At 64.3% G+C, this 109,476-nt stretch carries 114 protein-coding genes, 1 tRNA gene and 1 pseudogene (1 of these 116 only partly in view); 58 read left to right on the plus strand and 58 right to left on the minus strand.

The window, feature by feature from the left end:
* Positions 1-119: 119 nt before the first annotated feature.
* The 5 genes from ABIB99_RS22295 to ABIB99_RS22315 form a co-directional block, all read right to left on the minus strand.
* Complete coding sequence (locus tag ABIB99_RS22295; RefSeq protein ID WP_354177566.1) at positions 120-293, minus strand: hypothetical protein; 174 nt, start codon at positions 291-293, stop codon at positions 120-122.
* An 83-nt stretch (positions 294-376) separates the two neighbouring features.
* The gene (locus ABIB99_RS22300) at positions 377-529 is read right to left on the minus strand and encodes a hypothetical protein (RefSeq protein ID WP_156527619.1); all 153 of its coding nucleotides are present in this window, start codon (positions 527-529) and stop codon (positions 377-379) included.
* 378 nt (positions 530-907) lie between these two features.
* On the minus strand, positions 908-1,714 hold the full coding sequence (locus ABIB99_RS22305) for a DUF2182 domain-containing protein (protein ID WP_354177675.1): 807 nt from the start codon (positions 1,712-1,714) through the stop codon (positions 908-910).
* Positions 1,715-1,777: 63 nt separating this feature from the next.
* Positions 1,778-2,407: a DUF1326 domain-containing protein gene (locus ABIB99_RS22310; protein ID WP_063982744.1), complete on the minus strand. Its 630-nt coding sequence runs from the start codon at positions 2,405-2,407 to the stop codon at positions 1,778-1,780.
* Positions 2,408-2,552: 145 nt separating this feature from the next.
* A complete protein-coding gene (locus ABIB99_RS22315; RefSeq protein ID WP_354177567.1) occupies positions 2,553-2,990 on the minus strand; it encodes a hypothetical protein in 438 nt (145 codons plus the stop codon).
* A 200-nt stretch (positions 2,991-3,190) separates the two neighbouring features.
* On the opposite strand from ABIB99_RS22315, the gene ABIB99_RS22320 reads away from it, so the two are divergent.
* Positions 3,191-4,366: a lipase family protein gene (locus ABIB99_RS22320; protein WP_354177568.1), complete on the plus strand. Its 1,176-nt coding sequence runs from the start codon at positions 3,191-3,193 to the stop codon at positions 4,364-4,366.
* Between the two features lie 45 nt (positions 4,367-4,411).
* Here ABIB99_RS22320 and ABIB99_RS22325 read toward each other — a convergent pair whose 3' ends face one another.
* The 3 genes from ABIB99_RS22325 to ABIB99_RS22335 form a co-directional block, all read right to left on the minus strand.
* Positions 4,412-4,597, minus strand: a complete 186-nt coding sequence (locus ABIB99_RS22325; RefSeq protein WP_071913000.1) for a hypothetical protein — start codon at positions 4,595-4,597, stop codon at positions 4,412-4,414.
* Positions 4,594-5,808: a zinc metallochaperone GTPase ZigA gene (gene zigA / locus ABIB99_RS22330; RefSeq protein ID WP_354177569.1), complete on the minus strand. Its 1,215-nt coding sequence runs from the start codon at positions 5,806-5,808 to the stop codon at positions 4,594-4,596. Before zigA ends, ABIB99_RS22325 begins: the two co-directional genes overlap by 4 nt.
* Before the next feature lie 225 nt (positions 5,809-6,033).
* Complete coding sequence (locus tag ABIB99_RS22335) at positions 6,034-6,291, minus strand: hypothetical protein (RefSeq protein WP_174770120.1); 258 nt, start codon at positions 6,289-6,291, stop codon at positions 6,034-6,036.
* Positions 6,292-6,506: 215 nt separating this feature from the next.
* Here ABIB99_RS22335 and ABIB99_RS22340 point away from each other — a divergent pair, with 215 nt between their 5' ends.
* Complete coding sequence (locus ABIB99_RS22340) at positions 6,507-6,881, plus strand: hypothetical protein (RefSeq protein ID WP_014494631.1); 375 nt, start codon at positions 6,507-6,509, stop codon at positions 6,879-6,881.
* Positions 6,882-6,884: 3 nt separating this feature from the next.
* On the opposite strand, the gene ABIB99_RS22345 is transcribed toward ABIB99_RS22340, so the two are convergent.
* Complete coding sequence (locus ABIB99_RS22345) at positions 6,885-8,198, minus strand: polysaccharide deacetylase family protein (protein ID WP_354177570.1); 1,314 nt, start codon at positions 8,196-8,198, stop codon at positions 6,885-6,887.
* A gap of 161 nt (positions 8,199-8,359) precedes the next feature.
* On the minus strand, positions 8,360-9,166 hold the full coding sequence (locus ABIB99_RS22350; protein ID WP_354177571.1) for a polysaccharide deacetylase family protein: 807 nt from the start codon (positions 9,164-9,166) through the stop codon (positions 8,360-8,362).
* 82 nt (positions 9,167-9,248) lie between these two features.
* Here ABIB99_RS22350 and mgtE point away from each other — a divergent pair, with 82 nt between their 5' ends.
* The 4 genes from mgtE to tolA all read left to right on the plus strand — a co-directional run bounded on the left by mgtE (position 9,249) and on the right by tolA (position 13,239).
* Complete coding sequence (gene mgtE, locus ABIB99_RS22355) at positions 9,249-10,670, plus strand: magnesium transporter (RefSeq protein ID WP_028150524.1); 1,422 nt, start codon at positions 9,249-9,251, stop codon at positions 10,668-10,670.
* Between the two features lie 227 nt (positions 10,671-10,897).
* Entirely contained in the window at positions 10,898-11,233 is a 336-nt protein-coding gene (locus ABIB99_RS22360; protein WP_135214884.1) for a helix-turn-helix domain-containing protein, read from the plus strand.
* A gap of 145 nt (positions 11,234-11,378) precedes the next feature.
* Complete coding sequence (locus ABIB99_RS22365) at positions 11,379-12,197, plus strand: aldo/keto reductase (RefSeq protein WP_231142135.1); 819 nt, start codon at positions 11,379-11,381, stop codon at positions 12,195-12,197.
* A 49-nt stretch (positions 12,198-12,246) separates the two neighbouring features.
* Positions 12,247-13,239, plus strand: a complete 993-nt coding sequence (gene tolA / locus ABIB99_RS22370; RefSeq protein ID WP_354177572.1) for a cell envelope integrity protein TolA — start codon at positions 12,247-12,249, stop codon at positions 13,237-13,239.
* Positions 13,240-13,492: 253 nt separating this feature from the next.
* On the opposite strand, the gene ABIB99_RS22375 is transcribed toward tolA, so the two are convergent.
* Positions 13,493-13,891 carry a hypothetical protein gene (locus ABIB99_RS22375; protein WP_135214881.1) on the minus strand — a complete coding sequence of 133 codons (399 nt, stop codon included), beginning with the start codon at positions 13,889-13,891 and terminating at the stop codon, positions 13,493-13,495.
* Between ABIB99_RS22375 and ABIB99_RS22380 the strand changes: the two genes are divergently transcribed.
* Positions 13,881-14,030, plus strand: a complete 150-nt coding sequence (locus tag ABIB99_RS22380; protein ID WP_155257864.1) for a hypothetical protein — start codon at positions 13,881-13,883, stop codon at positions 14,028-14,030. The two genes, ABIB99_RS22375 and ABIB99_RS22380, sit on opposite strands and share 11 nt — an antisense overlap.
* Before the next feature lie 527 nt (positions 14,031-14,557).
* On the opposite strand, the gene ABIB99_RS22385 is transcribed toward ABIB99_RS22380, so the two are convergent.
* Positions 14,558-15,274: a DUF599 domain-containing protein gene (locus ABIB99_RS22385; protein ID WP_354177573.1), complete on the minus strand. Its 717-nt coding sequence runs from the start codon at positions 15,272-15,274 to the stop codon at positions 14,558-14,560.
* Between the two features lie 124 nt (positions 15,275-15,398).
* Here ABIB99_RS22385 and ABIB99_RS22390 point away from each other — a divergent pair, with 124 nt between their 5' ends.
* The 5 genes from ABIB99_RS22390 to ABIB99_RS22410 all read left to right on the plus strand — a co-directional run bounded on the left by ABIB99_RS22390 (position 15,399) and on the right by ABIB99_RS22410 (position 18,550).
* Positions 15,399-16,061: a glutathione S-transferase family protein gene (locus ABIB99_RS22390; RefSeq protein WP_354177574.1), complete on the plus strand. Its 663-nt coding sequence runs from the start codon at positions 15,399-15,401 to the stop codon at positions 16,059-16,061.
* A 90-nt stretch (positions 16,062-16,151) separates the two neighbouring features.
* Positions 16,152-16,520 carry a YidB family protein gene (locus tag ABIB99_RS22395; protein WP_354177676.1) on the plus strand — a complete coding sequence of 123 codons (369 nt, stop codon included), beginning with the start codon at positions 16,152-16,154 and terminating at the stop codon, positions 16,518-16,520.
* Between the two features lie 205 nt (positions 16,521-16,725).
* Positions 16,726-16,917 carry a hypothetical protein gene (locus tag ABIB99_RS22400; protein WP_014494643.1) on the plus strand — a complete coding sequence of 64 codons (192 nt, stop codon included), beginning with the start codon at positions 16,726-16,728 and terminating at the stop codon, positions 16,915-16,917.
* A gap of 156 nt (positions 16,918-17,073) precedes the next feature.
* Positions 17,074-18,066: a hypothetical protein gene (locus ABIB99_RS22405; RefSeq protein WP_166097131.1), complete on the plus strand. Its 993-nt coding sequence runs from the start codon at positions 17,074-17,076 to the stop codon at positions 18,064-18,066.
* Positions 18,067-18,109: 43 nt separating this feature from the next.
* Complete coding sequence (locus ABIB99_RS22410; RefSeq protein WP_028150535.1) at positions 18,110-18,550, plus strand: DUF1489 family protein; 441 nt, start codon at positions 18,110-18,112, stop codon at positions 18,548-18,550.
* 9 nt (positions 18,551-18,559) lie between these two features.
* On the opposite strand, the gene ABIB99_RS22415 is transcribed toward ABIB99_RS22410, so the two are convergent.
* Positions 18,560-19,309, minus strand: a complete 750-nt coding sequence (locus ABIB99_RS22415; RefSeq protein ID WP_354177575.1) for a COG3904 family protein — start codon at positions 19,307-19,309, stop codon at positions 18,560-18,562.
* Positions 19,310-19,386: 77 nt separating this feature from the next.
* Positions 19,387-20,238: a pantoate--beta-alanine ligase gene (gene panC, locus ABIB99_RS22420; protein ID WP_354177576.1), complete on the minus strand. Its 852-nt coding sequence runs from the start codon at positions 20,236-20,238 to the stop codon at positions 19,387-19,389.
* A gap of 280 nt (positions 20,239-20,518) precedes the next feature.
* Here panC and ABIB99_RS22425 point away from each other — a divergent pair, with 280 nt between their 5' ends.
* The 4 genes from ABIB99_RS22425 (at position 20,519) to ABIB99_RS22440 (ending at position 24,319) form a co-directional block, all read left to right on the plus strand.
* On the plus strand, positions 20,519-21,442 hold the full coding sequence (locus ABIB99_RS22425) for a division plane positioning ATPase MipZ (protein WP_063982760.1): 924 nt from the start codon (positions 20,519-20,521) through the stop codon (positions 21,440-21,442).
* Between the two features lie 342 nt (positions 21,443-21,784).
* Positions 21,785-22,645, plus strand: coding sequence for an alpha/beta fold hydrolase (locus tag ABIB99_RS22430; RefSeq protein ID WP_063982761.1), 861 nt, complete (start codon positions 21,785-21,787; stop codon positions 22,643-22,645).
* A 145-nt stretch (positions 22,646-22,790) separates the two neighbouring features.
* Complete coding sequence (locus tag ABIB99_RS22435) at positions 22,791-23,534, plus strand: vWA domain-containing protein (protein ID WP_063982762.1); 744 nt, start codon at positions 22,791-22,793, stop codon at positions 23,532-23,534.
* A gap of 59 nt (positions 23,535-23,593) precedes the next feature.
* Positions 23,594-24,319 carry a DnaJ domain-containing protein gene (locus ABIB99_RS22440; RefSeq protein ID WP_354177577.1) on the plus strand — a complete coding sequence of 242 codons (726 nt, stop codon included), beginning with the start codon at positions 23,594-23,596 and terminating at the stop codon, positions 24,317-24,319.
* A 218-nt stretch (positions 24,320-24,537) separates the two neighbouring features.
* Here ABIB99_RS22440 and ABIB99_RS22445 read toward each other — a convergent pair whose 3' ends face one another.
* Entirely contained in the window at positions 24,538-26,388 is a 1,851-nt protein-coding gene (locus ABIB99_RS22445) for a serine hydrolase (protein WP_354177578.1), read from the minus strand.
* A gap of 389 nt (positions 26,389-26,777) precedes the next feature.
* On the opposite strand from ABIB99_RS22445, the gene ABIB99_RS22450 reads away from it, so the two are divergent.
* A complete protein-coding gene (locus ABIB99_RS22450) occupies positions 26,778-27,116 on the plus strand; it encodes a phasin family protein (protein ID WP_014494653.1) in 339 nt (112 codons plus the stop codon).
* A 114-nt stretch (positions 27,117-27,230) separates the two neighbouring features.
* Here the strand turns inward: ABIB99_RS22450 and ABIB99_RS22455 are convergent, their stop codons facing one another.
* A complete protein-coding gene (locus tag ABIB99_RS22455) occupies positions 27,231-27,503 on the minus strand; it encodes a hypothetical protein (RefSeq protein ID WP_354177579.1) in 273 nt (90 codons plus the stop codon).
* 450 nt (positions 27,504-27,953) lie between these two features.
* Here ABIB99_RS22455 and clpS point away from each other — a divergent pair, with 450 nt between their 5' ends.
* Both clpS and clpA read left to right on the plus strand, forming a co-directional pair.
* Complete coding sequence (clpS, locus tag ABIB99_RS22460; RefSeq protein WP_014494655.1) at positions 27,954-28,286, plus strand: ATP-dependent Clp protease adapter ClpS; 333 nt, start codon at positions 27,954-27,956, stop codon at positions 28,284-28,286.
* A gap of 291 nt (positions 28,287-28,577) precedes the next feature.
* A complete protein-coding gene (gene clpA / locus ABIB99_RS22465) occupies positions 28,578-30,992 on the plus strand; it encodes an ATP-dependent Clp protease ATP-binding subunit ClpA (protein ID WP_014494656.1) in 2,415 nt (804 codons plus the stop codon).
* A gap of 71 nt (positions 30,993-31,063) precedes the next feature.
* On the opposite strand, the gene ABIB99_RS22470 is transcribed toward clpA, so the two are convergent.
* From ABIB99_RS22470 to ABIB99_RS22490, 5 genes are all read right to left on the minus strand, one after another.
* Complete coding sequence (locus ABIB99_RS22470; protein WP_354177580.1) at positions 31,064-31,522, minus strand: PEGA domain-containing protein; 459 nt, start codon at positions 31,520-31,522, stop codon at positions 31,064-31,066.
* A 122-nt stretch (positions 31,523-31,644) separates the two neighbouring features.
* Positions 31,645-33,066, minus strand: a complete 1,422-nt coding sequence (locus ABIB99_RS22475) for an MFS transporter (RefSeq protein ID WP_166097124.1) — start codon at positions 33,064-33,066, stop codon at positions 31,645-31,647.
* A 182-nt stretch (positions 33,067-33,248) separates the two neighbouring features.
* The gene (locus tag ABIB99_RS22480) at positions 33,249-34,274 is read right to left on the minus strand and encodes an aldo/keto reductase (protein WP_085405546.1); all 1,026 of its coding nucleotides are present in this window, start codon (positions 34,272-34,274) and stop codon (positions 33,249-33,251) included.
* Positions 34,275-34,390: 116 nt separating this feature from the next.
* Positions 34,391-34,627, minus strand: a complete 237-nt coding sequence (locus tag ABIB99_RS22485) for a hypothetical protein (protein WP_259257235.1) — start codon at positions 34,625-34,627, stop codon at positions 34,391-34,393.
* A 99-nt stretch (positions 34,628-34,726) separates the two neighbouring features.
* The gene (locus tag ABIB99_RS22490; protein WP_135216955.1) at positions 34,727-35,683 is read right to left on the minus strand and encodes an AraC-like ligand-binding domain-containing protein; all 957 of its coding nucleotides are present in this window, start codon (positions 35,681-35,683) and stop codon (positions 34,727-34,729) included.
* 196 nt (positions 35,684-35,879) lie between these two features.
* Here ABIB99_RS22490 and ABIB99_RS22495 point away from each other — a divergent pair, with 196 nt between their 5' ends.
* Together ABIB99_RS22495 and ABIB99_RS22500 are read left to right on the plus strand one after the other, a co-directional pair.
* A complete protein-coding gene (locus ABIB99_RS22495; RefSeq protein ID WP_354177581.1) occupies positions 35,880-36,896 on the plus strand; it encodes a carbon-nitrogen hydrolase family protein in 1,017 nt (338 codons plus the stop codon).
* A gap of 28 nt (positions 36,897-36,924) precedes the next feature.
* On the plus strand, positions 36,925-37,965 hold the full coding sequence (locus tag ABIB99_RS22500) for a phenylacetaldoxime dehydratase family protein (RefSeq protein ID WP_354177582.1): 1,041 nt from the start codon (positions 36,925-36,927) through the stop codon (positions 37,963-37,965).
* On the opposite strand, the gene ABIB99_RS22505 is transcribed toward ABIB99_RS22500, so the two are convergent.
* Positions 37,962-38,600, minus strand: a complete 639-nt coding sequence (locus tag ABIB99_RS22505; protein WP_354177583.1) for an HAD family hydrolase — start codon at positions 38,598-38,600, stop codon at positions 37,962-37,964. The two genes, ABIB99_RS22500 and ABIB99_RS22505, sit on opposite strands and share 4 nt — an antisense overlap.
* Positions 38,601-38,892: 292 nt before the next feature.
* On the opposite strand from ABIB99_RS22505, the gene ABIB99_RS22510 reads away from it, so the two are divergent.
* The 6 genes from ABIB99_RS22510 (at position 38,893) to ABIB99_RS22535 (ending at position 43,652) form a co-directional block, all read left to right on the plus strand.
* The gene (locus ABIB99_RS22510) at positions 38,893-39,087 is read left to right on the plus strand and encodes a hypothetical protein (protein ID WP_354177584.1); all 195 of its coding nucleotides are present in this window, start codon (positions 38,893-38,895) and stop codon (positions 39,085-39,087) included.
* A gap of 56 nt (positions 39,088-39,143) precedes the next feature.
* Positions 39,144-39,392 carry a type VI secretion system-associated protein TagO gene (locus ABIB99_RS22515; RefSeq protein WP_135216951.1) on the plus strand — a complete coding sequence of 83 codons (249 nt, stop codon included), beginning with the start codon at positions 39,144-39,146 and terminating at the stop codon, positions 39,390-39,392.
* Positions 39,393-39,500: 108 nt separating this feature from the next.
* Entirely contained in the window at positions 39,501-41,786 is a 2,286-nt protein-coding gene (locus ABIB99_RS22520; protein WP_354177585.1) for a glycosyltransferase family 4 protein, read from the plus strand.
* Between the two features lie 34 nt (positions 41,787-41,820).
* Entirely contained in the window at positions 41,821-43,119 is a 1,299-nt protein-coding gene (locus ABIB99_RS22525; protein ID WP_354177587.1) for a glycoside hydrolase family 130 protein, read from the plus strand.
* Between the two features lie 59 nt (positions 43,120-43,178).
* Positions 43,179-43,421 (plus strand): hypothetical protein, encoded by a 243-nt coding sequence (locus tag ABIB99_RS22530; protein WP_063982778.1) that lies wholly within the window; start codon positions 43,179-43,181, stop codon positions 43,419-43,421.
* A 42-nt stretch (positions 43,422-43,463) separates the two neighbouring features.
* Positions 43,464-43,652, plus strand: coding sequence for a hypothetical protein (locus ABIB99_RS22535; protein ID WP_247315970.1), 189 nt, complete (start codon positions 43,464-43,466; stop codon positions 43,650-43,652).
* Positions 43,653-43,734: 82 nt separating this feature from the next.
* On the opposite strand, the gene ABIB99_RS22540 is transcribed toward ABIB99_RS22535, so the two are convergent.
* A complete protein-coding gene (locus ABIB99_RS22540; RefSeq protein WP_354177588.1) occupies positions 43,735-44,751 on the minus strand; it encodes a TRAP transporter substrate-binding protein in 1,017 nt (338 codons plus the stop codon).
* Between the two features lie 39 nt (positions 44,752-44,790).
* Between ABIB99_RS22540 and ABIB99_RS22545 the strand changes: the two genes are divergently transcribed.
* The 4 genes from ABIB99_RS22545 to tsaA all read left to right on the plus strand — a co-directional run bounded on the left by ABIB99_RS22545 (position 44,791) and on the right by tsaA (position 47,532).
* Entirely contained in the window at positions 44,791-45,813 is a 1,023-nt protein-coding gene (locus ABIB99_RS22545; RefSeq protein WP_354177589.1) for a transglycosylase SLT domain-containing protein, read from the plus strand.
* Between the two features lie 108 nt (positions 45,814-45,921).
* Positions 45,922-46,662: an AzlC family ABC transporter permease gene (locus ABIB99_RS22550; protein WP_063982781.1), complete on the plus strand. Its 741-nt coding sequence runs from the start codon at positions 45,922-45,924 to the stop codon at positions 46,660-46,662.
* The gene (locus ABIB99_RS22555) at positions 46,659-47,009 is read left to right on the plus strand and encodes an AzlD domain-containing protein (protein ID WP_063982782.1); all 351 of its coding nucleotides are present in this window, start codon (positions 46,659-46,661) and stop codon (positions 47,007-47,009) included. The genes ABIB99_RS22550 and ABIB99_RS22555 overlap by 4 nt, the downstream gene beginning before the upstream one ends.
* 31 nt (positions 47,010-47,040) lie before the next feature.
* Positions 47,041-47,532 (plus strand): tRNA (N6-threonylcarbamoyladenosine(37)-N6)-methyltransferase TrmO, encoded by a 492-nt coding sequence (gene tsaA, locus ABIB99_RS22560; RefSeq protein WP_014494668.1) that lies wholly within the window; start codon positions 47,041-47,043, stop codon positions 47,530-47,532.
* 90 nt (positions 47,533-47,622) lie between these two features.
* Here tsaA and ABIB99_RS22565 read toward each other — a convergent pair whose 3' ends face one another.
* From ABIB99_RS22565 to ABIB99_RS22580, 4 genes are all read right to left on the minus strand, one after another.
* Positions 47,623-48,051, minus strand: a complete 429-nt coding sequence (locus ABIB99_RS22565) for an HIT domain-containing protein (protein ID WP_354177590.1) — start codon at positions 48,049-48,051, stop codon at positions 47,623-47,625.
* Positions 48,052-48,102: 51 nt separating this feature from the next.
* Positions 48,103-49,344 (minus strand): GNAT family N-acetyltransferase, encoded by a 1,242-nt coding sequence (locus tag ABIB99_RS22570; RefSeq protein WP_354177591.1) that lies wholly within the window; start codon positions 49,342-49,344, stop codon positions 48,103-48,105.
* Between the two features lie 208 nt (positions 49,345-49,552).
* On the minus strand, positions 49,553-50,299 hold the full coding sequence (locus ABIB99_RS22575) for a glycerophosphodiester phosphodiesterase (protein ID WP_354177592.1): 747 nt from the start codon (positions 50,297-50,299) through the stop codon (positions 49,553-49,555).
* A gap of 16 nt (positions 50,300-50,315) precedes the next feature.
* The gene (locus tag ABIB99_RS22580; RefSeq protein WP_008130072.1) at positions 50,316-50,783 is read right to left on the minus strand and encodes a RidA family protein; all 468 of its coding nucleotides are present in this window, start codon (positions 50,781-50,783) and stop codon (positions 50,316-50,318) included.
* A gap of 233 nt (positions 50,784-51,016) precedes the next feature.
* Here ABIB99_RS22580 and ABIB99_RS22585 point away from each other — a divergent pair, with 233 nt between their 5' ends.
* Both ABIB99_RS22585 and ABIB99_RS22590 read left to right on the plus strand, forming a co-directional pair.
* The gene (locus ABIB99_RS22585; RefSeq protein WP_247341615.1) at positions 51,017-51,862 is read left to right on the plus strand and encodes a cell envelope integrity EipB family protein; all 846 of its coding nucleotides are present in this window, start codon (positions 51,017-51,019) and stop codon (positions 51,860-51,862) included.
* 72 nt (positions 51,863-51,934) lie between these two features.
* Positions 51,935-52,336: a RidA family protein gene (locus tag ABIB99_RS22590; protein ID WP_354177593.1), complete on the plus strand. Its 402-nt coding sequence runs from the start codon at positions 51,935-51,937 to the stop codon at positions 52,334-52,336.
* A 90-nt stretch (positions 52,337-52,426) separates the two neighbouring features.
* On the opposite strand, the gene ABIB99_RS22595 is transcribed toward ABIB99_RS22590, so the two are convergent.
* From ABIB99_RS22595 to ABIB99_RS22605, 3 genes are all read right to left on the minus strand, one after another.
* A complete protein-coding gene (locus ABIB99_RS22595; protein ID WP_063982788.1) occupies positions 52,427-52,828 on the minus strand; it encodes an ACT domain-containing protein in 402 nt (133 codons plus the stop codon).
* Between the two features lie 374 nt (positions 52,829-53,202).
* Complete coding sequence (locus tag ABIB99_RS22600; RefSeq protein WP_354177594.1) at positions 53,203-54,495, minus strand: DNA polymerase IV; 1,293 nt, start codon at positions 54,493-54,495, stop codon at positions 53,203-53,205.
* On the minus strand, positions 54,492-54,803 hold the full coding sequence (locus ABIB99_RS22605) for a DUF3572 domain-containing protein (protein WP_208087289.1): 312 nt from the start codon (positions 54,801-54,803) through the stop codon (positions 54,492-54,494). The genes ABIB99_RS22600 and ABIB99_RS22605 overlap by 4 nt, the downstream gene beginning before the upstream one ends.
* 228 nt (positions 54,804-55,031) lie before the next feature.
* Between ABIB99_RS22605 and ABIB99_RS22610 the strand changes: the two genes are divergently transcribed.
* Both ABIB99_RS22610 and ABIB99_RS22615 read left to right on the plus strand, forming a co-directional pair.
* The gene (locus ABIB99_RS22610) at positions 55,032-55,397 is read left to right on the plus strand and encodes a response regulator (protein WP_008566616.1); all 366 of its coding nucleotides are present in this window, start codon (positions 55,032-55,034) and stop codon (positions 55,395-55,397) included.
* A 14-nt stretch (positions 55,398-55,411) separates the two neighbouring features.
* Entirely contained in the window at positions 55,412-56,785 is a 1,374-nt protein-coding gene (locus tag ABIB99_RS22615) for a PleD family two-component system response regulator (protein ID WP_028150565.1), read from the plus strand.
* A 338-nt stretch (positions 56,786-57,123) separates the two neighbouring features.
* Here ABIB99_RS22615 and ABIB99_RS22620 read toward each other — a convergent pair whose 3' ends face one another.
* Positions 57,124-57,732 carry a TetR/AcrR family transcriptional regulator gene (locus ABIB99_RS22620; protein ID WP_354177595.1) on the minus strand — a complete coding sequence of 203 codons (609 nt, stop codon included), beginning with the start codon at positions 57,730-57,732 and terminating at the stop codon, positions 57,124-57,126.
* 129 nt (positions 57,733-57,861) lie between these two features.
* On the opposite strand from ABIB99_RS22620, the gene ABIB99_RS22625 reads away from it, so the two are divergent.
* Entirely contained in the window at positions 57,862-59,100 is a 1,239-nt protein-coding gene (locus tag ABIB99_RS22625; protein ID WP_354177596.1) for an MFS transporter, read from the plus strand.
* Between the two features lie 190 nt (positions 59,101-59,290).
* Here the strand turns inward: ABIB99_RS22625 and ABIB99_RS22630 are convergent, their stop codons facing one another.
* Positions 59,291-59,698 (minus strand): hypothetical protein, encoded by a 408-nt coding sequence (locus ABIB99_RS22630; protein ID WP_014494682.1) that lies wholly within the window; start codon positions 59,696-59,698, stop codon positions 59,291-59,293.
* An 816-nt stretch (positions 59,699-60,514) separates the two neighbouring features.
* On the opposite strand from ABIB99_RS22630, the gene ABIB99_RS22635 reads away from it, so the two are divergent.
* Complete coding sequence (locus ABIB99_RS22635; protein WP_223154002.1) at positions 60,515-60,871, plus strand: hypothetical protein; 357 nt, start codon at positions 60,515-60,517, stop codon at positions 60,869-60,871.
* 41 nt (positions 60,872-60,912) lie between these two features.
* On the opposite strand, the gene ABIB99_RS22640 is transcribed toward ABIB99_RS22635, so the two are convergent.
* From ABIB99_RS22640 to ABIB99_RS22660, 5 genes are all read right to left on the minus strand, one after another.
* A complete protein-coding gene (locus tag ABIB99_RS22640) occupies positions 60,913-62,043 on the minus strand; it encodes a L,D-transpeptidase family protein (protein ID WP_354177597.1) in 1,131 nt (376 codons plus the stop codon).
* A gap of 350 nt (positions 62,044-62,393) precedes the next feature.
* Positions 62,394-63,242 carry an SDR family NAD(P)-dependent oxidoreductase gene (locus ABIB99_RS22645; protein WP_354177598.1) on the minus strand — a complete coding sequence of 283 codons (849 nt, stop codon included), beginning with the start codon at positions 63,240-63,242 and terminating at the stop codon, positions 62,394-62,396.
* 430 nt (positions 63,243-63,672) lie between these two features.
* Positions 63,673-63,999 carry a BA14K family protein gene (locus ABIB99_RS22650; protein ID WP_071913076.1) on the minus strand — a complete coding sequence of 109 codons (327 nt, stop codon included), beginning with the start codon at positions 63,997-63,999 and terminating at the stop codon, positions 63,673-63,675.
* A gap of 1,184 nt (positions 64,000-65,183) precedes the next feature.
* Positions 65,184-65,351, minus strand: coding sequence for a 50S ribosomal protein L33 (rpmG, locus tag ABIB99_RS22655; RefSeq protein WP_007603295.1), 168 nt, complete (start codon positions 65,349-65,351; stop codon positions 65,184-65,186).
* A gap of 207 nt (positions 65,352-65,558) precedes the next feature.
* A complete protein-coding gene (locus ABIB99_RS22660) occupies positions 65,559-66,884 on the minus strand; it encodes an LLM class flavin-dependent oxidoreductase (protein ID WP_354177599.1) in 1,326 nt (441 codons plus the stop codon).
* A 230-nt stretch (positions 66,885-67,114) separates the two neighbouring features.
* Here ABIB99_RS22660 and ABIB99_RS22665 point away from each other — a divergent pair, with 230 nt between their 5' ends.
* Positions 67,115-67,657 carry a hypothetical protein gene (locus ABIB99_RS22665; RefSeq protein ID WP_354177600.1) on the plus strand — a complete coding sequence of 181 codons (543 nt, stop codon included), beginning with the start codon at positions 67,115-67,117 and terminating at the stop codon, positions 67,655-67,657.
* Between the two features lie 77 nt (positions 67,658-67,734).
* Entirely contained in the window at positions 67,735-69,093 is a 1,359-nt protein-coding gene (locus tag ABIB99_RS22670) for a metallophosphoesterase family protein (protein ID WP_354177601.1), read from the plus strand.
* Positions 69,094-69,120: 27 nt separating this feature from the next.
* Here the strand turns inward: ABIB99_RS22670 and ABIB99_RS22675 are convergent, their stop codons facing one another.
* Genes ABIB99_RS22675 through topA form a run of 4 tightly spaced genes read right to left on the minus strand, consistent with a single transcriptional unit; the run spans position 69,121 to position 75,464 of the window.
* Complete coding sequence (locus tag ABIB99_RS22675; RefSeq protein ID WP_354124241.1) at positions 69,121-69,870, minus strand: NUDIX hydrolase; 750 nt, start codon at positions 69,868-69,870, stop codon at positions 69,121-69,123.
* 32 nt (positions 69,871-69,902) lie between these two features.
* The gene (locus ABIB99_RS22680) at positions 69,903-70,343 is read right to left on the minus strand and encodes a DUF983 domain-containing protein (RefSeq protein ID WP_354177602.1); all 441 of its coding nucleotides are present in this window, start codon (positions 70,341-70,343) and stop codon (positions 69,903-69,905) included.
* Positions 70,337-72,697 (minus strand): ribonuclease R, encoded by a 2,361-nt coding sequence (gene rnr / locus ABIB99_RS22685; RefSeq protein WP_354177603.1) that lies wholly within the window; start codon positions 72,695-72,697, stop codon positions 70,337-70,339. The genes ABIB99_RS22680 and rnr overlap by 7 nt, the downstream gene beginning before the upstream one ends.
* Positions 72,698-72,716: 19 nt before the next feature.
* Positions 72,717-75,464, minus strand: a complete 2,748-nt coding sequence (topA, locus tag ABIB99_RS22690) for a type I DNA topoisomerase (RefSeq protein ID WP_354177604.1) — start codon at positions 75,462-75,464, stop codon at positions 72,717-72,719.
* A 227-nt stretch (positions 75,465-75,691) separates the two neighbouring features.
* On the opposite strand from topA, the gene ABIB99_RS22695 reads away from it, so the two are divergent.
* On the plus strand, positions 75,692-75,931 hold the full coding sequence (locus tag ABIB99_RS22695; RefSeq protein WP_247310066.1) for a hypothetical protein: 240 nt from the start codon (positions 75,692-75,694) through the stop codon (positions 75,929-75,931).
* Between the two features lie 247 nt (positions 75,932-76,178).
* Here ABIB99_RS22695 and ABIB99_RS22700 read toward each other — a convergent pair whose 3' ends face one another.
* Positions 76,179-76,733 carry a flavodoxin family protein gene (locus ABIB99_RS22700; RefSeq protein ID WP_247310064.1) on the minus strand — a complete coding sequence of 185 codons (555 nt, stop codon included), beginning with the start codon at positions 76,731-76,733 and terminating at the stop codon, positions 76,179-76,181.
* Positions 76,734-76,904: 171 nt separating this feature from the next.
* Positions 76,905-77,372, minus strand: coding sequence for a winged helix-turn-helix transcriptional regulator (locus ABIB99_RS22705; RefSeq protein ID WP_063982808.1), 468 nt, complete (start codon positions 77,370-77,372; stop codon positions 76,905-76,907).
* A gap of 123 nt (positions 77,373-77,495) precedes the next feature.
* Here ABIB99_RS22705 and ABIB99_RS22710 point away from each other — a divergent pair, with 123 nt between their 5' ends.
* Complete coding sequence (locus ABIB99_RS22710) at positions 77,496-78,269, plus strand: SDR family NAD(P)-dependent oxidoreductase (protein WP_354177605.1); 774 nt, start codon at positions 77,496-77,498, stop codon at positions 78,267-78,269.
* A gap of 174 nt (positions 78,270-78,443) precedes the next feature.
* Entirely contained in the window at positions 78,444-78,626 is a 183-nt protein-coding gene (locus tag ABIB99_RS22715; RefSeq protein ID WP_071917406.1) for a hypothetical protein, read from the plus strand.
* Positions 78,627-78,684: 58 nt separating this feature from the next.
* On the opposite strand, the gene ABIB99_RS22720 is transcribed toward ABIB99_RS22715, so the two are convergent.
* Entirely contained in the window at positions 78,685-79,293 is a 609-nt protein-coding gene (locus ABIB99_RS22720) for an FMN-dependent NADH-azoreductase (RefSeq protein WP_014494708.1), read from the minus strand.
* Between the two features lie 84 nt (positions 79,294-79,377).
* Here ABIB99_RS22720 and ABIB99_RS22725 point away from each other — a divergent pair, with 84 nt between their 5' ends.
* Positions 79,378-79,788: a winged helix-turn-helix transcriptional regulator gene (locus tag ABIB99_RS22725; protein ID WP_028152772.1), complete on the plus strand. Its 411-nt coding sequence runs from the start codon at positions 79,378-79,380 to the stop codon at positions 79,786-79,788.
* Here ABIB99_RS22725 and dprA read toward each other — a convergent pair.
* From dprA to ABIB99_RS22745, 4 genes and pseudogenes are all read right to left on the minus strand, one after another.
* Positions 79,785-80,927 (minus strand): DNA-processing protein DprA, encoded by a 1,143-nt coding sequence (dprA, locus tag ABIB99_RS22730; RefSeq protein ID WP_354177606.1) that lies wholly within the window; start codon positions 80,925-80,927, stop codon positions 79,785-79,787. The genes ABIB99_RS22725 and dprA overlap by 4 nt on opposite strands.
* A gap of 109 nt (positions 80,928-81,036) precedes the next feature.
* Positions 81,037-82,059 carry an ABC transporter substrate-binding protein gene (locus tag ABIB99_RS22735; protein ID WP_354177607.1) on the minus strand — a complete coding sequence of 341 codons (1,023 nt, stop codon included), beginning with the start codon at positions 82,057-82,059 and terminating at the stop codon, positions 81,037-81,039.
* Positions 82,060-82,217: 158 nt separating this feature from the next.
* Positions 82,218-82,331, minus strand: a pseudogene (locus ABIB99_RS22740) (DNA-processing protein DprA); the annotation flags it as partial.
* Between the two features lie 106 nt (positions 82,332-82,437).
* On the minus strand, positions 82,438-82,863 hold the full coding sequence (locus ABIB99_RS22745; protein WP_502917508.1) for a DoxX family protein: 426 nt from the start codon (positions 82,861-82,863) through the stop codon (positions 82,438-82,440).
* Between the two features lie 312 nt (positions 82,864-83,175).
* Between ABIB99_RS22745 and ABIB99_RS22750 the strand changes: the two genes are divergently transcribed.
* Complete coding sequence (locus ABIB99_RS22750; protein ID WP_354177609.1) at positions 83,176-84,420, plus strand: amidase; 1,245 nt, start codon at positions 83,176-83,178, stop codon at positions 84,418-84,420.
* Here ABIB99_RS22750 and ABIB99_RS22755 read toward each other — a convergent pair.
* From ABIB99_RS22755 to ABIB99_RS22770, 4 genes are all read right to left on the minus strand, one after another.
* On the minus strand, positions 84,412-85,614 hold the full coding sequence (locus ABIB99_RS22755) for a patatin-like phospholipase family protein (RefSeq protein WP_354177610.1): 1,203 nt from the start codon (positions 85,612-85,614) through the stop codon (positions 84,412-84,414). The genes ABIB99_RS22750 and ABIB99_RS22755 overlap by 9 nt on opposite strands.
* Before the next feature lie 211 nt (positions 85,615-85,825).
* Complete coding sequence (gene plsY / locus ABIB99_RS22760; RefSeq protein WP_063986317.1) at positions 85,826-86,422, minus strand: glycerol-3-phosphate 1-O-acyltransferase PlsY; 597 nt, start codon at positions 86,420-86,422, stop codon at positions 85,826-85,828.
* Positions 86,423-86,469: 47 nt separating this feature from the next.
* Positions 86,470-87,771 (minus strand): dihydroorotase, encoded by a 1,302-nt coding sequence (locus ABIB99_RS22765; RefSeq protein WP_354177677.1) that lies wholly within the window; start codon positions 87,769-87,771, stop codon positions 86,470-86,472.
* Between the two features lie 5 nt (positions 87,772-87,776).
* Positions 87,777-88,724: an aspartate carbamoyltransferase catalytic subunit gene (locus ABIB99_RS22770; protein WP_014494716.1), complete on the minus strand. Its 948-nt coding sequence runs from the start codon at positions 88,722-88,724 to the stop codon at positions 87,777-87,779.
* A 205-nt stretch (positions 88,725-88,929) separates the two neighbouring features.
* Here ABIB99_RS22770 and ABIB99_RS22775 point away from each other — a divergent pair, with 205 nt between their 5' ends.
* Complete coding sequence (locus ABIB99_RS22775; protein ID WP_354177611.1) at positions 88,930-89,679, plus strand: M15 family metallopeptidase; 750 nt, start codon at positions 88,930-88,932, stop codon at positions 89,677-89,679.
* A 54-nt stretch (positions 89,680-89,733) separates the two neighbouring features.
* The gene (locus tag ABIB99_RS22780) at positions 89,734-90,498 is read left to right on the plus strand and encodes a CPBP family intramembrane glutamic endopeptidase (protein ID WP_085398484.1); all 765 of its coding nucleotides are present in this window, start codon (positions 89,734-89,736) and stop codon (positions 90,496-90,498) included.
* 139 nt (positions 90,499-90,637) lie between these two features.
* Here the strand turns inward: ABIB99_RS22780 and ABIB99_RS22785 are convergent, their stop codons facing one another.
* From ABIB99_RS22785 to ruvX, 3 genes are all read right to left on the minus strand, one after another.
* Entirely contained in the window at positions 90,638-91,561 is a 924-nt protein-coding gene (locus ABIB99_RS22785) for an AEC family transporter (RefSeq protein ID WP_354177612.1), read from the minus strand.
* A 9-nt stretch (positions 91,562-91,570) separates the two neighbouring features.
* Positions 91,571-91,936 carry a hypothetical protein gene (locus ABIB99_RS22790; protein ID WP_354177613.1) on the minus strand — a complete coding sequence of 122 codons (366 nt, stop codon included), beginning with the start codon at positions 91,934-91,936 and terminating at the stop codon, positions 91,571-91,573.
* A gap of 110 nt (positions 91,937-92,046) precedes the next feature.
* Positions 92,047-92,526, minus strand: a complete 480-nt coding sequence (gene ruvX / locus ABIB99_RS22795) for a Holliday junction resolvase RuvX (protein ID WP_247310042.1) — start codon at positions 92,524-92,526, stop codon at positions 92,047-92,049.
* 46 nt (positions 92,527-92,572) lie between these two features.
* Here ruvX and ABIB99_RS22800 point away from each other — a divergent pair, with 46 nt between their 5' ends.
* Positions 92,573-92,788 carry a hypothetical protein gene (locus tag ABIB99_RS22800; RefSeq protein WP_208087263.1) on the plus strand — a complete coding sequence of 72 codons (216 nt, stop codon included), beginning with the start codon at positions 92,573-92,575 and terminating at the stop codon, positions 92,786-92,788.
* Between the two features lie 67 nt (positions 92,789-92,855).
* On the opposite strand, the gene ABIB99_RS22805 is transcribed toward ABIB99_RS22800, so the two are convergent.
* Both ABIB99_RS22805 and ABIB99_RS22810 read right to left on the minus strand, forming a co-directional pair.
* Positions 92,856-93,791, minus strand: coding sequence for a cyclase family protein (locus tag ABIB99_RS22805; RefSeq protein WP_354177614.1), 936 nt, complete (start codon positions 93,789-93,791; stop codon positions 92,856-92,858).
* Positions 93,792-93,978: 187 nt separating this feature from the next.
* Positions 93,979-94,869, minus strand: a complete 891-nt coding sequence (locus tag ABIB99_RS22810) for a LysR family transcriptional regulator (protein ID WP_354177615.1) — start codon at positions 94,867-94,869, stop codon at positions 93,979-93,981.
* A gap of 97 nt (positions 94,870-94,966) precedes the next feature.
* Here ABIB99_RS22810 and ABIB99_RS22815 point away from each other — a divergent pair, with 97 nt between their 5' ends.
* The 10 genes from ABIB99_RS22815 (at position 94,967) to ABIB99_RS22860 (ending at position 105,521) form a co-directional block, all read left to right on the plus strand.
* Positions 94,967-95,992: an NAD(P)H-dependent flavin oxidoreductase gene (locus ABIB99_RS22815; protein ID WP_354177616.1), complete on the plus strand. Its 1,026-nt coding sequence runs from the start codon at positions 94,967-94,969 to the stop codon at positions 95,990-95,992.
* Between the two features lie 105 nt (positions 95,993-96,097).
* A complete protein-coding gene (locus ABIB99_RS22820) occupies positions 96,098-97,174 on the plus strand; it encodes an NAD(P)H-dependent flavin oxidoreductase (protein ID WP_354177617.1) in 1,077 nt (358 codons plus the stop codon).
* A 77-nt stretch (positions 97,175-97,251) separates the two neighbouring features.
* On the plus strand, positions 97,252-97,539 hold the full coding sequence (gatC, locus tag ABIB99_RS22825) for an Asp-tRNA(Asn)/Glu-tRNA(Gln) amidotransferase subunit GatC (protein ID WP_028150645.1): 288 nt from the start codon (positions 97,252-97,254) through the stop codon (positions 97,537-97,539).
* Positions 97,540-97,618: 79 nt separating this feature from the next.
* Positions 97,619-97,834, plus strand: a complete 216-nt coding sequence (locus tag ABIB99_RS22830; protein WP_014494728.1) for a hypothetical protein — start codon at positions 97,619-97,621, stop codon at positions 97,832-97,834.
* Positions 97,831-99,306 (plus strand): Asp-tRNA(Asn)/Glu-tRNA(Gln) amidotransferase subunit GatA, encoded by a 1,476-nt coding sequence (gene gatA, locus ABIB99_RS22835; protein WP_354177618.1) that lies wholly within the window; start codon positions 97,831-97,833, stop codon positions 99,304-99,306. The genes ABIB99_RS22830 and gatA overlap by 4 nt, the downstream gene beginning before the upstream one ends.
* Positions 99,297-99,599 (plus strand): hypothetical protein, encoded by a 303-nt coding sequence (locus tag ABIB99_RS22840; RefSeq protein WP_094183808.1) that lies wholly within the window; start codon positions 99,297-99,299, stop codon positions 99,597-99,599. The genes gatA and ABIB99_RS22840 overlap by 10 nt, the downstream gene beginning before the upstream one ends.
* Complete coding sequence (gene gatB / locus ABIB99_RS22845; protein WP_354177619.1) at positions 99,596-101,074, plus strand: Asp-tRNA(Asn)/Glu-tRNA(Gln) amidotransferase subunit GatB; 1,479 nt, start codon at positions 99,596-99,598, stop codon at positions 101,072-101,074. The genes ABIB99_RS22840 and gatB overlap by 4 nt, the downstream gene beginning before the upstream one ends.
* A gap of 1,501 nt (positions 101,075-102,575) precedes the next feature.
* Positions 102,576-102,842, plus strand: coding sequence for a hypothetical protein (locus tag ABIB99_RS22850; protein ID WP_014494734.1), 267 nt, complete (start codon positions 102,576-102,578; stop codon positions 102,840-102,842).
* A gap of 437 nt (positions 102,843-103,279) precedes the next feature.
* Positions 103,280-103,373, plus strand: a tRNA-Ser gene (locus tag ABIB99_RS22855).
* A 576-nt stretch (positions 103,374-103,949) separates the two neighbouring features.
* Positions 103,950-105,521 (plus strand): porin, encoded by a 1,572-nt coding sequence (locus ABIB99_RS22860; protein ID WP_354098455.1) that lies wholly within the window; start codon positions 103,950-103,952, stop codon positions 105,519-105,521.
* Positions 105,522-105,998: 477 nt separating this feature from the next.
* Here the strand turns inward: ABIB99_RS22860 and ABIB99_RS22865 are convergent, their stop codons facing one another.
* Entirely contained in the window at positions 105,999-108,407 is a 2,409-nt protein-coding gene (locus tag ABIB99_RS22865; protein ID WP_354177620.1) for a lytic transglycosylase domain-containing protein, read from the minus strand.
* Between the two features lie 280 nt (positions 108,408-108,687).
* Here ABIB99_RS22865 and dapA point away from each other — a divergent pair, with 280 nt between their 5' ends.
* A protein-coding gene (dapA, locus tag ABIB99_RS22870) for a 4-hydroxy-tetrahydrodipicolinate synthase (protein WP_354177621.1) crosses the window boundary here: on the plus strand, positions 108,688-109,476 show its 5' portion. Its footprint extends 102 nt past the window's final position; only the first 789 of its 891 coding nucleotides appear in the window; it begins with the start codon at positions 108,688-108,690; its stop codon lies beyond the right edge, outside the window.

The following is a 109,476-nucleotide window of genomic DNA, read 5'->3' on the forward strand; positions in this document are numbered from 1 at the left end:
ACTGCTGCCATGGAATTGGCGCTCTGCCATCCGGAACGTTGATCAAGCCGCCTGAGCCGAAAATGACCCGCGCGCGGTCTTCGCCGGATGCTTACTTATCGGCGTATGATCAGGCAAATTCAGCCCGCACTTGCCGCAGCGTCGTAGACCTCGATTTGAATGGCCGGAAACCGGTCCTTCAGCTCGATGGCCGCTTTCTGCGCGCCTTCTCTGGTGGAAAAGGTTGTTTTGGCGTGACCATCTACAATGATCGCGAACCCTTCGAGCGGAAGGTCGTGCAGGCGCTGGTGCATGATCGTGAATATCCCCCGTGCGGCGGATTTGGCGTGAGTCGTGTGGAGTGTTCAAGCCATGGCTAGTGCCGACCGTGATGAGGTCAGTCGGACAAGCGTCGGATCGCGACGATGCGCCAACGAGCGCCGTCGAACCATTTCTCCGCGGCGCTGCGAGCTGAGTCTTCGTTCAGAGCTTTGAGGTCGGTCTTTAGGTTCCGCTCGCCATCGGCGAGCTGAATTCGAAACATTGCCATTTGCGACTCCCTTTATTTGGAGGGGGAGGTTGGCGCTGCATGGTTAATGAAAGGTTAACGACTTCCGCCTCGGGTTCCCCAAGGCCGAACGTGACATTCGATTGCATGGCTGCGCACCGAGAGCTGAAAGGGCCGTTTGGGGGTTGAAACGAACCTTTCGATCCAAGTTACTCAAATAAGCCTTTGAAATCGCAGGAAATGCGAGCGCCCTCCGAGCGCACCAACCTCGAAAGCCGATCGATGGAGAGACCGGCTCTGGCTGCCCAGGCCTTCGCCGTTCGGCCGTCCCCGCCTGACGGTTCGAGTGTAAGGCTGGCGGCTCGGCGTGATCGCCGTTTGCAACAGGGCACGCGTACTGAACATCACGCAGGTTGCTCATCACCGTGGCAACGTCACCAGTAGCCAGACGCCGGCGGCCGCACACGCAATGCCGGCGGCGCGCGCGATCCATCGTCCGATCGGCGTAAGTTTCTCCAACAGGACGAGCAGGGCCAAAAGCGCAATCCAAAGCACGTTCATCACCCCGCCTACGAACAAAAGCGCCATCAAGACCCAGCAGCAGCCGACACAATAGCCTCCGTGCCGCAGCCCCAGCAGCAGGCAGCCTCGCAGGTTGTCGCGAAAGCCGCCGTGGCGCATCAGGAACAGAAATGGCGACTGGCATTGGGCGAGACAGACGTCCTTGAGCGGTGTCCATTGATAGACTCCCGCCGCGATCAGCACGATTGCACTGAGCAGATTGCTGGCGATCGTCATCCGGGAATCCAGCAGGACTGCCCGCTCGATCGCCCATTGGAGTAGGGTTGCTGCCAGCGAAAAGCCGCCCCAGGCGAGGAGATAACCGGCCGCAAACCAGCCGGTCGCAGCGAACGGCTTGCCCTGCGCTTTCCCCTGTCGACCCACGCGGGCGTACATGAGGATCATGGGCGCTGCCGAGGGTGCCATCATTCCGACCATCATCACCACCCACATCAGCAATACATACGCGAACTCGATCGCTCGCCATGGCTCGCTCGCCGGCAACATGATTCCGATCCCGGCCGGGATCATGCGGAACCCGGTCATGTCCATGCCGCCCATGTCCATGTCCTTGGCGAGCCAGAGCACATAGCCCCATGCCAGCGCGACAATGATCCCGATCGCGCCGCCGACGATCCAGCGATCGCGCCGCAGCACGGTTTCCAGGGGCCGTCGGTCATTTGCGAAAAGTGTTGCCGGCCTTCTCGCAAGGCCGGATCAGGAGTTGCATCACGCCTGGTTCGACCAGCGGATCGGCGCATAGAGGCCGTTCTTGCCGGAATTGTCCCAGCGCATGCCATGATCGCTGAACGTATTACCGGCGGCGCCGACTGCCATCACCATCCTGTCGGGGCTGACTGGATGGCCGATGTTGGCCCACATTTCCCCGCTCGGATGCATGGTCGGCAACGGGTCGACGGACATGTGCAGAATATCAGGGATTTCCGCGGACCGCGTCTTGCCCTCGATTCGGAATGTGATCGGGACCTTGCGAACTCCCAGGTTCTTGCTGATCAGCGGTGTGAACGCAGCCATCGGACCACCGGCGGCGCCGGTGAAGATCGCAGCTAGAGCCTCGGTCTGCTCATCGTTGGCGCGCTGGTCGATATAGGCGGCCACCGACCAATCTCCGTCTGCCATGATCCCCGGCGCGTGGAGGATAACCAGGACATTGAGTCCATCGAGCTCGATGTTGCCATAGCGGCCGCTCTCGACGTGGAAGATCAGCGGTACGTTACAGAAGCCCTCGGTCGGTCGCGCGGTCAGCGGGGGAGCCGCCGACACGAGGCAGGGACACACGATGCTGCAACTGCAATTCTCGAAGTAGTCGCCGGAAAGGTGCCATGGGACATCTGCCATCGCCATCTCCCGCTAGGCCGAACCCGTCAGATTACTTTCGAATGAGCTACGTGGAGTTGAAAGTTACGCTGCGTGGCGAAGTCCCGCAAGCTGAAGTCCCGCAAGCTATTGTGAGGCTCGGCCAATCTACTGGAAAAAGCACCTATCAGCTGGAGATCCACCTAAACTCTTTGCCCATTTCCGCAAGCCATTGAAACTTCAATAAATGCGACCACCCTCCGAACGCGCCAAAACGGCGGATCGCGCCGCTTTGGCCGGGGTAGGGGCCTGTTTCTGCCGAAATGCCCTCGCAGATCAAGTCGATGATCTGATCATAGAACATCAGACGAAAGTGGCTGCATCGGACGAGATGCGTCTGAGCGAATCTATTCAGCCAATCCGATTTGCCGAGATTGATCACGGCAGCCTGACGCGGCGGCGGTCCCCAATCGATTGTGTCGAAACTGAAATTATAGACTTCCTCCGGCGTGATTATCGAAACCTGTGGCCGATGAATCCGCAGATGCCTCATGTCGCCTTCGATAGAACAGTGCGCGTCCGGTTGGAATGAGTTGGAGCGGGCAAAGCCTGGAATACCGGCCACTCCGCGGGATCCTCCCTGCTCACGCAATTGTTCCTGGACGTAGTCTGCCAGGGGCGCTGGTCGATCGACACCTTCTTATTGCGTTTCTATGCCAATACATCTTATAATTGATAAACTCCGAGAGACACGAAATATCGGTCGCTGGCTTCCGGGTCCGAACACGGGCGGCTGGAGTCGAGCACCTTTGCAAGGAGGGCAGCATGACGCTCAAGTCGGGATTCCAATTCGCGGAGGCGCAACTTCTGCTTGAGATGGCGCAGCATGCCTACGCCGGCACGCCAACGCTGACCGAGGCGGTGGCAACCTGCGGCGTGCCCTCCGTGCCCGATCCAAGCTCAAATTGGGCGGTCCGCGAGGACCTCACCCCGACGAGTGCCACGCTATTGGATAATTACTGGCAGGTCTGGCAGAACCAGAGTGACACCACCCAATACGCGATCGCAGTGCGCGGCACGGTCGCAAGTGCGGCCAGCGTGTTGGCCGACTTGCTGTTCCCCCTGATCAACGCGCGCATTGACTTGAAGCTCGGTCCGATCTCGCTGCCGTTCTATCTTGCCCGCGATGAGGGTGACAGTGCGGTGAAAGCCGGTGTGCATTCGGGCTTCGCTCTGAGTTTGCTGCTCATGCTGTTCACCACCGATAGCCCATTGTTCGTGACCTTGGGGCTGCTCGCGGAACAGGGCAACGACGTCTACATCACCGGGCACAGCCAGGGTGCCTCGATCGCCACGCTGCTGACCTCGCTGGTCCGGCACTCGACGGATGTTTTTAAGGGGCCGGCCTACAAGACCTATACCTTCGCGCCTGCCAAGGCCGGCAACGACCATTACGCATACGATTACGCGCGGCTTGCCGCCGTCGACGGATACGGTTGGGCCGTGACGTCGACGCAGGACTGGGTGCCGCAGGCACCGTTTGCCCTGGAGTGGATATCAGACCTCAACACGCCAAATCCGCTGCGTGGGTTCGGCGGCAGTCCCAATCCTGAAGCAACGATCGCGCTCGGCAGCGTGGTCACCGACGGTGAGAACGCAGTCAATCGCGTTCGCGACGATGCGGTGAGGCGGCTCAAGCAGCGGGTCGAGAGTCTTTCTCGGAGACTGATATCCGAGACGATCCATTTGACCGCCGCCGATCTCGGCGCGGCAACCGCCGCACCGATCACGGGATCAACGATCTCGGACTTGATCCAACAGATCCTCGACCAGCTTCAGGCGTCGCTGAACTATGCTGACGTCGGCGCGCTGCTGCCGCTGTTCGCCAACCCGGGCGGCAACCCGACCGATGGGACGCCGGGATGCCAGAAGCTGGACTATTTCTGGCAGCACCACCTCGGCAACTACCTGAAATACATGAAGCAGCAATATGGCGGCTGAGCCGGGAAGGACTGCGTGCGCCCTCCGAGCGCACCACCTTCATCCTTATCGCTGTTTTGGCTGGATTTCGGCGACTGCCTCGCGCGGTGCTCGTTGGTCCAAGCGATCATCAGCTTGTCCGCCGGTCAAAGTGACCGGCGGGAATATGCTGTCGTAGATCGCACGCGCCTCACGGATGAGGCGCTGCCGCTCGAGCTCGGATTTCGGAACCAATCGAACGACGTTGGTCATTTGCGTTCCGCGGCTTCGTCCGCGCGGCGCCAGACCGGGAAGGGGTCAGCGAGCTTCGCCCATTCCGTGACGTTCATCGCCGGCTTTCCCGGGACGAGGCAGGCATCCAGACGGGCGCGGAGCGAACCTTCATCCATACTGGTGCCGATGAACACGATTTCCTGGCGGCGATCGCCGTAGATGTCGTTCCAGTTCGCGCGCAGCTGCTTCCGCCAGGACGGATCATCCGGCCATCTTTCCCTGGGTACGCTCGCCCACCAGAAGCCAAGCGCCTGCGTGCGCGTGATCGTGCCAGCCTGGCTGATCTCGCCAAGCCATTGTGGGCGCGTCGCGAGCCAAAAGTGTCCCTTGGCGCGAATGACGCCGGGCCAGGGCTCCCTGACGAACTTGTCGAACTTTTTGGGATCGAACGGCCGGCGCGCGCGATAGACGAAGTTCGTCACGCCGTATTCCTCGGTCTCCGGCACGTGATCGGCAAAGCCGTAGAGCTCTTTGAACCAGAGCGGATGCTGCTGCGCCCGCTCGAAGTCGAACCGGCCGGTGTCGAGAATGCGATCGAAGGCGACCCGGCTGTGGTTGGCTTCGATCAGATCCGCGTCCGGATTGAGTGCGCGGATGATCTTTCGTGCCGCCTCGCGCTGCTCAGGTCGGGCGTCATCGACCTTGTTGAGAACGATCACGTCGGCAAATTCGATCTGCTCGACGAGGAGATCGACCAGCGTGCGCTTGTCCTTCGCCAGCGCTTCGCCGCGCTGATCGAGAAAATCCGTCGACGAATAGTCTTGGAGCAGGTTCACGGCGTCGACCACGGTGACCATGGTGTCGAGGCGCGCCACATCGGAGAGGCTTTCGCCGTCCTCGGAACGGAAATCGAAGGTCGCCGCAACCGGCAGCGGTTCGGAGATGCCGGTGGATTCGATCAAGAGATAATCGAAGCGGCCATTGTCTGCGAGGGCGCGCACCTCCTTCAGGAGGTCGTCTCGCAATGTGCAGCAGATGCAGCCATTCGTCATCTCGACGAGCTTCTCGTCAGTCCGGGACAGGTTCGCACCGCCATCGCGAACCAGATCCGCATCGATGTTCACCTCGCTCATGTCGTTGACGATCACCGCCACCTTCAGGCCGTGCCGGTTGTTCAGGACGTGGTTCAGCAAAGTGGTCTTTCCAGCCCCGAGGAAGCCGGACAAGACGGTGACGGGGAGTTTTTGCATGGAGATCGAAGAGCCTTTTCAAGGGGATAGGGCGTTGACGCGTGGGGATGGGCATTGGGACCGGATATGTAATGTTATAACATTACATTCGTTGGCGGCGCCGTCGTCAAGTCGTTTCGCGGCTCAGCTCAAATTCACGCGAACATTGAGGTGGATGATCGTTGTAGCGATTGGCTGCCGCTCAGCTCCAGACAGCAGCGCGCTCGAAGGACCGGCGCGACGGACTTAGCCGTATTCGTCGCCGATCCCGTATTCCCGGTAGATCTCGAGCGGGTCCGTGTCCGGAAACAGGCGGCATTTGGCCTGGGCGAGGTGCAGGCTCACCGCCGACGGCTCCTTGCCGTTCGCCAGCATCTTGCGGATGTCGTCCATATGCGCGCTCGGCTGGTGTTTTGGTTCGAGCTGCTCCAGCGCGACGAGCGCGGTCGCCAGGGCCTCGGTCAGCACCCAGTCGTCGTGGCCCGTGATTCCCTTCTTCGGCATCGGCAGACCCCACATGCGGTGGCTGCGCCAATGTACCGTAGCTTCCGGCGAATCTCCATCGCGCAGCTGGCAACCTCGCGTTTACGTGGAACACGCAGGCCCCGGTACTCTCGCTTGCATTATGAACGCGCGTGGCTAAAAGGCGGCCGGCGATCGTATCTTTGTCGAAATAATGATGGCGTAGACGGGTCGCACCGCTCAGGGCTGGAGCCAGCATGGTCTTTCTTAGCTTCGTCTACCGCTTCGTGACGAACTTCGCCTTCATGGCGATGGTCTATTTCAGCCTGAATTTCATGGAGAAATACCAGAACCGGGCGATCCTCGCGATCCTGGTGCTGGTCTATGCCGGCATGCGCGCGGCCTCGACGCTGCGTGCGTTCTATTTCTTCCAGAAGATCGAGAAGCTGGAGGCGGAGACCAAGCGCCTGCAGGCTCCGATCAATGACGGTTCGGGCGCAACGAACGCGCGCAAGCAGGTCGTGGCCGACGTTGCCCGGCTGCGCCGCGACGGCGAGCTCAAGTCCTATATGGACCTGTTCTTCCTGGCGCTGATCGTGCTGCTCTGCGTCGCCAACATCATGCGCCAGTAGTGCTTACTGCGCGCGCTTATTCAGGCTGGCGACGCGGGTCGGATGCGTCGCGGAACTCCGCGGTGTGGCGCCCTTGGGCGCCGTGCTCTTGGGGGCAATGCTCTTGGGGGCGGTGCCCGTAGCCTGCGCGGTGTGCTTCGCTCCGGCCGGCGCCGTATGTGCGGTCCGATGTCCGCGCGACTTGCCGGCCTTGCCCTTGGCCGCATGGGGCGTCTCGGCCGCCATTGCCAGCCGCATCGCGGCGCGCCGCGACAAGGTCGTCGACAGCAGGACCTCGACCGAGCCCTCGGGGATGGCAAAGAGATCACGGTCGGGCACGGGCAGGGTGGCCGCGACATTCGCCAGCGCCATGGTCTTGCGCGGCAGCAGCGGCTGATGCTCGGTCTGCGCGTTGAGGTCGGCAAGCGAGGGCGCCGGCAGCGTCTTGGTCTGCGCGAACACGAAGTTCGGCACGGACGGCCAGCGTGCGATCGGCACGGTCTCGGTCGGTGGATGCAGCAGCCATTCCACCGGCGTGGTCGGCGTTGCCGGCCGGTCGGCGGTCGCGGGCACCACATGCACGATGCGATAGCCGCGCGCCTTGAGGTCGCGGATGATCTTCGGCAGCGCCGCCACCGTACGGGGCTGGATGTCGTGCAGCAGCAGGATGCCCTTGCCCTTGGCTTCCAGCCGCTGGATCGCGAGCTGGTAGACGCGGTCGGACGACACATGGCGCCAGTCGTCGGCGGGGAAGTCGGCGCTCCAGACCTGGATGCCGCGCGAGATCAGCAGGTTTTCGACGCCTTCGGCGCGCATCAGGCCGGGAATGCGGAAGAACGGCGCGAGCTTGGACGAATCGGTCATCGCGGCCGAGGTCCACTCGATGCCGCCGTTGATCTGCGCCTCGGCCTTGTCGAGCGGCATCCGGTCGAACGTCAGCGGATGGTTCATGCTGTGCGTGCCGACAGTGTGGCCCGCGGCAATCAGCTTGCGCACGCCTTCCGGGTTCGCCTTGGCCTGCTCGCCGATGATGAAGAAGGTCGCCTTGATGCACTCGTCGTCGAGCATCTTGAGGATCTGGTTCGAATATTTCGGCAGCGGACCGTCGTCGAAGGTCAGGACGACTTCATGGTCTTTCAGCGGCAGCGTTTCGCGGTACTGCATGGTGCCGATGCGCGGATGCTCGCGCGGATCGACCACGAGGGTGCGGGAGGTCCCGAGTGCATCCGGATGGCCGGGACAGTCCGCCGCAAGGGCCGCCGGTGAACCGACGACCAACAGCCCCAGACACAGGACGATCCACGATCGCGTCCGAACAACAACGCTACTTCCGATCATGAACCTCGTCTGCCTCCTTACGCGACTGCCGCCTTAATTGGTCGGAGACGCCCAGAAACGGTTCAGGCGCAATACCCTCTACATCCTTGCATGCCGTAGCATGAACAGACTGTTAATAGGGCCCAAATCACCCCATTTTGCACCGCCGTGACATTACGGCATCAATGCGCATCGGCGCTCTTCTGTGACGTGCCCGCCGGCACGACGTGAACGACGCGATAGCCGTTGTCCCTGAGGTACCGCAGGAAGGCCGGCATGATCGCGGCCGTGCGTGCCTTGGGGTCGTGGAAGAGGATGATGCCCTTGCCGGCGGCGGCGAGGCGCTCGGTGACGAGCTTCAATTCCTGCTCCGGCGTCATCTCGTTCCAGTCGCTCGCCCAGAGGTCGGCCCCGAACACGACGATGCCGCGTGACTGGAGCAGGTCGAGCTGGGCTGGCGTCCCCTCGAAATAGGGGAAGCGGAAGAACGGCGTCGAGGGCGTCGCCGTCGATACGCCTTTGAGCGCCGTCTCGTCGGCCGCGATGCCGCGGTCGATCTCGCTCTTCGCCTTCTCGAACGGGATCCGCGCCATGAACGGGTGCGACCAGGTGTGGTGGCCGATGGTATGGCCCTCGCGGGCAATGCGCTTGACCATGTCAGGATGTTCGGAGGCGTGCAGGCCGATCAGGAAGAAGGTCGCGCGCACGCATTCCTGCGCCAGCGCCGCCAGCACCTTCGACGTCGTCGGCGGATGCGGGCCATCGTCGAAGGTCAGCACGACCTCGTGATCGGCGAGCGGCAGCGTCTGCGGAAAGCTCTTCAGGCCGACGCGCGGCGTGGTCTTGGCGTCGACGCTCAGAACGCGCGAGGTGCCGAGCGCGTCCTTGCGCGGGCAGTCCGCGGCCTCCGAAGAAGCGATGCCGGTGAGGCCCGCGAAGACCGCGCCCACCGAGATCGACATCCATTTCAGCCGAAGCATCTTTGCCATTGCGCTCGCAGTTCGCTTGTGGGTATTGCCTGACCGTCAGCTCAGACCACTCGTTCCAACCTGTCAAACGGCGAGGCGCGCCATGGATGAACATATGGACGGTGCCCCATCCGCCGAGGCCTCGGTACTCGACCACGTTCCGATGCGCAATGAAGACGGCGAAATTCGTCATGAATTCGTCGAGGAGATTGCCCATGCGATCGAGGCCGGCGACAGCGCCGCGCTACGCGCCTGCGTTGCCGAGCTGCACGAGGCCGATCTCGGCGATCTGATCGGAGCTCTCGCGCCCGACCACCGCGTTCGCCTGGTCGAGCTGACCGGGCGCGACTTCGACTTCTCGGCACTGAACGAACTCGACGAGGGCGTGCGCGAGGAGATCCTCGAGGAGCTGCCGCCGGAGACCGTCGCGGAAGGCGTCCGCGAGCTCGAATCCGACGACGCGGTCGAGCTGCTGGAAACCCTCGACGAGGCGGAGCAGGAGGAAATCCTCGAGAAGTTGCCGCTGCAGGAGCGCGTCGCGCTCGAGCGCAGCCTGCTTTATCCCGAAAATTCCGCCGGCCGCCGGATGCAGACCGAGTTCATTGCGGTGCCGCAGGATTTCACCGTCGGCCAGGCGATCGACTACATGCGCGAGACGCCGGATCTGCCCGACCGCTTCTACGAGATCTACGTCGTGGACAAGGACCAGCATTGGCAGGGCGCGGTCTCGCTCGACGTCCTGCTCCGCGCCCGCCGCCCGGTGGCGCTTGCCGAGCTGACCGACGAGGATCGTCGCCGCGTCTCCGTCCTGGAGGACCAGGAGGAGGTGGCGCGCATGTTCGGCAAGTACAATCTCGTCGCGGCACCGGTGCTCGATACCCAGGATCGCCTGGTCGGCGTCATCACCGTCGACGACGTCGTGGACGTGATAGAGGAGGAGGCGGACGAAGACCTCAAGGCGCTCGGCGGCGTCAACAGCGACGAAGAACTCTCCGACACCGTGTTCACCATTGCGCGGGCGCGGTTCAACTGGCTGCTGGTCAATCTCGCCACCGCCTTTCTTGCATCCTCGGTGCTCGGCCTGTTCGAGGGGCAGCTCGAGAAGATGGTCGCGCTCGCCGTGCTGGCGCCGATCGTCGCGAGCCAGGGCGGCAATGCCGCGACCCAGACCATGACGGTCGCGGTGCGCGCGCTTGCGACGCGCGAGCTCGGCTCCTCCAACGCCTGGCGGGTGGTGATGCGCGAAGGCCTGGTCGGGCTCGTGAACGGCCTTGCCTTCGCCTTGATCACGGGCATCGCGGCGGTGGCCTGGTTCAAGATCCCGGGCCTCGGCATCGTCATCGGGCTTGCGATCATCTGCAACCTCGTCGCGGGCGCGCTCGGCGGCATCCTGATCCCGATGGCGCTCGAACGTGTCAGGGCCGATCCGGCGGTCGCGTCAGGCACGTTCGTCACGACGGTGACCGACGTCGTCGGCTTCTTCTCCTTCCTCGGCATCGCGACGCTGTGGTTCGGGTTGAGGTAAGGCGCGCTATGCCCTCGCGTGTCCCGGGCGCGCTGCAACGCCGTTCGCGTTGCTGCGCAGAACCGGGACCCAGAAAGCAGCACGGCACGTGGTGGCGAAATGGGCCCCGGCTCAGCAGCGCACCGCTGCGCGTTGCGCTGCGTCCGGGGCACGAGACCGTCTTCGCCCACCATCATCTTTAATCCGAACTTAAGCGACCTGCCGCATCATCGCCCGTGCTTGGGGGAATGGACATGCGGTTGCGGCTGAAGGCGGACGGACGGGTCGTCGAGTTGCGGGATGGGCAGGAGCTTCCGGTCCAGCCGTTTCCAGTCCAGCCGTTGCCGGTCCAGGCGGCGGCCAATGCCGTCCCTGGCGATGACGCCAGCTCGCTTGCGGTGCGCGCTCTGCGCCGCCGCGCCTGCCTCACCCAGATGGAGTTCGCCGCCAAGCTCGGCGTTCCCGTCGAGACCATCCGCAACTGGGAGCAGGGCAAGCGCGCCCCGCGAGGACCCGCCCGCGCGCTGCTCGCCGTGATTGCGCATGCGCCGGACACCGTGTTCCAGGCGCTCGCCAAAGCCTGACGTCAGGGCCAAGCGCGAACCTCCCGTTAGCATTGCGCTGAATATCCGGCCCGGCGCCGGCGTCGTCCGTTGGCAGTGTCATGGGCCGGGTCCATAATGGCGCCCGGATAATGTTTTGAGGCGATCGCAACAGAGAGGATTCCTCATGCTGTTCGTCGAGGCCAATGGCGCAAGGATACCGGCGATCGGGCTCGGGACCTGGGAGCTGGGCGGGCGCGCTTGTGGCCGCGTGGTCGAGCAGGCGCTGCGGCTCGGCTATCGCCACATCGACACTGCGCAGGTCTACGACAATGAGCGCGAAGTCGGCGACGGCCTGCGCGGCTCCGGCGTGCGCCGCGACGATATCTTCCTCACGACAAAGGTCTGGACCAACCATTTCGCGCCTCATGATCTCGAACGCTCGGTCAAGGAGAGCCTCGCCCGGATGCGGCTCTCCTCCGTCGATCTCCTGTTGCTGCACTGGCCCAATTCGCACGTGCCGCTGGAGGAGACGCTGGGTGCGCTGTCGCATGCCAAGCGCATGGGCCTGACCCGCCACATCGGCGTTTCCAATTTCACCGTGGCGCTGACCGAGCAGGCGGTGGCGCTGTCGCCGGAGCCACTCGTCTGCAACCAGGTCGAATATCATCCTTATCTCGACCAGACGAAGGTGAGGGCAACCTGCGACCAGCATGGCCTCGCACTGGTCGCCTACAGCCCGATCGCCAGGGGGCGCGTCAAGGCCGACCAGACGCTCGCCGGGCTCGGGCGCGCGCATCGCAAGACGCCGGCACAAATCTGCCTGCGCTGGCTGGTGCAACAGAATGTCGCTGCGATCCCGCGCACCTCGCGCGTCGAACGTCTGTCGGAAAACATCGATATTTTCGATTTCGAGCTCTCGGACGACGAGATGGCCCAGATCGCCGCGCTGGCAAATCCCAAGGGCCGCCTGACCGATTTCGGCTTCGCGCCAAAATGGGATTGAGAGGGGGCCGCTGTATGCTAGGACCGGCGTGGCAACCCAAGATCGATCGATGGAACTGCGGAAGATCATACGGACGGACATTGCAGCGTCGGCGGTCGCGCATCTGACGCTGGTGGCGCTGATTATCCTGATCAGCGAAGTCCATCCGTTTCACGCCGCGGTGCCCGAGACTGTTTCGGTGGACATCGTCACGCCGGAGCAGGTGAAGGAGGAGGAGGCCAAGGCCGAGGAGAAGGCTCAGGAGCAGGCGAAGGAGAAGCCGCCGGAGCCGCTGCCGGACCTGAAACTGCCGAAGCTGGATTTCACCGACAAGGACAAGGCGGAGGCCGCGCCGAAGCCTGCGACCAAGCAGCAGGCCGCGGCGCCATCGCCGTCACCGCAGGCCTCGCCTGAACCGCAGCAGAAACAGCCGCAGCCGCAACCCTCACAGGCACCGAAGCAGCGGGAGGCCAATGTGCAGCCGCAGCCTCAACAGCCGCAGCCGTCGCAACAGCCGCCTCCGCAACCCCAGCAGCAACCGCCGCCCCAGGCGATGCCGCAGCCGCCGTCGCAACAGCCGCCGCCGCAAGCGATGCAGCAGCCACAGGCCGCGCCGCCGGCCTATCAGGCGCCGGAGCCTGACGTGACGGTCAAGTACGGCGTCATGCTGGGCCTGCCGCCGGAATTGCCGCCGGAACTGCCGAAAGACGCCCCCAAGGACGATGGCGGCGATGCCAAGGATTCAATCGCAGCCAAGCTGCCATCCGAGGTCATCGCCGCGCTGCGTCGCCACCTGAAGAGCTGCGCCAAACTGCCGGCCGGGGTCGACCCGACCGACAACGTCAACATCAAGCTGCGCACGGTGTTCGCCACCGACGGCACGCTGGCGCGCCCGCCGATCCTGATCGAAGCTCCGCCATCCGCGAAGGGCGTGGCCATCGTGAAATCCGCGACCGCAGCGCTCCAGGCCTGCCAGCCCTACAAGATGCTGCCGGCCGACAAGTACGGCGAATGGAAGATCTTGGACCTGCCGTTCTCGCCGCGGGATTTTGGCGGAGGGTAGGCGGCTCGCCCCACTCTATCCATCCTGCGAGCTAAGGCCTCCCGGTTCGCGGCTTCAGCCATGCCATGATCACGGCCTGCGGCGTTCTCCGGCTGCGTGGCAAGCTATGTCTTTCGATGGTGCGCCGTGCAAACGCGCCGGCCTGCTCGGCGGAGCCTCGCTGCGCCGGTGCGAGAGCCATCCACTCACGAATGACGGTGCGTCGAATTTTCGATTTTGGCATCGGATCAAATCCATGAGTTGCGGCGGATGTTCACGCGGCCTGCCGAAGGGGGATGGCCTCCGAGCGCCGCGCCAGAAGCACGCTGCCGCAAGGATGCTCGGCGCCCTGCAGGACGACGAAGCCGCGCTTCGTTACTGCGGCACGAAGAGTGTCCTTCGCAGCTGCCTTCTGCGCATCGAGCCAGATCACCAGCACGGCGCGGGGGCTCAGGAAATCGTCGAGCCAATCCACTGTCGCATCGAGTGCGTGAAGCGTGCGTCGCCGCCAATCCACGAGCGCGACTTCATATTGACCTGCCGGCCGGCCGCAATTACCTGCAGCAGCCGCCAGCAGATATCCGCGACGATGCAGCTCAATCACCAATTCCATGCTCTTCGCGCCGACCACGACGATGCGTTGCCGCGTCGAGCAGTTCGCGATGGCCATCATCGGATCGATGATCCTGTCGCTGACCCCTGAATTCGACATCATTTCACCAGTTCGCTACGCCGCGCGAGCTTGCGCGACGGAGCGGATATGGTGCTGGATGCTGTATGATTTCGAGATTGGCGCGATCGCGGTTGCATAGGATCGGCATAGGACCGGCCTCGGCGGCGCGCTGCCGGCAACTTATGTCGCGCTTATAAACAGACGATGCACTCCCCATCGCATTCAAATGCCGTCAGCGCCATTCTTCCGGCCCGCGCGTGTTATCGCGCCTTGCCTGGAGACAAAAATGTCGGCTTACCGTGCATTGATCGTGGGGCTACACGATCGTCCCATCAGAATGATCCACATGGATTGCATCGACGACGAAGCTGCGATCAGCTCCGCGGAGCGGCTCGTCGACGGTCGCGACGTTGAGCTCTGGCAGATGGATCGGCCTGTGGCCAGATTCGATTGCCGGTCCGGGACGATGCGCAGGAAGTAGGCCGGGATATCGCGGTGTGGGCAGGCCTCGCGTCTTGGGATGACGGAGCCAGTCGTGTCGTCATTGCGAACGTAGCGAAGCAATCCAGACTGTCACCGTGAAAAGATTCGGGAGTGCTTCGCTGCGCTCGCAGTGACGGTGTGGAGAAAGCGCGTGCCGCCCTTCGCTCGCGCGCAGCAGATGCCTCAAGAGCCGCGCTTCCGCGTCTCCGTACCATCCATCTCCTCCGGCGCCATCGCCGCCCATGCGCTGGACGCGAACTGCCTTCGCCAGGTCACGATCACCACCGCCGCCGTGGTCACGAACAGCACCCAGGGGCTGACGAACCAGCCGAGATAGCCGAGTGCGAAGAAGAAGGCGCGCTGGCCGCGGTTGAAGTGGCGGCCGGCGGATTCGAACAGGCGCGAGGTGCGGATGACGTGGGCCTCGGCCTCAGGCGTGTCGCGCCGGTCAGCCGGCGGCATGCCGCCGAACAGGATCGCGACATAGTTGAACAGGCGATAGGCCCAGGCGAATTTAAAGAAGGCGTAGACGCAGATCAGCACGAGGCCGACGCATTTCAGCTCCCACATTGCGGGCGAGGTGCTGAGGTCGATCGGCAGCTTGCTCAGGATCGTGATGGCGTCGTTGGTGGCATGCAGCAATGCCAGCGCGCCGCCGAGTGCGAACAGGCTGGTGGAAGCGAAGAAGGCGGTGCCGTTCTGGAGCGAGGCCATGATCTGCATGTCGACCATGCGGGTGTCGCGGTCGAGCAGGCGGCGGACCCAGACCTCGCGATAGCGGTTCATGCGCGCCGACAGGCTGTCGCGGCCATAGGCCGAGTGCTCCAGCGTCAGGGCATAGACCAGCCATTCGATGATGAAGAAGCCGACCGCGGTGATGTCGACCCAATGCCTGCCCATGTCTCACTCCTCGCGAAGATCGCAACGATTGCCACGCGCGGCCGGGTGCGGCAACGATTGATTGGCGGCAGGCGATGGCGCTAAAAGCAGCCGCATCTAGGGGACTCAGGGAAGGACCAGCGACATGGCAGCGCTCAAGCTCGCGATCGGAAACAAGAACTACTCGTCATGGTCGATGCGGCCGTGGCTCGCACTGCGCGCCAATGACATCCCGTTCGTCGAGACCGTCATTCCGCTCTACACGGATAATCCCGCCGACAAGGATCAGATCCTGTCATTCAGCCGCGCCGGCAAGGTGCCGGTGCTGGTCGACGGCGACATCACGGTGTGGGATTCGCTCAGCATCATCGAGTACCTCGCCGAGCGCTATCCGGAAGCGAAGCTATGGCCCGACGATGTCGCCGCCCGCGCGCACGCCCGTTCGGTGTGCGCCGAGATGCATTCCGGCTTCATGGCCTTGCGCAACGAATGCGGCATGAACCTGCACCGCCCCGTGGGCGCCGTGACGCTGTCGGCGGACGCCAGGGCCAACATCGCGCGCGTGCAGGAGATCTGGCGGGAGTGCCGGGCGCGCTACGGTGCCAAGGGACCGTTCCTGTTCGGCCGCTTCGGTGCGGCGGATGCGATGTACGCCCCGGTCGTGCACCGTTTCCGCACCTACGCGATCGAGGTCACGCCGGAGACAAGGGCGTACATGGAGACGATGATGGCGTTGCCGGCGTTCCAGGAATGGACCCGCGACGGGATCGCCGAAACGCTCGTCATCGAGAAGTTCGAGAACGTCTAACCCGCGAATGTGATCGGGCGCCGCTTGACGATGTGCAGGCTGGCGGCGCTCAATCCGCGGTAGAAGGACCGCATGGGAGAGGGCACGGTCATGGGAATCCTGGACTCGCTGGAAAACAACCCTGCGCTTCGCAGCGCGCTCGGCCAGCTCGGCGCCGCGGTCCTGCCGGCGGTGTTGAACGGGGTGCTCGGCAGCAACAACCAAGGCGGCCTCAGCGCAATCGTCGCGAAGCTTCAGCAGTCCGGCTTCGGTGACCAGGTCAAATCCTGGCTCGGCAACGGCCAGAACCTGCCGATCTCGGCCGACCAGCTCCGCGCGGTGCTCGGCAGCGACACGGTTCGGCAGCTCGCGGCGCGCTACAACATTCCGGTCGACCAGCTCAGCCAGATTCTGGCCCAGGAACTGCCCAAGGCCGTGGACCAGGCAAGCCCGGAGGGGCATCTGCCCCACACCGCCTGAGGGAGCCGGTTCCAGCGGTATCCTCCACCCACGAGTTCCCGCACTATCGTCCTGAAAATACTGCCGGATCGGCCTATTTGACATGCCTGTATACCGCTGGCCAAAACGCCGCATTGCGTGCTATATGTCACGCCGGGTTTTCAGCCGGTCCGACGCAGTGGGACCCTGGGCACGGCCGGCGCTGTTTGAGTCATGGAGATGGGCGTTGAAGCATAAATTCCCCGTGGGAACGCGCGTACTGTTCACTGCCAGCAACGTCGCGCGCCCGGCTGCGAGTGGCTCATACGAGATCATCCGCCTGCTGCCGACGGATGGCGACGACTGCCAGTACCGCATCAAGAGTTCGACTGAAGCCTTCGAGCGCGTCGCCAAGGAAAGCCAGCTCGCCCAATCCTGATGGATGTCGGTGCCGCGCGTTGACATCGCGAAGGAATTCGCTTCGCTCGCCGTCAAAAGGCCCCCTTCGCCTCGACATGGTGAACCGGGGCAGTTGCCGACTCGCGGGGGCTCGCTTTGACCATTCGCTCTTTGCTCGCGTGAGGGGACGTCGCGCATGAACTGGGCATGGGCCACTTCGTTCGACCAAATCTCGCGCCCGCAGGCCTTTCCGATGTGGATGATCCTGGTAGCCGCCGGCCTCCTCGGCCTGATTCTCCTGATTACGCTCGTGCGCGCCGAAAGGTCGGTTGCCAACGGCGCGCTGACCGTCATCACGCTGCTTTCCATTGCCATCGCCGTGGCGGCCACCGTGCGCGTTTATGGTCCGGCGGAGGAGGCGCCGCCGGGCGAGGCGCGCGCGCAGAGCGCGGTTGTCGCCAGCCTGCCGGCGCTGTCCTGTCTCGACGATCTCGCCGGCAATGCCGTGGCGATCGGTTGCGAGAAGGCGCTGTTCGGCTCGCCTGACGCGGCGGCTGCGGCCGTCTCCTACACCGCCGCGCGGATCGACCGGCTCACCGCGCTCGGCGATGCCGCGACCGCCGAGAAGAGCCTGACGCTGGACATGAAGGTGCTGCGCAAGGCGCTGGAGCGCGACCGCTACGGCCTCGTCGCGCAGGTGCTGGTTGCGCGCGACGGCTGCACGCAGTTCGACTGCCCCGCCTTCCGCTCGCTGACCGATCAGCAGCGGGTCGCCGCCAACATGGATTCCCATCTCTACGACACGCTGGTTGCACGCTATGCGCCGGGCTGGAACGCGCCCGCAACGGCCCCGGCGATGCCGGCCACCGCGGCGCTTGCCGGGATGCCGCCATCGATGCCGACGGGCAGGCCGACCAATGCGGAGTTCCCGAGCGCGTCATCGACGCCGCCGGTGAGCATCATGAATCCGGAGCCGCCCACGGCGGCGGTGCGACAGGCGGCGCCTGCCGGAGGCGCAGCCGCGGCGCCGCGCGTGTCCGCTCCGACCTCGGCGCAGGCCGCTGCTCCAGCGGCGCCGGCTGCGAAGAAGCCGCCGGCGCCGAAGGCCGCGCGTGCGCCGGCCGCAGCACCGGTTCCGCTCGCGCCGCCGGCCCCAGCCGCGGCTCCTGCGGCTGCGGATAACGAATAGTTCGGCATTCCAAATACGTGGCTGCCCGGCTAATGCTGGGGCCATGCCGCTACATTTGATCAAGCTCGCCGTCGGCTGCGACTCCGTCAAGGAATTGAAGGGGTGGGTCGCCGAACGGATGCAGACCGCCAAGAAGAAGGGTCTGCCGCAACATCACATCCACATCACCCGCATGGTGCCCAAGCGCGACGCCGAGATCCTGGCGGGCGGATCGCTCTACTGGGTGATCAAGGGCGAGATCGCCGCGCGTGAAAAGATCATCGGCATCGAGCCGTTCCGCGACAAGGACGGCATCGGCCGTTGCCGGATCGTGATGCAGCCGAAGGTGATCACGGTATCGCCGCGGCCGATGCGGCCGTTCCAGGGCTGGCGCTACCTCAGCGACGATTCCGTGCCGCCCGATCTCGGCAAGTCGGCCGCCGGCTCGATCGCGGCGATGCCGGAGCCGATGCGGCGCGAACTGCGCGATCTCGGACTGCTCTGACGCGGCCGCTCATGGCGACGTGACGATGTGCAGCCGCGCCCAGTCGGAGGGCGGCATCACGACCGGACGTCCGCCTTCGCCGATGGCGTCGATGATGTCGACCAGTTCGGGCTCGACGCCCATCTCGAGCAGGTACTTGCGATACTGCTCGCCAAAGATCGTCGTCAGGCTCTCGCGTTGTTCGGGCGCAACGTTGGGTGCGCGGCGATTGCGGATGGAACGGCCGGTCAGCACCACCGTCGCACCTTGCGGGAGGCTGCGATGCACCCCGCCGGCGAGCATGAGGACGCACGCGAAATCGCACGCCGGATCCGGCAGGGATACCTTGGCGTCGAGCGGTCCGCCCGGGCGCTTCAGCGCAAAACAATCCGCCTCCGGCTTGCCGGCGCAGGCCTCGACCTCGGTCGCGCTGGCGGTGGCATCCAGGCCGCGGTCGCGCAGGATGCGGCCCATGCTGACCGCAACATTGAGGTTGGAGCCGCCCCAGCTATGGATGACGAGCGGCAGCTTGTGTCCCGCCTGGCGATCGAGAATCGCGATCAGCCGCTTGTAGCTGTCCCATTGCACCGTGCCCTCGGCGGCGATCCAGTCGGAGCAGCCCGATCCGCAGGCCCCGGCGGAGCCATGGGCGACGCAGAAGATCATCGCATCCGGCGGCGACCCGTACAGGCCGATCGGCGGGCGCTGTTGTGCCTGGGCGGCAGTCGCGGCGACAAGCGCCAGCACGCCGTTCACGATCATCGTGCGGATGAATGACATGCCCCTGCCGGTCGGCTCGTTTCCTCGCCCCGATCATCCATCCGGGCGAGGCAACGCGCAAGATCGACCCTGGCGGGTTACACCGCGATATTGTCGATCAGCCGGGTCGTGCCGAGCTTGGCCGCCACCAGGATCCGCAGCGGGCCGTCCTTGCGCGAGGTGACCGGCGCGAGCGTCTCGGCGTGGCGCGCCTCGAAATAGTCGAGCGCAAAGCCGGCCGCCGTGATCATCCCGGCGCCGCGCGCCATCGCGGATGCGATCGCTTCGCCGGCACGGATGCGCCCGGCGCTGTCCTTCATGGCGCGGTAAAGCGTGGTCGCGGTCTGCCGCTCCTCCGGCGAGAGATAGACGTTGCGCGAAGACATCGCGAGCCCGTCGCGCTCGCGGACCGTGCGGGAGCCGGTCACCTTGACGCCGAGGTCGAGGTCGCGCGCCATCTGCGTCACCACCCGCAACTGCTGAAAGTCCTTCTCGCCGAAGATAGCGACGTCCGGCCGGCACTGCGTGAACAGCTTGCCGACGACGGTGGCGACGCCGCCGAAGAAGTGCGGCCTGAAGCGGTCCTCGAGGCCGGCCAGCGCCGGCCCCTCCGGCACGATGCGGGTCGCAAAGCCTTCCGGATACATCGCCTCGGCGCCGGGGTGCCAGACGACGTCGACGTCCTCGGCGGCGAGCTTGGCGAGATCGGACTTCCAGGTGCGCGGATAGGCACCAAAGTCCTCGGTCGGGGCGAACTGGGTCGGGTTGACGAAGATCGACACCACGACGCGACTCGCGCGCCGCCTGGCGAGGCGCACCAGCGACACATGTCCGTCATGGAGCGCCCCCATGGTCGGAACCAGCGCGATCGTGGCCTTTCGCTTGCGAAGATTGTCGACGGCGCGTCGCAAGGCGGGGACCGTGCGGGCGATCAAGGGGCTTCGTGACATCAGGACTCGACAGGGTTGGGAATGGGAAGCGGGCGCGTCCCGGCGCCCGGCCGGCTAACCTTAACAAGCGCCGATCGTGGACGCCATGCATTCGGATGCGGCACAGCATCCCTCGCGAGGCCGCGCACGATGTCGCGACATGGCTGAATCACAAGCGAGAGATGGTGCCGTGATTCATTTCGAACATGGCGCGCTGCGATTTGCATTTACTGTCACGCATTTCACTTGACCGCAGACGCGGCCAACTCGAAGATATTCATCAGGGGTGTTGAGGATCGCTATGCTTGTGCAGGCTAGCCAAGGCCAATCCGGCTCGGCGCATGTCGTCGTGCTCGGTAACGAAAAAGGCGGCTCCGGCAAGTCGACCACCGCCCTGCACATCGCGGTCGCGCTGCTGAAGGCCGGCCAGCGCGTCGCCACCATCGACCTCGACTGCCGTCAGCAGAGCTTTACCCGCTACATCGGCAACCGTTCCGCCTGGGCGCGCCGCACCGGCCTCGGCCTCGAGCTGCCGGTGCATCGCTGCATCAAGCTCGGCGAGACCATGCAGATCGCCGAGAACGAGAATTCCGAGTTCCAGCAGTTCATGGAGGCGGTCTCGGCGGTCGAGAGCAATTTCGACTTCATCGTCATCGATACGCCCGGCACCGACAGCTATCTGATGCGCTTGGCGCACTCGATGGCGGACACGCTGGTCACGCCGATCAACGACAGCTTCCTCGATTTCGACGTGCTCGGCACCGTCGATCCTGCCAACTACGCAGTGACTGGCGAGAGCCACTATGCCGAGATGGTGCGGGATGTCAGGCGCAAGCGGCGCCAGCTCGACGGCTCCAGCACCGATTGGATCGTCGTGCGCAACCGCCTGTCGATGCTCGGCTCCCGCAACAAGCAGCTCGTCGCCGAGGGCCTCAAGGATTTGTCGCTGCGGCTCGGCTTCCGCTACGTCGACGGCTTTGCCGAGCGCGTCGTCTATCGCGAATTTTTTCCGCGCGGCCTGACCGCGCTCGACGAGATCGACGAGGCCACGCTCGGCATGCGGCCCAACCTTGGCCATCTCACCGCGCGGGAAGAGGTGACGGGCCTGCTCCGCCAGCTCAAGCTGCCGCTCGACGAACGTGGCCGCCGCCGTGCGGCAAATCGCGCCGAGTGGTTCAGCCAGGTCGACAAGCCGCTCGAGGTCCACGACATCCTCGGCGCCTGAGGCGGCGGTATATCGCTACTTCCAGCCGATTGAAGCTGCCGGTTCCCGCCGGAACTGAGTGCGGGCTTGGCCGTTTCACCCTGTGTTTACCGTGAAATTGAAGCCAATCGAGACCGGTTGCGTCGGATGGTAGCCTGCACCTGACGTAGCCGCCTGAGAACGGGATGCCCAAGAAACGCGTGCGCCGCACAATGAAAGGGCTGAAGGTTCACAATATTTAAGCTTCCTGTCACGCGGCTGTGACATATATTAGGGAATAGGCGACCAGGGGCCGAAGAGCCCCGGAAGAACACGATTTTCAACAGGGATTCAGGCCGCAAGAGCCTGAGGCTGAGGACGAAAATGAAGCGTGGAATTGCCGTTCTGGTTTCGGTTAGTGCCCTCTTCGGCGTCGCCTATGTCACGGCGAGCAAGTGGGCGATCAGGCACGAGACCGTCACCTTCTACGACGCCTCGCGCGACAATCGTCCCGTGCCTGTCGATATCGCGGTTCGCCGCGACAAGGAAATGCAGGCCAATGCCGGCATGATCACGCTGCCGGTTGCCGTGATCAATCACGGCAACACCGTCAAGAATACCGAGTACGGCTTCCTCGCCAACATCTTCGCGGCGCGCGGCTATATGGTCGTAAGCCCGCAGCATGATTTGCCGACCGATCCTCCCATGGTGACCAAGCCCGGTGAGCTCTATGTCGGCCGGTTGCCGCAGATCCTGCGCGGCGTTGCCAACATCCATCTCGCGATGCAGGAGATGAAGAAGGTTCAGCCCAACGCCGATTACGACAGGGTGACGATGGTCGGCCACTCCATGGGCGGCGACATCACGATGTATTTCGCCAAGCAGTATCCCGATGAGGTCAAGAAGGTCGTCACGCTCGACAATCTGCGCGTGCCCTTCGTCACTGCCGGCAAGTTCAAGATCCTGTCCTTCCGTTCGCAGGATCCGCAGTTCAAGACCGACGCGGGTGTCATCCCAACCGATGAGGAATGCGAGAAGGCCGGCATCCAGGTCGTGAAGACCGAATTCCAGCACAACGACATGCGCGACACCGGTCCGGATGCGGCGAAGAACTCGATCCAGAGCATGCTCGACAAGTTCCTGAGCGACGGCGACAGCGCCGTGGCGCCGGTCGATACGCGCTCGGCCCCGCCCAATATCCTGGAGCCCGGTCCGGTCGCTCTGATGGCGCCTGCCAAGAGCTGACACCGACACAGGCTGACACCGACACCGCTCCGATCGTCTGCACGACCTGCAAAGCCTCCGCCGGCATCCGCCCGCGGAGGCTTTGCACATTGACCGGGCCGCAGGCGCTAGCCACATTAGCCGCTCACGCAAGAAGCGAGCAGGGATGTCCGGCGAACCCGTCAAACCGCGTGGCCGTGATGCCGTCTCGAGCCAAACCGGCGGCACGCTGCCTCAAGCCAGCACCGCGGAGGACATCGCCGCGTTCGTCGCCAAGGCGCGTGCGCTGTCGCCGCATGCCCCCGGCGCGAAGGGGCGGCTGATTTTCGCGCTGGATGCGACGATGAGCCGGCAGCCGACCTGGGACATGGCCTGCGCGCTCCAGGCGGACATGTTCCGCGAGGCCGCAGCGATCGGCAGCCTCGACATCCGGCTCGTCTACTATCGCGGCTTGAACGAGTGTCGCGCCACGGGCTGGATCTCCGACAGCGCGAAGCTCGCGACGCTGATGAGCAAGATCGACTGTCGCGGCGGCGACACCCAGATCGGCAAGGTGCTGAGCGACGTGCGGCGCGAGGCGGTCGCTTCGGGCGTGCGTGCGGTCGTCTTCGTCGGCGATGCCATGGAGGAGAAGGTCGACGAGCTCTGCGCCAAGGCCGGCGAGCTCGGCATGCTCAAGGTGCCCGTGTTCGTGTTTCAGGAAGGCGCCGACGCCGTGGCCGAGCAGGCCTTTCGCGAGATCGCGCGGCTGACCGGCGGGGCCTGGTGCCGGTTCGATCCCGGCGCGGCGGCGCAGCTTCGCGAGCTGCTGCGCGCGGCCGCGGCTTATGCCGCCGGCGGCCGCGAGGCGCTGTTGAAACTCGCCAAGAGTGCGAGCGGTGCGGCCAAGCTGATCGGGCAGATGAAGTAGCGGCCCGCGTCGGAGACGGACGCCATGCATTTTGCCGTGAGGGCGACTATATTCCGGCCATGACCCTGATCGCCGGCGCCATCGCCGTTATCACGCTTTATCTGCTGCTCCAGATGTTCCGCTCCGCCAATCCGGCGGTGCTGGCGCGCACCATCAAGTTCGGTGGCGGCGTGGTGGCGCTCGCGGTCGCAGCGTTCACTGGCCTGCGGGGCGAGCTGGCGGTGGCGATCCCGCTCGGGATTTTCGGCGCCGGCCTCCTGGGCTGGACGCCGCTGGCGAATGCCGGCTTCGGCAATATCGGCGGGCTGTTCGGCGGTGGCGCAACGCGCCCGGCCGGACAGGCCTCGCGCGTACGCTCGCAATTCCTGGACATGCGGCTCGACCACGATTCGGGGCAGCTCGCCGGCCAGATCGTCGCCGGTCCTCACGCTGGGCGCGATCTCGAGGAGTTCGATCTCGCTGGCCTGCTGGCGATGGCTCCGGCGTTCGACGCCGAGAGCGTGGCCCTACTTGAAAGCTATCTGGACCGCCGGTTTCCCGCCTGGCGTCAGAACGCGCAGGGCGATGCGGCAGGGCGGCAGCGCCGCACGGCGCCGAGCGGCAAAATGACGGCGGAGGAAGCCTATCAGATCCTTGGCCTGCAGCCGGGCGCGGGGCGCGACGACATCAGCCGGGCGCACAAGTCCCTGATGAAGAAACTCCATCCCGACCAGGGGGGCTCGACGTATCTCGCTGCCCGTGTGAACGAGGCCAAGGATACTCTGCTTCGCACGCATAACGGCTAACTCCGGCACTACGCTACAAACGCCCGTACCGCGTAAGCTCCGCTTGCTCTGTCTGCTGTCGCCCCGATGCCCGCCTTTGTCGGCGTGGTCGATCCCTTGAGTAAAGTTTTAACCGTAAATCCTTGACGAGAGGTTGTCGCGGAACTGGCATCGCCGCATCCCCCAAACAAAAATGCCCGCGCAAGGCGCGGGCATTTTGATTGGAGCGGTACGACAGATCAGTTGCGGACGGTGATGCAGGAGATGTCGGCGCGCTTCAGGGCGCGGCAGACGGCTTCGGCCTGGTCCCGCTCGAGCCCGGCGAAACGGGCCCGGTAAAGCTTGCGATTGTCCTTGGCGAGGACCGGCTCGGTGAACGGGTCGGCCTTGCTGAGCAGGCCGCGGGCCGAGCTGCGGGCGGCGTCGATGCGCTGCTGGGCTTCGTTCTCGCTCTCGAGTGCGCCGACCTGGACGATCCAGCCGCTATGGGTGACGACCGGCTTGGTGGTGGCGCTCATCTGGATCGGCTGCGGCACAGGATCGGCCGAAGCGAGCTTCGCAGCAGCCGGAGTGGGCGCGGCGACCGTTGCGGCCGGCAGCACGCCGAGGATGCCGTTGCCGGTGCCGAAGCCCGCCGGCTGACGGGGCATCTCGGTGCGGGCGAGCTCGGCCTTCGGCGCTTCCGGCTGGCTCGCCATCTCGGGCTTGTTGATGAGATCGGCGCGGGCGACGACGGCGCCGGAGGTCTCCGCGACGTCGGAGCGGGCCGCAATCGTGCTCGTGACCTGCGGTGCGACCTGAGCCGGGGCGGCGGAGGCAACCTTCACAGTGCCGGCCTTGACCTGAACCGTCTTCACCCGGACCGGCTTCATCGGCTCGGACGAGCCGGGGATGATGGAGAGCGGCTGGCTGGAGATCACGCCATTGGTGAGCGGCGCGGGCTCGATCCTGGATTCAGTTGGCCGAACCTCAGGCTTGCTGGTGTCAGGCCTGGCTTGAGCCGGCGGCATCGCGGCGGTCGCGGCCGCCAGCGCCGATAGGCGCGAGGCGAGGCGCTGCGGGGCCGCTTCGGGGGCAGGGGCGGCCGCAGCCTGCTGGACCTGCGGAGCGGGGCGGGCCGGGGTCTCCGATGCATCGGCGACGTCGGTATTGGCATCTGCGCCGTTGCGCTCGGTGACAGCGACGACGGTGTGGGTGGTGGCGCCCTTCTCGAGGTTCTCCGCGAGCAGGTTGCGCATGATGGCGTCGCGCGAGCCGCCGCTGCGGCCGCCGAGCACCACGCCGATCAGGTGGCGGTTGCCGCGACGCATTGAGGTCACGAGGTTGAAGCCGGAGGCGCGGGTGTAGCCGGTCTTGATGCCGTCCACGCCCTCGACGCTGCCGAGCAGGTGGTTGTGGTTGCGGATCGACTGTCCGCGCCAATTGAACGTCGAGGTCGCGAAATAGCGATAGTAGCGCGGGAAGCGCTCCTGGATGGCGCGGCCGAGCGTGGCCTGGTCGCGCGCGGTCGTGACCTGCTCGTCGTTGGGAAGGCCGTTGGCGTTGCGGTAGACCGTCTTGGACATGCCGAGCGAGCGCGCCTTGCGCGTCATCATCTGGGCGAAGTCGTCCTCGTCGCCGCCGATCGCTTCCGCGATCACGACGGCCGCATCGTTGGCGGAGCGGGTGACGAGGCCCTTGATCGCGTCCTCGACGCGGATGGTCTGGCCGGCACGGAGGTTCAGCTTGGTCGGATCCTGATCGGCGGCGTGCTGCGAGACCGGCATCTCAGTGTCGAGCTTCATCCTGCCGGACTCCAGACGCTCGAACAGCAGATAGAGCGTCATGATCTTGGTGAGCGAGGCGGGGTGGCGGATTCCGTCTGGGCTCGTTGCCTGGAGCACGGAGCCGGAATTGCCGTCGACGATGATCGATGCGAATTTCGGGCTGGAGCTGTCGGACACATCGCGCTGCACCCGGTGGTGCGCGTAATTGCGCCGGTGACGCCGTGCCTCGGCAGCATCGGTGAAGATGACTACGGCGGTGACCGTAAGAAGCCCGAAAACGCCAACCCGCGCCAAGCGCGAGGAAGACAAGTTTTTACGAAGCATGAAACCCCGTCCCCGTTTCTGACTTGATCACCGGCCCGTGAGGCGAAATTGTGCCCACTCGACCCGGGATCATTACCTGCTCAGGCTGTCTCTCCGCTGGTGTTCGCTGCGGGAAACGTTGGGCCTGAGCCGCTGTTCTGGCTAAGGTGATGTTCTCGAACGGCTTTTGACCATTCGCGGAAGCTGAACACGTCCAGGGAATCAGGGTAGGGGTCCGCGGTTTCCAAAAGCTTAAGGAACCATTGCGGGAAACCCCGGGAATCTCAGCGATTTGCATCTATTTTTGTGCGCCGCACAAGATTCTTGACTTTTTTGTGCGTTGCACTATTTTTGGGCGGAGTCAGGGAGCCGGGGCTTCCGGACCAAAGCCAGGGAAAAAGGATTCCGAAATGTTCAAGGTTGAAGACTTTCAGAGCTACGGGAAAGAGCAGTTCGAGCAGTGCGTTGCTTCCGCGACCTCGATGCAGCATGGCCTCCAGGCGATCGCCAGCGCGTATGGCGACTACACCAAGAAGTCGTTTGAAGACACCAAGTCCTTCGTCGAGAAGCTTTCCGGCGTGAAGTCGCTGGACAAGGCCGTGGAAGCGCAGACCGACTTCGCCCGTTCCAGCTACGAGACCTTCGTTGCGGAATCGCAGAAGATCGCCGGCCTTTACAGCGACCTCGCCAAGCAGGCGTTCAAGCCGGTCGAGACCATCGTTTCGAAGTTCACCCCGGCTGCCAACTAACGTCCTCTGGAACTCCTGGAATCGAAAAGCCCGGCTGGTTCAGCCGGGCTTTTTTGTCGCGACAGAGATCCGGTTCAGCGCGCCACGCGCAGCTTCGACAGCGACGTACCGGCGTCAACCCCACACGGTCTGACTCGCCGACATCACCGGACAGAACGCGTCGATGCCGCTCGCCTTGGCGTCGTCGCGCAGCTTCTTCCGCCGCGTGTCGATCTGCGAGGCATTGCTGTACCACCAGCGATTCTGCGCATCGAGACCGCCGGCGAGGAGCACGAGGCCACTGAGCTGATCGACCAGGTTCTTCGCGGCCGTCTGCATCGCCGACATCTTGCCGTCCTGGGCCATCGAGCCGGCGTTGTCGAGCAGCATGGCGACGCGCATACGCACCAGGGGCCACGCGATCGAACGGCAGCTCGATTGGACCGTAGAAAACCGGAGGTTTCCCGCGAAACCGCCGCTGCCGCTTAACGGCCGGATTCCTGGTGAAGATGTTCTAAACGGTGCCGGCCGAAACTTTTGTCAAATCGGTCCGGATTGACTAACCTTGGTCAGGATCGCCGGACCGGGAATCGGGACTGCCTCGACCATTTTGGCCAGACCGTTGCACGCTTGCGGCGAGCCGGGGGCGGGCCCATATTCCCTACAATCGAGCCGGGCTTGACCGGACCGGTTGGAAGCGGTGATCCAACAAGGCGGCGCGCCCGTGCAAAGCTCCGAAGGGCGGGGCCGCGCGGCTGACCGTCACTCGCTTCCGTGGGGAATTTGAACGCCTGAGCCATGCCGCACCTGACTTTCAGACTAGACCTGTCCGCGCAAGCCGCTGCCCACGCTCCTCGTATGAGCAATGACGAGAACCGTTCGGGCGGACCGACGGGGCCGAATACGTCTGTCATCACCAAGGTCAAGCCGAAGACCAAGCGGCCGAACCTGTATCGTGTGCTGATCCTGAACGACGACTACACGCCGATGGAATTCGTCGTCCATGTGCTGGAGAAGTTCTTCCAGAAGGACATCGAGGCCGCGACCAAGATCATGCTGCATGTCCATCATCACGGCATCGGCGAGTGCGGCGTATTCACCTACGAGATCGCCGAGACCAAGGTGACGCAGGTGATGGACTTCGCCCGCAAGCACCAGCATCCGCTGCAATGCGTGATGGAAAAGAAATAACTGCGCGTTCACATCCAGAGTTATTTAGATCGGTTCTGGTCGCGCGGTATGTGACGGCAGCACATCCTGCTGCGTGATCCCGCGAAAATCAGCGGCGTCAATCCTGCCCAAATGGGTAGTTCTGCCCAAATCGGAACGGGTTTTGCATCGAGCATGCCGTGGGCGCGTAATGCCCATTTGAGTCGCGGAACCGGTCTTTCGCCGCGGTCTTGTATAACTATATGTGACAAAGGTTGTTGTTGCCTGACCGGGCGATGGCGATCATGATGGTGGGGGCCATAGAGGACGCGAATGCCGACTTTTTCCCAAAGCCTTGAACAATCCCTGCATCGTGCGCTGGCGATCGCAAACGAGCGTCATCACCAGTACGCGACGCTCGAGCATCTCTTGCTCTCCCTGATCGACGACTCCGATGCAGCCGCCGTCATGCGCGCCTGTAGCGTCGATCTCGACAAGCTCCGCACGAGCCTCGTCAATTACCTTGAAACCGAATTCGAGAATCTGGTGACGGATGGCGCCGACGACGCCAAGCCGACCGCCGGTTTCCAGCGCGTGATCCAGCGCGCGGTGATCCATGTGCAGTCGTCCGGTCGCGAAGAGGTGACCGGCGCCAACGTGCTGATCGCGATCTTCGCCGAGCGCGAGAGCCATGCCGCGTACTTCCTGCAGGAGCAGGACATGACGCGCTATGACGCCGTCAACTACATCAGCCACGGCATCGCCAAGCGGCCGGGCGTCTCCGAGGCGCGGCCGGTGCGCGGCGTCGACGAAGAGACCGAGGCAAAGGGTACCGAGGACGCCAAGAAGAAGGGCGAAGCGCTCGAGACCTATTGCGTCAACCTCAACAAGAAGGCGCGCGACGGCAAGATCGATCCGGTGATCGGACGCAATTCCGAGATCAACCGAGCGATCCAGGTGCTGTGCCGCCGGCAGAAGAACAATCCGCTGTTCGTGGGCGAGGCCGGCGTCGGCAAGACCGCGATCGCGGAGGGCCTCGCCAAGCGCATCGTCGACAGCGAGGTGCCGGAGGTTCTTGCGGCTGCGACCGTGTTCTCGCTCGACATGGGCACGCTGCTCGCGGGCACGCGCTATCGTGGCGACTTCGAGGAGCGCCTGAAGCAGGTGCTGAAGGAGCTCGAAGCTCATCCCAACGCCATCCTGTTCATCGACGAGATCCACACCGTGATCGGTGCGGGCGCGACGTCGGGCGGGGCGATGGATGCGTCGAACCTGCTCAAGCCGGCGCTTGCCTCGGGCACGATCCGCTGCATGGGCTCGACCACCTACAAGGAATACCGCCAGCACTTCGAGAAGGACCGCGCGCTGGTGCGGCGCTTCCAGAAGATCGACATCAACGAGCCGACGGTCGAGGACGCGATCGCGATCCTCAAGGGCCTCAAGCCTTACTTCGAGGACTACCACCGGCTGAAGTACACCAACGAGGCGATCGAGGCTGCGGTGCAGCTCTCCTCGCGCTACATCCACGACCGCAAGCTGCCCGACAAGGCGATCGACGTGATCGACGAGTCCGGCGCGGCGCAGATGCTGGTGGCCGAGAACAAGCGCAAGAAGACCATCGGCATCAAGGAGATCGAGACCACCATCGCGTCGATGGCGCGGATCCCGCCGAAGAGCGTGTCGAAGGACGATGCCGAGGTGCTCAAGCATCTCGAGCAGACCCTGAAGCGCACCGTGTTCGGCCAGGACAAGGCGATCGAGTCGCTTGCCGCTTCGATCAAGCTGGCGCGCGCCGGCCTGCGCGAGCCGGAGAAGCCGATCGGCTGCTATCTGTTCTCGGGTCCGACCGGCGTCGGCAAGACCGAAGTCGCAAAGCAGCTGGCGGCGTCGCTCGGCGTCGAGCTGTTGCGCTTCGACATGTCCGAATACATGGAGCGTCACACCGTGTCGCGCCTGATCGGCGCGCCTCCCGGCTATGTCGGCTTCGACCAGGGTGGCCTGCTCACCGACGGCGTCGATCAGCATCCGCATTGCGTGGTTCTGCTCGACGAAATCGAGAAGGCGCATCCCGACCTCTACAACGTGCTGCTCCAGATCATGGATCACGGCCGGCTCACCGACCACAACGGCAAGCAGGTCAACTTCCGCAACGTGATCCTGATCATGACCACGAACGCAGGTGCTTCGGATCTCGCCAAGCAGGCGTTCGGCTTCACGCGCTCGAAGCGGGAAGGCGACGACCACGAGGCGATCAACCGGCAGTTCGCGCCGGAATTCCGCAACCGTCTCGATGCCATCGTCTCGTTCGGCCATCTCAGCGTCGAGGTGATCGGTACGGTCGTGGAGAAGTTCGTGCTTCAGCTCGAGGCTCAGCTCGGCGATCGCGACGTCACCATCGAACTGTCCGAGCCCGCCAAGACCTGGCTGGTCCAGCATGGTTACGACGAGCAGATGGGCGCGCGGCCCATGGCCCGCGTCATCCAGGAGCACATCAAGAAGCCGCTGGCTGACGAGGTGCTGTTCGGCAAGCTCAAGGGTGGCGGCCACGTCCGCGTCGTCCTGGTCAAGGACGAGGCCGACGAGACCAAGGACAAGATCGGGTTCGAGTTCCTCGACGGTCCGATCACGCCGAAGCAGGAGAAGCTGCCCGGCGCCCGCAAGCGTCCGCCGGGCAAGTCTAAGCCGGGCGGTGGTGGCTCCGGCGGCTCGAAGGGGCCGACCTCGAAGGGCCCGCTGGTCAAGGCTTGATTGCGAGCGACATGAAATGAGAAGGCCGGCTGAAAAGCCGGCCTTTTTGTTTGCGTGGCAGTTGCGAGGCGCTAGGTGCCGGTGTCAGGCGCAGGCGCCGCCGGCGGCCGCGGCTTCTTCGGCGCGGGTGGCCGCGCGCGGGCAGGAGCTGACGGCTGCATGGTCACGATGACAGGGTTTGGCTTGTGATCGGTTGCCGCCCCGGTGGCAGCATCGACGCCCATGCCGACGACACCGCCGAGCAAAAGATTTCCGGCGAAGCCGGCGGCCCCGGAGGTCGGTATGTCCCGGCTGAGCGGCACGATCTGCGGTTCATAGCCATCCTTCTGGAAGGTGATCGAAATGTCGGCGTTCCGCTTGACGACCACGGAGCACGGCGTCGTGCAGGTGGTCGGAACTTCCATACCGCTGACGACGGCTTCCACGCCCGACGGTGTCGATGAGATGCTGATATTTTCGGTCGTGCCACGCGTAACAGACGCGCAGCCGCCCAGCATGACGCTGAGCGCCACAATTCCAAATGAACGCATGAAATGCCCCTTATTCCCCGCGTCAATGAAGCGCAACCGGAGCGGGAGGGCAATACGTCATTGGTCCAGATAGTTAAGCCACGCACAAGTTGCGCCCGAGGACGGCAGAACCTGGGCGTGAGCTATTCGCCGCGCAGGCGCTGGTCGTCCTGTACCCGGACGTGCTCGGCGCCGCGCGCGCCCGCGGGCGACAGCCGCAGCATGCTCAGCACTGCACCGCACAGCGCAAATCCGACGCCGACAAGAAGCGCGATCCTGGTTCCCTCGGTCGGATAGCGGCCGAGCAGCAGCGCCACCAGCGCCGCGCCGGTGGTCTGGCCGAGCAGGCGCGCCGTGCCCAGCATGCCGCTGGCGCCGCCGGCGCGCTCGCGCGGGGCGGCCGCGATCATGGTGCGGTTGTTGGGGGTCTGGAACAGGCCGAAGCCGGCCCCCGCCAGCGCCATCCGCCAGATCACGTCGAGCGGTGTCGGGCTTGCAGGCAGGAAGGCGAGTGCGCCGAGGCCGCAGGCAAACAGCGTGAGCCCGATGCCGCCGAGCAGGCCGGCCGGATAATGCTCGACCAGGCGGCCGGCGAGCGGGGCTGCGAACGCCACCGCGATCGGCCATGGCGTGATCAGCAGGCCCATATGCACCGCCGAATAGCCGAAGCGGCTCTGGAGGTAGAAGGGGATCGCGACGAAGGCCAGCATCTGTCCGCAGAACGAGGCGATCGAGGTCGCGATCGACAGCGCGAACACCGGGATGCGCAACAGGTCGACCGGCAGCAGCGGCGAGGTCATGTGGGTTTCGCGGTAGATCAGCAGCGCGCCTGCGACGATGGCGATGGCGAATTGAACGAGACAGGTGATGGCGGCCTCGCCATGACCGACGCTGTCGACGGCCGCGATGCCGACGCCGAAGGTGATCGCGGACAGGCCTGCGCTCTGCCAGTCGAAGGAGCGGCTGGCGGGTTTTGTGTGCGGCAGGCTACGCAGGCCGAGCACCAGCGTCACTGCACCCAGTGGGACGTTGATGGCGAACAGCCAGGGCCAGGTTCCGACCGCCAGGATGCCCGCGGCGAGCGTCGGGCCGACCGCGGCCGAGAAGGCGACGACGAGCGCGTTGATCCCGATGCCGCGGCCGAGCTGGCTGCGCGGATAGGTGAAGCGCACCAGCGCCGCGTTGACGCTCATGATGCCGGCGGCGCCAAAACCCTGGATGATGCGCGCGATCGTCAGCAGCGGTAGCGTATGCGCCAGCGCGCAGAAGGCAGATGCGAGCGTGAACAGTACGAGCCCGGCCAGATAGACGCGGCGATAGCCGACGATCTCGCCGAGCGACGCCAGCGGCAGCAGCGAGATCGTGATCGCGAGCTGGTAGCCATTGACGATCCAGATCGAGAAGGCCGGGCTCGCGTCGAGGTCGGCTGCGATCGTCGGCAGCGCCACGTTGGCGATGGCGCTGTCGACGACCGCCATGATGATGCCGAGCGCAATCGTCAGCACCGCCTGGTTGCGCTGCGGCTGCGGCAGGCCGTCGGCATGCTCGATCGGGGCAGACGACATGATGGAGGCGCGCCTGATTGGAGCCGTGAGTCATCTCCGGATTAGGAAATTGCAGGATGGATCGCAACCCGGCAGGACCCGGACGGTTCCTGTGCCGGAAGCAGGCCTTCCGGCACAGGAAAACGGGTCGGGACCGCTTTCGCGAGGGCTCGGGAGCCGAGCGGTCGGGCAGTTGGCCGTCTCTACACCGCCGGCGGATTGCGGTCGGTGAAGGTGGTGCGCTGGTGCCAGTAGGGATAGGGCAAGGTCACCTTGCTTGCGGCATCGAGCTTTGCGATCTGGTCCTTGGTCAATGTCCAGCCGACCGCGCCGAGATTTTCGCGCAGCTGCGTCTCGTTGCGCGCGCCGATGATCAGCGTCGAGACCGTCGGACGCTGGAGCAGCCAGTTGAGCGCGATCTGGGAGACGCTCTTGCCCGTCTCCTTGGCGACCTCGTCGATCGCCTCGACGACGCGATAGACGTGCTCATCGGGCACGGGCGGGCCGAAATCGGCGGTCTTGGGCAGGCGACTGACCTCGGGCTTAGGTTGACCCCGTCGGATTTTTCCGGTGAGGCGCCCCCATCCGAGCGGTGACCAGACCACAGCGCCCAGCCCCTGGTCCACGCCGAGCGGCATCAGCTCCCATTCGTAGTCGCGCCCGATTAGGGAATAGTAGGTCTGGTTCGCGACATAGCGTGGGAAGCCATGCTTGTCGGCAACCGAGAGCGACTTCATCAGGTGCCAGCCCGAAAAGTTGGAGACGCCGACGTAGCGGATCTTGCCGGCGCGCACGAGCACGTCGAGAGTCGCAAGCACCTCTTCAGGCGGGGTGAAGGCGTCGAAGCCGTGAAGCTGGAACAGGTCGATGTAATCGGTGCCGAGCCGGCTCAGAGAACCGTCGATGGCCGCGAGCAGATGCTGCCGCGACGAGCCGATGTCGTTGGGCCCATCGCCGAAGCGGAAGGTGGCCTTGGTCGAGATCAGAACCTTGTCGCGGCGGCCCTTGATGGCCTCGCCGAGGACGCGCTCGGATTCGCCGAGCGAATAGACGTTGGCGGTGTCGAACATCGACACCCCGGCATCGAGGCAGATATCCAGAAGGCGCCGCGCCTCGGCCGCGTCCGTCGTACCCCACGCAGCAAGGCGGCCGACGCCGCCGAAGGTGCCTGTTCCCAGGCTCAAAGCGGGCACCATGAGGCCGGATCGGCCCAAGCGTCGGTATTCCATCGATATGCTCCTCGGCTGGCCGCTGGTTGATCGATGCGGCCTTGGGGCGCGATGTTAATGCAAGCGCGGGCCGCGTCCTATCACGTGCTCACATACCGGCCTTGCTCGGGAATGGCCTAGTCGTGCAGACGCATGTCATCGAATGCTGCATCGGCAAGGCGCGCGCCTGGCGTCTTCACCGATGACTGAACCTCGATCCTGGTTGCGGGCGAGGGGAAGCAGGCGGCTTCGCCGTCACGCGCCTGCCGCGGCAGCAGCGTCAGGCCCCAGCCCACCAGGACCAGCACCGCGAGCCTGATCGCGATCACACCCAGCAACAGCTCCGATCCGCTTATGGTGGCGTGAGTCCTCATGCACGCCAGCCTGATGCGCGCAGCCGGACAAGGCAATCTGGAATTGACGAGCCTTGCCTTCGCCTGCAGCGAAGGCTCGAGGTGATAGCTGGCTGGATGTCAGTGCCGCAACTGGCTCTGCCTGAAGTCGCGTGGCGACATTCCGAAATGCTCGCGGAAAACGCGGCCGAAATGTGAGAGATCGTTGAAGCCCCAGGCGAAGGCGATCTCGCTGACATGGCGATGGGCCAGCACGGGCGAGGCGAGGTCACGCCGGCATTGGGCCAGACGCTCGGCAAGCACGTGGCGCTGGAACGAGGTATCCTCGTCGGCGAGGAGATCGTTCACATAGCGCGGCGAGATGCCGAGTGCAGCCGCGGCCTCCGACAGCGAGAGGTCGGGATCCGCCAAATGAGCGCGGATATGGGCCTTCAAGCGATAGAGCAGGGCGGAGCGGTGGGTGGAGGACGGCAGCGATGTCTTGCCGAGCCGTTCGCTCAGCGCCATCGCGAGCAGATCGACGGCCTGCTCTGACAACGCCGCAGCGTTGTCCGGGGCAAGTCGGTCCGCGCTCTGGCAAAGCCTGAAGATGAAATCATAGGCGAGCCGCTCGAGCGGCACATCGGCGCCGAACGACATCGCGGTGAGCGTCTCGGTGGCGCCGAGCCGGCGCTGCAGCATTTCGCGGGGCACCTTGAAGATGGTCTGCGTGAAGGCGTGGTTGAACTTCAGCTCATAGGGACGCGTCGTGTCGTAGAGCGCGAACTCGCCGGGATGGATCACGGTCTCGCGGCCGTCCTGCACCACGCCTCCATCGCCGCGATTGCCGAGTGCGACCAGGACAAAATCCTGATCCGAACGCGCGATGCGGGACGGTGTCCGGAACACGTGCTGGCGGTCGGAGCAGACCTCGGAGCACACGGCCTTGCCGAGCGGGGCCTGCGTGACCGAGCCGCGAAAGGCGCTGCCGAGGTCGGACTTGCAGTCGAGCCCGACGAAGACGTCGCAGACGATGTCCTGCCACAGCGCCAGCCGCCGGTAGCCGGGGCTGCCGTCTGTCGTGAACTGGATTGGCATCGGCAAGCCTCCCTGTCACATCCAGCAAAACCGCATGTAGGCGCAGATCCAGCCAAGCCGAAGGCAAGTCCCGTACCCGTCGGCGATCCCGGCCAGTCGAGTTTTTGTTCCACTGCGGTCGAGCGCCCGACCGGGTGGCTTGGCCAAATAGACTGCATCGGACGTGGCTTCCGATCAACCGGCAATGGAGGCGGCAATGGGCATCGAACATCCGAAATACAAGGTCGCGGTGGTGCAGGCGGCGCCCGCCTGGCTGGATCTCGACGCCTCGATCGACAAGTCGATCGCGCTGATCAGGGACGCGGCCGAGAAGGGCGCCAAGCTGATCGCCTTTCCCGAGGCCTTCATCCCCGGCTACCCCTGGCATATCTGGATGGACTCGCCGGCCTGGGCGATCGGCCGCGGCTTCGTGCAGCGCTACTTCGACAACTCGCTGTCCTATGACAGTCCGCAGGCCGAGCGGCTGCGCGACGCCGTACGCAAGGCAAAGCTCACCGCCGTGCTCGGCCTGTCCGAGCGCGACGGCGGCAGTCTCTATCTGGCGCAATGGCTGATCGGGCCGGACGGCGAGACTATCGCAAAGCGCCGCAAGCTGCGGCCGACCCATGCCGAGCGCACGGTCTATGGCGAGGGTGACGGCAGCGATCTCGCCGTCCACGCGAGACCAGACATCGGCCGCATCGGCGCATTGTGCTGCTGGGAGCATCTCCAGCCACTGTCGAAATACGCGATGTACGCCCAGAATGAGCAGGTGCATGTCGCGGCCTGGCCGAGCTTCTCGCTCTACGATCCCTTTGCGCCGGCGCTCGGCGCCGAGGTCAACAATGCGGCCTCGCGCGTCTATGCGGTGGAGGGCTCCTGCTTCGTGCTCGCGCCTTGCGCGACAGTCTCGCAGGCCATGATCGATGAGCTCTGCGACCGTCCGGACAAGAATGCGTTGCTGCATGTCGGCGGCGGATTCGCCGCGATCTACGGCCCCGACGGCAGCCAGATCGGCGACAAGCTGGCGCCGGACCAGGAAGGGCTGCTGATTGCCGAGATCGATCTCGGTGCCATCGGTGTTGCCAAGAACGCTGCCGATCCCGCCGGGCATTATTCGCGGCCCGATGTGACGCGGCTCCTGCTCAACAAGAAGCGATACCAGCGCGTCGAGCAGTTCGCGTTGCCGGTGGACACCATTGAGCCCACGGACATCGCGGCGGCGGCGAACTGATCGCCGGGATCAAGGGGAGGGAACGATCATGGAATCCGCAATTCCTCTGCATCTCGAGACCCAGCGCACGCGCCACAGGCGCGTGCCGGACGATTACCAGCCGCCATATCCGTCGTTCGTGGCGCGCTACAAGCCCGCCGTAAGCCGCGTCATGATGGCCTATTTCGGTGTGCAGTATCGCGGCGCGGCGCCGGCGGCTGCGACGGCGGCACTCGCCGAGATCGCGGCGCGGTTTGCTGCCGAGGGCGGGCCTTCGCATTGGGACCGCGCCCGCTACGTCGACCGCGCCGGTTATGAGACCGTCGTGTCGGTTGCCTATTGGGACGACGTCGCGCGCTTCGACGCATGGTTCGCGCCGGCACGCGAGGCGTGGACTTTGAAGGCGCGCGAGGGCATCGGCACCTTCATCGAGGTGCTGCGTCCCACGGTCGCCCGGCACGAGACGCTGTTCTCCTCGCTCGACCGGCCCGAGGGCGTGGCCGCAATCGCCGACGGCATGAGCGGCGAGGTGCAGGAGCACGCCTATTGGGGCGGCATGCGCGATCGCATTCCGCTGTCGCAGACCGATCCGATGACGCCGGGCGGCGCGCCGGAATTGATCCGCGACGGCGCGCGGCTGCGGGTGAAGGCGCATGACAATCTCTGCCTGATCCGCTCCGGGCAGGACTGGAGCGATACGGAGGCATCGGAACGAAAGCTCTACCTCGACGACGTCGAGCCGGTGCTGCGCGAAGGCATGGATTTTCTGCGCGACGACGGGCTAGCCATCGGATGCTATGCCAACCGCTACATGCAGGTACTTTCGGCCGCCGGCAGCGTGAGCGAAAAGTCCTACGGCCAGAGTTGGTGGAAGAGCCTCGCCGCACTTGAGCGCTGGGCGGAGTCGCATCCGACCCACGTCAAGATATTCGGCGCGGCGATGAAATACCTGTCGACGCTCGGGCCGTCGGCAAAGCTACGGCTCTATCACGAGGTCACGGTGGCCGCCGCGGACGAGCAGTTCTTCGAATATCTGAACTGCCATTCGAAGACCGGCATGCTGGCGGCGGTCGAGACCGTCAGCGCCTAGGCTGCGCAGTGGCCGAGCAGTTCGGGATGCGCGGCGCAGATGTGATGCGCGCCGGCATCCCGCAGCTCGGCTTCGCTGCCGTAGCCATAGAGCACGCCGATCGCGGTCAAGCCGTTGGTGCGGGCGCCGATCACGTCGTGACTGCGGTCGCCGATCATGATCGCACTGCCGGGATCGACCTTGGTTTCGTCGAGCGCGTAGCGCAGCAGGTCGCGCTTGTCGACACGCGTGCCGTCGAGCTCGGAGCCGAACACCCGCTCGAAATACGGTTTCAGGCCGAAATGATCGACGATGCGGGTGGCGTAGACCGCGGGCTTGCTGGTGGCGACGAACATACGCTGGCTGGTTGCGGCGATCGTCGTCAACGTGTCGATGATGCCGGCATAGGCCTCGTTCTCGAACAGGCCGATATCGGCAAATCGCTCGCGATAAAGCAGTAGCGCACGGTCGGCGAGCTCGTCGCTTCCGGTGAGCTTCTTCAGGCTGGCGTGCAGGGGCGGCCCGATGCACCAGGTCAGCTCGTCCTCGCTCGGCACGGCAAGGTCGAGCCGCTCCAGCGCGTATTGGATCGAGCGGGTGATCCCGGGCTTCGGGTTGGTCAGCGTGCCGTCGAGATCGAAGAAGATTGTAGCCATGCCAGTCGTGCCCGTGTTGATACCGCCGTTGTTTGACCTAAACGAGACCGCTGCTCAAGGCAACGCCGCCGCGTCGCGCGACGTTTTAAAGCTCGCTATTGGCAGGGCATAAGCGTAGGGTCCTGCGATCACCGCCCTTCCCATGGCATCCATCGGTGACTGAGGGTCACTAGCGCTCCCGCCGAACGAGGAGGAGCGCCCATGCCTCGCTTTAATCTGGCCGACTGGATCGTGCCGCCGGTGATCGTCCCGCTGTTTCTCTTGCTCCTGGTGGCCGCTGCGGCTTTTCTGCATGGATAGGACGCCGCTCCAATATCTGGTGAGCGGACGCGATCAAAGCGGCTATGTCAGCCTGGCCCGCACCACGACGGCCGCCGCTCTGAAGAAGGCGAGGGAGCTGTTGCAGGAAGGCTATCTCGACGTGCGGATATGCACGCCGCAGGGCCGCGTTCTGCTGTCTGACGAGTTCGACCAGTTCGAGGCATGAGGAGCGCGGGGGCGTCAAACGGCGCGCCCGGATTCTCCGCGAGGAAAGATACCCGTATGAAAATGCTTATTGTCGCATTGGCGCTTGGCACATTCGTGCAAAGTGCAGTCGCCAGAGAGCCGGACTGCCGCGCGATCGAAAGCACGAGCGGCCGGCTCGCCTGTTACGACGCCGCGTTTCCGCCGAAAGCGAAGCAACCCACTGCTGCCGAACAAGACGCCGCGCGGGCCGCCTACAAGGACCCCTTCATTGCGGAAGAGGCCAGAACCGCAGCGAAGCTGAAGAATATCTGTCGCGGCTGTTGAGGTTTGCAATCAAGCAGCGCGTGGCAGAGGTGACGGACGACAGAATTCGCCGGCGCGTCCGCCCGCCGTGCACGCTCCGACATCAAGCGAAATCATAGAGGTGCCGACATGACGCCGCTCCGCCGTATCGCCGTGATCGGCAACTCGCTGCCTCGACGATGCGGAATTGCGACCTATACGACCGACCTGAAGAACGCGATATCGATTTCGCGCCAGGATATGGAGACCTGCATCGTGGCAATGACCGATCGCGGTCAAGCCTATGATTATCCTCCGGCGGTCGCGTTCCAGATCAAGGACGGCAATATCGAAGACTACATGCGGGCCGCGGATTTCCTCAATGCCGGCCGGTTCGATGCCGTGTGTTTGCAGCACGAGTTCGGGATTTTCGGTGGTGAGGCCGGGGCCCATATCCTCGTGCTGTTGTCCCGCCTTGCCATGCCGGTGGTGACGACGTTCCATACCGTGCTCGCCGATCCGACACCTGCGCAGCGGACGGTCATGGAGCGCATCGTCGAGGCGTCGTCGAAGGTCGTGGTGATGGCCAATAAGGGCCGCGAACTGCTGCGCGACGTCTACCGGGTGGCCGATGACAAGATCGAGGTCATCGCCCACGGCATTCCGGATGTCGCCTTCGTCGAGCCCGATGCAGCGAAGGCCAAGCTTGGATTTGAGCAAAAATCGGTCATCCTGACATTCGGCCTGTTGTCACCGAACAAGGGCATCGAAATCATGATCGACGCCATGCCGTCGATTCTGAAGCGCTGCGCGAATGCGGTGTATGTCGTGCTTGGCGCAACGCACCCCAACCTGGTCCGAAACCAGGGCGAGGCCTATCGCGAGAGCCTGATGGCGCGGGTGCGCGAACTCGGAATTGACGACCACGTGGTGTTCTTCGACCGGTTCGCGGACCTCGCCACGCTGCTCGAATTCATCTCGATGTGCGACGTCTATGTCACGCCCTATCTCAACGAGGCCCAGATGACCTCGGGAACCCTGGCCTACAGCTTCGGATTGGGGAAGCCGGTCGTCTCGACGCCTTACTGGCACGCCCGCGAGCTGCTTGCCGACGGGTGCGGAGTGCTGGTGCCTTTCAGCGACGCCGCGGCGATCGGCAACGAGATCGCAGGCCTGCTGACCGACGACGCCCGCCGGCAGGCGATGTCGCGGCGCGCCTATGCGGCGAGCCGGATGATGACATGGGAGCGGGTGGCCGAGCGCTACGTGTCCGTCTTCGAGAATGTACGGCAAGGCCATCGGCTTAAACTCTTCGCGTGTTCGGACATCAATGTGCCGGAGCCGCGTAGCCCCGCATCGCCCGATATGCAGATCGGCCATTTCCTGTCGATGTGCGATGATGTCGGCCTGTTCCAGCATGCGGTCCACTCGGTGCCGGATCGCGCGCACGGCTATTGCGTCGACGACAATGCCCGAGCGCTGCTGCTGGCCTGCGCCCTCAATGGTCCAGGCGAACAGCCGCTGTCGGAAATCCTAACGAGCCGGTTTGCGGCATTCGTGCAGCACGCCTGGAATCCCGACACCGGGCAATTTCGCAACTTCATGGGGTTCAATCGAACCTGGCTTGAGGACAGAGGGTCAGAAGACAGTCACGGGCGGACGCTATGGGCTTTGGGCGAGGCTGCGCGCCGAGACGCCAGCCCGGCCCGGCGCCTGTGGGCCGCTGCTTTGTTCGCCCAGGCATTGTCGATCGCGACGAGCTTTCGTTCGCCCCGCGCATGGGCATTCATGCTGCTGGGTTTGGACGCCTATTGCGCTGTGGCTCCGAACGATCTCCACGCCAGGGACGTCCGGCATTCCCTTGCCGGCAGGTTGATGGCGTGTCTGGCGTCGGTCGAGACGTCGGACTGGGTGTGGTTTGAGGAAGGGCTGGCCTACGACAACGCGCGGCTGCCGCAGGCGTTGATCCTCACAGGCATGGCGACGCAGGCGCCCCAATATCTCGATGCCGGATTGAGGTCTCTGCGCTGGCTCATGACGCAGCAGACGACCGCGGCAGGGCATTTCCGGCCGGTCGGCACCGCCGGCTTCGGCGAGCGGCGGCAACATCCCCGTGCATTTGATCAGCAGCCCGTAGAGGCAACGGCAACGATCGCCGCCTGCCTCGCTGCGTGGCGTGCCGATGGCGATGCCGAATGGAAAGCCATGGCAACTCGGGCCTTCGCCTGGTTCCTAGGCAGCAACGATCTCTCAGTGGCGCTGGTCGATCCGCTCACTGGCAGTTGCCGGGATGGTTTGCACGCTGATCGCGCCAACGAAAACCGCGGGGGCGAGTCCGTTGTTTGCTATCTCCTCGGGCTTGCTGAGATGCGCCAGCTCGCGCGCGTCAACCCGAGCTTGACGAGGCCCACAGCCTTGCGCGCCGTGAGCGCCTGAACTTCATCTTTTCATTCAGCACGCCGAGGATACCGTGTCACAAGCTTCTTTCCTGAACCGGCAGGGGCTTAATCTGCGCCCCGATCCAGCGCGAGTCATCGTGCGGCCCTTCAAGCCGGCAACCGAACCCCGCGACCTGAATCCGACCGACAAGATGCGTGCAAATCATATCGTCGACCGGGTTCTTGCGCTCAGTTCGGAGGCCGTTGCAGTTCAGCTTGCGGATGTGCTCGACAATTTCCAGGGGCGACATCGTAACCTCCTGGAGCGGTTCGAGACCCGAGCGGATGAAATGGAGGACGCTTTCGCCACGCATGGCGTCTTCTCGAAGACGCAGCGCCAGCTGATTGGTGCCTATTTTCTCAGTGAGTATTCGTTCGAAGCCTCTGCCTTGTTCAACCCCAGCATCGTCCCGCACCCCGATCAATCGGGAGCACCGAACGGAGGTTCGCGATTCATCGTCAGCCTCCGGGCCATCGGCGAGGGGCATGTGTCGTCACTGACGTTTCGAACCGGAACGATTGCGGCTGACGGAAGCCTGGCCGTCGATCCGACGGCGCGCCTTGCCTCGGTCCCCCGGATCAGCCATCGCGTATCCGGATCGGACGGCGACCGCGTGGAACTGGTGTTCAGGCCCGAGGAAGACCTCAGCGAGCGGGTCATCTTTCCCGTGACCGAATCCCAATCTAACGGCATCGAGGATGCGCGCTTCGTCAAATTCAACGACGGTGATCGGGCGATCTACTACGCGACCTATACGGCCTATAGCGGACGGGCGATCCGGTCTGAATTGATCGAGACCAGCGACTTCATGTCGTTTCGACTAACGCCTTTGCGGGGGGCTGCAGCCCACAACAAGGGCATGGCGCTGTTCCCACGCAAGATCGACGGCCGCTATGCCATGATCGCGCGACAGGACAATGAGAACCTGTATCTGGTCTATTCGGACGACCTCTACACATGGGAGGGCGGCCGGGTGCTTTTGAAACCGCAATTTTCCTGGGAGTTCGTCCAGATCGGCAATTGCGGGGCACCCATCGAACTTGACGAAGGTTGGCTGCTGCTGACGCACGGTGTCGGCCCGATCCGGAAATACTCGATCGGAGCGGCTCTGCTCGACAAGCGCGACCCGTCCAGGGTGCTGGCTCGCTCGGCCGAGCCGCTGCTGCGGCCTGAGCCGTCCGAACGCGAAGGGTATGTCCCCAACGTCGTCTATACCTGCGGTGCGATGAGGCACAATGATCAGATCATCCTGCCATATGCCGTGTCGGACACCTTCTCAAGCTTTGCAACGATCAGGATTTCCGCGCTCATCGAAGCGATGCGCGGCTGAGCGCGGTTGTCGCGGTCGTTGACGTCAACTCCGTGTGTCAACAGGTCAGAGGTGCCGTCATGGTCCGCGAAACAACCTACGTGGTGCAGGCGTTCAACGCCGGCAAGGGTGGAAATCTGAAGGCCGACTCTCCCATCGTCTGCAAGTCGGAAAGCGGCGCGCTGCGCACGGCGGAGAGATTGGCCTTGAGCAAACTCGGCGTCGTCGCGTTCTCGTCCAGCGGCGATCCCGAAATGGGCGACTATGACGATGAGCCTACGGTGTTCTTCCGAAAGGGCGAGCTTCCGGCTGGTTTCGACTGAGGCCCTGATCGTGGTCGAGCAGATATTGGCGGAGAGGCACAGATGAACGAGCGACTGGACATATTGAAGAAGGCCCGCGATCGCATGATCGAGGACAGAGACACGCATGCGAAGGTGCTGGCCGCTCCCTTTGATAGAGACAATGCCGAGCGAGCACGGAACAAATTCCTCGAGCTTCAAACGCTGATCGATGCCCTGGACCGCGCAATCAGTGCAGAAAAGCCGGCATAGGACCGAAGCGAGTGAAGGGCGGGACTGGCGGACGTTTCAAGACAGCACCGCAGTCGCATGCCGGCGGCCGCCACGGCTCGCTCTATTGCTGTCTCGCCCATTCGACGATCGCCGTGGCATCGGCGCCTGCCTGCGTCTCCCAGGTGGCGATAGCAGGCGTTGCCGCTTTCCGGAGCGCGGCGACGAGGGATGCCGGCGCCGGCTCGGCGATGCGGACGCCGTTGTCGCGCATGCGCGCATAGTTTTCGATGGTGCGATGGGTCAATAGCGCGAATTGGCTTTGCTCGGTCTCGGCCGCCGCGGCCAGCACCTCGCGCTGCATGGGCTCGGACAGTTCGGCAAATGTGTCGCTGCGGACGAAGGCGATCGAGACCGGCATCGCGTAGTTGATCGCTGTGAAGTAGGGCAGGAAGTCCCAGAGCTTGCGTCCCGCGCCGCCGTCGCCGGAGGTGAGGAACGCATTCAGCCGGTGCTCCCTGAGGCCAGCGAGCGCCGCGTCCATCGGCAGGAACTGTGCATTCGCGCCGGCTGCGCGCATGACCTCGCTGGAGTTGGCGTCGTAGGCCCGCAAATTCAGTTTCGGCAGGGCGTCGGCGCCTTCCGGCGCATGGTCCGACCAGAGGCCCGTGGCCGGCCAGATCGTGACATAGAGCAGCTTCAGGCCGCGCGCCGCTAGCGCCTTCTCGTAGAGCGGGCGCGCCCGCAGATTGGTGGCGCGGGCGAGGTCGACCGACTGCACCAGAAAGGGCAGGGTCGACAATCCGAGCACCGGGTCGAGGCCCGAGAGCGCGCCGGCGAAGGCGTCGCCGCCGGCGATGCGACCATCCAGCGCGGCGCGCGGCATTTCGCCCGAGTTGATCTTGAGCTCGTTGTCGAAAGCGCTAGCTACGGTCACGAAACCGTTTGTGCGCGCCGCGACGCGATCGGCGAAACTGGTGAGCCCGATCCCGGAAATGTTGTTTTGCGGATATTCCGTGGTCATCCGCCAGTTGACTTGTGCCATGGCGGGCGCGGCGGACAGGACGAGGGCTACGAGGACGAGGATCGCGCGGATCCCTGGGGCGGGGCAGCGCATTGGGAGAAGCGGGTCAAACAGCATATATTGGCAACTCGTCGAACCATGGCACGATGCCACAACATGGCGGATCATCTTGTTGCATGCCGCGCCGGAGCACGCCACAGCGATGCTTGGGCACGGCTGACGCGAACTGCATCACTCATCATCGCCGCACTGCTCGTCTCGGCGACACGGGTGGCGGCGTGGGACAGCTCGCCCGCGAAGACCAATATCGCCGTCCCCAGCGTCGAGGAGCTTGCGATGCCACCGGCGAATCCGGCCGCTGCGCGCGAGAGCGATACGCGGGAATCGATCTGCCTGATCGTCGAGGCCGCCGCACGGGATGCCAATCTGCCACTGGAATTCTTCGCCCGCGTGATCTGGCAGGAAAGCCGATTCCAGGCTGATGCCGTGGGACCCATGACGCGCAGCGGCGAGCATGCGCAGGGGATCGCGCAGTTCATGCCGGGCACTGCGAGCGAGCGCGGGCTGCTCAATCCCTTCAACCCGGTGCAGGCGCTGCCGAAGTCGGCCGAATTTTTGAACGAGCTGCGCAACCAGTTCGGCAATCTCGGCTTGGCCGCAGCCGCCTATAACGCCGGGCCGCGCCGGGTGCAGGAATGGCTCGCCGGCACCGGCGGCATGCCGGAGCAGACCCGCAACTACGTCTATGCCATCACCGGCACGAGCGTTGATGCGTGGGCCAAGGCAGGAGCGACCGGCAAGGGACCGCCGAGTTCGCCGCCGACGAGCTGTCGCGATCTCATGGCGCTTCTCAAGCGCGCGCCGAATGCCTTCGTCGCCGAGCTTGAGCAGCATGTCGAGCTCGCCGCCGCAAAGGTCTGGGGCGTACAGCTCGCTGCCGGCTTCGACCGCAACAGGGCGCTGGCGATGTATTCCCGCGCCGTCACGCGGCTGAACACCGTGATCGGCGACCGCGATCCGAGCCTACTAAGCTCGGTGATGCGCAGCCGCGGTACGCGCGCGTTCTACCAGGTGCGCATCGGCGCGGACACGCGGAGTGAGGCGGATGATCTGTGCAACCGCATCCGCAAGGCCGGCGGTGCCTGCTTCGTGCTGAAGAACCGGGGTGTGAGCGGGTAGGCGCGTCTGCCCGCGCGCGCATGCCAGCCCCGCCGCGCGCTTCCTTGACGCCAGCCACGGCATTGCCCGTTATGCGGGCACGATTCCGCAATCCGGCCAAAGACTCCCGTGGCGCTTCCTCCGCTCGATTCCCCTCAATGGCAAAGTTCCTGGCGCGCGTTTGCGTGGGGGCTGCGTTCGATCACGCAGACGATCCTCACGCTTGTCCTGTTCGCGACCTATCTCGGCATCGGCGCGCTCGCCCATGACACCCATTTCAGCCTGCTCTGGGCGCTCTGCTCGACGCTGTTCGTCTGGGCGGGCCCCGCGCAGATCATTCTGATCACCACGCTCGGCTCCGGCGCGACCATCATCCAATCGGCGATCGCGGTCACCGTCAGCGCGATCCGGCTGTTTCCGATGGTGGTCTCGGTGCTGCCCCTGATGCGCACGCCGACGACCAAGCGGCGCGAGCTGTTCTTCGCCGCGCATCTTACGGCGGTGACACTGTGGGTCGAATGCCATCGCTTCCTGCCGCAGGTGCCGCGCGAGCGGCGCATCGCCTTCGTCAACGGACTTGGTTTTGGTCTGGTCTCCGTGTGTCTCACCGCCAACACGGTCGGCTATTTCCTTGCCGCCAACTTGACGCAGACGCTCGGCGCCGCGATCCTGATGCTGACGCCGCTGTCGTTCCTGTTCTCGACCGCGCGCAACAGTCGCGAGGTCGCCGACGTCGTCGCGCTGACGCTCGGGGTTCTGCTCTATCCGCTGGCCGCGAAGATGAACTCCGGGCTCGACATTCTCGTCAGCGGTTTGGTGGCCGGCACGATCGCTTATGGCGTGCATTGGTGGCGGGAGGTGCGCGCATGAGCTTTGCGCAACTCATCGGCGACTGGCACGCACTCGTCGTGCTGTTCGTTGCGGGCGTTGTTCCCAACCAGATATGGCGCATGCTGGGCCTGTGGTTCGGCGGCGGCATCGACGAGGGCTCGGAGCTGCTGGTCTGGGTGAGGGCGGTCGCCACCGCCATCCTGGCCGGCGTCATCGCCCAGATCGTGGTGGAGCCGCCGGGGGCGCTCGCCAGCGTGCCGGACGTCTTGCGCTATGGCGCGGTCGGCGCAGGCCTCGTCGCCTTCCTGCTGACCCGCCGCTCGATCTTCGCAGGCGTGGTGACAGGCGAAGTCTTCATGCTGGCCGGAAAGTGGTGGTTAGGCTAAAACCACCGGCGAACAGCAAGGAACGGGAAATATGGTTCGCGAAAACGAGCTCCGCGAGGGCGAGGTTGCCATCGAGCTGCCGTCGACGGAGGATGCCGGCCTCGTCTTCATCGGCCGCATCCGCACGCCCTGGACCTCGCGGATGGAGACGCCGCGACAGGGGCGTCAGGACGGCCCGGTGTGCCGGCTCGAGATCTTCGAGCCGTTCGTGCCGGCCATCAAGGGCGTCGATTTCTACAGCAATCTCGAGGTGCTCTACTGGCTCGACAAGTCGCGCCGCGACATCGTCCTGCAAAGCCCGAAGAACAACGAGAAGACCCGCGGCACGTTTTCGCTGCGCTCACCGGTCCGGCCCAACCCGATCGGCACCTCGATCGTCAAGCTCGTCGGCATCGAGGGCAACGCCATTCTGGTGCGCGGGCTCGACTGCATCGACAACACGCCGCTGATCGACATCAAGCCAGATCGTTGCGAATTCACGCCGCTGGCCGCCCCGCAAGCAGGAGATTTTCAGACGGAGTGAGGGGCGGCGATCGTAGCCCGCATGGAGCGAAGCGGAATGCGGGGAGGTCCCGGATTACGCTTCGCTCCATCCGGGCTACAGGGCTGATATCTATCCCGCCTTCAGCGCCGCGATCAGCTTGGCCGCGTTCTCTTCGAGGACCTTGACGTCTTCCTTGCGGCTGGCGGGTGGCAGCATGGCCACGCCGTCGTGGCGCGGCATCACGTGCATGTGGAGATGAAACACCACCTGGCCGCCGGCGGGCTCGTTGAACTGCTGCACGGTGATGCCGTCGGCCTCGAACGCCTTCATTGCAGCGGCCGCGATCTTGTGCGCGCCCCGGGCGACGTGGGCGTAGTCGGCAGGCTTGATGTCGAGGATGTTGCGGGCAGGGGCCTTCGGGATCACCAGCGTATGGCCCGATACCCGCGGCATGATGTCGAGGAAGGCAAACACATGCTCGTCCTCATAGACCTTGTGGCAGGAAAACTCGCCGCGCAGGATCTTCGCGAAGATGTTGTTGGGGTCGTAGGCGGTCATGGCGGCGGCTCCTCGAATTTTGCGCTTACTGTCATCAGCCGTGGCAAACCGTCAAGGCGCCTCGTCGACGCCTTTGCGGAACGGGCCGAGCTCGGCCAGCTCCCGTCCGGCCTCGGCGACATAGGCGCGCTCGCGCTTGAGGTAATCGTCGATGGCGCGGCGCAGGCCGGGATCGGCGATGAAGTGGGCGGAATGGGTCGTCCGCGGCAGGTAGCCGCGCGCGATCTTGTGCTCGCCCTGTGCGCCGGCCTCGACGTTGTCGAGGCCGTGTTTGATCGCGAAATCGATCGCCTGATAGTAGCAGACCTCGAAATGCAGGAACGGATGATGCTCGACCGCGCCCCAGTTGCGGCCGAACAGCGTATCCGAGCCGATGAAGTTGATCGCGCCCGCGATCCAGCGGCCGTTGCGGCGGGCCATCACCAGCAGCACGTCTTGGCTCATGGTCTCGCCGATCAGCGAGAAGAATTCGCGCGTGAGATAAGGCCGGCCCCATTTGCGCGACCCGGTCTCCATGTAGAATTCGAAGAAGGCGTCCCAGGCATCCTCGGTGATGTCGCTGCCGGTGAGCCAGTGGATGGTGATGCCGCCGGCAAGCGCATCGCGCCGCTCGCGCTTGATCGATTTGCGGTGGCGCGAATTGAGCGTGGTGAGGAAATCGTCGAAGGTCGCAAATCCCTCGTTGCGCCAGTGGAACTGCTGATCGGTGCGCTGGAGGAATCCGTGCCGGGCGAGCCGTTTCCACTCCGCCTCACGCGCGAAGGTCACGTGCACCGAGGAGGCCTTGCTGACGCCGCACAGCGCCACCAGCCCGCTTGCAAGCGCTTCAGCGATGCGTTCGTGATCGACGCCGTCGCGGACCAGCAGCCGGGGCCCTGTGGCCGGGGTGAAGGGAACCGAGACCTGGAGTTTCGGATAGTACCGTCCACCGGCGCGCTCATAGGCATCCGCCCAGCCGCGGTCGAACACGTACTCGCCTTGGGAATGCGATTTCAGATAGCAGGGCACGACCCCGGCGACGCGGCCATCGACCTTGGCCACCAGATGCCGGGGCCCCCAGCCGGTGCGGATGGTTGCTGAACCCGATTTCTCAATTGCGGATAAAAACGCGTGCGAGACGAACGGGTTATAAGCGGGTTTTGAGAGGCCGAGGGAATCGCCTGGAAGCCCGGATGAAATTCCGGCGCCATGCCCGTTGCATGCCTTGTCGGGATTGGCACAGGCGTCCCAATCCTCGGCAGATACCTCGCCAATCGAGGGTACAGCCTCGAGTGTGATTTCAGATGATGCCATCGTGCCCAAGATCGTGCATTGCAGCAGCGACTTCAAGAGGCGGGAACCGAGCTCTCTCGTGCCCTAGACGCATCGCAGCGCGCAGCGGTGCGATGCAGAGCCGGGGCCCATCTCTCCGCATAGCGTGCCGCCTTCTGGGTCCCGGCTCTGCACGGCAACGCTGCGCGTTGCAGCGCGTCCGGGACACGAGAGCGGGCGTGCGCAAGCCCTACGGCACGAACCCCTCAAAGATCATCTGATCCGCATATTGTCCGACCCGCGTCCGCTGCTCCGGGGTGCGCACGGTCCAGCCGAGCAGGGCGCAGCCGAGGACGTTGCGGGCGATCCAGGGGGCGGGGGCCGGCAGGTGGTCGACCTTGAAGGCGACGAAATGCGGCTGGGTCTGAAAGCCGTGGCGCAGATACAGCATGCTGTCGCGCTGCGCCTGCGTCAGCTTCGCCCAGTACTCGTCCTCGTAGGTCCGCTGCGCAACGATGCCGCGCGGGCGGGACGGCAACAGCTCACGCAGCGCCAGCACCTGGTCGGGATCGAACGACATACCGACGGCGGGCCCCTGATAGGACGCCAGTACCTCGGCCATCCGCTTCACAAGCTTGCGGTCGCCGCCAAAATGGCTCTTCACCTCGATCACTAGCGGCACGCGCCCGGCGACCATGGCGCAGAGGTCGGACAGCGACATCATCCGCTCGTCTGTGTCCTTGAACTTGACCGCCTTCAGCTCGGCCGCGGTCTTCTCGACCACCTCGCCGGTAGCCTCGGTGAGGCGGCCGAGCGCGTGGTCATGGTGCACCATGGCCTCGCCGTCGGCGGAGAGCTGAATGTCGACCTCGATCGAGAAATTGCCCGCGATCGCAGCCTGCACCGCGTCCGGCATATTCTCGACGACACCGCGGGAAATGTCATGCAGGCCGCGATGGGCGACCGGCCGGGCTGTCAGCCAATCAGGAGCGCGCAACGCCGTCAGCTCCGTGTCAGGCGACCTCGAACACGCCTTCGACCTCGACCGCCGCATCCGCGGGCAGCGAGGCGACGCCGACGGTGGTGCGGGCATGGCGGCCCTTGTCACCGAAGGCGGCAACCATCAGGTCGGAGGCGCCGTTGAGCACCTTCGGCCCGTCCAGGAAGTCGGGCGCCGAGTTGATGAAGCCGCCGAGGCGCACCACGCGCACGACCTTGTCGAGGTCGCCGAGCGCCGCCTTGACCTGGGCCAGCAGGTTGACGGCGCAGCCGCGTGCTGCGGCAGCGCCTTCCTCGATCGAAACGCCGGCACCGAGCTTGCCCTTGGCGATCAGCTTGCCGGCGGGGTCGAAACAGACCTGGCCGGAGACGAACAGCAGGTTACCGGTGCGCACGAACGGCACGTAATTGGCGACAGGGGTAGGGGCCTCGTGCAGCTTGATGCCCTGTTCCGCCAGTTTCTGCTCGACCGTGCCCGCCATGTTCGACCTCGTTGTCCAAATTTCATCCGCCCGGGCGCGTCCGTTTGGAGGCCGGGCGCGCCCTGTTTCGCCCATCGTGCCGTCACATGCAAGCAACCGGAGCGACTGCATTTTGTTGTGGCCAGGCAGCAGGTTCAAGGCGGGGGCCGCAACTTTACGTGAAACGGCCTCAGTTGCGACGCAATGGAACGGTCATTAAAATGTCGAATCTGCGCTTTCCCCAAGGATGACACATGGTGCACCTTTTCCGGACTTCGCTTGGTGTGATGGCGCTCGCGGCGGCTGCTTTCGGTGCAGGCGGTGGAGCGCAGGCGGCCAGCGGTCCGTTCCTTGCGCACCAGGCGCTCTATGACCTAAGCCTCGTCAAATCGCGCTCCAATTCGATCAACAGCGCGCGCGGCCGCATCCTCTACAATTTCACGGGAAGTTCGTGCGAGGGCTACACCTCCGAATTCCGCCAGGTCTCCGAGCTCGACAGCGGCGAGGGCAAGATCACGCTGAGCGACCTCCGCTCGAACTCCTGGGAGGACGCCGCGGGAAAGAGCTACCGCTTCAAGATTGAGACGCGGATGAACGAGGCGGACGCCGGCCGGGTCGACGGTTCGGCCGAACGCGACGGCGACCACATCAACGTCAAGCTGAAGCTGCCGGCGCCGAAGAGCTTCACCCTCGACGGCAAGATCGTGTTCCCGACCGAGCAGATCCAGCGCATCATTGCCGCCGCCAAGGATGGCAAGTCGCTGCTCGAGCTGTCGGTCTATGACGGCTCCGACGACGGCCAGAAGGTCTACAACACGCTGACCGTGATCGGTCAGCCGATTCCCGCCGACCGCACTGCTTCGCCCGATGCATCGACCACGGACGAGCACATGAAGTCGCTCAAGCGCTGGCCGGTTACCGTCAGCTATTTCGACCGCGAGTCCCAGCAGAAGGAAGGCGAGCAGACGCCGGTCTACGCGATGGCGTTCGAGCTCTACGAAAACGGCGTTTCGCGCCAGCTCGTGCTCGATTACAACGATTTCGTGATTTCCGGCGCGATGGGCAAGTTCGACGCGAAGGACAGCAAGCCCTGCAATTGAGGGGCGAGGCTAGCCCTCCGCTCGCTCTCCGGCTACGCTTCCTCCCAACCACAAACCCGGGAGGCAAGCACCATGCCCAAGCTCGACCATCTCCGCCCCAGCGGCCTGCATCACAATCCGGCCTATTCCCACGTCGTCACCGCCACGGGCGCGCGGACCATCTACGTCTCCGGCCAGGTCTCGACCGACGAAGAGGGGCGGATCGTCGGTGAGGGCGATCTCGCCGCGCAGACCACGCAGGTGATGCAGAATCTCGGCCACGCGCTGAAGGCGGCCGGCGCGACCTACGCCAACATCGTGAAGATCACGACCTTCGTCGTGAACTACAAGCCGGAGCTGCGCCCGATCATCGGCAAGGCCCGCTCTGCCTTCTTCGAGGGCATGGAGCCGCCCGCCAGCACCCTCGTCGGCGTCTCCGCGCTCGCCGCGCCGGAATGGCTGATCGAGATCGAGGCGGTGGCGGTCGCGGATTGAAACGACCGAGGGATGGGTAGAGCGAAGCGAAACCCATCACCCTTGTTGTGCGGGAAGAGCTCGATGGGTTTCGCTTTCGCTCCACCCATCCTACTTTGCTGCGGACATAGCTCGCAAAACAGCCATCGCTTCATCGGCCCTGTCAGCAGGCACGAAAAGATGATCGTGGTGGAAGGCCGACACCGCATTCACGCTGATGCCGGCTTCGGCGAGGCGAGCCGTGACCGCAGCCAGGAAGCCCACTGCGTCGAGTGCAGAGTGAACCGTCAGGGTGATCAGGCGCGAGGCGAACGCGTAGCGTAAGCCTGACGCCTCGGCTTCTTCGCGCAGGATCACCAGCGTGGTTCCTTCCTGCTCGCGAAACGTCAGCAGCGGGTTGACCGCTGCGGGAACGGGCTCGTTGGGTGGGATCGTGCAAAACACGAAGGTGCCGTCCAGCAGCTCCGGCTTCATGTTTCTCAACAGCGCGTCGAGGTCGCGTTCGCCTGTCACGATGGCCAGCCTCTCAGCGCGTTCGGATGCGTACAGCCCTTGCGAAACCCATCAACGCCGGAACCTGACAGGGGCCTCGCCAACATACCTTTGTATATCTCTTCCAATCCTTCTCATACGCTGACCTTACGCTGGTACAATTGAGCGACGGCCGGAGATTCTTACAATTTGAGTCTACTCGGGTCACTGCGAGGAAGCTCAAATGAACGTCATGATTGGAAAGCTCAACGGCCTGTGGCACCTCATCGTCGGGTCTTGTCAGATCCGAACTCCGTTCCTGGCGACTCAGGATCGGCAGTTGGTCATTCAGTATGCTAGGCGTGTCTATCCGGGTGCACGGATCTTCGAACGCGACTGAATTGAGCAGGACTCGATCATTCCTGCTGTCCTGTTTCAGGGCCATCATACGCGATGCCGCGAATGACGGCGGAGTTGCCGAACTTCTTGCGCAGGCTGTCCACCGCGCGCTCGGCATGCGCAGCACGGCGGTCAAGCATATCGGTGTCGTCGGCGGGCGAGCCTTCGCGCAGCGCGCTGACGCCGGCGCCCATCAGACGGAACGCGGTGCCGTCGATCTCCTTCGCCAGCATCTCGCGGCAGATCGAGAAGATCTTGGCGGCAAGCTGCGTCGGGCCTGCGATCGACTGCGAGCGGGTGCGCTGGCGGAAATCGGCGGTCTTCAGCTTCAGCGTGACGGTCGAGCCGGCAAGCTCGCTGCTCTTCAGCCGCGACGACGTCTTCTCGCAGAGCCGCCACAGGATTTTCTCCAGCGTCGCGAAATCGCGGATGTCGGTCTCGAAGGTGGTTTCGCTCGAAATCGTCTTGGCGCCCCGATCGGGCTCGACGCGGCGTTCGTCGATGCCGCGGGCGAGCCGCCACAGCCTGCGGCCGTCGCTCGGAAACTGCCGCATCATCTCGATCTCGTCGGCCTTTTGCAGGTCGGCGATGATGCGGAAGCCGCGCTGGACCAGACGCTCCTGCGTGGCCGGGCCGACGCCGAAGATGAAGCCGACCGGCTTCTCCGCCAGCATCGAACGGGCTTCCTCCTGATCGAGCGCGGCAAAGCCGCGCGGCTTGTCGAGGTCGGAGGCGATCTTGGCCAGGAACTTGTTGCAGGACAGGCCGACCGAGACGGAGATGCCGATGTCGTGCTCGATGTTGCGCGCGAACCGCGCGAGCACCTTGGCCGGAACCATGCCGTGCACCCGCTCGGTGCCCGAGAGATCGAGAAAGGCCTCGTCGATCGAGAGCGGTTCGACCAGCGGCGTCAGCGCCTGCATGGCCTGGCGCACCTCGCGGCCGACACGGACGTACTTGGCCATGTCGGGCGGGATCACGGTCGCGTGCGGGCAGGCCTCGAGCGCCCTATACATCGGCATGGCCGAGCGCACGCCATAGGTCCGCGCGATGTAGCAGGCGGCCGACACCACGCCGCGCTTGCCCCCGCCGATGATGACGGGCTTGTCGGCGATGTCAGGATTGTCGCGCTTCTCGACCGTCGCATAGAAGGCGTCGCAGTCGATATGGGCGATGGTCAGGCCTGCGAGCGCGCGGTGGCGGACGAGGCGAGGGGAACCGCAGGCGGAGCAGCGCCGCACGCCCATATCCAGATCGGCCAGACAATCCCGGCAGAAGCAGCGGGGTCCGGCCGTATCGGGGACGGTCACGGCACGTCGCGCTCCCAGGAGGGGTCGCCGAGCGCGTCGCCCAGCACCTGCCGCGCCGCAGCAACGTTGGTCGGATGCAGCTCCGCGGTCGCGGCAAAGGCCTTGACGGTGGCGTCATCGCGCATCACGAAATCGAGCACGCTGAGGAGGAAATTCGGGTCCGAGGCGGCATTGCGCAGGGTCTCAGGACCGACGCCTGTCTCAGCCAGGAACAGGCCAAGCCGCTCCGGATCGCCGGCCACGAAGGAGAGCGCCTGAATCGCAACGATTTCAGCGACTTCGCGAGGGTTGTGAACAGGCTTTTTCAAGGGTTCGGTTTGCCTTTCCGTTAACTTTCGGTGTCTACTTTGAAACCATCATGCCCGAGTCTCAAGACCGCCGACAAGCAACTGGAAACCACATCGCAGAAAGTCGGCCCTCGGGTTTAACGAAACTCAAGCGAATCTGAGGCTAGTTTGAATCCAGTTTTCGAAGCGCCGGCGAGCGGCGCCTGAGGCGTCACATGTATAGGGCTTCGTGCCAATCAGGAGGGCGGGATGGCTAAGACCGTCCTGATCGTGGAAGACAACGAGCTCAACATGAAGCTCTTCCGCGACCTGTTGGAGGCACACGGTTACCAGACCTCCGGCACCAGCAACGGCTACGAGGCGCTCGACCTCGTTCGCAAGATGCGGCCCGACCTCGTGCTGATGGATATCCAATTGCCGCAGGTCTCGGGCCTCGAGGTCACGCGCTGGATCAAGGACGATCCGGAGCTGCGCGCCATTCCCGTCGTCGCGGTCACGGCGTTCGCGATGAAGGGCGACGAAGAGCGCATCCGCGAGGGCGGCTGCGAGGCCTATTTGTCCAAGCCGATCTCGGTCGGCAAATTCATTGAGACGGTCCGGCGTTTTATCGGATAGGAAGTGAGTTCAAAGTGTCTGCGCGTATCCTGGTTGTCGATGACGTTCCCGCCAACGTCAAACTCCTCGAAGCTCGCCTGTCCGCCGAATATTTCGACGTGATGACCGCCTCGAACGGCACCGAGGCGTTGGCGCTGGCCAGCCGCGCCGAATGCGACATCATCCTGCTCGACGTGATGATGCCCGACATGGACGGCTTTGAAGTCTGCCGCCGTCTCAAGACCGATCCGGCCACGCACCACATTCCCGTCGTGATGGTCACCGCGCTCGACAGCCCCGCCGACCGCAACCGCGGGCTGGAAGCCGGCGCCGACGATTTCCTCACCAAGCCTGTCTCCGACGTCGTGCTGATCGCGCGCGTGCGCTCGCTGACGCGGCTGAAGATGATGACCGATGAGCTGCGCATGCGCGCCATCACCTCGCTCGAGATCGGCATGCAGGCGCCCGAGCGCAGCGCCGTGGCCGACACCGGCCGGGGCGGCCGCATTCTGCTGGTCGACGACCGCCAGTCCTCCTATGAGCGGCTGGCGACGATCCTCGCCGCGGAGCACACGATCGACGTCGAGCCGAACCCGACGGAAGCGCTGTTCCACGCGGCCGAGGGCAATTACGACCTGCTGATCGTCTCGCTCGACCTCAACAATTTCGACGGGCTGCGGCTGTGCAGCCAGGCGCGCTCGCTGGAACGCACGCGCCACGTGCCGATCCTGGCGATCGCAGACCCCGAGAACTCGACGCGGCTGCTTCGCGGCCTCGAGATCGGCGTCAACGACTATCTGCTGCGTCCCATCGACAAGACCGAGCTGCTGGCCCGCGCCCGCACGCAGATCCGCCGCCGCCGCTACACCGATCATTTGCGTGACAACGTGCAGAACTCGATCGAGATGGCGATCACGGATGCGCTCACCGGCCTGCACAATCGCCGCTACATGGAGAGCCATCTGGCAACGCTCGCTGACCAAGCCTCGACCCGCGGCAAGCCCCTGGCGCTGATGATTCTGGACATCGACTATTTCAAGTCGATCAACGACAATTACGGCCACGACGCCGGCGACGACGTGCTGCGCGAGTTCGCGGTGCGCGTCCGCAAGTCGATCCGCGGCATCGACCTGGCCTGCCGCTACGGCGGCGAGGAGTTCGTCATCGTGATGCCGGAGACCGATCTCCACGTCGCCGGCATGGTCGCCGAGCGCCTGCGCCGTTCGATCGCGGGCGAGCCGTTCGCCGTCCACAAGGGCACCAAGCGCATCGAGGTCACGATCTCGATCGGCCTCACCACGTTGGAGCAGAAGGGCGAGGCGGTCGCCGACGTCCTCAAGCGCGCCGACACCGCGCTCTACCGCGCCAAGCACGACGGCCGCAATCGCGTGGTGTCGCAGGCGGCGTGAGGCCGCCTGCGCATCAAAATGCGAAAACAACCCCATGCACAGTAGCCGGCGTTAGCCGGATCAATGGCTTATGCGGGTAGCTAGGCGGGCCTATGCCGATTGCCCGGGCGTTTGACACGTCGGGCAAAACAGGAGCATTTTGATAGGATCGGGCAGGGCGCGGTTGTTGCGCGAAGCCCTCTCCCCAAACTCCGCTGTTCCACAAGCTCCGCTGTCATTCCCCGCGTAGGCGGGGAATCCAGTACGCCGTGGCCTCTCGGTTCAAATCACAACCGCCTCTGGAATACTGGATCACCCGCTTTCGCGGGTGATGACACCGAACGATACGGCCATGCTGATTAGTGCGGCGTGCGCTTGCTGTGCGTCACGGCCGGCTTCTCCGCATCACCCACGTCCACGCCCGCATTCCGCAGCAGCACCTTCGCCGCGTCCTTCGCCGCGCGGGCCATCGCGGGGTCGTCGCGCACGAGGTCTTGCGCGATCGAGCCGTCGACCAGGAGCACGAGCTGGGTGGCGAGCGCATCCGCCTCCGTGACGCCGAGCTCGTTCAACCGCTCGCGAAACCAGACGCGGCGGCTTTCCTTGAAGGCGATTGCGATCTTCTTCACGGCGCGGTCCTTTGGGCCAAGCTCGGCGACCGCATTGACGAACGGGCAGCCGCGAAAATCCTTGGCCGCAAAGCGCCGCTCCAGCGAATCGAAGGTGCCAAGAATTTGCTCGGCCGGGGGCTTGTCGGAGGGGCGCGGCTTGACGAAGCGCCGCTCCAGATAGGCCGCGATCAGCGCGTCCTTGGAAGGGAAGTGGTTGTAGAGCGTGCGCTTGGAGATGCCGATCTCGGCCGCGATGGTGTCGACGCCGATGGCGCGAATGCCTTGCAGATAGAACAGCTTGTCGGCGGTCTCGAGGATCCGCTCCTTCATCGTCTGTGGTGTGGGCGGGGGAGCCATGCGGCAGCGTGCGTCCTGTTCGCTTGACAGCGTGCACCTTTCATAGCCTAAGTGCACAGGTCTGTGTAACTAAAAACATCGAGAATTGCAGACGCCGGCGCGCACGTCGCGCCGACGAGGGAGAAAAATATGCCCCTGTTGCAGGTCCTGCGTCCGACATTGCCCATCCTGATCGGCGCCTCGATCATGCTGACGCTGAGCATGGGGCTGCGGCAGAGCCTCGGCATCTTCATGCAGCCGCTGACGCATGACATCCACATTTCGATCTCGGATTTCACGCTGGCGCTGGCCGTGCAGAACCTCGCCTGGGGCTTTCTACAGCCACTCGCCGGCGCGATGACCGTGCGCTACGGCTTCCGCCCGATCATGATCGTGGGCGCGCTGATGTACATCGCGGGCCTCATCCTGATGGCGACCGCGAACGGGCTCGTCGGCATCATGATCGGCGCCGGCGTGCTGATCGGGACGTCGCTGGCCTGCACCGCGGCCGCGATCGCGATGTCGGTGGCGGCGCGCGCGGTGCCGGAGACCGTACGCTCGACCGTGCTCGGCATGGTCTCCGGCGCGGGCTCGCTCGGCGCGCTGCTGTCGGCGCCGATCGGGCAGTTGCTCAACGAAGGATTTGGCTGGCGCGTCGGGCTCGCCGGCTTCGTGATCATGTCGGTGGTGATGATTCCTGCGGCCTGGTATGCCGGCCGTGTCGACACCATTCCGCTGCCGAAGCCCGCCGCTGACGACATCGGGGATGCCACCGCCGCGACGGCAGCGAAGACGGCGTTCGGCAACGCGTCCTTCGTCGTGATGACCTGCGCCTATCTCGTCTGCGGCATGCAGCTCGTGTTTCTCACCACGCATCTGCCGTCCTATCTGGCGATCTGCGGCCTCGATCCGATGCTGAGCGCGCAGACGCTCGGCATGATCGGCGGCTTCAACGTGCTGGGCTCGCTGTTCTTCGGCTGGGCCGGCCAGCGCTGGAACAAGCTGGCGCTGCTGGGCGCGATCTACATCCTGCGGTCGCTCGCGCTTGCCTGGTATTTCATGCTGCCGGCGACGTCGTTCTCAACGCTGCTGTTCGGCGCCATCATGGGCTTCCTCTGGATGGGGGTCGGCCCGCTGGTCGCCGGCGCCGTCGCCGAGATGTTCGGCCTGCGCTGGCAGGCGATGATCCAGGGCCTCGCCTTCATGAGCCACCAGATCGGCAGCTTCCTCGGCGCCTACGGAGGAGGGGTGCTCTACGACACGCTCGGCTCCTACACCATGGCCTGGCGCATCGGCGTGGCGCTGGGTCTCGCCGGCGGCATCATCCAGGTCGCGTTCGCGCTGATCCGGCCGTCGCAGCCGCCGTCGCCGGTGCTGCGGACGGCGTAGGCGGGGCGGTGCTCGCGAACGTCAGAGGGAGCTTGCAGGGGACGCCGTGCTGTTTCGTCGTGATGGCAGCGTGTGACCCGAAGCTTGGCGCGCGGACGAACTTTTCTCCGGCTGTGACGTTGCAACAATCCATGATCCTGCAGGCGGATGGCGCGTCGTCGCGTGCGCCATCCGCTCCTCCACATGGGCCCTAAGCTTTCAGGTCCGTGATCCGCATAATCGCGACCACATTCCCGTCGTTGTACGCCTGTTCTTTTGTTTCCTTGTTGCAGGTCCAGACAAAATTCTTCTTGCCCGTAAAGGTCTTTCCGTCCTGCTCAAGCCGAAGCTCCCCTTCGGTGATATGGCAGATCATGGCATTCATCATCGGGGGCCCCATGGTCTTCGCCCCCGGCTGCATGATGACATCGCGCATTGAGACGGTCTTAAAACCTGGGATCAGGGATGGTGTCTCGCCTTCATATTCACGCACCACGACACCTGGCCAAGGCGTCATATCCTTGTAGCCTGTGGCTTGAGCGGCGGCTGGCTTGACCATGGCAGCCGAAGCCGCTGCCAACGCGATTCCCAGTGCGGACCTTCGATCGATCTTGCTCATCGCTTTCTCCCGACGTTACCGAACGAGCCGCCGCATAAGCAGCGCGCAAAGTTCGTGGTGAACGGTGGTACGAAACCGAAAAAAGAACGGCTTCTAAGAGAGCGTGTGCTTGCCGATGGCACCAGTGCTGCTCGTTTGCCCAGACGGGTGATTTCGGCACATCCCACTTTAAGGGCAACGACATTCTACGTCACCTGACGAGTCTGGGGAACATGTGAAACGAAGTCTCTGCCAGGCCCACGGGAACGTCCGGATTTGGCCCCAAGCGGTCGACCCGGCATGTCCGCTAGATGTCCGCTCCTTGGGGGTGAAGCAGACTTGATATGCTCAGCCCGAGCTCTTCCGGGTGTGACCCGAAGCGGACGTGCGTCGTGGTCGCAGCGATATCCGCCTACTGTGCCGACATCGAAATTAATAGCGTGTTGACGATCGGAGCAGGCGGATTTGTCATCTCGGACGGAGATACTGCTGCGTCGTTGAGATTGCGGACCGGGCGTTGCGATGCGGAGGGCCTGCTTAGGGCCAAACTCAACTTCTTCAGCATGCGCCGGAACTCGTGATCATACGACGCGTCGACATCGCGCATCGTTGAAAACGATGTGACGAAATATTCCTTTAATCGGTCGATCGATTCTCCATCTCCATAGAGAACACAAGCACTGTTGGCCTTTCATTCCGGTGGTGAGTGAGCAAGCTTAAACTCTGCGGTACCGGGGCGGCGATGTGTGTGGCCCTGGAGTGGCTACTACGGGCCCAAGTTTGGCGTGCCTTGACGTGTTCGGCGTGTGGGACTTCCACTGCGGGATTAGGAGTAAGATGAACAATCACCTTCGGCATGCAGCGCTTGCTGTATTCACTGTCATGCTGCCGATCTTTACAATCGGTCACGCTCGCGCCCACGATTATCAGCACCCCGAGTTGAACAGCTGGTATGAGAGCTTGCACAGTGGCAAAGGGCCTTGCTGCGATGGCAGTGATGCGAAGCGAGTTGATGACGCCGATTGGGAAACTAAGGACGGTCACTATCGCGTACGCCTTGATGGCGAGTGGGTTGATGTTCCGAACGAAGCTGTCGTGGATGGACCGAACCGCGCTGGCCGTACGATGGTCTGGCCTTACTACCTAGATGGTCATCCGAAGCCGCGCTGCTTCATGCCGGGGAGCATGGGCTGATAGCGAGCGCAGGGATGCATGCCTGAAGTAGACCGGGCGCTCTAGCACCCGTCGTCTCCTTCCACGACGGTCGACAGGAAGCTGGAACGAGCCAGATCACATGCAATCGGTTTCGAGATCGACGTGCCAAACCATCTACTCGTCAACGAACTATCGTTGGTGACCCAGGGGATTGGCGGCAGTTGCGGCAGATAAGATGCATACGGCATCACTTTCGCAAGCGTCACTCTGACCAGATACTTTGCAAGAAAAGCCTCGTTCATTCCGCCGTCCAGTCCGCTATAGATCGGGGCTGCCGGGACGTTGTCATTGAGCAATCGCGCGAATTCGAGTTCGTCGGTACGTTGCTTCTCAAGCGCCCGCCGCGCAATTTTGGAATCCACGACAAACGCGGGGCATTTATCGGTGGGACTGAACACGAGAGGATACGGCGAATTTGGTGGAGCTTGCGCATCGAACACATAGCGTCGATTGCACACGTCCACCTTAGGTTCGAGATGCGTCGTCTCGAAGTGATCGTTGCCGACTTTGAGCATTTTCCAGAAGGAGAGGTTCGGGCTATTTCGATGCTGCGCCAGGTTTGCCGGCGTGAGGCGGAATGGATAAGCCTGGACTTGAAAGGACGGTCGGCCGCCGAGGGAGTCCCGCGCTAGCGAATAGATCTCGCTTATCTGTTCGTCGGTCATGGCATAGCAACCGCTCGATGAGCAGTCGCCATGGATCATGAGTAAGCTGCCGTCGCGATTGTTTGCCTTGTCGAAGCTGTTGGGAAAGCCGACGTTGATCGCGAGATGGTAATCGGAGTTGGGATTCATCAGCTCGGGAGTAATCGTATAGAACCCCTCTGGAGCCTGACGGTCACCCTCCTTCAGTTTCGGCCCGAGATCCCCCGACCACCGACAGATCGGGTACACCTTGAGGATTTTGAAGAGGCCGGTGGTGTCCTGTTTCCAGACTTCGAGCTCCGCCTCTTGCTTGAAGACGCGCACAAGGATAGGCGAGTATTTTGGTATCTTCTTTTGTCGGAGCAGCGAGAGCAACTCGGGTGGTAGCTCCTTTGTAGCCTTGGCCGGCAAGCGGTTGCTGTTTTCGCCAAGGCAGGTGGCCGGCGACAACGCCGCGAAAAAAGCTGCAGTCAGCACAAGCGCACGGAGTGCCGTGGCGCCGATCACGACCTTACCTCGGGCGTGGAATCTGCTCATTTGGGTAGCGTGTAGTCAGTGGGTTCGTAAGGCAAGCCCAGATGGACGCAGTCACCGGAGAAGTTCGAGCTTATCGTTGGCCTTGGGGATGCCAAGACGCTCGGTCTCGTCGTCCGCTTCTGGCCCATCAGCGAAGTGGCGACACCTTTCATTGAGGTCCGCCTGGTGAGGTAGAGCGGACTGACTTTGCTCACTCTGAGTTCTTCGCATTTTGATCCAACTGAGACATTGGCGGTCCACTGCGCAACGGCTTTGAAGCCGGTTTCAGCCCTATCCGAATATTCGTGTTAGCCGCTAAGGCTGGTGGAAGGGCTGCGCGCTCAACGTTTCGGGGTGCGCCCGCGGATGTGGTCAAAGCCTTGCTTGATTGCGGCGAAGCGCGCTTCGATCATCGGCTCAAATTCGAGGTCGGTGAAGATATATGGCAAGTCCTTTTCGACGCCTTCGCGGACGAGTTCGCCGACATAGTTGGGTTCTATGCCCTGAGAGATGCGTTCCCGGAGCATATTGATCCACTCGGCACGTGGGCCCGAAGTCGGCAAGGCAGGAAGCGCCCCCTCGAAGCGTTTGGGGAGATTGCGTCTCGAGTCCATGATTTGAGTGCGGATGACCCCTGGACACAGCACCGATACGCCAATCCCTCGGGGCGCGAGTTCACGCCGGAGGCCCTCGGACAGCGCGACAACGCCATACTTGGAGACGTTGTATGCATTGCTCTCCCCCGAAATGAGGCCAGCGATCGAGGCCGTGGAGACGATGTGTCCACCCTCGCCATGCTGCTCGATCAACGGCCCGAAAATCTCGATCCCCCAAATGGTCGCCATCAGGTTGACGCCCATGGTCCAGTTCCACGACGCCTCGGTCCAGGCGCCATAAGGCCCACCGGCGCCGACGCCCGCGTTGTTGACGAGGATATGCACCTTGCCATAGCGGGCAGTCGTGGCTTCGGCGGCCGCCGCGAGTTCGGCTTTGAGTGAAACGTCCGCTTTCACGCCGTCGACATCGACGTTGGTGAGCCTCAGTTGCTCGAGCGCTGCGGACAGAGCCGCTTCTTCAATGTCGCAAAGCATGACCTTCGCCCCCGCTTGGGCGAAGGCGGTCGCGATCCCCAGTCCAATGCCTGACGCTGCACCGGTCACGAACACAGTCTTTCCAGCGAGTTCCTTCACGCGCGTTCTCCCCGTGCAAGCGGATACCCTCGCGCCAAAACGCCAAGTGTACCCGGACGCCATATGACCGCGTTTTCGAGGGATTGGGAAGCGTGCCGGATCGTGGCCCATCATTGACATGGGCAACCAGGTATCAACGTCGTCTTCCATGCGCATGGCGGACGCGACAATTCAGGAGCATACATCTACTTCTGCGCTCGTGCCTTGGACGCAACGCGGCGCTTTGGGGGCGCGCTGTCACAAGCGTCGGCACCCGAGGCGTCTCCGGCAGAACGACGAGCATGAAGACCCGAGGAGAGTCACGCGTTGGCCGTGACGCGTAAGGTGTCATGGAAAGTTCGAGACGCCATCTCGACGGCGCCTCGAATCCAACCGGGTCATCTGGCCATCCGTTCGAACTCCATCTGATCCGGTGACTTGCGGCTTAGCGTTACCTGCAGATATGGCGGTTGCCGTCCCACCCGAGGTAGGTGCTCGTCGCCGGATCGTAGGACCGATAACGCTCCGCGCAGGAACGTGAAGCAGTGCCATCCGCGCGAGCCATGGCGCTGTCCGCGCCTTGCGCAGGAGCTGCGCCATCCGGCAACTCGAGGCCCAGCCGACCGGCCGGCGTCAGCGTGCCGTTCAGGTTGCGATTGGGGTTCTCGGCCTCGTACGTGTCGGGATGGCTGCTCGCAAAGCCGGATTGCGCGTAGGCGGTGCTTGCGGTCAGGCCCGACAACAAAGCCACGGCAGCGAGAATTTTAAGTCCAGTCATGGTCCATCTCCATCATTGCCCGGTGCAATCGTGCTGCCGGTGCGAGAGGAGTTGGATCGACATCTGCGCCGAACAAGCTCGCTTGATCCCATGCGCGCGACCTGACGCGATCTCGTCGTTCAAATGCAGAAAGAATCGTTTGCTTGCGGAACGCAAAAGAATGGTCCACCGCCGCCATGCTCTCGTGCCCCGGGCGCAGCGCAGCGTCACCTCGACGGTGCGCTTGCGCGCGACCGGCGGGCGACGCTGGGCTAGCTGCGGCCAGCGCTGGCCGACATCGGGTCCAGGTTCAACTGAAACAGAAAGCCAGCGGGCGGTATGGACTAGCGACGTCCTGATCGCTTGAGTTCGGCGACTTTAAACCTGTTGCCGGCCGGCAGGCTGCTGCAAAACCAGTGGGCCTTGTTTCGGTTTTCGCCCAGGAACACCTTGGTTTCAACGCAACCCTCGTAGGATGTATGGGTGATGGTGTCTCGGCACGTTGGCGAGAAAGGTCCATAGTTCGTACCGCCGCCCGACTCGCTGCATCCGACCCAGGGATCTTTGCCGCTTGGGAAGCTTGATGCACAGCCACCGTTGCAGCTGCTGGCGACTTTCTCCAGGCTGGCAATCCTCCCCATCACCGAGCCCGGCGCATACGAAGGCGTGCTCGCGGTTGACGTTCGAGCGGTTGACGCAGTCCGACGCGGCGCCGTTGTGTTTGCTCCCCGCTCCGACACGTGCGGCTTTGCCACCTGTTTCGGCGCGTCGACCGTGACAGGGGGAATCGTGGCGGCGGACCCAGTCGGGATTTGCGACGCTGCCGGGGCGCACAGCAAGGCAGTTGATAAGACAGCGACGGCTGAGGGCACGACAAAGCTTGACGAGAATTTCATGAGCATGTCCTTCCCAAATTCGGGACGGAGATGCCGCCCCGGTAAATGCACGGTAACATACATTTCGGATTGGGCAACCGAGGGTTGAGGGGGCATCTGCCTATAAACTCGCCATCCACACAAAGCGTGGCCCTCGGCGGAACGGCTCTGGATTGCTCCGTCGCAAGAGCTCCTCGCAACGACGGCGTGGAGAAGGAGCCGCGCGTCAACTTCGGTCTCGTGCCCCGACAGGAGAGGGCACAAATAAAAACGGGGCCGTGAGGCCCCGTCAAAAGTCCGTAGCTTATTCCGTGATCTTACTTGATCTTCTTACTTGATCTTGGCTTCGCGGAATTCGACGTGCTTGCGCGCGACCGGATCGTACTTCTTCTTGACCAGCTTGTCGGTCATGGTGCGCGAATTCTTCTTGGCGACGTAGTAGAAGCCGGTGTCAGCCGAGGACACGAGCTTGACCTTGATGGTGACCGCTTTGGCCATGTTCAGAACCTCAGAAATGAAGGGAATCTGGAGCCGGCCAAACGGCCCGCGTTGGCCGGCAACCTAGCCAGAAACCGCCTGATGTCAAGGTTTCGAAGCGTTTTCGAGCGAAGTGGGCACCGGTTCGCGTCAAGAAAACGCGTCAAAAACAACAACCTAGAGCCCCGAACGGGGCTCTAGGGCGGAAAACCACTCAAAACGGTCCCATTACGCCTCGAAGAACCGGTTTTTCGGCCGCGGCAGGCCCAGATTCTCCCTCAAAGTGGCCCCTTCATACTCTTTGCGGAAAATCCCGCGCTGCTGCAGCTCCGGCACCACCTTGTCGACGAAATCGTCGAGGCCGGCGGGCAGGAACGGGAACATGATGTTGAAGCCGTCGGAGCCGCGCCCGACCAGCCATTCCTCCATCTGGTCGGCGATGGTCTTGGCGGTGCCGACGAAGGACAGCCCGCCATAGCCGCCGACGCGCTGGGCGAGCTGGCGCACGGTGAGCTTGTCGCGCCTGGCGAGGTCGACCATGCGCTGGCGGCCGCTCTTGCTGGCGTTGGTCTCCGGAATCTCCGGCAGTTGCCCGTCCGGATCGAAGCCCGAGGCGTCCGTGCCGAGGATGACCGAGAGCGAGGCGATGGCGCTGTCGTAATGAACGCGGCTGTCGAGCAGCGCGCGCTTCTCCTTGGCCTCATCGACGCTGTCGCCGACCACGACGAAGGCGCCGGGAAGAATCTTCAGATGTTCGGGATCGCGGCCGATCTTCTCCATGCGGCCCTTGATGTCGGCATAGAGTTTTTGGCCGTCGGCGAGGGGGCCGCCGCCGGTGAACACGGCTTCCGCCGTCTCCGCCGCAAGCTGCCTGCCGTCCTCCGATGCGCCGGCCTGCACGATCACCGGCCAGCCCTGCACCGGCCGCGCGATGTTGAGGGGGCCGCGCACCTTCAGATATTTGCCGTTGTGGTCGAGCACGTGCATCTTCGCGGGATCGACGAACACGCCGCTTTCGACGTCGCGCACGAAGGCGTCGTCGGCGAAGGAATCCCAGAGGCCCGTGACGACGTCGTAGAACTCGCGGGCGCGCTTGTAGCGCTCAGCATGCTCCATGTGGTCGTCGAGGCCGAAATTCAGCGCCGCGTCCGGATTCGAGGTGGTGACGATGTTCCAGCCCGCGCGCCCGCCGCTGAGATGGTCGAGCGAGGCGAAGCGCCGCGCCACGTGGTAGGGCTCGTCAAACGTCGTCGAGCCCGTCGCGATCAGGCCGATGCGCTCGGTGACGGCGGACAATGCCGACAGCAGCGTGAACGGTTCGAACGAGGTCACGGTGTGGCTGCGCTTGAGCGCGTTGACCGGCATGTTCAGCACGGCGAGGTGATCGGCCATGAAGAAGGCGTCGAACTTGCCGGCCTCGAGCTTCTGGATCAGCGTCTTGATATGGCCGAAGTTGAAATTCGCGTCCGGCCAGGCCCCGGGATAGCGCCAGGCGCCGGTGTGGATGCTGATCGGGCGCATGAACGCGCCAAGCTTGAGTTGCCGTTGTGCCATTGCCCCGTATCCGTTCTGGGTGTCGTTGGGGAAGACATAGGGACGCCTGGGAACTCCGCCATTGGGGGAGGCGGGAAGATTTTTTCGTTTTTCGCGACATGCTCAGCACAATCGCGTCATTCCGGGGCGCGCGCAGCGGCGAGGGCATGACCACTTCTTGCGAATGCGCCCCGCATCGAACCAATCCCGCGCTCGCCCCGACCAAGCCAGGACCCGTGAGGAGACCCGACATGGCAGGCGCAATGACCGTGGACGGCGGCACCGTTCGCATCGACCGGCCCATGCCCTGGGTCGGCCGCCTGCTGTCGCTGCCGCTGCTCGCCGCGAGCGGTTATCTCTTGTGGAATGTCGGCCTCGGCCTGCGCCAGGATTTTTCCGGCTTCGGCCGGCTCGCCGATGATCTCGTGCCGGTGCTGGTGTTCACGGGGTTGGGACTGCTCGTCGGCATCCCCGGAATGATCCTGCTGACGTACCGCACTTTCGTCGTGCTCAACGAGACGCTGCGCCAGATCGTCATCACCAGGCAGTTCGGCCCGCTCAATATTCGCAAGCACCGCGATCTAGCCGACTATCACTTCGTCAGCATCACCGATGACTATGATGCGGATCTGACGACCTACGACGTCAATCTCTGCGGCAACAGGGGCACCGAGCCGATCACGCTTCAGAGCTTCACCAGGCGCGAGGAGGCGGACAAGCTCGCAAGCGAGATCGGTCGCGTCCTGAAATTGCCGGCGCGCGACTATGTCGGCACCGAGCCTGATGCTTCCTGATTGAGGTCCAGCCACGACCTGTTGCTACCCGTTGCGGAAATTGCCATCCTCGCGGCCGAACACCGCAATGGAAGGCCATGACCTCAGCAAATAATTCCATTCCCGCGCTTCGACCGCGCGGCAAGGGCCACCAATTCCTGTTGTATGGCGACTCCTGTTCGGGCGTGCCGGGCGGATTGCACGAAAAGACCTTCGCCTCGGTCAATGCGGTCGTTCAACGCCTGAGGCCGCAGCCTGAATTCGTTCTCTTCCCGGGCGATGAAATCATCGGACTGACGCCGGATCCGGACGCGCTCCGCGCGCAGTGGCGCTATTGGCTGGATACGGAAATGGCATGGCTCGACCGTGCGGCCATTCCGATGTGGCACACAACCGGCAATCACACGACCTATGATTTGATGAGCGAGGCGGTGTTTCGTGCAGTGCTCGAGCTGCCGAAAAATGGACCGCCGGGACAGGCGGGTCTCTCCTACTTCGTGCGGCGCGGCGACCTCCTGATGGTGTTCGTCAACACGCTCTGGAGCGGCCTGGGAGGCGAGGGCCATGTCGAGCTCGCGTGGCTCGAAACAACGCTCAGAGCGCATGGCGACGCCCGACACAAGCTCGTCCTTGGTCATCATCCGGTGTTTCCGATCAACGGCTTTACCGGGACGTATCAGCGCGAGATCGGCCACGAATACGCCCGCCCGTTCTGGGACATCCTGGTGAACGAAAACGTGCTTGCCTATCTGTGCAGCCACATCCTCGCCTTCGACGTGCAGGCGCATCGCGGTGTCCTGCAGATCTGCACTGCGGGCGCGGGAACGGCTCACAGGATGCCGGAAGGCGTCGAGTATCTGCATTGCGTTCAAGCCGCGCTTGACGAGGAAGGCCTGCGTTATCAGGTGCTCGATACCGACGGCGTTGTCAGGGAGAGGATGGAATGGCCGCTGTCGGATCCTGATCCCGCCAAATGGAGAGAGCTGCGGCCCGGAGATGTCGAAGCACCGTTTAGCGGATGTGTGGAAAGCGGGCGCCGGATCGAGCTGAGGCTCGTGGGGCAAAGTGCTGCGACCGATGTCGCAGCGGCCCAGACGATTTTCACGGCTTTCGCGCCGGGTTCGATCGCGCCGTTCTGGCTTGGGCTTCGGGGACCGAGGCAAACCCTGACAGCCATCGTTGCTCGTGAGCCGGGGCGAAGCCCAACCTATTGGTTTGGACCTGATCTTCCGGCGGGCGAGGGTTTCGATATTCACGTCGCGATCTACCCGGACATGGGTCCGGGCGGTCTCTTGTACCGTCGTCACGATTCCACGCGCTGGTCGTCTTTCACCTCTGCGACGGCGCGAGGGCTGGATCAGCTGGCGTGGCCGCAGCAATGGGCGATCGGCCACGGACAAGGTGGTAGCGAAGACCGCGCCTTCAGAGGTACCGCGCTGAGTTTGCTGATCGCGTGAATGAGCCTGGAGAGTTCGGCGGCTGGATCAGCCCAAGATATCCTTCTGCATCTTGCCGCCGTAGAAATGGAAGAACGGCACCGGCGCATCGTGGCGGAGCGGGCCGGTGGCAAGGCGCGTGTCGAGCTCGTTGAGCACGTTGCGTGTCATCGGATGCAGATCGGCGAGCGGCTTTGAGCCGAGCTCGACCCAGACCAGCTCGACCAGTTCGGCATCCGCATGGATCACCCCCTCGACGCGGTGGGTGATCGCGGAAGCGTCCGCGGTGAAGAAGCGGGTATCGAAGCGCTTGACGCGGCCGGGTGGAGTGATCGCGCGTGCGATCAGGAACAGGCTGGAGGGATCGGGCAGCAGGCCCGCATCCGCGAACGGCTTCCAGGCGCCCTCGAGTTTGGCTTTCCCCTCGGTCTTACGCCCGAGGCAGAGGCCGGTCTCTTCGCAGGCCTCGCGGATTGCGGCAATCGCCAGCGACTTGGCGCGCGAGGCCGGAGTCTTCGGGCTGCCCTTGGCGAGATTGGCTTCCAGCTCGGCGGTGATGGGTGCAGCACACGGCACGCGGTAATCGTCCTTGTCGACACGACCGCCGGGGAAGACGAACTTTCCGGGCATGAACACCACCTTGTCGTGGCGCTTGCCGACCAGGACTTTTGGAATGTTGCCGCTGCGATCGACCAGGATCAGCGTCGCCGCATCGCGGGGGCGGAAATAGGGATGGTGGTCGGCTTCCTTGCCCTCGTGGATCTTGGCCTTCTCGGCTCCCTGCGACGTATCCGTCATGTCCTCACCCAAACCGCTTTTTGATTATTTGCTTAGACCGGCGGAATACCATCCGGAGGGTTCTCGTCAAAGCCGTGCATGCGCAGAGCCCATTGCAAGCCGACCACAGCTCCCTTGACCGGCTGGAGCAGCGCGAGCGAGGCGACGAAGGTGAAGGGCAGATAGGCCGCGAAGCTGAGCCAGACGGGCGTGGTGTAGTTGGTCTCGATCCAGAGGATCGTGGGCACCACGATGTGGCCAACGATGACGATCACGAGATAGGCCGGCAGATCGTCGGCGCGATGCGGCGTGAAGTCGAGGCCGCAGACCGAGCAATTGTCCGCGGTTTTGAGAAAGGCGCGGAACAGCTTGCCCTCGCCGCAGCGCGGGCAGCGGCTGCGGAAACCGCGCTTCATGGCCGTCCAGACGTCGCGCTTCTCGACGAGACCGGTCTCGCGCGTCCAGATCTTTGGGGCCGTGCTCGTCGTCACCATGCCTTGCCCTTCTGGCCCTTGCCTTTCCCTTTGTTCTTGCCTTGGGCCTTCTTGCCCTTGCCGGGCTTCTTCTGCTTCGCCGGCTTGTGTTTCTTCGCCGGACTGCGTCCGGGATGCGCCTTGAACGAGGGACGGCGCTGCGGACCGGATGGCCTGCGGCCGCGCGGCGCAGTCTCGCCGGTCGACGACAGCAGCTCGAAGCGTAGCGCGCCTGCGATGGGAGCAGCTTCTATCAGACGGACGTCAACGACGTCACCCAGCTGATGCATGGTGCCGCTGCGCGTGCCGACGAGCGCGTGCCGGCTCTCGTCATAGTTGAAATATTCCGTGCCAAGGGATCGGATCGGGATCAGGCCGTCGGCGCCGGTCTCGGCGAGCTTGACGAACAGGCCAGCGCGCGTGACGCCGGAGACGCGGCCCTGGAAGCTCGCGCCGATGCGGTCGGCGAGGTGATGGGCGATCAGCCGGTCGACGGTCTCGCGCTCCGCCTTCATCGCGCGTCGCTCGGTCACCGAGATATGGGCTGCGACCTCGCCAAGGCTTTCCGGCGTCTCGCTGTCGGGCAGGGCGCCTTCGCCGAGGCCGAGCGCGCGGACCAGCGCGCGGTGCACGACGAGGTCGGCATAGCGGCGGATCGGCGAGGTGAAATGCGCGTAGCGGCGCAGGTTCAGGCCGAAATGACCGTAATTCTCGGAGGAGTATTCGGCCTGTGCCTGCGCGCGCAGCACGACCTCGCTCACCAGCGGGAAGTGGTCGTGGCCTTCGAGCTGCGCCAGCACGCGGTTGAACAAAGCCGGGCGCAGCGCGCCGCCTTTCGCGAACGGAACGTCCAGCGTCTCCAGAAACTCCGCGAGTGCGTGGACCTTCTCCAGCGTCGGCTCGTCATGCACGCGGTAGATCAGCGGGAGCGACTTCTTCTCCAGCATCTCGGCCGCCGCGACGTTGGCGAGGATCATGAACTCCTCGATCAGCTTGTGCGCATCGAGACGTTCAGGCACGACGACGCGATCGACCGTGCCGTCGCTCTTCAAGAGGATCTTGCGCTCGGGCAGATCGAGATTGAGCGGATCGCGTTCGTCGCGGGCGCGCTTGGCGCATGCATAGGCGGCATAGAGCGGCCTCAGGATCGGATCGAGCAGCGGGCCGGTGGTGTCGTCGGGCCGGCCGTCGATCGCAGCCTGCGCCTGCGCATAGTTCAGCTTCGCCGCCGAGCGCATCAGGATGCGGTGGAAGCTGTGCGAGCGCTTGCGCCCATCGGGGCCGAGCACCATGCGCACCGCGAGCGCGCCGCGCGGCTCGCCCGGCACCAACGAGCAGAGATTGTTCGAGATGCGCTCGGGCAGCATCGGCACAACGCGGTCGGGGAAATACACCGAGTTGCCGCGATCGAGCGCGTCGCGGTCGAGCGCGGTGCCCGGCCGCACGTAGAAGCTCACATCGGCAATGGCGACATCGACGATGAAGCCGCCTCTGTTGTTCGGATCAGGATCGGGCTGCGCATGCACCGCGTCGTCGTGGTCCTTCGCGTCCGGCGGATCGATGGTGACGAGCGGCACGTCGCGCCAGTCTTCACGTCCCTTCAGATTGGCCGGCTCTGCCGCTTCGGCTTCACGCTCTGCCGCGGGCCGGAACTGCAGGGGGATGTCGTGCGCGTAGATCGCGATCAGGCTGATCGCCTTCTCCGACTTGACCGAGCCGAGCTTCTCCTTGACCCGGCCCGAGGCCAGCCCAAACGCGCGCGAACGGATGATGTCGACGCTGACGAGGTCGCCGTCCCGGGCGCCGTGCGTGTCGGCCGCGGCGATGTTCAGCTCGCGGTCGGCGGACTTCTTGTCGACCGGGACCAGCCGTCCGCCGCCTTCGGGAAGCTCGCGGAACACACCGAGGATGCGGCTCTTCGTCTTGTCGAAGACCTTGACGATGTGGCCGCGATAGGCCGGACCTTCGTTCTCGTCCGAGCGCTCGACGCGCAGCAGCGCGCGATCGCCGACACCGGCGGCGGTGCCGGGCTTTGGCCGGCGCGGCATCACGATGAGGATTTTCGGCGGTTCGCCGCTTTCGACCTCGTCCCATTCGGTGGGGGAGGCGATCAGCTCGCCGTCACTGTCACGGCCGGTGATGTCGGCGACCAGCGTCGACGGGAGCGCGTCCGGCTCGGAAACCTTGTGGCGTTTTTTCTTGATGGTGCCGTCGTCGGCGAGCTCGCGCAGCATGCGCTTGAGCTCGATGCGATCGGCGTTCTTCAGGCCGAACTCGCGCGCAATTTCGCGGGTCCCGACCTTTCCGGGATTTGCCTTGATGAAGGCGACGATGGCGCTCCGGTCGGGAAAGCCATGGTCATTCTTGCGTTTCACTTAACCTCTAATTCTTGATCTAGGTCTTGCCGGCACTCTTCTTGGCCGGAGCCTTGGGGGCGGCGGCCTTGGTCGGCGACGTTTTTGCGGTCGACGACACGGCGGCGCGCGCCTTGCTGGTGGATTCGGATTTGGGTTTGGCCGCCTTCTTCGCGGCCGGTTTCTTCGGTTTCGGCGCGGCGTCATCGCCGTCGGTGGCCTTCGCCGCAGCCTTCTTGGCCTTGGCCGGCTTCGCGGCTTTCTTCGCCTTGGTCTTGCCGCCGCCCTTGGCCGCGCGCTCGTCGATCAGCGCGATCGCCTGCGGCAGCGTGACAGTGTCCTTTTCGAACTCGGCCGGGATCGTCGCGTTGACGCCACCTGCCGTGACATAGGCGCCGTAGCGGCCGCTCTTCACCGTGACGGTGCCCAGCGTCGGATGATCGCCGATCGCCTTGCCGGGGTCGGCGCCGAAGCGGCGGCTCGGGCCCTTCGCGACCTTCTCCGCGATCAGCGTCACCGCGCGGTTGAGGCCGATGTCGAAGACCTCGTCGCCGCTCTCCAGGCTGGCGTAGGTCTTCTCGTGCTTCACGAACGGCCCGAAACGGCCGAGTCCTGCCGTGATCGGCTGACCGGTCTCCGGATGCTTGCCGATCTCGCGCGGCAGCGACAACAGCTTCAGCGCAAGCTCAAGCTCGACATCGCCCGGCGAGGTGCCCTTCGGGATGCCCGCGCGCTTCGGCTTCTCGCCTTCCTCGTAATCCTTGGGCTCGCCGAGCTGGATGTAGGGGCCAAAGCGGCCGGCCTTGACCCAGACATCGCGACCCGTATCGGGATCCTGGCCGAGCGAACGGTCGGCGGTGGTCTCGCTGTCGGCGGCGAGCTGGCGGGTGTAGCGGCATTCCGGATAGTTCGAGCAGCCGACGAAGGCGCCGAACTTGCCGGCCTTGAGATTCAGCCGGCCGTTGCCGCAGCTCGGGCACTGCCTGATGTCGCCGCCGTCGGCGCGGGGCGGATAGATGTGCTGGCCCAGCATGTCGTCGAGCACGTCGAGCACCTGGGCGACGCGCAGATCCTTGATCTCGTCGACGGCGCCGATGAAGCCGGTCCAGAAGTCCTTCAGCACCTGCTGCCAGGAGATCTCGTTGTTGGAGATGCGGTCGAGCTGCTCCTCCAGATTGGCGGTGAAGTCATATTCGACGTAGCGGCTGAAGAAGCTTTCGAGGAAGGCGACCACGACGCGGCCCTTGTCCTCGCCGTGCAGGCGCTTCTTCTCCAGCTTGACGTAGCCGCGGTCCTTCAGGACCTGGAGGATCGAGGCATAGGTCGAGGGACGGCCGATGCCGAGCTCTTCCATGCGCTTGACCAGCGAGGCCTCCGAGAAGCGCGGCGGCGGCTCGGTGAAGTGCTGGGTGACGGCGAGCGACTGCCGCTTGAGCGCGTCGTTCGGGCTCATCGCGGGCAGGCGGCGCGAATCGTCGTCTTCCTCGTCGTCGCGGCCTTCCTGGTAGAGCGCAAGGAAGCCGTCGAACTTGACGACCTGACCCGTCGCCCGCAGCTCCAGCGTGCGGGAGCCTGCCTTCGCGGTGATGTCGACGGTGGTGCGCTCGAGCTCGGCCGATTCCATCTGGCTCGCGATGGTGCGCTTCCAGATCAGCTCATAGAGTCGGGCCTGGTCGGCATCGAGCTTGCGGCTCATGCTGTCGGGGCGGCGCGACATGTCGGTCGGGCGGATCGCTTCGTGCGCTTCCTGGGCGTTCTTGGCCTTGGCCTGGTACTGGCGCGGGGCCTCCGGCACATAGGCGTTGCCGTAATCCTCGCCGATCACCTTGCGCGCCTGGGTGATCGCGGACGGATCGATCTGCACGCCGTCGGTACGCATATAAGTAATGAGTCCGGTGGTCTCGCCGCCGATGTCGATGCCCTCATAAAGGCGCTGCGCGATGCGCATCGTGTGCGCCGGCGCAAAGCCGTATTTGCGGCTGGCTTCCTGCTGCAGCGTCGAGGTGGTGAAGGGCGCCTGCGGATTGCGCCGGGCCGGCTTGGCATCGACCGCGGTCACGGCGTAGGCGGCCGCTTCCAGCGCCTTCTTGAAGTCTTCGGCTTCCGCACCGGTGCCGATGTCGAGACGCTGGATCTTCTTGCCGTCGGCGCCGACGAGGCGCGCCTCGAAGGCGTCGCCGCGGGGCGTCAGCAGGGTCGCGATCAACGACCAATATTCGCGCGCGACGAACTTCTCGATCTCCAGTTCGCGGTCGCAGACCAGCCGCAGCGCCACCGACTGCACGCGGCCCGCCGAGCGGGCGCCCGGCAGCTTGCGCCAGAGCACGGGGGAGAGGGTGAAGCCGACCAGATAGTCCAGCGCCCGGCGCGCCATGTAGGCGTCGACCAGCGCGCCGTCGATCTGGCGCGGATTCTTCATCGCGTCCGTGACGGCCTGCTTGGTGATGGCGTTGAACACCACGCGCTCGATCTTCTGATCCTTCAGCGCGCGCTTTTCCTTCAGCACCTCCAGAACGTGCCAGGAGATGGCCTCGCCCTCGCGATCAGGGTCGGTCGCCAGAATCAAGCGGTCGGCGCCCTTCAGGGACTTGGCGATATCGTTGAGCCGGCCGGCCGCCTTGGGGTCGACCTCCCAGATCATCTTGAAATTTGCGTCCGGATCGACGGAACCGTTCTTCGCCGGGAGGTCGCGGACATGGCCGAACGAGGCCAGAACCTCGTAGGACGAGCCCAGATACTTGTTGATCGTCTTGGCTTTCGCCGGCGACTCCACAATGACGATATTCATGTAGTTCCAGTAACTTACGGGGAAATTACGAGCCGCTTTCGATGAGATTCGGATCGGCCGTTTCGACCCGAACATGGGTGGTGAGGCCCTCGCTGTCAAATCGAGGGGTGTTGAAAGCACCCCGAATGGGAAAAGTTTCATATCGAGAAAGTTGCAAAATACCACCTTGGAGTTGCGGTCAATGTCGGCGTAGAGTCCTCCCGGGGCATGGATTCGGGTGGGGTCTGGTGACTAAGCCAGGAAAGAAACGGGCGCGCGCCGCGTCAGGCGTGGCGGGAGGCTCGCGCGGTGAGGAACCAGGGGAGGGCGGCGTCGAAGAGGCCGTCGCCTTCATCGCCGAGCAGGTCGGGGCGTTGCGCAAGCTCGCCGAGCGCCACAAGCTCGATGTGCTGCATTATCTCCTGGGGATGACCAAGCTGGAGGCCGACGAGCACCTGCGGCTGCGGAGCAAGCGCAAGCTGTCGTAGCGGCGCTCACCATCCAATCCGTCATCCTGAGGTGCTCGCGTAGCGAGCCTCGAAGGATGAGCGGCCGAGATGCCGCAGCCGGGCCGTCGCCCTTCGAGGGCCGCTGAAGAAGCGGCCACCTCAGGGTGACGGCGATATATGGGGGCGCGCTGCATCGACGTCGTCATTGCGAGCGCAGCGAAGCAATCCAGAGTCTTTCCGCAGAGGGATTCTGGATTGCTTCGCTGCGCTCGCAATGACAAGGGGATCAGCCGCTACGGCCCGCCATTCTCGCCAGTCGTCGGCCGAGATATTCGGCCGTGCCGAGGTCGCTCTGCGGTAACGAGGCGTCGACCAAGTGTGTCGCCAAGCCAAGCTGACTGCCTAAACGATTCCGGCCACTCAGATCCTCCCCACCCGGAATATCCAGTCCGCACCAGAGCATGCCGTGCTGCGCGGCGAGAATGGAGAAGTAGGTCAATGTGTGGAGTTGATCGCCGCTTGCGCAGGCGCCCGTGGTGAACCCGGCTGCGATCTTGTTGGCCCATCTTTGCTGGCTCCATCGATCACTTGAAGCATCTGCAAAGGCTTTGAATTGAGCCGCTGGTCCGCCCATGTAGGTTGGGCTGCCGAATGCTACCGCGTCGGCGCCGTCAATCGTTTCCAGGAACCCCTCATTCTGAAACCGGCCTGACACGATGTCGTCGCCTGTGATTCGGCAAAGCGCGACGTCTGCCATGCCATCCGCTCCGCGCGCCAACGCATGCGCCAGCTTCTCGGTGGTGCCGGAGATGGAAAAATAGACGATAGCGAGCAGGGGCATGGCGGTGCCACTTTGGGGTGTTCAGCCATCTTTGACGCCGTCGATATTTTGTACAAGTCCCCCCAACGCAGTCATTGCGAGCGCAGCGAAGCAATCCAGAATCCCTCCGCGGTGAAATCCTGGATTGCTTCGCTGCGCTCGCAATGACGGTGTGGTGGCAGTGTGCCGCGATCAGGCTGACCGCCGCCGCGGTGCCGGTCGGGGCTTCAGCGTGATGTCGGCCAGGCTGAGCAACCGTCCATCCTCGGCGTGCAGCTCGAGCTTCTTCACCGGGCGGCCTTTGACGCGATCGACCATGACGGTGTCGATCTCCTCGGGCGTGTCGTCGAACTCCTCGCTCCATTGCCGGAGCGCGACCAGGATCGGGAAGAGGCCAAGTCCCTTCGGCGTCAGCACATACTCCTGGTAGGCGCTGCCGTCGGAGGCGGGGGCGGTCGCCAGTATGCCGTGTTCGAGCATTGAGCGCAGCCGCGCCGACAGGATGTTCTTGGCCATGCCGAGCTTGCCCTGAAACTCGCCGAAGCGGCGCATACCGAGCATCGCTTCGCGGATGATCAGCAGAGTCCACCAGTCGCCGATCGCCTCCAGCGACCGCGCGACCGGGCAGCCGTCACCCTCAAAACTCGTTCGTTTCACCATCGTCTGAGGTCTCCCCACATTCGCACGATGTCGGCGCCAATCACGCGCTTGTGTGGTTGCATCATAAAACCATACGCCTAGATTGCAATACGGTTTCATAATGAAACTACTGGAGAGGCGAGCATGAGACTGAGCGGCAAGACGGCACTCATCACCGGCGGCAACAGCGGAATTGGATTGGCAACGGCAAAGCTGTTCGTGGCCGAGGGCGCGAAGGTGATCATCACCGGGCGCAATAAGGAGACGCTGGAGGCCGCAGCAAAGGAACTCGGGCCGAACGGGATCGCGCTGGTTGCGGACGCGACCGACGTCGCCGCGACTGAAGCGGCGATCAAGAAGGGCACCGAAAAATTCGGCAAGCTCGATATCGTGTTCGCCAATGCCGGCATCCCCGGCAGCACGCCGCTGGGCTCGACGACGCTGGATGTCTTTGAGAAGGTGATCAGCACCAACCTCACGGGCGTGTTCTTCACGGTGCAGTCGGCACTGCCCTATATCAACGACAACGCCTCGATCATCCTCAACGGTTCGGTGATCTCCGTGCTCGGCGTTCCCGGCTACTCCGCTTACGGGGCCGCCAAGGCCGGCGTGCGCGCGCTAGCGCGGATCATGGCCTCGGAACTGTCGCCGCGCGGCATCCGCGTCAACGTCGTTGCGCCCGGCGCGACCCGCACGCCGATCTGGGGCGCCGCGATCGCAACGCCTGAAGCGGAGAAGGCGTTCGAGAAGCGCCTTGGACTATCCACGCCGCTCGGCCGCATTGCTGAACCGGATCACATCTCGAAGACGGTCCTGTTCCTCGCCTCCGACGATGCCGGGCACATCCAGGGCCAGGAGATCTTCGTCGATGGTGGCGCGGTTGCCTCTCCCGCGGGCGCACCGATCTATCGCGGCTGATCAACGTTTGCGAAAATTGAATCGGTCGGCGCGACGACATCGGTTGCGCCGGCCGGTTCCTGCACCTCGGTGGCTGTATTCCTCTGAACCTTCCGTGAGGCGTTGAACCTTCGCTTGCGCTGCCAAGACCCTTTTGCGGGCAGGGTCATAAGACTCACTTTCAGGGAGCCCGCGATGTCAAAAGCAGCTCGTATTTCTTCGTCGATTTCAGAACCACGTATTTACACCGAACATTCCGCCATTCCAGCCAAGCACTCCGATACGTCCGAGTTCATCGGGGTGGCACTTTTCTCAGGCATCGGGCTTTTCATTTCGCTCGTCGCCGTCATTCTTGGCGTTCAGGGCGCCTGGTTTTAGCGCTGTCGAATTCTCAGCCGCCGCCGGGCTCCGGCAGCGGCTGGTGTCGGCGTAAGTCTTACGCCGCCTGCAGGCTGGTGGCAGCCTGAAGCGCTCCGGCCAGCGCTTTCTCACGATGCTCAGGGCCAACCTGGATGCCGTCGGCGACGATGAATTCGGGGCTCGTGATGCCCATGAACGCGAACACGCCACGCAAATAGGTTTCGAGGTGCTCGAGCGAGGCGGCCGGCGTGCCCGGGCCGTAATAGCCGCCGCGCGAGATCGCCACGATCACGCGCTTGTTGCCGGCAAGGCCCTGCGGGCCGTTCGCGTCGTATTTGAACGTTTTCCCCGCCACCAGGACGCGGTCGATCCAGGCCTTGAGCTGGCTCGGGATCGTAAAATTGTACATGGGCGCGCCGATCACGACGATATCGGCATCGAGGAACTCGTTGAGCACGGCCGCGCTCGCGGCCAGGTCGGGACCGAGTTCCGCCGGCGCCGGCGCGCCTTGTGCGGCCGCAAGGTGCGAGCCGGAGAGGTGGGCGAGCGGAATCTGCGTCAAATCGCGGTAGACGAGGTCGAGCGACGGCGTCGCCTGCCTGAGACGGTCGACGATGGCGGCGGAAACCTGCCGTGAGACGGAGTGGGGGCCGAGCACGCTGGAGTCGATATGGAGGAGTTTCATTGGGGTTCACCTATGGTATAGATTTGTAACCCGCACTACATGAGTGACTGTCAAATTCCCCGCAAGAACGCACTTTTTTGAGCCATGGGCACATCTTTGAGACCTGCACACACCGATTTTCCTGCTCCCCAGATGCCGGATCGCGACCACGCGGACTGCCGCGGGGTCGCCTCGATCCTGGCGCGCGTCGGCGACAAATGGAGCGTGTTCGTCATCATGATGCTGAGCGACGGGCCCAAGCGCTTCAACGAGCTGAAGCGGATGATCAACGGCATCTCGCAGCGGATGCTGACCTTGACCCTGCGCGGGCTGGAGCGCGACGGCCTCGTCACGCGCACGATCTTCCCGACCATTCCGCCGCGCGTGGACTATGAGCTGACCGATCTTGGCCGCGGGCTCCAGCAGCCCGTGATGGCGCTTGGGCTATGGGCGAAGGAGCACCAGGCGCAGATCGCGGCGGCACGCACGCGCTTCGACGAGCGCAACGACACCTAGAGAAGAGAAACGAGACCGCCGCCGTGGCGTTCGAGGCGGCCCGCAAGCTCGAGCTCCAGCAGCACGGTGCGGACGATCGCGGGCGAGGCGCCGGACATCCGCACGAGATCGTCGATCGAGATGGGGGCAGGGCCGAGCAGGCCGGTGATCTGGTCGCGGTCGTGTGATTGCGGGTCGCTCTCGAACGGTTCGCTGTCGGGCTCGCTCGCCGGATGCATCAGCGGCCGCTCCATGATCGGTGCGACAGCGTTGATGATGTCGGCGGCTTCGGTGACGAGCGTTGCGCCCTGCTTGATCAGATCGTTGGTGCCGGCAGCGCGCGGGTCGAGCGGCGAGCCGGGCACCGCGAATACCTCGCGGCCCTGTTCGGCCGCCATGCGCGCGGTGATCAGCGAGCCCGAGCGGTGCGCCGCCTCGACCACGACCACGCCGAGGGCGGCGCCCGAGATCAGCCGGTTGCGGCGGGGAAAGTCGCGGGCGTGCGGCTCGTGGCCGAGCGGCATCTCGGAAATCGCAGCACCCGCGTGATCGAGGATCGCGGCGAGCAGGTCGCTATGCTCGGGCGGATAGATGCAGTCATGTCCGCCGGCGAGCACTGCGATGGTGCCGCTCTCGACACTGGCGCGGTGCGCCGCCTGATCGACGCCGCGGGCGAGCCCCGAGATGATGATGAAGCCGGCTTCGCCCAGCTCGCGCGCGAGCTGCCCGGCGAATTTCAAGCCGGCGCCGGAGGCGTTGCGCGAACCGACGATCGCGATCATCGGCCGCATCAAGGTTGCGTTGTCGCCGCGCACGGCGAGCAGCGGCGGCGCATCGTCGAGCGTCGCCAGCCGCGCCGGATAGCCGTCCTCGCCGGGCGCAAGCCAGGCGATGCCGTACTTGCGGCTTGCGGCGAGCTCGGCCTTCGCCTCATCGGCACTACAGATGCGCCCGGAACGGGCCGCGCCGCCGCGGCGCGCCAGATCGGGCAGCCGCTCCAGCGCGGCGCGCGCCGTGCCGAAATGATCGACCAGCGAACGGAAGGTGCGCGGCCCGACATTGTCGGAGCGGATCAACCGCAGGCGGTCGATCCGTTCAGCCTCGGTCAGCTCAACGCTCGGATTGATGGCGTCCACGGCGTCTCCTTGTGGAAGCAGCATGGAACAACCTGAGGGCGTGGGCAACAGTGGCGTGTGGTTGTTTCTATCGCCCCAATCATGGGCGGAGGAGGAATGGAGCAACGCGCTGCCTTATTCCTCAAGGCTTTTGCTATTCGATGACCTCGTCCGCGCGCACCTGCAACGACTGCGGTATCTCGAGGCCGAGCGCCTTGGCGGTCTTCAAGTTGATGACCGTCTTAAACTGCGTCGGCTGCTCGATGGGGATGTCGGCCGGGTTCGCGCCCTTCAATATCTTGTCAACGAAAACAGTGGCGCGGCGAAACATGGAGGTGAAGTCTACCCCGTACCCTACCAGTGCGCCCCCCCGGGACGCGACGATGGGTGCGGCAATCGATGGCACGCGGCACTTGTCGACAATCGCCGAGACCAACGCCGAATTGGTGACAAACGCATTGGCGTCCGTGATGACGAGACCGTCCATGGCGGAGGAGCCGACGATTGATAGCGCGTTGTCGAGGTCGCCGGGGACGTCAAGCTCGATCGGTCGCAGCTCAACCTTCATTGCCCGCGCGGCGTTCGTCATGGCACTCATGGTGCCGTTGTTCAGGGGGTTGCCTCGCTGCATGAGCACCCCTGCGCGGGTCATCGAGGGAGCTATGCTCGCAAGAACCTCTAACCGCTTCGCAGCTAGTTCTGTAAGGAAAAAGGTCTGTCCCGTAATGTTGCCACCGGGATGAGCCATGCTGGCTGCAAGGCCCAAGGTCACCAGATCGGGACCCACGATCATCACGGTTGGAATTGTGGTCGTCGCACGGTGCGCGGCAAGAACCCCGGGAAATGTGGCTGTCACGAGAACGTCGACGCCGAGGGCGACCAGTTCAGCAGCCAGCGCCGGAAGCCGGTTATCGTCGCCGTCGGCGTCGCGATATTCAACGTGGACGTTCTCGCCCTCAACCCAACCGAGACCGCGAAGCGCAACGAGGAACGCGTCGACCTCCGAATTTCGCGGTGGGGGGAGGAAAAGGCCGATCCGCGAGACGCGCTTCACTTGCTGAGCGCGTGCGGCCGTTGCCCACGCCAACGCCCCGCCAGCCAAAGTGATGAATCCGCGTCGTTTCATAGCACCGCTAAATCGCTTATCCTCTGGCAGAGAGTAAGCATTTTTCGACATTGGTCCAGCCGCGTCAATGAACAGGTTGGGTCAGAAGGCGCACAGCCTAAGCCGAGACGGCGTGAGCGTCCAACAGTCCGGCATTCGAATCTCATCGCCTTGATTGTCGGGGCAATTTAGAACTAACGCAAAGGTTGCGGCGTTTCCGCGTTAGTGCCACGCGGCCCGACATTGTCAGAGCGGATCAGCCGCAGGCGGTCGATCCGCTCAGCCTCGGTCAGCTCAACGCTCGGATTGATGGCGTCCACGGCGTCTCCTTGTGGAGGCAGCATGGAACAACCTGAGGGCGTGGGCAACAGTTGCGTGCGCTTGATCGGGCTTCAAAGGCGCTGCAGGAAGACCCGACGTGGTCGACGGGTCTTCCGCAAGGTCGTCGATTCAACGCGCGTGGGCCGCCTGAGCGACAGCGACGCCGCCACGGGAGACGCGAGCGTCAAGGCTGAGCGCACCGGCACCGAAGGCAAAGATCTGGAGCAGGCCGCCTGCCATCATCACGTTCTTGAGGAAGTGGATCATCTGATTCTGGTCGGCAAAGTTGTTGTGGAACGAGACTGCCGCGGCCAGCGAGAATATGGCGAGCGCCAGCGCGACCGAGCGGGCTTGATAGCCCGCGATCAGCAGGAGACCGCCACCGAGCTCGACGAGAACCGCGATCGCATATGCCAACGGGGGCACCGGCAATCCCGCAGCGGCGATGTAAGCGGTGGTCGCACCATAAGCGGTGAGCTTGCTGAAGCCACTCATTGCAAACGGGAGGCCGATCAGCAGGCGGCCAACGAGGGAAGCATAACGGGTCGTATCCATGGTCATCGCTCCTGTGCTTGGTTGAGGTCCGACGGCGGTGACGCACCAGGCGTTTGTGGTTCGTAAGAGAGTGCGCGCCGCAGGGCCCTGCGTTGTGACCTCACACTGGCTCGATTGAATCGCGATAAAAATAGAAATAATTGAAAGATACTGTTTCCAGTTTTGATCTCATCCGCGCGGCGCCCGCGGAGGCGAATGCTCTGGTCGAGCCGCTGGTCCCGGTCGACTGCACGCATGGATCGACCGCGTCCACGTGCGCTTGCGCGACCTCGTCCCGATGCTAAAAGCGATGGCAATAAGAAGGGTATTGCCATGATCTCACTCGCCGACCTCCAGCGCCGCATCGAAGCGGGCGAGCTTTCGCCCGATGACGCCATCGCCCAGTCGCACGCGGCGATCGAGGCCAGGGAGAAGGACGTCCACGCCTTCGTCCGTCACGACAAATCCGCGAAGGCACAAGCCTCCGGCCCGCTGCGCGGCATCGCCGTCGGCATCAAGGACATCATCGACACCGCCAACATGCCGACCGAGATGGGCTCGGAGATCTATCGTGGCTGGCAGCCGCGCTCGGACGCACCGGTCGTGATGATGCTGAAGCGGGCAGGCGCCACCATCATCGGCAAGACCACCACCACGGCGTTCGCCTCGCGCGATCCGACCCCGACGCTCAATCCGCACAATCTCGGCCATACGCCGGGCGGCTCGTCCTCGGGCTCGGCCGCGGCCGTCGGCGCCGGCATGATCCCGCTGGCGCTCGGCACCCAGACTGGCGGCTCGGTGATCCGGCCCGCCGCCTATTGCGGGGCTGCTGCGATCAAGCCGTCGTTCCGGATGCTGCCGACCATCGGCGTGAAGTGCTACTCATGGGCGCTTGATACTGTCGGCCTGTTCGGATCGCGCGCGGAGGATCTCGCGCGCGGGCTGCTGGCGATCACCGGCCGCACTGAATTCGATGGCATCGCCGCGGCCAGGGCGCCGCGCATCGGCGTGGTGAGGCAGGAGTTTGCCGAGGCCGTGGAGCCGGCGGCGGAAGAGGGCTTGCAGGCTGCGATCAAGGCGGCCGAGAAGGCCGGTGCCAGTGTCAAGACCATCGATCTGCCGGAGTCGGTGCAGGAAGCCTGGCGCATCCACCCGATCATCCAGGATTTCGAGGCGCATCGCGCGCTGGCCTGGGAGTTTTCGGAGCATCACGACGAGATCGCGCCGATGCTGCGTGCCAGCCTCGATGACACCGTCGGCTTGACGCCGAAGCAGTATGACGACGCGCGTCGGATCGCCCGCCGTGGCCGCCGCGAGCTCGGCGAACTGTTCGAGGGTTTTGACGTGCTGCTGACCTATTCGGCGCCGGGCACCGCGCCGGCCAAGGAGCTCGCCTCGACCGGCTCGCCCCGTTACAACCGGCTCTGGACGCTGATGGGCAATCCTTGCGTCAACGTGCCGGTGATGAAAGTGGGCGGCCTGCCGATCGGCGTGCAGGTGATCGCGCGCTTCGGCAACGATCCCGGCGCGCTTGCGGCGGCATGGTTCCTGGAGGATGCGCTGGCGAAATCAGGCTAGCGCGGGCTCAGTGGCGGGCAGCGCGCGTTCGGCCTCGGCGCCTGTCGCGCCTTGTCCGAGCCAACGCTCGGCGGCCTCGCGGCCACTCCGGTGCAGCGTGCGAATGAAGCCGCGGCCGAGATCGGTGGATGAGCGCTGCGCCAGGCCCTCAATGGAGTCTTCGGCCGCGATCCTGGAGAGCCGCAGCGAAGGTGCGGCGGTGGCTCGCGCCCATTCCAGCGCCGCGATCTCGGCGTTGAGGGCGGCGTTGGCCGCGATCTGGTCGAGCCTGCGGTCGATCGCGGCGAGGGTGATCGGCACGTAGCTGTCGCGCGTGGGCGTGACCTGGACGAGCAGCAGGTCGGAGGCTGTCGATTCCTGCGCTAGGCGCACCAGCGGCGGATTGCCGCCAATGCCGCCATCCCAATAGGCCTCGCCGTCGATCTCGACGGCGCAGTGAACCAAAGGCGGGCAGGTCGAGGCCAGCGCGACGTCGGCGGTAATGCAATCGTTGCGGAAGATCTGCTGCTGCCCATCGCGGATTCGCGTCGCGGCGATCAGCAGTTTTGGGCAGGCCGCGTCGCGCAAGGCGGCAAAATCGATGTCGCGCGATAGCGCCAGCCGCAGCGGATCGAGATCGAACGGATCGAACTGGCCGGAGCGCAACGTCGGACCGAATGCGACCGAGCTTCCCGCCGGCGAGAATCCGCCGACCAGCATCAAGGAGCGGAACGAGGCCTCGTGCATCAGGCGGGCCCAGAACCGGTTCAACCGCGAATGGGCGCCTTCGCGTCCGCCTTCGGCGAGGCCGGTGGCGAGCAGGAGCGCATTGATGGCGCCGGCGCTGGCGCCGCTGACGGTGTTGATCTCGATTGAGGGCTCTTCGAGCAACCGCTCCAGCACGCCCCAGGTGAAGGCGGCAAAAGTGCCGCCGCCCTGAAGGGCCAGCGACAATTTTTGCGGAGGCCATTGGTCGGAGCGCGGCTGCACGGGCGTGACCGGCGCGGCAATGGTCACAATCTCGACTCGCGCGGCGGTTTGCGCGACGGGCGCAGGCTGGGTCAGTGGCGGGGGTACGGGAGCAGGCTCGGGCGCGGGCAGCGGCGAGGGCGCATCGGACCAGACATTGGTCATCGAGAGCAGCCGGCTTGCTGCGGTGCTGGAAGCACCGTGCGAACCAGGCCCGTCATGCGCGCCGACAATCTTCTCGCTCATTCTGAGCTACCGCGTAACGCCATTTCCGCTGTCAGGATGACAGGCGTGGAACTCGTTCGCCACTCCGGCCGCGAGCCGCTTCCGAGTTGCGAACAGGAATTGGCACATAATGCGGAGGCGGTGCGGCGATATCCGTACTTTTTCCGGCCTTGGATTTTGTTTTGACGCGTTTTTTTGACGCGAACCGGCATCCACTTCGCTCGAAAACGCTCTAGGCCTTCTCGCCGATCCGGCTTTCCTTGCCGGATTGCAGTCGCTTGATGTTCTCGCGATGCGCGTAGAACAAGAGCAGCGTCAGCGCGGCGAACAGCGATGCGAGCGCGAGGTGCCCGAACCACCACAGGAAAATCGGGGTGATGAACGCCGCCACCAGCGCGGACAGCGAGGAGTAGCGGGTGGTGAAGGCGGTGGCGAGCCAAAGCAGGCAGAACACGATCGCGCCGGGCCAGAACAGGCCGAGCAGGATGCCGATATAGACGGCGACGCCCTTGCCGCCTTTGAACTTCAGCCAGACCGGGAAGAGATGGCCGAGGAAGGCGCCGAGACCGGCAACCATGGCGGCGTTGGGCCCCGCGATGTAGCCGGCGATCACCACAGCGACCGTGCCCTTGAGCGCGTCGAGCAGCAGGGTGCCCGCGGCAAGGCTCTTGCGTCCCGTGCGCAGCACGTTGGTGGCGCCGATGCTGCCGGAGCCGATCGAGCGAATATCCTGCGTGCCGGCGAGCTTGGTGAGGACCAGCCCGAACGGAATCGAGCCGAGCAGGTAGCCGATGACAAAGGCCACCGGCAGGAAGGCTTCAAGCCCCATGGCCGCATCTCCATGCTGAACCGCGACGCCACGCATGAATTTGCCCGTCAGACATGCTCGTACACCGTCCGTCCGCCGACAATGGTGCGCACCACGCGGCCTGTAAAGCGGGCCTCGTCGAACGGCGTGTTCTTGCAGGGCGATTTGAGCTCGGCGGGATCGACGATCCAGGGCACATCGGGATCGATCACGATGACATCGGCCGGGCTGCCCGTGCGCAGGGTTCCACCCGGCAGGCCCAGGATCTCGGCCGGCCGCGTCGACATGGCCCGGATCAGCGTCTTCAGGTCGAGTTCCTCATTGTGCACGAGGCGAAGGCCCGCAGGCAGCATGGTCTCGAGCCCAATGGCGCCGGGTGCGGCTTCCGCGAACGGCAGGCGCTTGACCTCGACGTCCTGCGGATTGTGGTCGGACATGATGACGTCGACGAGGCCGGAGGCGACCGCTGCGACCAGCGCGCGGCGGTCGTCCTCGGTCCGCAGCGGCGGCGACAGCTTCAGGAACGATCGGTAGGGGCCGATATCGTTCTCGTTCAGCGCAAGATGATTGATCGAGACGGAGGCGGTCACGGCGAGGCCGGCGTCGCGGGCGCGCTTGAGGACGTCGAGCGAGTCGATACAGGACAGCGAGGCCGCGTGATAGCGCCCGCCGGTGAGCGCGACGAGACGCATGTCGCGCTCGAGCATCACGGCCTCCGCGGCGTTCGGGATGCCCATCAGGCCGAGCCGCGAGGCGAACTCGCCCTCGTTCATCACGCCTTCGCCGACGAGATCGGGATCCTCGGTGTAATGCACGATCAGCGCGTCGAAATCGCGCGCGTAGGTCAGCGCGCGGCGCATCACCTGCGCGTTGATCACGCTCTTGTCGCTGTCGCTGAAGGCGATCGCGCCGGCGGCCTTGAGGAGGCCGAACTCTGTCATCTCCTCGCCGTGCATGCCCTTGGTGAGCGCCGCCATCGGCAGGATGTTGACGATCGCGGTGTCACGGGCGCGGCGCATCACGAAGTCGACGGTCGCCGAGTTATCGATCACCGGAGACGTGTCGGGTTGGCAGATGATGGTGGTGATGCCGCCGGTCGCAGCCGCCTGGCTCGCCGAGGCAAAGGTCTCGCGGTGGCTGAAGCCGGGCTCGCCGACGAAGGCGCGCATGTCGACGAGGCCGGGGGCCACGATCTTGCCGGCGCAGTTGACGACGTCGGTGCCCTCGGGGACGCCGGCAGCGCCAATGCCGCGGCGGGTCTCGCGGATGATTCCGTCGGCAATCAGGACATCGCCGGGGCCGTCGAAATCCCTGGAGGGATCGACGACGCGGGCGTTGGCGAGGAGGATGGGACGGCGGTCAGTCAGCATGAGCATCACGCGTTCGGCAAGTTGCGGGCGAGCGCTTCGAGCACGGCCATCCGTACCGCCACGCCCATCTCGACCTGTTCGCGGATCAGCGATTGCGCGCCGTCGGCGACCGCGGTGTCGATCTCGACGCCGCGGTTCATCGGACCGGGATGCATGACGAGAGCGTCCGGCTTGGCGTAAGCGAGCTTTTTCTGGTCCAGCCCGAAATAGTTGAAATATTCGGAGGTCGACGGCACGAAGGAGCCGTTCATGCGCTCGCGCTGGAGCCGCAGCATCATGACGATATCGGCGCCGTTGAGCCCTTCGCGCATGTCGCGCGCGACCTCGACCCCCATGCGCTCGATGCCGGGCGGCAGCAGCGTCGAGGGGCCGACGACGCGGACGCGGGCGCCCATGGTGTTGAGCAGGATGATGTTGGAGCGGGCGACGCGCGAATGCAGCACGTCGCCGCAGATCGCGACCACGAGGCCCTCGATCCGGCCCTTGTTGCGGCGGATGGTCAGGGCGTCGAGCAGCGCCTGCGTCGGATGCTCGTGCGCGCCGTCGCCGGCATTGATCACGGAACCGTCGACCTTGCGCGCCAGCAGTTCCACCGCGCCGGAGGCGTGATGGCGCACCACCAGGATATCTGGATGCATGGCGTTGAGCGTCATCGCGGTGTCGACCAGCGTCTCGCCCTTCTTGATGGACGAGGAGGAGACCGACATGTTCATGACGTCCGCGCCCAGCCGCTTGCCGGCGAGCTCGAACGAGGACTGGGTTCGGGTGGAGGCCTCGAAGAAGAGGTTCACCTGCGTCCGTCCACGCAGGACGGTGCGCTTCTTGTCAACCTGGCGGTTGAGCTCGACATATTCTTCGGACAGGTCGAGGAGGCCGGTGATGTCGGCCGCGGAAAGGCCCTCGATGCCCAGCAAATGCCGGTGGCCGAGGACGAAGGTCGATTTCGATGTCATTAAAACGAGAGCTATAGGCGGGGATGGCTGGGGGGGCAAGGGCCAATGCCGGGGCGGGGAGTTATCCCCTGATCTGTCGGTGCGGGCTCATCCTCTCCGTCATGCCCGGGCTTGTCCCGGGCATCCACGTGCTTCATTCGCATTTGACGTAAAAGGCCGTGGATGGCCGGGACAAGCCCGGCCATCACGATGTGGGGAGCTCCAGTTGAAAACAATTTTGACCGCGCTCTTGGCAGCAACCGTGATCAGCGAAGCCCACGCCCAGTCGCTCCCCGGCGGCTTCGTCTATCTGCGCGACATCGATCCCGGCATCATCCAGGACATCCGCTACGCCACGTCCAACAATTTCGTCGGCCGTCCGCTCGCCGGCTACGGCGCCGGCGAATGCGTGGTGAGGCGCGAGGTGGGGCTGCGGCTGAAGGCGGTCCAGCAGGAATTGGCGGCGCAAAGCCTGTCGCTGAAGATGTTCGACTGCTACCGGCCGGCGCGGGCCTCGCTCGACATGGTGAAGTGGTCGCAGAACGGCTACGAGACGGCGGCCGAGCGGCGCTACAATCCGAAGATCCCGAAGAGCGAGCTGTTCCGCCTCGGCTACATCGCGAGCCGCTCGCAGCATTCCACGGGCGCGGCGCTCGATCTCACGCTGGTCGATCTCAAGGCTGACAATTCCGCCAGATACGACCCGTCGAAAACCTATGCCGATTGCACGGCGCCGGTCGAGGCACGATTGCCGGAGGGCAGCGTCGACATGGGCACGGGCTACGACTGCACGGACATGAAGGGGCACACTGCGGCACCGTCGATCAATCCGGACCAGCGTGCCTGGCGCAAGCGGCTGGTGGCCGCGATGGCGAAGCAAGGCTTTGTGAACTATGCGAAGGAGTGGTGGCATTTTTCCCTGCCGGGGGCGGGCGGGGCGGCCTATGATTTCCCGATTCCGCCGCGAACGAAGTAGATCGTCGTGCGAACGGCCCCGGAATGACGGTGCCGTCCCAACGAAAGCGCTTGAATGGACTCCCTCAATCCCGATCTCCCGCCGATGACCGTGACGCCAGCCGCACCGCGCGTCTGGAAATTCTGGGGCACGGCGGTGTGGGGCCTGCTCATCTTCGTCGCGATGTTCCTCGGCCAGGTCGGTGCCATCCTCTATCTGGCCTGGGACCGTGGCGATCCCCTCGACCTGATGTCGATCCAGCGTGTCGGTCGCGAGCCCGCGGCGCTCGCGCTGTCGGTGACCATGGGCCTGCCGGCGACGCTGGCCGCGGTGTGGCTCGCCATCCGCATCAAGAAGGCCTCGTTCGTCGATTACCTCGCGCTGCATTGGCCGTCCTGGAAGCAAATGCTGTTCGGCGCCATCGGGCTTGTCCTGATCGTGGTCGCCTGGGAGACGATGTCGCGGAGCCTGGGCCGCGAGGCGACGCCGGGCTTCATGACCGATCTGTTGAAATCGGGCCGCGACAAGGGCGCGGCTGTGATGCTGCTGTTCGCCTTCAGTGTCGCTGCGCCGATGTCGGAAGAGGTGTTGGCGCGCGGCTTCCTGTTTCGCGGCTGGTCGGCGAGCTTCCTGCGCGTGCCCGGCGCGATCATCCTGTCGTCACTGGTGTGGACGGTCGTGCATCTGCAGTACGACATGTACTTCCTCGCCGAGGTCTTCTCCATCGGCCTGTGGTTCGGCTACATGCGCTATCGCGCCAACTCGCTCTGGCTCACCATCGTGCTGCATGCGCTGAACAATCTGACTGCGGTGGTGCTGACGATGTGGCTGGGGAGCTAGCCCGGCGGTTTCCTCACATTCCGTCATTGCGAGCGCAGCGAAGCAATCCAGACTACCTCCGCGGAGACAGCCTGGATTGCTTCGTCGCAAGAGCTCCTCGCAATGACGGTGGTGAGAGGTGTGCTCGCAATGACGAGTGCTAGGCCACCAGCGCGATCGCGACCGGCATCGTGATCGCCGCCAAGATCGTCTGCAGCGTGATGATCTGCGCCAGCAGCGGCGCATCGCCGCCCATCTGGCGGGCCAGCACGTAGGCGCTGGGGGAGGTCGGCACCGCCGCGCAGATTGCGACGATCGCCAGGCTGTCGCCCGAGAGTCCGAACCAGGCGGCGAGCGCCAGCGCGAGCACGGGCATCAGCGCCAGCTTGAACGCCACGCCGATGGTTGCGCTCACGCTCGGGCGGAGCAGACCGTTGAGCTGCAGGCCGGCGCCGGTGACGAGCAGGCCGATGGCGAGCGAGGACCGGCCGAGCGCGTCCGCGACCTCGTGCCAGATTTTTGGCAGCGGCAGATGGATGACGTTGATGCCGAGGCCGATCACGCAGGCCCAGATCAGGGGATTGCGGACCACCGTCATGACGATGGCGCGCGCGGACTGCTTCTCGGGCGAAGCATAGTGCGCGAGCACGGCGACGCTGAACACGTTGACCAGCGGAATGATCGCGACCATCGCCACGGAGGCCAGCGCGAGTCCGACATCGCCGATCATGTTGGCGGACACCGAGAGCGCCACATAGGTCTGCCAGCGCGTCGCGCCCTGGAAGATCGAGGTGAAGGCGGGGCCGTCGATGTCGAACCGTGCGAGCGCCGGGCGGAGCGCGAGGCAGAGCAGTGACATCGCGAGCACCGACAGCAGCAGCGCGCCGCCGACGCCGGCGACCGGCACCCTGGAGAGGTCGGCCTTCACCAGCGTCTGGATCAGCAGCATCGGGAACAGCACGAAATAGGTCAGCCGCTCCAGCCCGTGCCATTGCGTGTCGAGCCGCATCAGGGTGCGTCTGAGCACCACGCCGAGCACGATGAGGATGAAGACCGGCAGCAGCGCCGCGATCACGACGGCCATGGCAGGCGCCTATTCCTTTTTCAGAACGAAGTCGGCCCCGCGTGTCCCGTAGCGGGGCCCCTTCGGCGTGATGGTGTGTTTGGGGTCCATCCAGTCGCCGGCGATCTCGTTGTCCGCGCTGAAGCGCGCGACGTACAGTCCGCCGAGGACGGCATCGTCGCCCTTGAGATATTCGGTCTCGGTCCACTTGATCAGCGGGCCGTCGACCATTCCCTTCACTTTTGTCCGGGTGCCGTCAAAGCTTGGCCACTCCATGGCGCCCGTGAATTCAGCCCCAGAGATCGCGTCGATGGTGAGCTTGACTGGAAAGCTGCCGTTGATGTCGTGCGAATACTGGTTGAACGTCCCGGACCACGTGCCTTTGAGCTCCGACACGGCATGATCCTCCGCGGCAGAGGAACTCTGCACAGCGAGGAGAACCAGGAGGACGGCGCCGATCGAAATTTTTGCTCTCGTCGGCAATGCCATGCTGTCGCTTCCGGGAATTAGGCTTGTCGCAAATTGGCGAGGCGGTCGAGCGCGCCTTGCAGGATGAAGATCGCTGCGTGCTCGTCGATCACTTCGGCGCGCTTGGCGCGGCTGACGTCCATGCCGATCAGCTCGCGCTCGACCGCGGCGGTCGACAGACGCTCGTCCCAGAGGCCGATGGGGAGTGTGGTCAGCCCGGCAAGGTTGCGGGCGAAGGCGCGGGTCGATTGCGCCCGCGGGCCCTCGCTGCCGTCCATGTTGATGGGCAGGCCGAGCACGAAGCCGACCGCCTTGCGCTCGGCCGCGATCGCGAGCAGCCGGGCGGCATCCTGCTTGAATGCCTTGCGCTGGATGGTCTCGACGCCCGTCGCGAGGCGCCGGTCCGGATTGGACACGGCAACACCAATGGTCTTGGTGCCGAGGTCAAGGCCGACCAACCCGCCGCGTTCGGGCCAGTGGGTTGCAGCATCGATCAGGGGCAGGATAAGAGCCGGCATGGGACTAGCGCTTATCACGCGTCGCGCTACGGAGTGAACCCGGAACATGGATGCGCTGACACTATTCGGCCTGTTTGCCGTGACGGCGATGCTGGTCTGCTATGCCCTGGAGGATCGCAGCCATTGGTTCGTGCTGCTGTTCGCGGCGTCCTGCGCGTTCGGCTCGGCTTACGGCTTCCTGCAGGGCGCCTGGCCGTTTGGCCTCGTCGAAGCCATCTGGGCCTTCGTTGCATTGCGGCGATGGCATCTGAGGCCGCGATGACGGACAGGTCGGGCGAGGGCGCCTGCCGGGCGGCAGGCCGATCCTCGCCCGCTGAGTACGTCGCCGATCAGCGGATCGCGATCGGGTTGATCATCGCCTGCACGCCGCCGGTCCAGCGCGGCTGTCCGAGCACGAACAGGAATTCGTAGCCCTTGTCGCGAGCGAGCGCGGCGGTGTCCATATTCTCGAGAATGTAGGTCCCATTCATCGCGAGCAGGATCTGGTGCACTTCGAATACGTTCTTGGACTCGAACGGCAGCACCTCGAGCGCCCAGGTGTCGGCACCGATGGCGACCACGCCCTTGCCGGTCAGGTACTTCGCGCCTTCGACGCCGAGACCGGGCTCGCCGGCCGAGTAGCGCTTGTCGTCCTTGCCGATCAGGCTGAGCCAGCCGGTGTGGAAGATGACGACATCGCCCTGGCGGATCTCGACGTTCTGCTGCTTGGCAGCTTCCTCGATCTCCTTGACGTTGAAGGCGGTGCCTTCCTTCACGATGTCGGTTTTGAAATAGGCGGCCATGTCGAGCAGCACGCCGCGCGCGACCATCGGTGGGACCTTCTCGATACCGAGCTTCTTCAAGCCATTCGGATCGGCAAAATCGGCGAGCTTGTTGCCGTTGTAGTAGACGTGCTCGACGCCGAGATGGCCGAGGCCGTCGAGCTGGCTGCCGATGCCGACCCACGTATCAAGGATGTCGTCGTTATAGGTCGCCTTGTTCGGACCGAGACCCGGGCTGCCGGCCTGTCCGGGCTGAACGATGGTGAGCTTGAACGTGCGTGGCGGATAGGCGGGTGTCTGTGGCGTGACGGGAATGCCGAGGGCGTAGGTCTTGCCGGTCTTCACCAGCGAGGCGGCCTTCACCACCAGCTCCGGCGTCATGTAATTGGCGGCACCGATCTCGTCGTTCGGTCCCCATTTCGATTTGGTCCAGTCTTGTGCGCTTGCAGTTCCTGATATCGCCGACAACGCGGCGACACAGCACAACACGAGCGTATTGCGCATCGATAGTCCTCCCGATGTTTTGGCTTCGTTATGTTTTTGCGCTGGCCAGTGACACATCCTAACGTAGAACGGATGCGTGCTTCAAAGCATTTCGAGGTGCCGCGCTGCGGCGGCTGAACGCAGCGCAGACTAATTCAAGCGCGATGGATTTGTGACGAATTTCGCCACGTGGAACGCTGCGCCGGTGTCAGGCCGCGATGACGTCGTTGTCTTTCTTCAGGCAGGACATGAAACCTTGAAGCGCGCTGTATTGATGTCCGGCGCTGCGCTGGATGAAGAGCGTCTCGACGCGCGCGTGTGACGGGCCCAGCGCGTGGATCGACACGCTGCCGGCCATCGCGCTGCGTTCGACCACGGCGCGCGGCAGCAGCGTCACGCCCATGCCGGCGGCGACACAGCCGATCATGCCGTCGAGCGTGCCGAGCTCGAAGCGTGCCGCCGACGGCCAGCCGAACTCGACAAAGATCTGTTCGAGACGCTGGCGGTAGGTGCAGCCGGTGCGGAACACCAACGCGGTCGGACCGGACTCCGGCGTGCCGGCGCGCAGCTCGGCAAGCGAGGCCCAGCGCCGCGCGCTGACCAGCACCAGCTCTTCACGAAACGCGCTCGTCGCAGTGAGGTCGGCATGTGCGATGGGGCCCGCGACGAAGGCACCGTCGAGCGTGCCTTCGAGCACGCCCGCGACGAGGTCGGCGGTGGTCGCGGTGCGCAGGCTCAGCCGCACGGCAGGGAAGGTGCGGTGGAAATCGGCGAGAAGGGACGGCAAGCGCACGGCTGCCGTGGTCTCCATCGAGCCGATCGCGAGCGGTCCCTTCGGCTCGCCGTCGTCACGCGCGGCGAGCACGGCCTCCCGCGATAGCGCGGCCATGCGCTGTGCGTAGGGCAGGAGGCGTTTGCCGGCGCCGGTCAGCGTCATGCCGCGGCTGTGGCGTTCGAACAGCGGTGTGCCGATCTCCGCTTCCAGCGCCTTCACGCGCTGGGTGACGTTGGATTGCACCGTGTTCAGCTCTTCGGCGGCGCGGGTGATGCCGCCGGTGCGGGCGACGGCGGCAAAGGTCTGGATATCGCTGAGTTCCATGGCGTCGTTTCGCTTTTGTGATGGCAGCGTTCACAACAATTCATTTTTCGAGAATGCTAGTCGCGCCTAGTCTCGCTGTCCAGATCAGGGAGGGGCTATGCCCATTGAGACGTCGCTGACCAGGCTGCTGGAGATCACGCATCCCGTCCTGCTGGCGCCGATGGACATCGTCGCCGGCAGCCGGCTTGTGACGGCCGTGAGCCGTGCCGGCGGTTTCGGCATTCTGGGCGGCGGCTATGGCGAGAAGGTGTGGCTGGAGCAGGAGACTGCGAAGCTCGCGGGCTTGTCGGCGCCATTCGGGATCGGCTTCATCACCTGGAGCCTCGCCAAGCGGCCCGAGCTTCTCGATGTCGCTCTTGCCGCAAAACCGTCTGCGATCATGTTGTCGTTTGGCGATCCCGCGCCGTTCGCGCCGAAGATCAAGTCCGCAGGTGCACGCCTGATCTGCCAGGTGCAGGATGAAGCCATGGCGCGGCAGGCGCTCGATGCCGGCGCCGACATCCTGATCGCGCAGGGCACGGAGGCGGGCGGTCACGGCGCCTCCCGCACCACCGTCGATCTCGTGCCTGCAATCGTCGATCTTGCCGCGGGCCACGTGCCTGTCGTCGCGGCCGGCGGCATCGCCGACGGGCGCGGTCTCGCCGCCATGATGATGCTGGGCGCGAGCGGCGTGCTGCTCGGCACGCGCTTCTATGCGAGCCAGGAGGCTGATGGCGCGGAGGAGGCCAAGCGGCGTATCTGCGCAGCGAACAGCGGCACGACCGTGCGCGGCATCATCTTCGATCTCTCGCGCAACAATGTCTGGCCGGCGCCGTTCACGGGAAGGTGCCTCATCAACGACCACGCCAGGCGCTGGATCGGCCGCGAGGTCGAGCTGATGCAGAATGTCGCCGCAGTTGCGGCGGACTATGCGGCCGCGAAAGCAGCCGGAAATTTCGATGTCGCGGCGGTGATCGCAGGCGAGGCGGTCGGATTGATTCATGATATTCCACCGGCGGCCGAGATCGTGGAGCGAATTGCGATTGAAGCGGAGCAATTGCTCGCCGGCCGGCGCAACTCGGTTTCTTCTTTTCCTTCTCCCCTTGTGGGAGAAGGTGGCGCGGATGCAATCCGCGCCGGATGAGGGGTCTGTCTCCGCGGATGCAAACCCCTCGCCCGTCTCGCCGCTGCGCGGCGATCCACCCTCTCCCACAAGGGGAGAGGGAAGAGCGAACATGAGGCAAGAATTATGTGGCCTGACCGTCGACTGATCGATCTCTTCAAGACCGAATTCCCGATCGTGCTGGCGCCGATGGCCGGCGTGATGGATGCCGAACTGGTGATCGCCGTGGCTGAGGGCGGCGGGCTCGGCTCGCTGCCGAGCGCGATGCTGTCGCCGGAGAAGGCGCGCGAGCAGGTCAACATCATTCGCCAGCGCGTGAAGGCGCCGGTGAACATGAACTTCTTCTGCCACACGCCGGTTGACCTCACGGCCGAAGCCGAAGCGCGCTGGAAGCAGCGGCTCACGGGCTATTACACCGAGCACGGCCTCGATCCCGCAGCGCCCATCAACGCCGCGAACCGTGCGCCGTTCGACGCCGCCTTCTGCGAGATCGTCGAGGACCTGAAGCCGGAGATCGTCAGCTTTCATTTCGGCCTGCCGGATCAGGCGCTGCTCAAGCGCGTCAAGGCTGCCGGCTGCCTCGTCATCTCGTCCGCCACGACGGTGAAGGAAGCAGTCTGGCTGGAAGAGCGCGGCGTCGATGCCGTCATCGCGCAAGGCGCCGAGGCCGGCGGCCATCGCGGCATGTTCCTGACCGACAAGATCTCCGAGCAGCCCGGCACCTTTGCGCTGGTGCCGCAGGTCGCCGACGCCGTGAAGGTGCCTGTCATCGCGGCCGGCGGCATTGCCGACGGGCGCGGCATCGCCGCAGCCTTTGCGCTCGGCGCATCCGGCGTACAGATCGGCAGCGCCTATCTGCGCTGCCCGGAATCCAAGGTCAGCGCGGGCGGGCGCAAGGCGCTGGCTGAAGCGCGGGACGATTCCACCGTCATCACCAATGTCATGACCGGGCGTCCGGCGCGCGGCGTCCAGAACCGCCTGATGCGCGAAGCCGGCCCGATCTCGCCCGAGGCGCCGCCGTTTCCCCATGCAGCGACCGCGCTGGGGCCGCTCAAGGCGGCTGCCGAAAAGCAGGGCAGGGTGGATTTCACCAATCTCTGGGCCGGCCAGGCCGTGGCCCTGGGCCGTGAGGTCCCCGCAGCCGAATTGACCCGGGATTTCGCCAAATCGGCCCTGGCCCGCATGAAGGGACTGGCTGGCTAAGGTCGCGCCGCCGGTTGCGGCGCAAAACCGGCCTCTGCTATACGGCAGTTAGATTTTGCCGTGAGAGGCCTTATATAATGTCCGTCGACGCCACTACCGTCCGCCGCATCGCGCATCTGGCGCGCATTGCGGTTTCCGAGGGCGAGGTTCCGCATCTGCAGGGCGAGCTCAACGCCATGCTCGCCTTTGTCGAGCAGCTCTCGGAGGTCAACGTCGAGGGCGTGGAGCCGATGACCTCGGTCACCCCGATGCAGATGAAGAAGAGGCAGGACGTGGTCAATGACGGCGAGATCGCCGACGATATCGTTGCCAACGCGCCCGCGACCGAAGGTCACTTCTTTCTTGTGCCCAAGGTGGTCGAGTGACGTAGCGTTTTCGAGCGAAGTGGAAGCCGGTTCGCGTAAAGAAAACGCGTCAAACTAAAGAGCCTTAGGACCAAGTCCGATGTGCATGCTTTGCGACGATGAGAAGGCCTATCAGGCCTACATGAACTATCTCGACAAGATGGAGCGGCAGGGCAAGGCTGCCGATCCCAACGTCGCCGTCAATGCCGTGCTCGACGAGATCGAGGCCGCCGCGAACGCCGCCGCCAAGAAAAAAGACGACCCGGCCAACGACAAAACCCTGTCTCCGTTCTTCTGCAGCCCGATCAATAAATGACCGATTTGACATCGCTGACGCTCGCCGAGGCCCGCAAGGGCCTCGCGGCAAAAACTTTCACGTCACTCGAGCTGACCGACGCGCATCTGAACGCGATCGAAGCCGCGCGCGTGCTCAATGCCTTCGTGATGGAGACGCCCGAGCAGGCGCGCGCCATGGCGAAGGCCGTGGACGAGAAGATCACCAGGGGTGAGGGCGGCCCGCTCGCCGGCATCCCGCTCGGCATCAAGGATCTGTTCGCGACCAAGGGCGTGCGCACCACGGCGTGCTCAAAAATCCTCGGCAATTTCGTGCCGACCTATGAGTCCACGATCACCTCCCAGCTCTGGCGCGACGGCGCCGTGATGCTCGGCAAGCTCAACAATGACGAGTTCGCGATGGGCTCGGCCAACGAGACCTCGTGCTTCGGCCCCGTCGGCAATCCCTGGCGGCGGGAGGGAAGCAACACGACGCTGGTGCCGGGCGGCTCGTCCGGCGGCTCGGCCTCGGCCGTGGCCGCGTTGCTGTGCATGGGCGCGACCGCGACCGACACCGGCGGCTCGATCCGCCAGCCGGCCGCGTTCACCGCGACCGTCGGCATCAAGCCGACCTACGGCCGCTGCTCGCGCTGGGGCATCGTCGCCTTCGCCTCCTCGCTCGACCAGGCCGGTCCGATCGCGCGCAGCGTGCGCGATAGCGCGATGCTGCTGCGCTCGATGGCCGGGCACGATCCGAAGGACACGACGTCGGTCGACATTGCCGTGCCGGACTATGAGGCCGCGATCGGCAAGTCCGTGAAGGGCATCAGGATCGGCATCCCCAAGGAATATCGCCTCGACGGCATGCCGGCCGAGATCGAGAAGCTCTGGAGCGAGGGCGCGGCCTGGCTGAAGGCGGCCGGTGCCGAGCTCGTCGAAGTGTCGCTGCCGCACACCAAATACGCGCTGCCGGCCTATTACATCGTGGCGCCGGCGGAGGCGTCCTCCAACCTCGCGCGCTATGACGGCGTGCGCTACGGACTGCGCGAGCAGGGCAAGAACATCATCGAGCTCTACGAGAACAGCCGCGCCGAGGGTTTTGGCGCGGAGGTGAAGCGCCGCGTCATGATCGGCACCTATGTGCTCTCGGCCGGCTATTACGACGCCTATTATCTGCGCGCGCAGAAGGTGCGGACGCTGATCAAGAAGGATTTTGAGGACTGCTTCGCCAAGGGCGTCGACGCGATCCTGACGCCGGCGACGCCGTCGGCGGCCTTCGGCATCGGCGAGAAGGGCGGGGCGGATCCCGTCGAGATGTATCTCAACGACATCTTCACGGTGACCGTGAACATGGCGGGCCTGCCGGGCATCGCCGTGCCCGCCGGCAAGGACGCGCAAGGCCTGCCGCTCGGCCTGCAGCTGATCGGCCGTCCGTTCGACGAGGAGACGCTGTTCTCGCTCGGCGAGGTGATCGAGCAGGCCGCCGGCCGCTTCACGCCCGCGAGGTGGTGGTGAATGTCGCCGCGTTCATCGCGAGCCTCGACGGCGCGGCGCCCGCGCCGGATCTGAACGCGCCGCTCGCCGGCCTCTGGTGGGCCGCGAAGGGCGATTGGGATCAGGCGCACAAGATCGTTCAGGACGAGAACAGCCGCGACGCCGCCTGGGTGCACGCCTATCTGCACCGGGTCGAAGGCGATCTCGGCAATGCCGGCTACTGGTATCGCCAGGCCGGCCAACCCGCGGCAAAGGATTCATTGGAGGCGGAGTGGGAGCGGATCGCTGCCACGCTGCTCGGGAGCAGGACATGAGCACGGCCACGCACAAGCTTCTCAAGGGCGCCACCGGCGACTGGGAGATCGTCATCGGCATGGAGATCCATGCCCAGGTGACCTCGAACTCAAAACTGTTCTCGGGCGCCTCGACCACGTTCGGCGGCGAGCCGAACAGCCACGTGTCGCTGGTCGATGCCGCGATGCCAGGCATGCTGCCCGTCATCAACGAGGAATGCGTCAGACAGGCTGTCCGGACCGGGCTCGGGCTGAACGCGCAGATCAATCTGCGTTCGGTGTTCGACCGCAAGAACTATTTCTATCCGGACTCGCCGCAGGGCTACCAGATCAGCCAGTACAAATCGCCGATCGTCGGCGAAGGCGAGGTCGTGGTCGAACTGGATGGCGGCAAGACCGCGACCATCGGCATCGAGCGCCTGCATCTTGAGCAGGACGCCGGCAAGTTGCTGCACGATCAGTCGCCGGCCATGTCCCATGTCGATCTCAACCGTTGCGGCGTGGCGCTGATGGAGATCGTCTCCAAGCCCGACATCCGCGACGCCGAGCAGGCCAAGGCCTATGTGACCAAGCTGCGCTCGATCCTGCGCTATCTCGGCACCTGCGACGGCGACATGGAGAAGGGATCTTTGCGCGCCGACGTCAACGTCTCCGTGCGCAAGCCGGGTGCACCGCTCGGCACCCGCTGCGAGATCAAGAACATGAACTCGATCACCTTCATCGGCCAGGCGATCGAGTACGAGGCGCGGCGCCAGATCGAGATCCTCGAGGACGGCGGCCAGATCGACCAGGAAACGCGGCTCTACGACCCCAACAAGGGCGAGACGCGATCGATGCGGTCCAAGGAAGAGGCGCATGACTACCGCTACTTCCCCGATCCCGACCTGCTGCCGCTCGAATTCTCGCAAAGCTTCGTCGACGAGCTGAAGACAGAGCTGCCGGAGCTGCCGGACCAGAAGAAGGCGCGCTTCGTCGCCGATTTCGGCCTGTCGGCTTACGATGCGAGCGTGCTGGTCGCCGAGCGCGAGAGCGCGGTGTTCTACGAGACTGTGCTGGACACGCTCGGCAACCGTGCCCGCGACGGCAAGATGGCGGCGAACTGGGTGATCAACGAGCTGTTCGGCCGTCTCAACAAGGAAGGCCGGGATATTACGGCCTCTCCCGTCAACGCCGAGCAGTTGGCTGCGATCATCGACCTGATCGGCGAGGGCACGATCTCCGGCAAGATCGCCAAGGATCTGTTCGAGATCGTCTGGCAGGAGGGCGGCGATCCGCGCGCGCTGGTCGAAAGCCGTGGCATGAAGCAGGTCACCGACCTCTCGGCGATCGAGAAGGTGGTCGACGACATCATCGCGGCCAATCCCGACAAGGCCGCGCAGGTCAAGGACAAGCCGCAGTCGCTCGGCTGGTTCGTCGGTCAGGTGATGAAGGCGTCCGGCGGCAAGGCCAACCCGCAGAGCGTCAACGACCTCTTGAAGTCGAAGCTCGGCATCTGACGTCACACATTCGAACGAGGTGACGGATACGCTTCGTCACCTCGCTTCCGGTTCGCGCTGCGACGCTCGCGCGCACCCTCGGCGGCAAACTCCATCCCGACCGACGGCGATGCGGCGGCCGAATCGCCGCCACGCGATTCGCGCAAAACGGCGGCTTCCACACGCGCTGACGAGCGCTTGCGCCGTTAAGCATGAAAATATTTTCGTTGCCAAAACTCGCGACTCAGAGTCCGCGAAGCGCCCTTGCGCGGCGATCGCGGGATCGACGATGCACATCATCGCATCGCGCATGCGCAATGCGCGCGTGCAGAAAAATACTTGCCGTGTAGTGTTTTTCTGCAATCGCATCTCGCGCAAACATCGACGATGCGGGCACTCCCCGCGATCGCAAGCACGCGTCATGCAGTGCGCCCGCATCGCGCTCGCCAAGCGCAGGCGCGTTGTGCCGTCAACACTTCTTTAAGCGAGAAGCTGTTTTTTTCGTCGTGTTGGTGTATTCGGGATGAGTGTGCATTCGATCCCCGACTGCATGCAGCGATTACAGCCATCTCACACATCGGAGGGCAACATGGCCAAGAAAGCGAAGAAGGCGAAGAAGGCGAAGAAGGCGAAGAGCGCAGTGAAGAAGACTGCGAAGAAGACCCGCAAGGTCGCGAAGAAGAAGTAACTTCGCTTCTGAAGTTGCCGGCTCCTAGAGAGCCGGCACGTCATCAGCGCCTTCTAACAGGTTCTGGTCGGCGATAGAGGGTGTCGGCGAGACATCAGGCCAACGGTCGGATCGTTCTCTTTCGCGGGTTCGCTCGCCAAAGTACGGTCCGGCAGAAGAAACAAGTTTTCTTCGTTCGGTGCGGTTCTCCTTCTCAAGGGCTCCGCAATTTCACAAGCGGCCTGCGGGCCAACGTGGAATCTGGTCCTGACGTGTTCGCCGACGCCCTCGTTCTTTTGAGGCCGGGGTATTGCCGGCATTCCCTTTTCCCACATTGCTGATCTGACCGTGACGTGGCCGCGCTGCCTTCGGGCAGGCGAGGGCTGGGGCGAACTGTCGTTCGCCGCGCAGGCGCAATGCGAGGCCGGCGCTCCGATTCCTAAAGTCGCGCGCTTCGCGCTGCGCGGCCTGCCGGCCACGGGGTGGCGCCGCCGCGCGAGGCGCCTGTGTGGCCTTGCCAGCGCGCCCCTCGCACAACGCGCCCCTCCCATGAATTGTAACCGCAGGGCGCGCGTCACCGCGCGCGATGGTTATCGTTCTCCCAAAATCCCAGGGTAAACCGAATCTGACGAATCGCAGAAGTGCCTGCAAAGCGGGGACTTCTTGCATTCGTCGCGCGCGCGCCGTGCGGGTGCGTTTACGTCTGCTTCATCGCGATACTTAAACTGCCATTCAAATTTGCCCGCCATCATCGCCTTCAACAAGCCGGCAAACGGCATGGGGATGAGTTGAACAGGTCTTTGGACGGGAGCCGCGCTCGGGGGAACGAGGCGGCAGAAAAAAAGGGGATGCGTTATGTTTCAGGGTACTTTCGATCTGGAGACGGCGACGCCGATCGACGCGAGCGCGCTGTCGGACGTGTTGTTCGAGCGCGGGATCTATTGGGCGAGCGGCCGCTCCGGCCTCGTCGACCTCGTCGCCGCACATAAATGGTTCAACCTCGCCGCGCTGAAGGGCCGCAAGGACGCCGTGGCGCTGCGCCAGGAAGTCGCCGGGCAGATGTCGGACGCCGAGATCTCGGCCGCGCAGCGCGAGGCGAGGGCGTGGGTCTCGGCTCACTGAGCCGAGAATCGGATCCGCACCCTCACGTGGACGGATTGCGCTCAATCAAGTTCCTTCGTCGTGTCGCCACATGGACCCGCGCGGCATGACCGAGCCGCAGCCCGACGACTCCGCTCTGGAACCCGGACGGCCGCACAAGACGGGCCTCTTGCCGGGGATATAGAGGTCTTGGGCCTTCCGTCCCGGCACAGCTCCGGCGTCTGGTTCAATATCTGAGCCGGCGAGGTGGTGCTGAATGCGCCCTGGCAGCGGCGGATCCGGGAATCCCGCGGATGGATGCACACATATATAGAGAGCGCGAATCGGCTGCGCGTGCCGCGCTGATCCATGCGCCAGGCTTTCGCAGCCGTCCGGCGGTCGCTTTCAGGTGAAAGAACGCACAGACCTTGATTCTGCCGCTTGCGGCTCGCCGCCGTGTCGGGCATACCCGGCATATTGGAGACGTGGCCGAGTGGCTGAAGGCGGCGGTTTGCTAAACCGTTATAGGCTTGTAAAGGCCTATCGAGGGTTCGAATCCCTCCGTCTCCGCCAGCCGAGCTGTCCGCTCCGGTCTCAATCATCCCCACCATCGATAAAGAGCCTTCGCAGCGCGCCTTGAGCGTTGCCGCGACCATGTCTGCGCCTGGTGGAGAGTCGCGGGAAGACCTGTGTGCCTTCTCCTTGAGTCTCCTTCTGATTCCACGATTCGTGCGCGTCAAAGCCTGTTCAGGCCGGAGTTCCGTCCACAATGCCTCAGGTGGGGAATTTTGACGGCAAACGGAACCGTCCTAGAAAAATAAGCAAAAACAATATGTTGCGAGCGCGCTTCGATCACATCTGCGTGTTATTTGTGCAACACCCTTCGGAAAACAAACGTCATGGGCTCGCTACGGAGCGTTCTCTTGTTGTGTGTGCAAAGACGTTCGGTAATTGTGACTGAGCGACGGAGGGGGGCATCCCGAGGTCGTCCCGTTTTAGGTGGTTCGCTTAAGTCCCTCGCGTTCAGCGGGTGTGTCCGAAGGCGCGAAGCGACTAAGCGGTGAGTTAAGGGACAAGGGAACCAACCTTAGGGTGTCGTCACCCAGCGGATCCGGAACCTTCCCTATAGAGCAAACTTGGAGGTTTAACATGAAGTTGGTTAAGAGCCTTTTGCTCGGTTCAGCGGCAGGTCTGATTGCCGTTGGCGGAGCACAGGCAGCCGATCTCCCCGTGAAGGCCAAAGCGGTCGAATACGTGAAGATCTGCTCCCTGTACGGTGCCGGATTCTACTACATCCCGGGCACTGACACCTGCATCAAGCTGGGTGGTTACCTGCGTGCTGAAGTCGCGATCAACGCTACCGATTTCAACGGTAACTTCAGCAGTGTTAACGGTTCTGCGAACCGTCTGACGAACTACTACGTCACTCGCGCCCGTGAAGACTTCAACGTCGACACGCGCACCGCGACCGAATACGGCGTGGTTCGTACCTTCGCCGACGTGGTGTTCTCGTGGACGACGGATAACTACTCGGGCAACGGCACCGGCAACGGCTCCACCGTTTACTCGCAGCTCGGCAGCACGGGCGTTGGCGGACCCAACAATGCCACCTCAGGCGCAATCGCCGGCGGTACGCTCGGCGTGTACTACGCCTTCATCCAGTTCGCGGGCTTCACGATGGGTAAAGCTGTTGCCCAGTTCGACGCTCCCTGGACCAACTATCCGGGTAACAACTTCGACGGTCTGACCGGCGGCGGCGGCACGGTCACTGGTGTGAACCAGTTCACCTATACTGCCGACTTCGGTCAGGGCATCACTGCCGCGATTTCGGCGGTGGATCCGACGGCCTACTATCAGAGCAACCTGTACAACACCAGCGCCGGCGTTTCGGTCGCGAATTTTGGTACCGGCGGCTACGGCATCAATGCCTTCGGCGGCACGCGGGCTCCTGACATCCAGGGTATGGTCCGTATTGACCAGGCTTGGGGTCTGTTCCAGTTGTCCGCCGCGGCGCACAACAACCACGTAGCGTACTACGCGACTCCGGGGCTTGTCGGAACCGAAGCGGCCGGTCATCCGGGCGACAAGTGGGGCTGGGCTGTCCAGGCGGCGTTGTCCATCAAGAACATTCCGACTGGTGCGGGCGACGTGATCAACGTCCAGGCGGTCTACACCGATGGTGCGACCCGCTACAACTTCCAGAGCTTGGCTTCGCAGAACTATGCAATGTTCGGCGGTACCAACCTGGCAGGTGCCTATCAGAGCATTGGCCTTGCCGGTGCGGCTGACGGTGTGTTCGCCAACGGAACCGGCATCAACACGGTTACGAGCTGGGGTATGCGCGGCGCCTACACCCACAACTGGGATCCGTACTGGAACACCGCGATCTACGGTTCGTACGCTCAGCTGACGTACAGCAACGGTGGTGCGGCTCTCATTTGCAACCAACTCGCTACGTTGGGTGCCGCCACTGCGGGTATCACCTCTTGCAACCCGAACTTCAACCTCGGCACGATCGGTCTGATCACCCGCTGGACGCCGGTGAAGAACCTGACCTTCTCGGCGGACGTGGCTTACACCATGCTCGACCAGAAGTTCGCGGGCACGATCAGCACGCTCGCTGCTGGCCCTGCGGCAGTTGTCGCAAAGCCGGGTGCCGTGTACGAGCTGAAGGATCAGAACACGGTCAGCTTGCTGCTCCGCGCTCAGCGCAACTGGTAAGTTTGGTCTAACGACCTGACAGAGAGCCCCGGCGGGAAACCGCCGGGGCTTTTCTTTTGGCGGCATGGCTGTTCTAACGCCGCGGAATGCTGGCGGAGGGCTGGCGTTGCTCCCGTGCTCCATCGTCCGTGACGATCTGGACGAGGCTGTTACGGAGGAGGGGCCTCTGCGCTGCGGGCATCTCCGCGCAATGTATGCAACGGGCCGCCTGCCGTTGACCGGCATGGCCTTGCAAGCGCCCCACCGTCCTGACGCTGCAGCAGGCGGCGATCGACGCCTTTATGTTCGAGGACGTGGAACGGCGAGCTTGCCGATCGGACTACGACCAGGGAGCGCTCAGGGCTCAGCGTCGAGCAAGGCTCGCCTGAAGATCACGCGCGAGCTTCAGCTTTTCTTCAGCAGCTCACGTCCGGACGCGCTGCGGCGCTCGCCGCCGACGCTCTCGGCGGTCAATCGGGAGCGCACAGGAGGATGGCTCTATTCCACGCTGCCGGTGCCGCGGCGCAGGTCAGCTTCGATCTGCAACCGTGTGCCGCCGCCGAAGCGGGCGCGGTAGACCTGAAGATTCTCCATGATCCGCTGCACGTAGTTGCGCGTCTCGGAGAACGGAATCAGCTCGACCCAGTCGACCGCGTCGACCTTGGGATCGCGCGGGTCGCCGTAGCGGTCGACCCATTTCTTCACGCTGCCGCGGCCGGCATTGTAGGCGGCAAAGGTCATGATGTAGGAGCCGCGGTAGTCCTCGAGCAGTCCGCCGAGCTCGGCCGAGCCGAGCGTGGCGTTGTAGACCGAATCGTTCTTCAGCCGCCCCAGATCGTAGGTCGCGCCGTGCCGCTTGCAGACGTAACGCGCTGCGTCCGGCGTCACCTGCATCAGGCCGTAAGCCTGCGCCGGCGAGACCACGGAGGGGTTGAACGCGCTTTCCTGCCGCGCGATCGCATAGACGATACTGCGCTCGACCTCGGGGCCGATCGGCGTGAACTGCGGAATGCCGTTGACGGGATAGGCGTAGAAGTCGAAGGGGAGGCCGCGGTTGAGCGCAGCCTTGCCGAGCAGCAGCATGCCGCGCGCGTCGCTGTAGCGCTGGGTGAGCTCGCCAAGGCCGGCAAGCGCCTCGGGATCGCCGTTCTCGCCCATGTCGGCGAGAACAGGTATCGCCATCTCGCGTTCGTCGAGCTCGTAGAGCAGGTGCGCGGCGCGCACGATCTCCAGCCGTTCGGCGCCGCGGCCGCGCGGCTGGCTGTTGAGCTCGATCTGCGGCAGACCGAGTTTTGCGCGCGCGAGCTGGCCGTAATAGCTGGTGGATTGCTCGGCCGCCCGGGCGTAGGCATTGCGCGCCTCCTGCTGGCGGCCCGCCGCTTCCGCCGCGCGGCCCTGCCAATAGCCGGCGCGCGCCAGCGTGGTCGGATTGACGCTGCCGACGCCGATGCGGGCGAAATGCTGGGTGGCGGCGGCGGGGTCGTTGAGGAAGCGCAGCGCGATCCAGCCGGCGGTGAACTCCTGCTCGGTCTTGTAGATGTCGCGCGAGGGCAGGGCCGCATCGCGCGCGATCAGATAGGCGCTGCGGAATTCCTCGGTGTCGATCATCTTGCGCGCCAGCAGGCGCCGCTCAATCCACCATTCGTCGAGATTGTAGAGACGGTTCGGATCCTTCGGCGCCGACAGCATCAGCTGAGCGGCTTCCGCAAACTTCTCCTCTCGGCGCAGGAGCTGGATCTTGCTGAAGATGAAGCCGGGATCGTTGTGCAACTCGCGCGGCACGGCGTCGAGCAGCGCGCGCGCGTTCGGCGCTTTCTTGACGGAGGCGATGCGGGCCTTGGCGAGCGCGACATAGCCGGCGCCGAGGCGCTTTGCGGCGCGGAGCGCGGCTTCGTTCTCGCTACCGTAGAGCAGCGTGTCCATCCGCGCCTTCTGGTCGCCCGGCGTCAGCAAGGCGCCGAACTGGTCGAGCGCGTTGTTCTCGGTCTCCTCCGACATCGGATCACTGCGCCAGGCCTCGCGCACCAGCCGCTCGGCATTGGCGCGGTCGCCGCGCGCCAGCATCGCCTTGGCGAGCGTGAAGCGGCCCTTGGCGGACACAGGCGATTCATTCTCGAACCACGACCACGCGACCGAATCGTCGCGCCTGTCGTCCCACATCGCGGCCTCCAGGCGCCGGCGCAGGAAGGTCTGCGACGGCCAGCTCGGATTGGCGGAGAGGAAGGCGCGATAGCGTTCCACGGTCGCGCCATTGTCCTCGCTGCGCAGGATGATCCATTCGGCGAGCTTTCGTGCGACGGGATCCGAGATCGAGGCGGCGTAATTGGTGGCGTCGGCCGCCTTGCGCTTGCGCACGAGCTCGATGATGTTCTCGAGCGTGTCCTTGTCGGCCTGCGACGTCGAGGAGGTCGCAGCGACCGCGGCCGGCGTGACCGGCTTGCGCGGCGTGGCGTGCTGGCGGGTCGCCGGCGCAAGCAGAGGAGCCGCGACGGGTTTGGCGACGGGCGCCGGGGCGGCAGGCCTGACGGTGGCAGTCACGGCCGGCGCGGGGGCGGTCTTGGGGGGCGAGCCGTTGGCGGTGGGCTGTGATTTTGGCGCGGCGGCTGCGGGCTTGGGCTTGTCCTTGGCGGGTTCCTTGCCGGCGCTCTTGCCTGCATCCTTGGCGGCGTCCTTGCCAGCATCCTTGCCGGGTTTCTTCGCGGCATCCTTGGCCGGGGCGGCAGCTGCTCCCTTGCTCGCGCCCTTCGGTGTTTCCTTGCCGGTTCCCGTCGCTGTTTGCTTCGGTGTTCCCTTGGCTGATCCCTTCGCGGCGTCCTTGGCCGCCGGCTTCGCGGTGTCCTTGGCCCCGTCCGCGGTCGTCTCATTGGACTTGGCCAGGGCGGCGCAGCCGACCGACAGCCCGGCCATGAGGCACACGGCCAGACCGGTGGATCGCCATGCGGAACGAGGAAAGGAGGTCACGGCGTTTGGTCGCCCCGAATCAGTCAGTTGGCTCAAGACCTAGCTGTATTCGCTTGAATATGCGGACAAAATACCAACAGCTGCTTACCTTTGCCCGGTTTGCACCACCACCGCGGCAAAATCGCGGCCTAAACGGTGCGTCACACGGAAGCGGGTCTTTTACCGGCGGGATAGACCCGATATGAATGCAGCTTGCTCAAGAGATAGCCGCGTACGGAGGAAGTCCATGGCAGCCAAGACGAAATTCCGGGGATCGTTCACCGCCTTGGTCACGCCGTTCAAGAACGGCTCGCTGGACGAGGCGGCGTTCCGCTCGCTGGTCAACTGGCAGATCTCGGAAGGCACCAACGGCCTGGTCCCGGTCGGCACCACCGGCGAGAGCCCGACGCTCAGCCATGACGAGCACAAGAAGGTCGTCGAATGGTGCATCGCTGAAGCCAAGGGGCGCCTACCCGTGGTCGCGGGTGCCGGCTCCAATTCGACGAAAGAGGCGATCGAGCTCGCGCAGCACGCCGAGAAGGCCGGCGCGGACGCCGTGCTGGTCGTGACGCCCTATTACAACAAGCCGACCCAGGAAGGGATGTACCAGCACTTCAAGGCGATCAACGATGCGATCGGCATCCCGATCATCATCTACAACATTCCGCCGCGCTCGGTGATCGACATGTCGGTCGACACCATGAAGCGGCTGTGGGAGCTGAAGAACATCGCCGGCGTCAAGGACGCCACCGCCAGCATGGTCCGCGTCTCGCAGCAGCGCGCGGCGATGGGCGAGGATTTCAACCAGCTCTCCGGCGAGGACGCGACCATCCTCGGCTACATGGCGCATGGCGGCCATGGCTGCATCTCGGTGACCTCGAACGTCGCGCCGCGCCTGTGCTCGGAATTCCAGGCCGCCTGGGCGAAGGGCGACACCAAGGCGGCGCTCGCAATCCACGACAAGCTGATGCCGCTGCACAACAACCTCTTCATCGAGAGCAATCCGGCGCCGATCAAGTACGCGATGTCGCTGCTC

This window comes from Bradyrhizobium sp. LA6.1, from assembly GCF_040547805.1.
GTDB classification, from domain to species: Bacteria; Pseudomonadota; Alphaproteobacteria; order Rhizobiales; family Xanthobacteraceae; genus Bradyrhizobium; species Bradyrhizobium barranii.

Excerpts from the sequence above, each read along its gene's own strand:
- ABIB99_RS22485 (WP_259257235.1), bottom strand. The coding sequence starts at position 34,627 with ATGAGGACTCACGCCACCATAAGCGGATCGGAGCTGTTGCTGGGTGTG.
- ABIB99_RS22340 (WP_014494631.1), top strand. The coding sequence starts at position 6,507 with ATGGTCTTTCTTAGCTTCGTCTACCGCTTCGTGACGAACTTCGCCTTC.
- ABIB99_RS22800 (WP_208087263.1), top strand. The coding sequence starts at position 92,573 with ATGGATGCGCTGACACTATTCGGCCTGTTTGCCGTGACGGCGATGCTG.
- dprA (WP_354177606.1), bottom strand. The coding sequence starts at position 80,927 with ATGCTGCTTCCACAAGGAGACGCCGTGGACGCCATCAATCCGAGCGTT.
- ABIB99_RS22590 (WP_354177593.1), top strand. The coding sequence starts at position 51,935 with ATGCCCAAGCTCGACCATCTCCGCCCCAGCGGCCTGCATCACAATCCG.
- ABIB99_RS22720 (WP_014494708.1), bottom strand. The coding sequence starts at position 79,293 with ATGAAACTCCTCCATATCGACTCCAGCGTGCTCGGCCCCCACTCCGTC.
- ABIB99_RS22715 (WP_071917406.1), top strand. The coding sequence starts at position 78,444 with ATGTCAAAAGCAGCTCGTATTTCTTCGTCGATTTCAGAACCACGTATT.
- ABIB99_RS22710 (WP_354177605.1), top strand. The coding sequence starts at position 77,496 with ATGAGACTGAGCGGCAAGACGGCACTCATCACCGGCGGCAACAGCGGA.
- ABIB99_RS22470 (WP_354177580.1), bottom strand. The coding sequence starts at position 31,522 with ATGCGTTCATTTGGAATTGTGGCGCTCAGCGTCATGCTGGGCGGCTGC.
- ABIB99_RS22670 (WP_354177601.1), top strand. The coding sequence starts at position 67,735 with ATGACCTCAGCAAATAATTCCATTCCCGCGCTTCGACCGCGCGGCAAG.
- panC (WP_354177576.1), bottom strand. The coding sequence starts at position 20,238 with ATGTCACGAAGCCCCTTGATCGCCCGCACGGTCCCCGCCTTGCGACGC.
- gatB (WP_354177619.1), top strand. The coding sequence starts at position 99,596 with ATGAGCACGGCCACGCACAAGCTTCTCAAGGGCGCCACCGGCGACTGG.
- ABIB99_RS22365 (WP_231142135.1), top strand. The coding sequence starts at position 11,379 with ATGCTGTTCGTCGAGGCCAATGGCGCAAGGATACCGGCGATCGGGCTC.
- ABIB99_RS22395 (WP_354177676.1), top strand. The coding sequence starts at position 16,152 with ATGGGAATCCTGGACTCGCTGGAAAACAACCCTGCGCTTCGCAGCGCG.
- gatA (WP_354177618.1), top strand. The coding sequence starts at position 97,831 with ATGACCGATTTGACATCGCTGACGCTCGCCGAGGCCCGCAAGGGCCTC.
- ABIB99_RS22820 (WP_354177617.1), top strand. The coding sequence starts at position 96,098 with ATGTGGCCTGACCGTCGACTGATCGATCTCTTCAAGACCGAATTCCCG.
- ABIB99_RS22805 (WP_354177614.1), bottom strand. The coding sequence starts at position 93,791 with ATGCGCAATACGCTCGTGTTGTGCTGTGTCGCCGCGTTGTCGGCGATA.
- ABIB99_RS22375 (WP_135214881.1), bottom strand. The coding sequence starts at position 13,891 with ATGATGGCCATCGCGAACTGCTCGACGCGGCAACGCATCGTCGTGGTC.
- ABIB99_RS22445 (WP_354177578.1), bottom strand. The coding sequence starts at position 26,388 with ATGCTTCGTAAAAACTTGTCTTCCTCGCGCTTGGCGCGGGTTGGCGTT.
- ABIB99_RS22630 (WP_014494682.1), bottom strand. The coding sequence starts at position 59,698 with ATGAGCAAGATCGATCGAAGGTCCGCACTGGGAATCGCGTTGGCAGCG.
- ABIB99_RS22475 (WP_166097124.1), bottom strand. The coding sequence starts at position 33,066 with ATGTCGTCTGCCCCGATCGAGCATGCCGACGGCCTGCCGCAGCCGCAG.
- ABIB99_RS22535 (WP_247315970.1), top strand. The coding sequence starts at position 43,464 with ATGAACGAGCGACTGGACATATTGAAGAAGGCCCGCGATCGCATGATC.
- ABIB99_RS22815 (WP_354177616.1), top strand. The coding sequence starts at position 94,967 with ATGCCCATTGAGACGTCGCTGACCAGGCTGCTGGAGATCACGCATCCC.
- ABIB99_RS22515 (WP_135216951.1), top strand. The coding sequence starts at position 39,144 with ATGAAAATGCTTATTGTCGCATTGGCGCTTGGCACATTCGTGCAAAGT.
- ABIB99_RS22635 (WP_223154002.1), top strand. The coding sequence starts at position 60,515 with ATGAACAATCACCTTCGGCATGCAGCGCTTGCTGTATTCACTGTCATG.
- ABIB99_RS22680 (WP_354177602.1), bottom strand. The coding sequence starts at position 70,343 with ATGGTGACGACGAGCACGGCCCCAAAGATCTGGACGCGCGAGACCGGT.
- ABIB99_RS22300 (WP_156527619.1), bottom strand. The coding sequence starts at position 529 with ATGGCAATGTTTCGAATTCAGCTCGCCGATGGCGAGCGGAACCTAAAG.
- ABIB99_RS22860 (WP_354098455.1), top strand. The coding sequence starts at position 103,950 with ATGAAGTTGGTTAAGAGCCTTTTGCTCGGTTCAGCGGCAGGTCTGATT.
- ABIB99_RS22500 (WP_354177582.1), top strand. The coding sequence starts at position 36,925 with ATGGAATCCGCAATTCCTCTGCATCTCGAGACCCAGCGCACGCGCCAC.
- ABIB99_RS22770 (WP_014494716.1), bottom strand. The coding sequence starts at position 88,724 with ATGACATCGAAATCGACCTTCGTCCTCGGCCACCGGCATTTGCTGGGC.
- ABIB99_RS22510 (WP_354177584.1), top strand. The coding sequence starts at position 38,893 with ATGGATAGGACGCCGCTCCAATATCTGGTGAGCGGACGCGATCAAAGC.
- ABIB99_RS22310 (WP_063982744.1), bottom strand. The coding sequence starts at position 2,407 with ATGGCAGATGTCCCATGGCACCTTTCCGGCGACTACTTCGAGAATTGC.
- ABIB99_RS22520 (WP_354177585.1), top strand. The coding sequence starts at position 39,501 with ATGACGCCGCTCCGCCGTATCGCCGTGATCGGCAACTCGCTGCCTCGA.
- ABIB99_RS22620 (WP_354177595.1), bottom strand. The coding sequence starts at position 57,732 with ATGGCTCCCCCGCCCACACCACAGACGATGAAGGAGCGGATCCTCGAG.
- ABIB99_RS22725 (WP_028152772.1), top strand. The coding sequence starts at position 79,378 with ATGGGCACATCTTTGAGACCTGCACACACCGATTTTCCTGCTCCCCAG.
- ABIB99_RS22865 (WP_354177620.1), bottom strand. The coding sequence starts at position 108,407 with ATGGCCGGGCTGTCGGTCGGCTGCGCCGCCCTGGCCAAGTCCAATGAG.
- ABIB99_RS22295 (WP_354177566.1), bottom strand. The coding sequence starts at position 293 with ATGCACCAGCGCCTGCACGACCTTCCGCTCGAAGGGTTCGCGATCATT.
- topA (WP_354177604.1), bottom strand. The coding sequence starts at position 75,464 with ATGAATATCGTCATTGTGGAGTCGCCGGCGAAAGCCAAGACGATCAAC.
- ABIB99_RS22665 (WP_354177600.1), top strand. The coding sequence starts at position 67,115 with ATGGCAGGCGCAATGACCGTGGACGGCGGCACCGTTCGCATCGACCGG.
- tolA (WP_354177572.1), top strand. The coding sequence starts at position 12,247 with ATGGAACTGCGGAAGATCATACGGACGGACATTGCAGCGTCGGCGGTC.
- ABIB99_RS22660 (WP_354177599.1), bottom strand. The coding sequence starts at position 66,884 with ATGGCACAACGGCAACTCAAGCTTGGCGCGTTCATGCGCCCGATCAGC.
- ABIB99_RS22320 (WP_354177568.1), top strand. The coding sequence starts at position 3,191 with ATGACGCTCAAGTCGGGATTCCAATTCGCGGAGGCGCAACTTCTGCTT.
- ABIB99_RS22385 (WP_354177573.1), bottom strand. The coding sequence starts at position 15,274 with ATGGGCAGGCATTGGGTCGACATCACCGCGGTCGGCTTCTTCATCATC.
- ABIB99_RS22850 (WP_014494734.1), top strand. The coding sequence starts at position 102,576 with ATGTTTCAGGGTACTTTCGATCTGGAGACGGCGACGCCGATCGACGCG.
- ABIB99_RS22540 (WP_354177588.1), bottom strand. The coding sequence starts at position 44,751 with ATGCTGTTTGACCCGCTTCTCCCAATGCGCTGCCCCGCCCCAGGGATC.
- ABIB99_RS22505 (WP_354177583.1), bottom strand. The coding sequence starts at position 38,600 with ATGGCTACAATCTTCTTCGATCTCGACGGCACGCTGACCAACCCGAAG.
- ABIB99_RS22675 (WP_354124241.1), bottom strand. The coding sequence starts at position 69,870 with ATGACGGATACGTCGCAGGGAGCCGAGAAGGCCAAGATCCACGAGGGC.
- ABIB99_RS22545 (WP_354177589.1), top strand. The coding sequence starts at position 44,791 with ATGGCGGATCATCTTGTTGCATGCCGCGCCGGAGCACGCCACAGCGAT.
- ABIB99_RS22350 (WP_354177571.1), bottom strand. The coding sequence starts at position 9,166 with ATGGCAAAGATGCTTCGGCTGAAATGGATGTCGATCTCGGTGGGCGCG.
- plsY (WP_063986317.1), bottom strand. The coding sequence starts at position 86,422 with ATGGGGCTTGAAGCCTTCCTGCCGGTGGCCTTTGTCATCGGCTACCTG.
- ABIB99_RS22810 (WP_354177615.1), bottom strand. The coding sequence starts at position 94,869 with ATGGAACTCAGCGATATCCAGACCTTTGCCGCCGTCGCCCGCACCGGC.
- clpA (WP_014494656.1), top strand. The coding sequence starts at position 28,578 with ATGCCGACTTTTTCCCAAAGCCTTGAACAATCCCTGCATCGTGCGCTG.
- ABIB99_RS22425 (WP_063982760.1), top strand. The coding sequence starts at position 20,519 with ATGCTTGTGCAGGCTAGCCAAGGCCAATCCGGCTCGGCGCATGTCGTC.
- ABIB99_RS22335 (WP_174770120.1), bottom strand. The coding sequence starts at position 6,291 with ATGCCGAAGAAGGGAATCACGGGCCACGACGACTGGGTGCTGACCGAG.
- ABIB99_RS22530 (WP_063982778.1), top strand. The coding sequence starts at position 43,179 with ATGGTCCGCGAAACAACCTACGTGGTGCAGGCGTTCAACGCCGGCAAG.
- ABIB99_RS22625 (WP_354177596.1), top strand. The coding sequence starts at position 57,862 with ATGCCCCTGTTGCAGGTCCTGCGTCCGACATTGCCCATCCTGATCGGC.
- ABIB99_RS22360 (WP_135214884.1), top strand. The coding sequence starts at position 10,898 with ATGGACATGCGGTTGCGGCTGAAGGCGGACGGACGGGTCGTCGAGTTG.
- ABIB99_RS22325 (WP_071913000.1), bottom strand. The coding sequence starts at position 4,597 with ATGACCAACGTCGTTCGATTGGTTCCGAAATCCGAGCTCGAGCGGCAG.
- ABIB99_RS22495 (WP_354177581.1), top strand. The coding sequence starts at position 35,880 with ATGGGCATCGAACATCCGAAATACAAGGTCGCGGTGGTGCAGGCGGCG.
- ABIB99_RS22585 (WP_247341615.1), top strand. The coding sequence starts at position 51,017 with ATGGTGCACCTTTTCCGGACTTCGCTTGGTGTGATGGCGCTCGCGGCG.
- ABIB99_RS22405 (WP_166097131.1), top strand. The coding sequence starts at position 17,074 with ATGAACTGGGCATGGGCCACTTCGTTCGACCAAATCTCGCGCCCGCAG.
- ABIB99_RS22565 (WP_354177590.1), bottom strand. The coding sequence starts at position 48,051 with ATGACCGCCTACGACCCCAACAACATCTTCGCGAAGATCCTGCGCGGC.
- ABIB99_RS22450 (WP_014494653.1), top strand. The coding sequence starts at position 26,778 with ATGTTCAAGGTTGAAGACTTTCAGAGCTACGGGAAAGAGCAGTTCGAG.
- ABIB99_RS22780 (WP_085398484.1), top strand. The coding sequence starts at position 89,734 with ATGGACTCCCTCAATCCCGATCTCCCGCCGATGACCGTGACGCCAGCC.
- clpS (WP_014494655.1), top strand. The coding sequence starts at position 27,954 with ATGAGCAATGACGAGAACCGTTCGGGCGGACCGACGGGGCCGAATACG.
- ABIB99_RS22490 (WP_135216955.1), bottom strand. The coding sequence starts at position 35,683 with ATGCCAATCCAGTTCACGACAGACGGCAGCCCCGGCTACCGGCGGCTG.
- ABIB99_RS22555 (WP_063982782.1), top strand. The coding sequence starts at position 46,659 with ATGAGCTTTGCGCAACTCATCGGCGACTGGCACGCACTCGTCGTGCTG.
- ABIB99_RS22415 (WP_354177575.1), bottom strand. The coding sequence starts at position 19,309 with ATGTCATTCATCCGCACGATGATCGTGAACGGCGTGCTGGCGCTTGTC.
- ABIB99_RS22430 (WP_063982761.1), top strand. The coding sequence starts at position 21,785 with ATGAAGCGTGGAATTGCCGTTCTGGTTTCGGTTAGTGCCCTCTTCGGC.
- ABIB99_RS22785 (WP_354177612.1), bottom strand. The coding sequence starts at position 91,561 with ATGGCCGTCGTGATCGCGGCGCTGCTGCCGGTCTTCATCCTCATCGTG.
- ABIB99_RS22700 (WP_247310064.1), bottom strand. The coding sequence starts at position 76,733 with ATGCCCCTGCTCGCTATCGTCTATTTTTCCATCTCCGGCACCACCGAG.
- ABIB99_RS22480 (WP_085405546.1), bottom strand. The coding sequence starts at position 34,274 with ATGGAATACCGACGCTTGGGCCGATCCGGCCTCATGGTGCCCGCTTTG.
- ABIB99_RS22610 (WP_008566616.1), top strand. The coding sequence starts at position 55,032 with ATGGCTAAGACCGTCCTGATCGTGGAAGACAACGAGCTCAACATGAAG.
- ABIB99_RS22440 (WP_354177577.1), top strand. The coding sequence starts at position 23,594 with ATGACCCTGATCGCCGGCGCCATCGCCGTTATCACGCTTTATCTGCTG.
- rpmG (WP_007603295.1), bottom strand. The coding sequence starts at position 65,351 with ATGGCCAAAGCGGTCACCATCAAGGTCAAGCTCGTGTCCTCGGCTGAC.
- zigA (WP_354177569.1), bottom strand. The coding sequence starts at position 5,808 with ATGCAAAAACTCCCCGTCACCGTCTTGTCCGGCTTCCTCGGGGCTGGA.
- ABIB99_RS22380 (WP_155257864.1), top strand. The coding sequence starts at position 13,881 with ATGGCCATCATCGGATCGATGATCCTGTCGCTGACCCCTGAATTCGAC.
- mgtE (WP_028150524.1), top strand. The coding sequence starts at position 9,249 with ATGGATGAACATATGGACGGTGCCCCATCCGCCGAGGCCTCGGTACTC.
- ABIB99_RS22755 (WP_354177610.1), bottom strand. The coding sequence starts at position 85,614 with ATGAGCGAGAAGATTGTCGGCGCGCATGACGGGCCTGGTTCGCACGGT.
- ABIB99_RS22735 (WP_354177607.1), bottom strand. The coding sequence starts at position 82,059 with ATGTCGAAAAATGCTTACTCTCTGCCAGAGGATAAGCGATTTAGCGGT.
- ABIB99_RS22705 (WP_063982808.1), bottom strand. The coding sequence starts at position 77,372 with ATGGTGAAACGAACGAGTTTTGAGGGTGACGGCTGCCCGGTCGCGCGG.
- ABIB99_RS22345 (WP_354177570.1), bottom strand. The coding sequence starts at position 8,198 with ATGATCGGAAGTAGCGTTGTTGTTCGGACGCGATCGTGGATCGTCCTG.
- ABIB99_RS22650 (WP_071913076.1), bottom strand. The coding sequence starts at position 63,999 with ATGACTGGACTTAAAATTCTCGCTGCCGTGGCTTTGTTGTCGGGCCTG.
- ABIB99_RS22750 (WP_354177609.1), top strand. The coding sequence starts at position 83,176 with ATGATCTCACTCGCCGACCTCCAGCGCCGCATCGAAGCGGGCGAGCTT.
- ABIB99_RS22580 (WP_008130072.1), bottom strand. The coding sequence starts at position 50,783 with ATGGCGGGCACGGTCGAGCAGAAACTGGCGGAACAGGGCATCAAGCTG.
- ABIB99_RS22390 (WP_354177574.1), top strand. The coding sequence starts at position 15,399 with ATGGCAGCGCTCAAGCTCGCGATCGGAAACAAGAACTACTCGTCATGG.
- ABIB99_RS22830 (WP_014494728.1), top strand. The coding sequence starts at position 97,619 with ATGTGCATGCTTTGCGACGATGAGAAGGCCTATCAGGCCTACATGAAC.
- ABIB99_RS22765 (WP_354177677.1), bottom strand. The coding sequence starts at position 87,771 with ATGCTGACTGACCGCCGTCCCATCCTCCTCGCCAACGCCCGCGTCGTC.
- ABIB99_RS22570 (WP_354177591.1), bottom strand. The coding sequence starts at position 49,344 with ATGGCATCATCTGAAATCACACTCGAGGCTGTACCCTCGATTGGCGAG.
- gatC (WP_028150645.1), top strand. The coding sequence starts at position 97,252 with ATGTCCGTCGACGCCACTACCGTCCGCCGCATCGCGCATCTGGCGCGC.
- ABIB99_RS22435 (WP_063982762.1), top strand. The coding sequence starts at position 22,791 with ATGTCCGGCGAACCCGTCAAACCGCGTGGCCGTGATGCCGTCTCGAGC.
- tsaA (WP_014494668.1), top strand. The coding sequence starts at position 47,041 with ATGGTTCGCGAAAACGAGCTCCGCGAGGGCGAGGTTGCCATCGAGCTG.
- ABIB99_RS22745 (WP_502917508.1), bottom strand. The coding sequence starts at position 82,863 with ATGGATACGACCCGTTATGCTTCCCTCGTTGGCCGCCTGCTGATCGGC.
- ruvX (WP_247310042.1), bottom strand. The coding sequence starts at position 92,526 with ATGCCGGCTCTTATCCTGCCCCTGATCGATGCTGCAACCCACTGGCCC.
- ABIB99_RS22410 (WP_028150535.1), top strand. The coding sequence starts at position 18,110 with ATGCCGCTACATTTGATCAAGCTCGCCGTCGGCTGCGACTCCGTCAAG.